This window comes from Stenotrophomonas sp. 22385, from assembly GCF_052045085.1.
Taxonomy (GTDB): domain Bacteria; phylum Pseudomonadota; class Gammaproteobacteria; order Xanthomonadales; family Xanthomonadaceae; genus Stenotrophomonas.
On record NZ_JBQEOG010000007.1, the window covers coordinates 121,613 to 232,872 of the forward strand.

At 66.0% G+C, this 111,260-nt stretch carries 110 protein-coding genes, 1 tRNA gene, 1 pseudogene and 1 riboswitch (1 of these 113 cut by a window edge); of the genes and pseudogenes, 58 read left to right on the forward strand and 54 right to left on the reverse strand.

Annotated elements, in window-relative coordinates; genetic code table 11:
* The 3 genes from ACTJI4_RS13755 to ACTJI4_RS13765 form a co-directional block, all read left to right on the forward strand.
* Positions 1–2,294, forward strand: a 2,294-nt coding sequence (locus tag ACTJI4_RS13755; RefSeq protein ID WP_440869650.1) for an autotransporter outer membrane beta-barrel domain-containing protein, incomplete at its 5' end; no start/stop codon positions are given.
* 134 nt (positions 2,295–2,428) lie between these two features.
* The gene (locus ACTJI4_RS13760; RefSeq protein ID WP_440869651.1) at positions 2,429–2,926 is read left to right on the forward strand and encodes a hypothetical protein; all 498 of its coding nucleotides are present in this window, start codon (positions 2,429–2,431) and stop codon (positions 2,924–2,926) included.
* A gap of 47 nt (positions 2,927–2,973) precedes the next feature.
* Positions 2,974–3,432, forward strand: a complete 459-nt coding sequence (locus ACTJI4_RS13765) for a hypothetical protein (RefSeq protein WP_440869652.1) — start codon at positions 2,974–2,976, stop codon at positions 3,430–3,432.
* 44 nt (positions 3,433–3,476) lie between these two features.
* On the opposite strand, the gene ACTJI4_RS13770 is transcribed toward ACTJI4_RS13765, so the two are convergent.
* Positions 3,477–4,373 carry a LysR family transcriptional regulator gene (locus ACTJI4_RS13770; RefSeq protein ID WP_440869653.1) on the reverse strand — a complete coding sequence of 299 codons (897 nt, stop codon included), beginning with the start codon at positions 4,371–4,373 and terminating at the stop codon, positions 3,477–3,479.
* Positions 4,374–4,470: 97 nt separating this feature from the next.
* Here ACTJI4_RS13770 and ACTJI4_RS13775 point away from each other — a divergent pair, with 97 nt between their 5' ends.
* Positions 4,471–5,340, forward strand: a complete 870-nt coding sequence (locus tag ACTJI4_RS13775; protein ID WP_392924595.1) for an SDR family oxidoreductase — start codon at positions 4,471–4,473, stop codon at positions 5,338–5,340.
* Positions 5,341–5,436: 96 nt separating this feature from the next.
* Complete coding sequence (locus ACTJI4_RS13780) at positions 5,437–6,762, forward strand: chloride channel protein (protein WP_392924592.1); 1,326 nt, start codon at positions 5,437–5,439, stop codon at positions 6,760–6,762.
* Between the two features lie 54 nt (positions 6,763–6,816).
* Here the strand turns inward: ACTJI4_RS13780 and chrA are convergent, their stop codons facing one another.
* On the reverse strand, positions 6,817–8,055 hold the full coding sequence (chrA, locus tag ACTJI4_RS13785; RefSeq protein WP_440869654.1) for a chromate efflux transporter: 1,239 nt from the start codon (positions 8,053–8,055) through the stop codon (positions 6,817–6,819).
* A 168-nt stretch (positions 8,056–8,223) separates the two neighbouring features.
* Here chrA and ACTJI4_RS13790 point away from each other — a divergent pair, with 168 nt between their 5' ends.
* Positions 8,224–8,571, forward strand: coding sequence for an RcnB family protein (locus ACTJI4_RS13790; protein WP_392924688.1), 348 nt, complete (start codon positions 8,224–8,226; stop codon positions 8,569–8,571).
* Between the two features lie 60 nt (positions 8,572–8,631).
* Here ACTJI4_RS13790 and pncA read toward each other — a convergent pair whose 3' ends face one another.
* A complete protein-coding gene (gene pncA, locus ACTJI4_RS13795) occupies positions 8,632–9,258 on the reverse strand; it encodes a bifunctional nicotinamidase/pyrazinamidase (protein ID WP_440869655.1) in 627 nt (208 codons plus the stop codon).
* A 56-nt stretch (positions 9,259–9,314) separates the two neighbouring features.
* Positions 9,315–9,566 (reverse strand): annotated as a pseudogene (locus tag ACTJI4_RS13800) (epoxyqueuosine reductase QueH); the annotation flags it as partial.
* Positions 9,567–10,035: 469 nt separating this feature from the next.
* On the opposite strand from ACTJI4_RS13800, the gene ACTJI4_RS13805 reads away from it, so the two are divergent.
* Positions 10,036–10,803, forward strand: a complete 768-nt coding sequence (locus tag ACTJI4_RS13805; protein ID WP_440869656.1) for a hypothetical protein — start codon at positions 10,036–10,038, stop codon at positions 10,801–10,803.
* Between the two features lie 113 nt (positions 10,804–10,916).
* Here the strand turns inward: ACTJI4_RS13805 and ACTJI4_RS13810 are convergent, their stop codons facing one another.
* Together ACTJI4_RS13810 and metE are read right to left on the reverse strand one after the other, a co-directional pair.
* Entirely contained in the window at positions 10,917–11,588 is a 672-nt protein-coding gene (locus ACTJI4_RS13810; RefSeq protein WP_440869657.1) for an epoxyqueuosine reductase QueH, read from the reverse strand.
* Positions 11,589–11,654: 66 nt separating this feature from the next.
* Positions 11,655–13,952 carry a 5-methyltetrahydropteroyltriglutamate--homocysteine S-methyltransferase gene (gene metE / locus ACTJI4_RS13815; protein WP_440869658.1) on the reverse strand — a complete coding sequence of 766 codons (2,298 nt, stop codon included), beginning with the start codon at positions 13,950–13,952 and terminating at the stop codon, positions 11,655–11,657.
* Between the two features lie 214 nt (positions 13,953–14,166).
* Positions 14,167–14,398: riboswitch (cobalamin riboswitch) on the reverse strand.
* 110 nt (positions 14,399–14,508) lie between these two features.
* On the opposite strand from metE, the gene ACTJI4_RS13820 reads away from it, so the two are divergent.
* The 12 genes from ACTJI4_RS13820 to ACTJI4_RS13875 all read left to right on the forward strand — a co-directional run bounded on the left by ACTJI4_RS13820 (position 14,509) and on the right by ACTJI4_RS13875 (position 25,989).
* Positions 14,509–15,288, forward strand: coding sequence for a hypothetical protein (locus tag ACTJI4_RS13820; RefSeq protein WP_440869659.1), 780 nt, complete (start codon positions 14,509–14,511; stop codon positions 15,286–15,288).
* 70 nt (positions 15,289–15,358) lie between these two features.
* Positions 15,359–15,928: a sigma-70 family RNA polymerase sigma factor gene (locus ACTJI4_RS13825; RefSeq protein ID WP_392924576.1), complete on the forward strand. Its 570-nt coding sequence runs from the start codon at positions 15,359–15,361 to the stop codon at positions 15,926–15,928.
* Positions 15,925–16,695 carry an anti-sigma factor gene (locus ACTJI4_RS13830; protein ID WP_392924573.1) on the forward strand — a complete coding sequence of 257 codons (771 nt, stop codon included), beginning with the start codon at positions 15,925–15,927 and terminating at the stop codon, positions 16,693–16,695. The genes ACTJI4_RS13825 and ACTJI4_RS13830 overlap by 4 nt, the downstream gene beginning before the upstream one ends.
* Before the next feature lie 92 nt (positions 16,696–16,787).
* The gene (locus ACTJI4_RS13835; RefSeq protein WP_440869660.1) at positions 16,788–17,747 is read left to right on the forward strand and encodes an acyl-CoA desaturase; all 960 of its coding nucleotides are present in this window, start codon (positions 16,788–16,790) and stop codon (positions 17,745–17,747) included.
* A gap of 1 nt (position 17,748) precedes the next feature.
* Positions 17,749–19,029: an NAD(P)/FAD-dependent oxidoreductase gene (locus ACTJI4_RS13840; protein WP_440869661.1), complete on the forward strand. Its 1,281-nt coding sequence runs from the start codon at positions 17,749–17,751 to the stop codon at positions 19,027–19,029.
* Positions 19,026–19,793, forward strand: a complete 768-nt coding sequence (locus ACTJI4_RS13845; protein WP_392924564.1) for a DUF1365 domain-containing protein — start codon at positions 19,026–19,028, stop codon at positions 19,791–19,793. Before ACTJI4_RS13840 ends, ACTJI4_RS13845 begins: the two co-directional genes overlap by 4 nt.
* Positions 19,790–21,046, forward strand: a complete 1,257-nt coding sequence (locus ACTJI4_RS13850) for a class I SAM-dependent methyltransferase (protein WP_440869662.1) — start codon at positions 19,790–19,792, stop codon at positions 21,044–21,046. Before ACTJI4_RS13845 ends, ACTJI4_RS13850 begins: the two co-directional genes overlap by 4 nt.
* A gap of 1 nt (position 21,047) precedes the next feature.
* Positions 21,048–21,602: a DUF2878 domain-containing protein gene (locus ACTJI4_RS13855; protein ID WP_440869663.1), complete on the forward strand. Its 555-nt coding sequence runs from the start codon at positions 21,048–21,050 to the stop codon at positions 21,600–21,602.
* Entirely contained in the window at positions 21,599–22,393 is a 795-nt protein-coding gene (locus ACTJI4_RS13860) for a DUF1295 domain-containing protein (protein WP_392924555.1), read from the forward strand. The genes ACTJI4_RS13855 and ACTJI4_RS13860 overlap by 4 nt, the downstream gene beginning before the upstream one ends.
* Positions 22,390–23,463 (forward strand): SAM-dependent methyltransferase, encoded by a 1,074-nt coding sequence (locus ACTJI4_RS13865; RefSeq protein ID WP_392924552.1) that lies wholly within the window; start codon positions 22,390–22,392, stop codon positions 23,461–23,463. Before ACTJI4_RS13860 ends, ACTJI4_RS13865 begins: the two co-directional genes overlap by 4 nt.
* 59 nt (positions 23,464–23,522) lie before the next feature.
* The gene (locus tag ACTJI4_RS13870) at positions 23,523–24,032 is read left to right on the forward strand and encodes a lipocalin family protein (RefSeq protein WP_392924686.1); all 510 of its coding nucleotides are present in this window, start codon (positions 23,523–23,525) and stop codon (positions 24,030–24,032) included.
* Positions 24,033–24,105: 73 nt separating this feature from the next.
* Positions 24,106–25,989, forward strand: coding sequence for an RpoH suppressor (locus ACTJI4_RS13875; protein WP_440869664.1), 1,884 nt, complete (start codon positions 24,106–24,108; stop codon positions 25,987–25,989).
* A 189-nt stretch (positions 25,990–26,178) separates the two neighbouring features.
* On the opposite strand, the gene ACTJI4_RS13880 is transcribed toward ACTJI4_RS13875, so the two are convergent.
* Positions 26,179–27,549 carry a helix-turn-helix domain-containing protein gene (locus tag ACTJI4_RS13880; RefSeq protein ID WP_440869665.1) on the reverse strand — a complete coding sequence of 457 codons (1,371 nt, stop codon included), beginning with the start codon at positions 27,547–27,549 and terminating at the stop codon, positions 26,179–26,181.
* A 113-nt stretch (positions 27,550–27,662) separates the two neighbouring features.
* Here ACTJI4_RS13880 and ACTJI4_RS13885 point away from each other — a divergent pair, with 113 nt between their 5' ends.
* The 5 genes from ACTJI4_RS13885 to mmsB are packed head-to-tail and all read left to right on the forward strand — an operon-like array spanning position 27,663 to position 33,212.
* A complete protein-coding gene (locus tag ACTJI4_RS13885; protein WP_440869666.1) occupies positions 27,663–29,168 on the forward strand; it encodes a CoA-acylating methylmalonate-semialdehyde dehydrogenase in 1,506 nt (501 codons plus the stop codon).
* 36 nt (positions 29,169–29,204) lie between these two features.
* Positions 29,205–30,359 carry an acyl-CoA dehydrogenase family protein gene (locus ACTJI4_RS13890; protein ID WP_440869667.1) on the forward strand — a complete coding sequence of 385 codons (1,155 nt, stop codon included), beginning with the start codon at positions 29,205–29,207 and terminating at the stop codon, positions 30,357–30,359.
* Entirely contained in the window at positions 30,356–31,153 is a 798-nt protein-coding gene (locus tag ACTJI4_RS13895; RefSeq protein ID WP_392924536.1) for an enoyl-CoA hydratase, read from the forward strand. Before ACTJI4_RS13890 ends, ACTJI4_RS13895 begins: the two co-directional genes overlap by 4 nt.
* Positions 31,150–32,325, forward strand: a complete 1,176-nt coding sequence (locus tag ACTJI4_RS13900; RefSeq protein ID WP_440869668.1) for an enoyl-CoA hydratase/isomerase family protein — start codon at positions 31,150–31,152, stop codon at positions 32,323–32,325. Before ACTJI4_RS13895 ends, ACTJI4_RS13900 begins: the two co-directional genes overlap by 4 nt.
* On the forward strand, positions 32,322–33,212 hold the full coding sequence (mmsB, locus tag ACTJI4_RS13905) for a 3-hydroxyisobutyrate dehydrogenase (protein WP_217537595.1): 891 nt from the start codon (positions 32,322–32,324) through the stop codon (positions 33,210–33,212). Before ACTJI4_RS13900 ends, mmsB begins: the two co-directional genes overlap by 4 nt.
* Positions 33,213–33,364: 152 nt before the next feature.
* On the opposite strand, the gene ACTJI4_RS13910 is transcribed toward mmsB, so the two are convergent.
* Positions 33,365–33,790, reverse strand: coding sequence for an organic hydroperoxide resistance protein (locus tag ACTJI4_RS13910; RefSeq protein ID WP_440869669.1), 426 nt, complete (start codon positions 33,788–33,790; stop codon positions 33,365–33,367).
* 111 nt (positions 33,791–33,901) lie between these two features.
* Here ACTJI4_RS13910 and ACTJI4_RS13915 point away from each other — a divergent pair, with 111 nt between their 5' ends.
* Positions 33,902–34,732, forward strand: coding sequence for a cupin domain-containing protein (locus ACTJI4_RS13915; protein ID WP_440869670.1), 831 nt, complete (start codon positions 33,902–33,904; stop codon positions 34,730–34,732).
* Positions 34,733–34,744: 12 nt separating this feature from the next.
* Here ACTJI4_RS13915 and ACTJI4_RS13920 read toward each other — a convergent pair whose 3' ends face one another.
* A complete protein-coding gene (locus tag ACTJI4_RS13920) occupies positions 34,745–35,701 on the reverse strand; it encodes a cation diffusion facilitator family transporter (protein ID WP_440869671.1) in 957 nt (318 codons plus the stop codon).
* 109 nt (positions 35,702–35,810) lie between these two features.
* Between ACTJI4_RS13920 and ACTJI4_RS13925 the strand changes: the two genes are divergently transcribed.
* Positions 35,811–36,287, forward strand: a complete 477-nt coding sequence (locus ACTJI4_RS13925; RefSeq protein WP_440869672.1) for a hypothetical protein — start codon at positions 35,811–35,813, stop codon at positions 36,285–36,287.
* 32 nt (positions 36,288–36,319) lie between these two features.
* Here ACTJI4_RS13925 and ACTJI4_RS13930 read toward each other — a convergent pair whose 3' ends face one another.
* From ACTJI4_RS13930 to ACTJI4_RS13955, 6 genes are all read right to left on the reverse strand, one after another.
* A complete protein-coding gene (locus tag ACTJI4_RS13930; protein WP_068848524.1) occupies positions 36,320–36,616 on the reverse strand; it encodes a helix-turn-helix domain-containing protein in 297 nt (98 codons plus the stop codon).
* A 3-nt stretch (positions 36,617–36,619) separates the two neighbouring features.
* Positions 36,620–36,934: a type II toxin-antitoxin system RelE/ParE family toxin gene (locus tag ACTJI4_RS13935; RefSeq protein ID WP_440869673.1), complete on the reverse strand. Its 315-nt coding sequence runs from the start codon at positions 36,932–36,934 to the stop codon at positions 36,620–36,622.
* A gap of 305 nt (positions 36,935–37,239) precedes the next feature.
* Positions 37,240–37,461, reverse strand: coding sequence for a hypothetical protein (locus tag ACTJI4_RS13940; RefSeq protein WP_440869674.1), 222 nt, complete (start codon positions 37,459–37,461; stop codon positions 37,240–37,242).
* Between the two features lie 279 nt (positions 37,462–37,740).
* Positions 37,741–38,796 (reverse strand): glycosyltransferase family 9 protein, encoded by a 1,056-nt coding sequence (locus ACTJI4_RS13945; protein WP_440869675.1) that lies wholly within the window; start codon positions 38,794–38,796, stop codon positions 37,741–37,743.
* Entirely contained in the window at positions 38,793–39,299 is a 507-nt protein-coding gene (locus ACTJI4_RS13950) for a hypothetical protein (protein ID WP_440869676.1), read from the reverse strand. Before ACTJI4_RS13950 ends, ACTJI4_RS13945 begins: the two co-directional genes overlap by 4 nt.
* Positions 39,300–40,167: 868 nt before the next feature.
* On the reverse strand, positions 40,168–40,833 hold the full coding sequence (locus ACTJI4_RS13955; protein ID WP_440869677.1) for an SOS response-associated peptidase: 666 nt from the start codon (positions 40,831–40,833) through the stop codon (positions 40,168–40,170).
* A gap of 138 nt (positions 40,834–40,971) precedes the next feature.
* On the opposite strand from ACTJI4_RS13955, the gene ACTJI4_RS13960 reads away from it, so the two are divergent.
* On the forward strand, positions 40,972–41,604 hold the full coding sequence (locus ACTJI4_RS13960; protein ID WP_440869678.1) for a hypothetical protein: 633 nt from the start codon (positions 40,972–40,974) through the stop codon (positions 41,602–41,604).
* On the opposite strand, the gene ACTJI4_RS13965 is transcribed toward ACTJI4_RS13960, so the two are convergent.
* The 3 genes from ACTJI4_RS13965 to ACTJI4_RS13975 form a co-directional block, all read right to left on the reverse strand.
* On the reverse strand, positions 41,601–42,299 hold the full coding sequence (locus ACTJI4_RS13965) for an adenylate/guanylate cyclase domain-containing protein (protein WP_440869679.1): 699 nt from the start codon (positions 42,297–42,299) through the stop codon (positions 41,601–41,603). The two genes, ACTJI4_RS13960 and ACTJI4_RS13965, sit on opposite strands and share 4 nt — an antisense overlap.
* Complete coding sequence (locus ACTJI4_RS13970; RefSeq protein WP_440869680.1) at positions 42,296–42,781, reverse strand: Pycsar system effector family protein; 486 nt, start codon at positions 42,779–42,781, stop codon at positions 42,296–42,298. Before ACTJI4_RS13970 ends, ACTJI4_RS13965 begins: the two co-directional genes overlap by 4 nt.
* 71 nt (positions 42,782–42,852) lie before the next feature.
* On the reverse strand, positions 42,853–43,482 hold the full coding sequence (locus ACTJI4_RS13975; protein WP_440869681.1) for a site-specific integrase: 630 nt from the start codon (positions 43,480–43,482) through the stop codon (positions 42,853–42,855).
* A gap of 582 nt (positions 43,483–44,064) precedes the next feature.
* Between ACTJI4_RS13975 and dusA the strand changes: the two genes are divergently transcribed.
* The 4 genes from dusA (at position 44,065) to ACTJI4_RS13995 (ending at position 47,849) form a co-directional block, all read left to right on the forward strand.
* Positions 44,065–45,060 carry a tRNA dihydrouridine(20/20a) synthase DusA gene (gene dusA, locus ACTJI4_RS13980; protein ID WP_440869682.1) on the forward strand — a complete coding sequence of 332 codons (996 nt, stop codon included), beginning with the start codon at positions 44,065–44,067 and terminating at the stop codon, positions 45,058–45,060.
* 213 nt (positions 45,061–45,273) lie between these two features.
* Positions 45,274–45,645: a hypothetical protein gene (locus tag ACTJI4_RS13985; protein ID WP_392924517.1), complete on the forward strand. Its 372-nt coding sequence runs from the start codon at positions 45,274–45,276 to the stop codon at positions 45,643–45,645.
* Between the two features lie 72 nt (positions 45,646–45,717).
* The gene (locus tag ACTJI4_RS13990; protein WP_004136763.1) at positions 45,718–46,401 is read left to right on the forward strand and encodes a response regulator transcription factor; all 684 of its coding nucleotides are present in this window, start codon (positions 45,718–45,720) and stop codon (positions 46,399–46,401) included.
* Positions 46,402–46,424: 23 nt separating this feature from the next.
* On the forward strand, positions 46,425–47,849 hold the full coding sequence (locus tag ACTJI4_RS13995) for an ATP-binding protein (protein ID WP_392924503.1): 1,425 nt from the start codon (positions 46,425–46,427) through the stop codon (positions 47,847–47,849).
* Between the two features lie 30 nt (positions 47,850–47,879).
* Here ACTJI4_RS13995 and ACTJI4_RS14000 read toward each other — a convergent pair whose 3' ends face one another.
* Together ACTJI4_RS14000 and ACTJI4_RS14005 are read right to left on the reverse strand one after the other, a co-directional pair.
* Complete coding sequence (locus ACTJI4_RS14000) at positions 47,880–48,668, reverse strand: zinc-dependent peptidase (RefSeq protein ID WP_440869683.1); 789 nt, start codon at positions 48,666–48,668, stop codon at positions 47,880–47,882.
* Positions 48,635–48,907, reverse strand: coding sequence for a hypothetical protein (locus tag ACTJI4_RS14005; RefSeq protein WP_392924496.1), 273 nt, complete (start codon positions 48,905–48,907; stop codon positions 48,635–48,637). Before ACTJI4_RS14005 ends, ACTJI4_RS14000 begins: the two co-directional genes overlap by 34 nt.
* Before the next feature lie 132 nt (positions 48,908–49,039).
* Here ACTJI4_RS14005 and birA point away from each other — a divergent pair, with 132 nt between their 5' ends.
* The 4 genes from birA to ACTJI4_RS14025 all read left to right on the forward strand — a co-directional run bounded on the left by birA (position 49,040) and on the right by ACTJI4_RS14025 (position 51,664).
* On the forward strand, positions 49,040–50,005 hold the full coding sequence (birA, locus tag ACTJI4_RS14010) for a bifunctional biotin--[acetyl-CoA-carboxylase] ligase/biotin operon repressor BirA (RefSeq protein ID WP_440869684.1): 966 nt from the start codon (positions 49,040–49,042) through the stop codon (positions 50,003–50,005).
* A complete protein-coding gene (locus ACTJI4_RS14015) occupies positions 50,002–50,739 on the forward strand; it encodes a type III pantothenate kinase (RefSeq protein WP_440869685.1) in 738 nt (245 codons plus the stop codon). Before birA ends, ACTJI4_RS14015 begins: the two co-directional genes overlap by 4 nt.
* A gap of 9 nt (positions 50,740–50,748) precedes the next feature.
* Positions 50,749–51,549 carry an SPOR domain-containing protein gene (locus ACTJI4_RS14020; protein WP_440869686.1) on the forward strand — a complete coding sequence of 267 codons (801 nt, stop codon included), beginning with the start codon at positions 50,749–50,751 and terminating at the stop codon, positions 51,547–51,549.
* A 39-nt stretch (positions 51,550–51,588) separates the two neighbouring features.
* Positions 51,589–51,664 (forward strand) — tRNA-Thr (locus tag ACTJI4_RS14025).
* A gap of 3 nt (positions 51,665–51,667) precedes the next feature.
* Here ACTJI4_RS14025 and ACTJI4_RS14030 read toward each other — a convergent pair.
* The 4 genes from ACTJI4_RS14030 to ACTJI4_RS14045 form a co-directional block, all read right to left on the reverse strand.
* On the reverse strand, positions 51,668–52,207 hold the full coding sequence (locus tag ACTJI4_RS14030; RefSeq protein WP_068848575.1) for a GTP-binding protein: 540 nt from the start codon (positions 52,205–52,207) through the stop codon (positions 51,668–51,670).
* Positions 52,204–53,154 (reverse strand): hypothetical protein, encoded by a 951-nt coding sequence (locus ACTJI4_RS14035; protein ID WP_440869687.1) that lies wholly within the window; start codon positions 53,152–53,154, stop codon positions 52,204–52,206. Before ACTJI4_RS14035 ends, ACTJI4_RS14030 begins: the two co-directional genes overlap by 4 nt.
* 76 nt (positions 53,155–53,230) lie before the next feature.
* Entirely contained in the window at positions 53,231–53,590 is a 360-nt protein-coding gene (locus tag ACTJI4_RS14040; RefSeq protein WP_392924482.1) for a roadblock/LC7 domain-containing protein, read from the reverse strand.
* Between the two features lie 77 nt (positions 53,591–53,667).
* The gene (locus ACTJI4_RS14045) at positions 53,668–54,120 is read right to left on the reverse strand and encodes a roadblock/LC7 domain-containing protein (protein WP_392924479.1); all 453 of its coding nucleotides are present in this window, start codon (positions 54,118–54,120) and stop codon (positions 53,668–53,670) included.
* A gap of 310 nt (positions 54,121–54,430) precedes the next feature.
* On the opposite strand from ACTJI4_RS14045, the gene rocF reads away from it, so the two are divergent.
* From rocF to ACTJI4_RS14060, 3 genes are all read left to right on the forward strand, one after another.
* Entirely contained in the window at positions 54,431–55,354 is a 924-nt protein-coding gene (rocF, locus tag ACTJI4_RS14050; protein WP_440869688.1) for an arginase, read from the forward strand.
* A 188-nt stretch (positions 55,355–55,542) separates the two neighbouring features.
* The gene (locus ACTJI4_RS14055) at positions 55,543–55,680 is read left to right on the forward strand and encodes an entericidin A/B family lipoprotein (protein ID WP_392924473.1); all 138 of its coding nucleotides are present in this window, start codon (positions 55,543–55,545) and stop codon (positions 55,678–55,680) included.
* 267 nt (positions 55,681–55,947) lie between these two features.
* Entirely contained in the window at positions 55,948–56,169 is a 222-nt protein-coding gene (locus ACTJI4_RS14060) for a CsbD family protein (RefSeq protein ID WP_440869689.1), read from the forward strand.
* A gap of 81 nt (positions 56,170–56,250) precedes the next feature.
* Here ACTJI4_RS14060 and ACTJI4_RS14065 read toward each other — a convergent pair whose 3' ends face one another.
* Positions 56,251–57,066: a hypothetical protein gene (locus ACTJI4_RS14065; protein WP_392924468.1), complete on the reverse strand. Its 816-nt coding sequence runs from the start codon at positions 57,064–57,066 to the stop codon at positions 56,251–56,253.
* Between the two features lie 108 nt (positions 57,067–57,174).
* On the opposite strand from ACTJI4_RS14065, the gene ACTJI4_RS14070 reads away from it, so the two are divergent.
* From ACTJI4_RS14070 to ACTJI4_RS14085, 4 genes are all read left to right on the forward strand, one after another.
* Positions 57,175–58,464, forward strand: coding sequence for a tryptophan--tRNA ligase (locus tag ACTJI4_RS14070; RefSeq protein WP_440869690.1), 1,290 nt, complete (start codon positions 57,175–57,177; stop codon positions 58,462–58,464).
* A 42-nt stretch (positions 58,465–58,506) separates the two neighbouring features.
* The gene (locus ACTJI4_RS14075) at positions 58,507–58,836 is read left to right on the forward strand and encodes a hypothetical protein (protein WP_440869691.1); all 330 of its coding nucleotides are present in this window, start codon (positions 58,507–58,509) and stop codon (positions 58,834–58,836) included.
* Between the two features lie 66 nt (positions 58,837–58,902).
* Entirely contained in the window at positions 58,903–59,835 is a 933-nt protein-coding gene (locus ACTJI4_RS14080) for an MBL fold metallo-hydrolase (RefSeq protein WP_440869692.1), read from the forward strand.
* A gap of 84 nt (positions 59,836–59,919) precedes the next feature.
* Complete coding sequence (locus ACTJI4_RS14085; protein WP_392924683.1) at positions 59,920–61,572, forward strand: M28 family metallopeptidase; 1,653 nt, start codon at positions 59,920–59,922, stop codon at positions 61,570–61,572.
* 156 nt (positions 61,573–61,728) lie between these two features.
* On the opposite strand, the gene ACTJI4_RS14090 is transcribed toward ACTJI4_RS14085, so the two are convergent.
* Entirely contained in the window at positions 61,729–63,063 is a 1,335-nt protein-coding gene (locus tag ACTJI4_RS14090) for an MFS transporter (protein ID WP_392924456.1), read from the reverse strand.
* Positions 63,064–63,241: 178 nt separating this feature from the next.
* Between ACTJI4_RS14090 and yedA the strand changes: the two genes are divergently transcribed.
* Both yedA and rarD read left to right on the forward strand, forming a co-directional pair.
* A complete protein-coding gene (gene yedA, locus ACTJI4_RS14095; RefSeq protein WP_440869693.1) occupies positions 63,242–64,144 on the forward strand; it encodes a drug/metabolite exporter YedA in 903 nt (300 codons plus the stop codon).
* Positions 64,141–65,055: an EamA family transporter RarD gene (gene rarD / locus ACTJI4_RS14100; protein WP_440869694.1), complete on the forward strand. Its 915-nt coding sequence runs from the start codon at positions 64,141–64,143 to the stop codon at positions 65,053–65,055. Before yedA ends, rarD begins: the two co-directional genes overlap by 4 nt.
* Positions 65,056–65,136: 81 nt before the next feature.
* Here rarD and ACTJI4_RS14105 read toward each other — a convergent pair whose 3' ends face one another.
* Positions 65,137–66,738, reverse strand: a complete 1,602-nt coding sequence (locus tag ACTJI4_RS14105) for an MASE1 domain-containing protein (protein WP_440869695.1) — start codon at positions 66,736–66,738, stop codon at positions 65,137–65,139.
* A 464-nt stretch (positions 66,739–67,202) separates the two neighbouring features.
* On the opposite strand from ACTJI4_RS14105, the gene ACTJI4_RS14110 reads away from it, so the two are divergent.
* Positions 67,203–68,057, forward strand: coding sequence for a hypothetical protein (locus tag ACTJI4_RS14110; protein WP_440869696.1), 855 nt, complete (start codon positions 67,203–67,205; stop codon positions 68,055–68,057).
* A 43-nt stretch (positions 68,058–68,100) separates the two neighbouring features.
* Here ACTJI4_RS14110 and ACTJI4_RS14115 read toward each other — a convergent pair whose 3' ends face one another.
* From ACTJI4_RS14115 to ACTJI4_RS14130, 4 genes are all read right to left on the reverse strand, one after another.
* Positions 68,101–69,411 carry an ABC transporter permease gene (locus ACTJI4_RS14115; RefSeq protein ID WP_440869697.1) on the reverse strand — a complete coding sequence of 437 codons (1,311 nt, stop codon included), beginning with the start codon at positions 69,409–69,411 and terminating at the stop codon, positions 68,101–68,103.
* Between the two features lie 11 nt (positions 69,412–69,422).
* On the reverse strand, positions 69,423–70,580 hold the full coding sequence (locus tag ACTJI4_RS14120) for an ABC transporter permease (protein WP_392924439.1): 1,158 nt from the start codon (positions 70,578–70,580) through the stop codon (positions 69,423–69,425).
* Positions 70,581–70,594: 14 nt separating this feature from the next.
* Positions 70,595–71,284, reverse strand: a complete 690-nt coding sequence (locus ACTJI4_RS14125) for an ABC transporter ATP-binding protein (protein WP_440869698.1) — start codon at positions 71,282–71,284, stop codon at positions 70,595–70,597.
* 120 nt (positions 71,285–71,404) lie between these two features.
* Positions 71,405–72,649, reverse strand: a complete 1,245-nt coding sequence (locus ACTJI4_RS14130) for an efflux RND transporter periplasmic adaptor subunit (protein WP_440869699.1) — start codon at positions 72,647–72,649, stop codon at positions 71,405–71,407.
* A 208-nt stretch (positions 72,650–72,857) separates the two neighbouring features.
* Here ACTJI4_RS14130 and ACTJI4_RS14135 point away from each other — a divergent pair, with 208 nt between their 5' ends.
* Entirely contained in the window at positions 72,858–74,084 is a 1,227-nt protein-coding gene (locus ACTJI4_RS14135) for a sensor histidine kinase (protein ID WP_440869700.1), read from the forward strand.
* Positions 74,081–74,683 carry a response regulator gene (locus tag ACTJI4_RS14140; protein WP_392924428.1) on the forward strand — a complete coding sequence of 201 codons (603 nt, stop codon included), beginning with the start codon at positions 74,081–74,083 and terminating at the stop codon, positions 74,681–74,683. The genes ACTJI4_RS14135 and ACTJI4_RS14140 overlap by 4 nt, the downstream gene beginning before the upstream one ends.
* Before the next feature lie 55 nt (positions 74,684–74,738).
* On the opposite strand, the gene ACTJI4_RS14145 is transcribed toward ACTJI4_RS14140, so the two are convergent.
* The 9 genes from ACTJI4_RS14145 to ACTJI4_RS14185 form a co-directional block, all read right to left on the reverse strand.
* The gene (locus ACTJI4_RS14145) at positions 74,739–75,278 is read right to left on the reverse strand and encodes a cytochrome b (protein ID WP_440869701.1); all 540 of its coding nucleotides are present in this window, start codon (positions 75,276–75,278) and stop codon (positions 74,739–74,741) included.
* Complete coding sequence (locus ACTJI4_RS14150; protein WP_440869702.1) at positions 75,275–76,369, reverse strand: catalase family peroxidase; 1,095 nt, start codon at positions 76,367–76,369, stop codon at positions 75,275–75,277. The genes ACTJI4_RS14145 and ACTJI4_RS14150 overlap by 4 nt, the downstream gene beginning before the upstream one ends.
* Before the next feature lie 136 nt (positions 76,370–76,505).
* Positions 76,506–77,873: a leucyl aminopeptidase family protein gene (locus ACTJI4_RS14155; RefSeq protein WP_392924420.1), complete on the reverse strand. Its 1,368-nt coding sequence runs from the start codon at positions 77,871–77,873 to the stop codon at positions 76,506–76,508.
* A gap of 23 nt (positions 77,874–77,896) precedes the next feature.
* The gene (locus ACTJI4_RS14160) at positions 77,897–78,607 is read right to left on the reverse strand and encodes an HAD family hydrolase (RefSeq protein ID WP_440869703.1); all 711 of its coding nucleotides are present in this window, start codon (positions 78,605–78,607) and stop codon (positions 77,897–77,899) included.
* Positions 78,608–78,616: 9 nt separating this feature from the next.
* Positions 78,617–79,717, reverse strand: coding sequence for an AI-2E family transporter (locus ACTJI4_RS14165; RefSeq protein WP_392924409.1), 1,101 nt, complete (start codon positions 79,715–79,717; stop codon positions 78,617–78,619).
* A 122-nt stretch (positions 79,718–79,839) separates the two neighbouring features.
* Entirely contained in the window at positions 79,840–80,310 is a 471-nt protein-coding gene (locus tag ACTJI4_RS14170) for a protein sip-5 (RefSeq protein ID WP_392924406.1), read from the reverse strand.
* Positions 80,307–80,813 carry a phage holin family protein gene (locus tag ACTJI4_RS14175; protein WP_440869704.1) on the reverse strand — a complete coding sequence of 169 codons (507 nt, stop codon included), beginning with the start codon at positions 80,811–80,813 and terminating at the stop codon, positions 80,307–80,309. Before ACTJI4_RS14175 ends, ACTJI4_RS14170 begins: the two co-directional genes overlap by 4 nt.
* Before the next feature lie 6 nt (positions 80,814–80,819).
* The gene (locus tag ACTJI4_RS14180; RefSeq protein ID WP_068848632.1) at positions 80,820–81,182 is read right to left on the reverse strand and encodes a hypothetical protein; all 363 of its coding nucleotides are present in this window, start codon (positions 81,180–81,182) and stop codon (positions 80,820–80,822) included.
* A 111-nt stretch (positions 81,183–81,293) separates the two neighbouring features.
* Complete coding sequence (locus ACTJI4_RS14185) at positions 81,294–82,721, reverse strand: Do family serine endopeptidase (protein WP_440869705.1); 1,428 nt, start codon at positions 82,719–82,721, stop codon at positions 81,294–81,296.
* A 257-nt stretch (positions 82,722–82,978) separates the two neighbouring features.
* Between ACTJI4_RS14185 and ACTJI4_RS14190 the strand changes: the two genes are divergently transcribed.
* The 4 genes from ACTJI4_RS14190 to ACTJI4_RS14205 all read left to right on the forward strand — a co-directional run bounded on the left by ACTJI4_RS14190 (position 82,979) and on the right by ACTJI4_RS14205 (position 88,796).
* Positions 82,979–86,260, forward strand: coding sequence for an LAGLIDADG family homing endonuclease (locus ACTJI4_RS14190; RefSeq protein WP_440869706.1), 3,282 nt, complete (start codon positions 82,979–82,981; stop codon positions 86,258–86,260).
* 181 nt (positions 86,261–86,441) lie between these two features.
* Entirely contained in the window at positions 86,442–87,341 is a 900-nt protein-coding gene (locus ACTJI4_RS14195; RefSeq protein ID WP_440869707.1) for a histone, read from the forward strand.
* 59 nt (positions 87,342–87,400) lie between these two features.
* Positions 87,401–88,108, forward strand: coding sequence for a TSCPD domain-containing protein (locus ACTJI4_RS14200; protein WP_392924392.1), 708 nt, complete (start codon positions 87,401–87,403; stop codon positions 88,106–88,108).
* 10 nt (positions 88,109–88,118) lie between these two features.
* On the forward strand, positions 88,119–88,796 hold the full coding sequence (locus ACTJI4_RS14205; protein WP_440869708.1) for a hypothetical protein: 678 nt from the start codon (positions 88,119–88,121) through the stop codon (positions 88,794–88,796).
* 48 nt (positions 88,797–88,844) lie between these two features.
* On the opposite strand, the gene ACTJI4_RS14210 is transcribed toward ACTJI4_RS14205, so the two are convergent.
* A complete protein-coding gene (locus ACTJI4_RS14210; protein WP_282248375.1) occupies positions 88,845–89,204 on the reverse strand; it encodes a DUF1428 domain-containing protein in 360 nt (119 codons plus the stop codon).
* Positions 89,205–90,057: 853 nt separating this feature from the next.
* On the opposite strand from ACTJI4_RS14210, the gene ACTJI4_RS14215 reads away from it, so the two are divergent.
* Together ACTJI4_RS14215 and ACTJI4_RS14220 are read left to right on the forward strand one after the other, a co-directional pair.
* Entirely contained in the window at positions 90,058–90,630 is a 573-nt protein-coding gene (locus ACTJI4_RS14215; RefSeq protein WP_392924384.1) for an OmpO family porin, read from the forward strand.
* A 194-nt stretch (positions 90,631–90,824) separates the two neighbouring features.
* Entirely contained in the window at positions 90,825–91,238 is a 414-nt protein-coding gene (locus tag ACTJI4_RS14220; RefSeq protein ID WP_392924381.1) for an NUDIX domain-containing protein, read from the forward strand.
* Here the strand turns inward: ACTJI4_RS14220 and ACTJI4_RS14225 are convergent.
* Genes ACTJI4_RS14225 through ACTJI4_RS14250 form a run of 6 tightly spaced genes read right to left on the reverse strand, consistent with a single transcriptional unit; the run spans position 91,235 to position 100,026 of the window.
* Positions 91,235–92,338 (reverse strand): sugar kinase, encoded by a 1,104-nt coding sequence (locus ACTJI4_RS14225; protein ID WP_440869709.1) that lies wholly within the window; start codon positions 92,336–92,338, stop codon positions 91,235–91,237. The genes ACTJI4_RS14220 and ACTJI4_RS14225 overlap by 4 nt on opposite strands.
* Positions 92,335–93,516 (reverse strand): GDSL-type esterase/lipase family protein, encoded by a 1,182-nt coding sequence (locus ACTJI4_RS14230; protein ID WP_440869710.1) that lies wholly within the window; start codon positions 93,514–93,516, stop codon positions 92,335–92,337. Before ACTJI4_RS14230 ends, ACTJI4_RS14225 begins: the two co-directional genes overlap by 4 nt.
* 29 nt (positions 93,517–93,545) lie before the next feature.
* The gene (locus ACTJI4_RS14235) at positions 93,546–94,301 is read right to left on the reverse strand and encodes an SDR family NAD(P)-dependent oxidoreductase (protein ID WP_440869711.1); all 756 of its coding nucleotides are present in this window, start codon (positions 94,299–94,301) and stop codon (positions 93,546–93,548) included.
* A gap of 39 nt (positions 94,302–94,340) precedes the next feature.
* Positions 94,341–95,630, reverse strand: a complete 1,290-nt coding sequence (locus tag ACTJI4_RS14240) for an MFS transporter (protein ID WP_392924370.1) — start codon at positions 95,628–95,630, stop codon at positions 94,341–94,343.
* Positions 95,627–97,864 carry an oligoalginate lyase gene (locus tag ACTJI4_RS14245; RefSeq protein ID WP_440869712.1) on the reverse strand — a complete coding sequence of 746 codons (2,238 nt, stop codon included), beginning with the start codon at positions 97,862–97,864 and terminating at the stop codon, positions 95,627–95,629. Before ACTJI4_RS14245 ends, ACTJI4_RS14240 begins: the two co-directional genes overlap by 4 nt.
* A complete protein-coding gene (locus ACTJI4_RS14250; RefSeq protein ID WP_440869713.1) occupies positions 97,861–100,026 on the reverse strand; it encodes a chondroitinase-B domain-containing protein in 2,166 nt (721 codons plus the stop codon). The genes ACTJI4_RS14245 and ACTJI4_RS14250 overlap by 4 nt, the downstream gene beginning before the upstream one ends.
* Positions 100,027–100,459: 433 nt before the next feature.
* On the opposite strand from ACTJI4_RS14250, the gene ACTJI4_RS14255 reads away from it, so the two are divergent.
* Positions 100,460–103,348, forward strand: coding sequence for a TonB-dependent receptor (locus ACTJI4_RS14255; protein ID WP_440869714.1), 2,889 nt, complete (start codon positions 100,460–100,462; stop codon positions 103,346–103,348).
* 43 nt (positions 103,349–103,391) lie between these two features.
* The gene (locus tag ACTJI4_RS14260; protein ID WP_068854509.1) at positions 103,392–104,135 is read left to right on the forward strand and encodes a FadR/GntR family transcriptional regulator; all 744 of its coding nucleotides are present in this window, start codon (positions 103,392–103,394) and stop codon (positions 104,133–104,135) included.
* A gap of 33 nt (positions 104,136–104,168) precedes the next feature.
* On the opposite strand, the gene ACTJI4_RS14265 is transcribed toward ACTJI4_RS14260, so the two are convergent.
* A complete protein-coding gene (locus ACTJI4_RS14265; RefSeq protein ID WP_392924359.1) occupies positions 104,169–104,558 on the reverse strand; it encodes a DUF6165 family protein in 390 nt (129 codons plus the stop codon).
* A gap of 177 nt (positions 104,559–104,735) precedes the next feature.
* Between ACTJI4_RS14265 and ACTJI4_RS14270 the strand changes: the two genes are divergently transcribed.
* Positions 104,736–105,440, forward strand: coding sequence for a TorF family putative porin (locus tag ACTJI4_RS14270; protein WP_440869715.1), 705 nt, complete (start codon positions 104,736–104,738; stop codon positions 105,438–105,440).
* A gap of 252 nt (positions 105,441–105,692) precedes the next feature.
* Here the strand turns inward: ACTJI4_RS14270 and ACTJI4_RS14275 are convergent, their stop codons facing one another.
* On the reverse strand, positions 105,693–106,163 hold the full coding sequence (locus tag ACTJI4_RS14275; protein ID WP_440869716.1) for a DUF1456 family protein: 471 nt from the start codon (positions 106,161–106,163) through the stop codon (positions 105,693–105,695).
* A 157-nt stretch (positions 106,164–106,320) separates the two neighbouring features.
* Here ACTJI4_RS14275 and ACTJI4_RS14280 point away from each other — a divergent pair, with 157 nt between their 5' ends.
* Both ACTJI4_RS14280 and ACTJI4_RS14285 read left to right on the forward strand, forming a co-directional pair.
* Positions 106,321–106,815 (forward strand): hypothetical protein, encoded by a 495-nt coding sequence (locus ACTJI4_RS14280; RefSeq protein ID WP_392924354.1) that lies wholly within the window; start codon positions 106,321–106,323, stop codon positions 106,813–106,815.
* 71 nt (positions 106,816–106,886) lie between these two features.
* Positions 106,887–107,636, forward strand: a complete 750-nt coding sequence (locus ACTJI4_RS14285) for an SDR family NAD(P)-dependent oxidoreductase (RefSeq protein WP_440869717.1) — start codon at positions 106,887–106,889, stop codon at positions 107,634–107,636.
* Here the strand turns inward: ACTJI4_RS14285 and ACTJI4_RS14290 are convergent, their stop codons facing one another.
* The 5 genes from ACTJI4_RS14290 to argS all read right to left on the reverse strand — a co-directional run.
* The gene (locus ACTJI4_RS14290; protein ID WP_392924348.1) at positions 107,637–107,993 is read right to left on the reverse strand and encodes a VOC family protein; all 357 of its coding nucleotides are present in this window, start codon (positions 107,991–107,993) and stop codon (positions 107,637–107,639) included.
* A gap of 35 nt (positions 107,994–108,028) precedes the next feature.
* Positions 108,029–108,574, reverse strand: coding sequence for a hypothetical protein (locus tag ACTJI4_RS14295; protein ID WP_440869718.1), 546 nt, complete (start codon positions 108,572–108,574; stop codon positions 108,029–108,031).
* Positions 108,575–108,723: 149 nt separating this feature from the next.
* Positions 108,724–109,620: a hypothetical protein gene (locus ACTJI4_RS14300; protein ID WP_392924342.1), complete on the reverse strand. Its 897-nt coding sequence runs from the start codon at positions 109,618–109,620 to the stop codon at positions 108,724–108,726.
* A gap of 159 nt (positions 109,621–109,779) precedes the next feature.
* Positions 109,780–110,643, reverse strand: a complete 864-nt coding sequence (locus tag ACTJI4_RS14305) for an SPOR domain-containing protein (RefSeq protein ID WP_440869719.1) — start codon at positions 110,641–110,643, stop codon at positions 109,780–109,782.
* 18 nt (positions 110,644–110,661) lie between these two features.
* Positions 110,662–111,260, reverse strand: partial view of an arginine--tRNA ligase gene (gene argS, locus ACTJI4_RS14310; protein ID WP_392924337.1) — the 3' end only. The gene runs 1,090 nt beyond the window's last position; only the last 599 of its 1,689 coding nucleotides appear in the window; the start codon falls outside the window, past its right edge — the gene reads right to left on this strand; its stop codon occupies positions 110,662–110,664.

The window sequence follows — 111,260 nt, forward strand, 5'->3', positions numbered from 1 at the left end:
ACGTGTCGGGCAATGGTGGGCTGATCAAGAACGGCGAAGGTGGCCTGGAGCTGACAGGTACGGTGAGCCACAGCGGTGGCACGACCGTCAACGAAGGCGAGCTGACCCTGTCGGGCCAGAACACCTACACCGGCGGCACCACGCTCAACGGCGGCGTGCTCAATGTCAGTAGCGACGGCAACCTCGGCGATGCCGCAGGCGGCCTGACCTTCAACGGCGGCACGCTGCAGGCGTCCTCGTCGATGACCACCGGCCGATCGATGGTGCTGGACAGCGTGGGCGCGCTGCGCAGCGGTGAAGGCAGCACCCTGACGGTCACCGGACCGATCAGCGGCGGCGGCACCTTGGTGGCGGACGGCCAAGGCACGCTGGTGCTTGGCGCGGCGAACACCCACGCAGGCGGCACGCTGATCAGTGGCGGCACGGTCGTGCTGGCAAATGCGGGCGGCCTCGGCTCCGGCGCCGTGGCGATCAATGATGGGACCCTGCGCACCACGGTCGACACCCAAATGTCGCAGCCGATGTTTGTTACGGGCGAGGCCACTCTGGATGTGGCCTCGGGCACCACGACGCAGCTGACCGGCATGCTGGACGGCTCGCGCAGCACCGGCTGCTTCATCAAGAGCGGTGCCGGTCGCCTCAACATGGCAGGCACCGCGGTCCTGGCCAATGGCACGTGCGTCAACGAAGGCACCCTCAGTGCCAATGGCGTCCTGCTGAGCAATGTGCAGGTGGAACGTGGCGGCACGGTCCGTGGCACGGGCGCCATCGCCGGCAACATGCGCGTCGATGGCACGCTGGCCCCGGGTAACTCGCCGGGCACGCTGGCAGTGACGGGTACGGTCACGCTGACCGACGACGCCACGCTGCAGATCGATATCGACGGGTACGGCACCGGCGCCGGGGCCGGCAACTACTCGCGCCTGCTGGTCTCCGGCGCGGCCGGTCGCTTCGTCGCCAACGGAACCCTGCAGCCCCTGCTGCGTGGCATCAGTGGCAATGCGGGCAACACCTTCACCCCGAAGGTGGGCGACATGTTCCGCATCGTCAGCGGCGAAGGCGGCGTGACCGGTACCTTCGACAGGCTCCTGCAGCCGACCGAGGGCTTGGCCGCCAGCACGCGCTTCCAGGTGTACTACACCACCGGTTTCGACATCGATCTGTACGTGACACCGACGGCCTACAGCGCTGACCTGGTGGGCAAGGTCAACGGCAACGGCCTGGCCACTGCGGCTGCACTGGATGCCCTGGTGGAAGCCAGCGACGCCGGCACCACCACTGCGGAGCAGACCGATCTGCTGCGCGCGGTGTGGCAGCAGGATGCGGTGGCACTGCCGGTGATGGTGACCGCCCTGACCGGTGAGAACCACGCCAAGCTGGCCGCGCTGGCGCAGTCCAATGCGACCGCACTGGCCGACGATGTGACCGGTCGACTCGGCCAGGGTGTGCTGGTGGATGCATCCAGCACGCGTATCGAACAGCTGCTGTGGGCCAACATCGGCTACGGGGATGTGTCGGTTGACGCGGATGCCAGCGCCGATCGCTTCGATGCGCGCCAGCGCAATGCCACGGCCGGTATCGACGTGTACCGCTCCTCCAACGTGGCGTGGGGCGCGGGCTTGGGTCGCACGACGTCGGAACTGGAACGCAGCGCGCTGGACAACACACTCGACAGCAACGCGTTCTTTGCCTATGGCGCCGCCAGGGCAGGTGCGGTGGTGCTGGACGGCATGCTGTCCTACTCGGCCGATCGCTGGGAAAGCCAGCGTCCGGACGTCCTGGGTGCCGACGGTGCACTGTCCGGCAAGGCCTCGGGTACTACCCGGATGGCCAGTGCCGGTGTCAGCCTGCCCTTCACGGCGGCAGGCCTGAGCTGGCAGCCCTCGCTGCGCGGCAATTGGCAGAAGGTTGAGCGCAATGCCTACCGCGAAGGGGGTGATTCGCTGGCGGCGCTGGACGTTGCACGCCTCCAGGCCGAAGGCGGCCGCGCCACGCTCGGCCTGTCGGTCGGCTCGCTGGTGAACGATCCGCTGGCGGCGCGTGCGACCTGGCAGTTCGGTCTGCAGGCGGGCATCAACCACGGCCAGGCCCGCCAGGCCACGGTGACAACCGCATTGGCCGGCCAGCGGGTGGACCTGTCCGCCGCCGAGGCGGGCAAGGCCTTCGGTCGGGCCCAGCTGCAGGGCACCGTGCGCCTGGGAGCATCGAGCTACCTGTACGGTGGTGTCAGCACCGAGCAGGGGTCGGGCGTGGAGAACAACAGCGTCAACGCGGGTATCCGCATCGCGCTGTGATGCCAAGCAGCGGGAGGGCCTTGCCTTCCCGCTGCGGCATGCAACCGAGGCCGCGCCGAATACCGATCTCTGCGGCCGCTGCTAACATCCGCAGCAGACCCATAACGGTCACCGCACCGCACGGGATGTCAGGCATGCGAGATCGCAGCGAATCCAAGGCAGCCGCTGGCAAATCCGAGCGGTCACGCTTTAGGAGGATGAGCGCCATGAAGGGACATCTATCCTTCGTGGCACTATCCCTGCTCGCAGGCTGTACTACATTGCCGCCGCTCTCCGAGGGCGTCACCCTTTCGGTTCGCTCCTACGACCGCGCTACCGGGGACTACGCGCTGGAGCTGCGCAACGATACGGCGCGGCCGGTCCTGTATCTCAACCCGTATCTGAATTTCGACACCATTCGCTCGCCAGATCCGGAGCCGTTCCCGGAGTCCTCGGATGGAATGGTGCTGATGGTCCACAGCACAAAGCTTGACCCAGGCGGGTCTGCGGTCCTTTCGGGCAAGTGCACGGCGGGTGGCCTTTGTTCCAGGCCGGAAACCTACGTGGCCGTCCTTGCCTGTTGGTTCGCGAAAGCTTGGAATTGCGAGCAGTACTTCCCGATCTGGTTGAAGACGCCGTTGACGGGTGTCTGAGTGTCCGGCTGGGCATAATGCAAGCACTCCAGCAAGGACCTCGGGCCATGAGTCAAGCCGACGCAATGAAGCGAACCACTTTCATCTTTCTCGCGTTGGGCCCGGTGATCGGCGGCATTTCCATCTTTGTGCAATTCCTGGTCTTTGATCATCCACTAGCGTTGGCCGAGCTCTTCAGTTTCGGAATGATCTGGATGGTCATCTTCTTCACTATCGGCGGCTATGTTGTGGGTGCGGTCCCGGCGGCCGTCACCGGCCTGCTGTTCTCCTTCGTGGCCTCACGGCGTGCGCTGAATCTCGTGGAGAGCATTCTGTTGGGCGCCGGTGCGGGTTTCCTCACCAGTGCGGTGGCCGTGGTGGTTATCGCTGCGATCAACCCCGGCGCACCCAAGTGGAACTGGATCATTCCCTTGGCCGGTGCGCTGGCTGGCACACTTTGCAGTGGCCTCTGCCGGATTTTGGAAGGCAAACGAAGCCGTTTACCCGCAAAGAACTTCCACGACTAAGCGTCTGCTTGTAGCCGGTTGCACCGTATATCCGCTTCTGGCCGTCAGCGGCCCCCACCTGCGAAGGCGGCCAGCTCCTCCGCCTGACCCTCGGGGAAGCATTCCTTGAGCAGCTCGAGCAGCGCCGACACCCTTGAGCTGAGCAGTCGTCGCGACGGGTACAGCGCCCATATCTCGATGGGCGGGGCCTTCGCATCTCCCCACGACACCAATGCGCCATCCCTGAGATCGTCGGCAACCAGCGAGAAGGGCAGCATCGCCGCGCCGGTGCCTGCACGAACGGCATCGCGCACCATGGTCAGTGCGCCCAGGCGCAGCACTGGATCCACCCCGATACGTATCTCGCCACGCGGCGTCACCAGATCCCAGCCGGCGGCATCGCTGGACGGCCGGAACACCGCTGGCGCCGTCTCGCCCATCGCGGGCAGGGGCAGGTCCGGGTGTGCCACCGCCACGAGTCGGTCCCGGATCAGCACCCGCCCCACCAACCGCGCATCCGGATCCGGATTGACCCGTATAACCAGGTCATAGCCTTCTTCCACCATGTCCACGGCGCGGTCTTCGGTGGTGATATCCAACCGCACCTGTGGGTAGCGCTTCACGAACTCGGCTGCAATCTTGCCCAGCGCCATCTGCGAGAACAGCATCGGGGCGCTCACGCGCAGCCGGCCACGGGGCGTGTCGCCGCCCGAGGCAATGGACGTGGCCGCTTCATCCAGTTCGGTTAGCAGCGTCTCGGTGCGCTCGAACAGCGCTCGACCTTCCTCGGTGAGCTTCAACGTGTGCGAGCCACGCTCGAACAGCCGTACTCCCAGGCTGGCCTCCAGCTCACCCACGCGCCGCGAGAGTGTTGCCTTCGGGCGGTCCGCCGCGCGCGCGGCACGGCCAAACCCGCCGTGTCGCGCCACCAGGTTGAAGTCGGCCAGGGCGAGGAGGTCCATGTGTTCCACCAGCGAGACAGGTGGTCCAAGTATATGGGCTATCGGCTCGTGCGCGGATCAACAACCATGAGCCCTCACCAACCACCCGGAGTATCCCATGACCATTCTTGTTACCGGCGCCACTGGCACCATCGGCCGTCAGGTCGTCCAGCACCTCACCCAGCGCGGCGCAAACGTCCGCGCACTGGTCCGCACCCCCGCCACCGCCAACCTGCCTGCCACCGTGGAGCTGGTGCAGGGTGACATGCTGGATGTGGATGCCCTCCGCCAAGCGCTGAAGGACGTCTCCACGCTGTTCCTGCTCAACGCCGTGGTCGCCGACGAATTCACCCAGGCGCTCATCACCCTCAACGTCGCCCGCGAGGCCGGGGTGAAGCGGGTGGTGTACCTGTCGGTGATCCACAGCGACCGCTACGTCAACGTGCCGCACTTCGCCGGCAAGTTCGGCGTGGAGCGCATGATCGAGCAGATGGGCTTCAGCGCCACGATCCTGCGCCCGGCCTATTTCATCGATAACGACCTCACCATCAAGGATGTGGTGCAGGGCTACGGTGTGTACCCCATGCCGATCGGCAGCAAGGGGCTGGCGATGATCGACACCCGCGACATCGCCGAGATTGCCGCCATCGAACTGCTCAACCGCGAACAGGTGCCGGACAACAGCGCGCTGACCCGACTCAACCTGGTGGGCCCGGAAGCACTCACCGGCGCACAGGTGGCTGCCATCTGGAGCGAGGTGCTGAACCGCCCGATCGCCTACGGCGGCGATGACACGGCCGCCTTCGAGCAGAACCTGCGCCAGTTCATGCCGGGGTGGATGGCCTACGACATGCGACAGATGGCCGAGCGCTTCATCAGCGACGGCATGCTGCCGGGCGCGGGTGACGTGGAGCGGTTGATGCAGTTGCTGGGTCGGCCGTTGCGTACGTACGGCGCGTTCGCGGCGGAGCATGCGTCACTGGGCTGAGTGACGAGCCATGGCAGCGGTTGAAACCACATCAGGCAAGGTCACCCGCCAAGCAGCCGCCTTTCCGTCCCTGGCCACGGTGGCCATACTAAGGTCATGACCTATATCCGCCGAATCCAGACGCACCTGGCCGGCCAGTTGCGGAGCGAGGCATGGCGGCGCCGTGCTGCCCTCTGGACGGGCGCGGTGGTGGTGGCGCTCGTCGCGATCCTTTTTGCCAAGGCCAGCGATGCGGCATTTGCCCTGTTTCGACGCGCCATCGAGCACTCGCCGTGGTGGGCGCTGCTGCTCACGCCGGGAATCTTCGCGCTGCTGGCGTGGCTGACCAGCGGGGTGCTTCGTCCGACCCGGGGCAGCGGCATTCCGCAGGTGATCGCGGCGCTGGACAGGCCTGATGAAGCATTCCGGAAAACCAACCTGTCACCGGCGGTCTCGGCAGGCAAGCTGATCCTGACCTCGCTGTCACTGCTGGGTGGTGCGTCGGTGGGTCGGGAGGGGCCGACGGTGCACGTCGGCGCCAGCCTGATGTACCTGTTTGGCCGCTGGTTCGGTTTCAGAGATCCCCGGGAGTTGTCGCACTTTCTACTGGCTGGCGGTGCGGCCGGCATCGCGGCGGCCTTCAACACGCCGCTGGCCGGGATCGTATTCGCCATTGAAGAGCTCAGCGGGCGCTTCGAGCATCGCTTCTCGGGCACGCTGTTGACGGCGGTTATCGTCGGTGGCGTGGTGTCGCTGGGCCTTCTCGGAAACTACACCTACTTCGGCCATGTGACAGCCGGCCTGCCGCTGGGGCAGGCGTGGTTGGCCATCCTGCTGTGCGGGGGCGTGGCGGGTCTGCTGGGCGGGGTATTCGCCCGCATGGTGCTGGCCAGCGCAGCCGGGCGCCCGCGTTGGCTGGGCAGCGTGCGGCAGCGGCACCCGGTGCTGCTGGCAGCCGGCTGCGGCCTGGTGGTGGTTGGGCTGGCGGCGTTGTGCGGCGATGGTGCTTTTGGCACCGGCTATGAGCAGGCGCGCAGTCTGGTGCAGGGTCAACCGACGGTTGGGCACGAGTTTGGGCTGATGAAGCTGCTGGCGAACCTGGCCTCTTATGTGGCCGGCATTCCCGGCGGACTGTTCTCGCCGGCGCTGGCCGTCGGCGCCGGCCTGGGCCACAACCTGGCCGTGCTGATGCCCGGCGTGGACCCGCGCGCGTTCGTGCTGCTTGGCATGTGCGCTTACCTCACCGGTGTCACCCAGGCGCCATTGACCTCGGCGGTCATTTCGCTGGAACTGACCGACAGTGGCGACCTGCTGCTGCCTATCCTGGCAACGGTACTCATCGCCCGTGGGATGTCCGGGCTGGTGTGCCGGACACCGATATACAAGGGACTGGCGGAACTGTTGCTGTCGCCGCGGTCGCAACCATCGAGCCGCGACACGTAGCCCTTGGTCGCTGCCGCGAGCGCTCATTCTCGAGCATGACAGCTACGCACCGGTTCAAAGCAGCTGTCGTACCGCGATAGCCGCGCCGACAGCCCACAACACGACCCACAACGCAGACACGCGAAGGATGGCCAGGAGCGTAAAGCCGACCACGGCGATGGCGACGTCGCCCGGGGTGTGCACGCCCTGCCTCCAGACCGGATCATGGAACGCGGCAGCGAGAAGACCAACCACGGCTGCATTGATCCCGGCCATCGCGCTGGCGGCCCAGCGGCGCCGCGCCAGCCCGCTCCAGACTGGCAACACCGCCAGCAGTAACAGGAACCCGGGCAGGAAGAGGGCCAGCAGCGCCACCGCCGCCCCGGCGGCCGCTGGCAAACCCAATGGCACTTCGGCACCCAGGAATGCGGCCACTGAAAACATCGGCCCGGGCATGGCCTGGGCCGAGCCGTAGCCGGCCAGGAAGGTATCGGGGTCGACCCAGCCGGTGTCGACTACGGCCTGCTGCAGCAGCGGCAATACGACGTGCCCGCCGCCGAAAACCAGCGCACCGGTCTGGTAGAACGCGCTGGCAAGGCTCCCCATCGTGGCTGTACTGGACGAAGGCTGGACCAGCGACGCTCCCAGCCCGATCAGAAAGGCCAGCAGGAACGCCGCTGCCCGCCGGCTGCCATAGCGCACCGGAAACACCGCTGCAGCCGGGGCGCTCACGTCTCTGCAGAGCCAAAGACCCAGTGCGCCACCGAACGCGACCACCGCCAGCTGTGCCCAGCCACCGCCTGCCAGCACGATCAGCGCACACGCTGCGGCAGCGATCAGCGCACGCGGTGCATCCGGCGCCAACTGCCTTGCCATGTTCACCAGACCATGGGCGACCACAGCCACGGCCACGAGCTTCAACCCATGCACCACCGCCGCACCCATGCCATGATCCAGGCGCGATGCCAAGGCGGCGGCGCCGAACATCAGCAGCGCCGACGGCAGCGTAAAAGCGACGAAAGCGGCCACCGCGCCACGCCATCCGGCGCGGAACAGGCCGATGGCAAAGCCCATCTGGCTGCTGGCCGGCCCTGGCACGCACTGGCAGACGGCCAGCAACTGCGCGAACTGGGCCTCGTCCAGCCAGCGGCGGCGTTGCACGCATTCCTGGCGTAAATAGCCCACGTGGGCGATGGGGCCACCAAAAGCGGTCAGCCCCAGCTTGAGAAATACGCCGAATATCTCGGTGGCGGTGCCGTCCGGACGCGTCGCATCGATGGGGCCGGGCGTGGGCGTGGGCGGCGATGTGGTCACAGGAGGAACATTGCCCAGGCCAGGGGTACCGTCGGCCCAGTATTGCCGACCGGAGCGGTCGCGTTCAATTGCGCTGCCCCTTGCTGTGGTCGCTTGGCTTCTTTCACATTCTCTGCTCTATATTCGGTGCCAGCACGCCGCACGCCGCGGCCGGGTTGGGAGATGGATATGAAAACCGTAAGGTTGCTGGGTGTTGCCTTGACCACGGCGGCGATGTTGGCCGTTGCCCCGGCCTGGGCGGATCCACCGCACCATGCCAAGGGCAATGGACCTCCAGCCCACGCCGGTGGGCCGCACAGTCGCAAGGCGCCGCCGCCGGGGTGGCAGAAGAAGGCGTGGCGCCGTGGTGAGCGCCTGGATTGGGCCGAAGTGGACCGACGCTACTGGGTTGATGATTACGCGCATTACAGGCTGCGCGATCCCGGCCGTGGTCAACGCTGGGTCAGACAGTCCGACAGCGAGTATCTGCTGGTGGAAATCGCCTCCGGCTTGATCATTGACGCCCTTCGCCGGTGATTGCCCGCACCTGACGCACCGGCTTCCTTGATGCCGGTGCTGGCTGCGGCGGCGTGCAGGTCAGATCACCGCAATCTTCGCCTTGGCCAGCGCCTCGCGCACCATCCCGTCATTGGCCTCGGTCACCGGCCGTGTCAGCTCCCAAAGGAACTTCACCCGGAACCCTGCCTTCACGGCGTCCTGCGCACTCCACAGCACGCAGTAGTCGCGCGCCAGGCCGCACACATGCACCTCGCGGATTCCGCGCTCGTGCAGCCAGCCGGCCAGGCCCGTAGCCGGGCGGCCGCCATCGGGCCCGTGGTTTTCGCGGAATGCGCTGTACGAGTCGACCTCGCGCCGGCTGCCCTTGCGCAGGATCAGGTCGGCGGCCGTCCACTCCACGCCCGGGTGCAGCGTCGCCCCATCGGTGCCCTGCACGCAATGATCCGGCCACAGCGTCTGCGGCTGCGCATGCAGCAGGACCGCCTCGAACGGCAGCTTGCCCGCGTGCTGGCTGGCGAACGAAGCATGGTCAGCCGGGTGCCAATCCTGGGTCGCCACCACTGTGCGGTAGCGACGCTCCGCCAGCAGGGCGGCAATTGGCGCCACCAGCGCATCGCCGTCTTCGCAGGCCAGTGCGCCCCCGGGCATGAAGTCCGGCTGCAGGTCGATTACCAGCAGGGCAACATCGGCGGGCAGGGCGGTCATGGCAGGTCCAGCGCAACGGAGGGGGGCAACCAGCGTGGCCGCCCCCTTCGCGTACGTCAATCGCCCTTGGGCGTGTCGTTGTCCTGGCCGTAATACAGCAGGCCGATCTTGATCCGCTCGCGGTTGTTCTCCCGGCGGTGACGGTTGGCGTCGCGCAGCGAGTACACGCAGCCGCAGTACTCCTGCTGGTAGAAACGCTCGCGCTTGCTGATCTCCACCATGCGCGCGGCGTCGCCGCCCCTACGCCAGTGATAGTCCCAGTGCTGGAGGCTGGCTTGCTGAAAGGTTCCTGTTCTTCGTATTACGGACGCATTGGGGTAAGGATTTTCATACGTTGGCCGAGGAAATCCGCAACGTTCTGGAGCGAGTGGCTCACTTTTGAAGCTGGGTTATGGCGTCGAGCGAGCTGAACTGGTAGGTATTTGGTTGGCGAGAAGCATCGCCAACAAGGAGATCTCATGAAAATGGAAAGAGCCAACGTTTTTCGTGTTGCCTCGCTTTAATGGCCTGTGCTTCAACCCCGGCAATGGCCGATATCGGCACAGTTAGCAGGGCAAACTGCATACTCGGTATCGTCAATGAATCGGTTACCTACGACCGGCCGCAATTTTGACCGTTCTTCGGTACGGCCGTCAGTGAGCCTCCCACAAGGGAACTTGAATCCTTCTCATGTTCTTTTTGGCCCAAGCCAATTGCACCACTGGCGGCACTACGCTGGCGATACAAATGTCGTCAGACGTCCACAGTTGACTGCAGTGCAGAGGAGTGGTGATCGATATGAAATCCAAGATATTAGTGCTGGCGGCGGTATCGTTTGCCACCTCGCTCTTTGCCCAGGAAGCGGTGCAGCCGCGGCAGACTCCACAGGTGCCGCAGGAGATGGGTGATTGGACGAGATCGCTCGCGCTTAAGCAGGTCGAGGAAGGAAGGTCAGCGGTCAGTCGAGGGACGCCTGCGGCGCAAGGCTCCTTGGACATCATTTCCTTGGCAGACATGGAAGCTCCTCCTGCTGTCAAAGCGAACATGGCGAAAGGTATCGAAGAGAGGAGCCAGGGAACCCTCAAGGTGGCTCCCGGAACCATCCCCTCTACGGCCGAGGTCATTGCAGGGCTGAGCAATTCGCGCCGCAGTGACGCCGAGCTTCAGCAGCGGCTGGGCTATGCACCGGCCAACATTTCCCGAACTCCTATCGGCGCAGCCGAGCTCCTTAGCACCGAGCCGAACGGGACCATCCATGGGGCGACGTCTACTGGCCTCTCGAGAACGTATCGGGTGCCCAAGGTTGGCGTCATCATCCTGTCTGAAGACGACTACATTGCCTCCGGCACGAAACTAACGCTGATCCGAGAGACGTTGAATACCGAGGTCAACGGAATTCCTGCGCGTTCGTACGCAGCCCGGTCAGAGGACGGGAGGGGGCGGGCGGAGCTGAGATGGGTGACGCCCAAGCGATCGTACTTCCTGACACTGATTACCGACGATGGTGCGCGTATTGAACAAGGGGAGCAGTTGCTCAAGCAGATCGCGAGCGGCATCACCTCTTAGCGGCTTCGATCACGCATCTTCCTTCACAAGGGGCCGGCGCATGTCGCTGGCCCCGTTCTGCGCCAGAGATGCTCGGCTGGGGCAACCGGCGTGCCGGGCCTCCTTGGCGTACCTCAATCGCCCTTGGCCGTGTCGTTGTCCTGGCCGTAATACAGCAGGCCGATCTTGATGCGCTCGCGCTGGTTCTCACGGCGGTGACGGTTGGCGTCGCGCAGCGAGTACACGCAGCCGCAGTATTCCTGCTGGTAGAACCGCTCGCGCTTGCTGATCTCCACCATGCGCGCCGCGCCGCCGCCCTTGCGCCAGTTGTAATCCCAGTACTGGATGCCGGGGTAGTGGGCCGCCGCGCGGTGGCCGCAGTCGTTGATCTGGTTCATGTCCTTCCAGCGCGAAATGCCCAGCGAACTGCTGATCACCGGAAAGCCATGCTCATGCGCATACAGCGCAGTGCGCACGAAGCGCATGTCGAAGCACATCGTGCAGCGGATGCCACGTTCGGGCTCGTTCTCCATGCCGCGCGCCCGCGCGAACCAGTTGTCGGTGTCGTAGTCGGCGTCGATGAAGGGCACGCCATGCTGTTCGGCGAAGCGGATGTTCTCCTGCTTGCGCAGCTCGTATTCGCGCGCCGGGTGGATGTTGGGGTTGTAGAAGAAGATCGTGTAGTCGATTCCGGAGGCGGTAATGGCCTCCATCACCTCACCCGAGCAGGGTGCGCAGCACGAGTGCAGCAGCAGCTTGTCGTGGCCGCCAGGCAGGGACAGGGTGGGACGAGTGAATTCGGTCATGCGGACATCCATCGGCCCCGCCGCCGGCAACGGCGGCGGCGCGGCCCTTGAGCAACGGAAAGGGAATCAGGCGGCGTTGGCGTCTGCGCTCTCGTCGCGCAGCTGCCGTGCGGCCGCCACCAGCGCTTCCAGCGCGGCGCGGGTCTCGGGCCAGCCACGGGTCTTGAGCCCGCAGTCCGGGTTCACCCAGATCTGATCGGGGCGCAGCACTTCGGCGGCCTTGCGCAGCAGGGAGAGCATCTCCTCCTTGTCCGGCACGCGTGGCGAATGGATGTCGTACACGCCCGGCCCGATCTCGTTGGGGTACTGGAAGCGCACGAAGGCATCCAGCAGCTCCATGCGCGAGCGCGAGGTCTCGATCGAGATCACATCGGCATCCATCGCAGCCACCGAGTGGATGATGTCGTTGAACTCGGAGTAGCACATATGGGTGTGGATCTGGGTAGCATCGCGCACGCCGCTGGCGCTGATCCGGAACGCTTCCACCGCCCAGTCCAGATACTCGCGCCACTGCGCGCGGCGCAGCGGCAGGCCCTCGCGGATCGCAGGCTCGTCGATCTGGATCACGCCGATGCCGGCGGCCTCCAGGTCGAGCACCTCATCGCGCAGTGCCAGCGCGATCTGCCGGCAGGTGTCGGCGCGGGCCTGGTCGTCGCGCACAAACGACCACTGCAGCACCGTGACCGGGCCGGTCAGCATGCCCTTCATGGGGCGGTCGGTGAGCGACTGTGCGTACTGCGACCAGCGCACGGTCATGGGCTGCGGGCGCGACACATCGCCGTAGATCACCGGCGGCTTCACGCAGCGCGAGCCGTAGCTCTGCACCCAGCCGTTCCTGGTGAACGCAAAGCCCTCCAGCTGCTCGCCGAAGTACTCCACCATGTCGTTGCGCTCGAACTCGCCGTGCACCAGCACGTCAAGCCCGATCTGCTCCTGCATGCGCACGCAGTGCTCAGTCTGGCTGGCCAGGAAGGCATCGTAGTCGGCGTCGGGCAGGGTGCCGGATTTGTTGCGGGCGCGGGCTTCGCGCACCTCAAGTGTCTGCGGGAAGGAACCAATGGTGGTGGTCGGGAAGCGCGGCAGCTTCAGTGCGGCGGCCTGGGCCAGGTGGCGCTGCGGGTAGTGGCTGTGGCGCTGCGCGTCGGCCGGGGTCAGTGCGGCCAGGCGCGCAGCCACTGCCGGGTTGTGCACGCGGGCCGAGCGTCGGCGCGATTCAATGCGCTCGCGCGACAGGGCCAGCGCGGCTTCGGCGCGCGAGGGGTGATCGATGGCATCGGCCAACACGCGCAGCTCTTCCAGCTTCTGCTTGGAGAATGCCAGCCAGCCCCGCAGTTCATCGTCCAGTTTGCGCTCGTGGGTGAGGTCCACCGGGCTGTGCAGCAGTGAACACGACGGTGACAGCCAGAGAAAGTCGCTGCCCAGCTGACCGTGGGCGTAGCGGGCCAGCACCAGCGCGTTGTCCAGGTGGGTACGCCAGATGTTGCGGCCGTTGACCAGGCCGGCGGAGAGCACGCGGCCGGCGGGCAGGGCCTTGATCACTGCATCGAGCTGTTCCGGCGCGCGCACCAGGTCCACGTGCAGGCCATCCACCGGCAACGACGCCGCCAGTTCCAGGTTGTCGTCCAACGCACCGAAGTAGGTGGCCACCAGCACCTTGGGGCGGGCAGCCCTGGCCAGCACCGCATAGGCGTGTTCAAAGGCGGCGCGCGCTTCCGGGCTGAGATCCTGCACCAGTGAGGGCTCATCCAGCTGCACCCACTGCGCGCCTGCTGCCTTCAGCTCGCCCAACAGCTGCACATACACCGGTAGCAGCGCGTCCAGCAGGTCCAGCGCCGGACTGCCGTCGGTGGTCTTGGACAGCAGCAGGAAGGTCACCGGCCCGATCAGCACCGGGCGGGTTTCAATGCCCAGCGCCTTGGCCTGGCGGTACTCGGCCAGAGGCTTGTCGCCGCGCAGCGCGAAACCCTGGCCGGCCTGCAGTTCGGGCACCAGGTAGTGATAGTTGGTGTCGAACCACTTGGTCATTTCCAGCGCGTGAAGATCGAAGCCGTCGCGCTGCAGCCCACGGGCCATGGCGAAGTATCCGGCCAGTGGATCGGCATCGGCCAGCGCGCGGTAGCGGGCGGGAATGGCATCGAACAGGAAGGCGGCGTCCAGCACCTGGTCGTACAGGCTGAAGTCGTTGCTGGGAGGTACCTCCACCCCGGCATCGCGCTGCAGCTGCCAGTGGGTGGTGCGCAGGCTGGCGGCGGTGTCCTGCAGCGCTTCGGCGCTGCTCTGGCCGGACCAGTACGCTTCCAGCGCGCGCTTGAGCTCGCGCTTGGCGCCGATACGGGGGAAACCCAGGTTGGTAACAGTGGTCATGGAACGTGTCCTCATTGCAGTAGCGGCATTGAGGAACGAAGGAACTGCGCGGCACCCACGCCATTGCTGCCGTGTCCGCCCCGCCAGCGACCTTCGCCCCCGCGGGCGAACCGGATGCCGTGAAGCGGACGCACGGGGGCAGCGCCACGCAGAACGCGTGGCGGCAGGCCCCGGCAACCTCCCCGCGGACGTTCCAGGTCGAATCAGAGGACGGTCGTGTCCTCTGGCCGGGGCCGGTATTCGGGCTGATGGACACGGGCACGGGGCCCACCTACTTCCTGCCGCTTCCCAGGCGCATGGCCCAGTGCTGTTGGCAGGTTTCGTTTCCACTCACCGCTGCGGGGCAGCTCCGGAATGGGCGCGCAAGGCACCGTCACCGGATTCCCGTTTAAACCCATCCCTTCATCGGCATGAAGAGATGGATACCTTCGGCGAGGACAAGGTAGGCCGAGTTGCGGCGGCGGTCAAGCGGAGTAGTGGACCGCCTTGCGCGGCCGACTGCATCCGAGCGCCCACTTGCCGCGTATCTCTCCAGCAACCTCCCATGGATACCGGCATGCGCCGCCTCCCCATCAGCTCGGCTGGACTGCTTCTGCTGCTGTGCCCGTTGCTGGCGCCTGCCCAGGCCGTGCAGCGGCAGGAAGGGCGCGCCTTCACTGCGGATGGCGGTGCCTTGCTCTACCGCGAAACGCATTGGCTGCAGGGGCCGCCGGAGGCGCTGTCGCGGCTGGTGCTGTACCGCTGCGCCGATGGCCGGGCCTTCGCGCGCAAGTGGATGACGCCGCAGGGCAGCCCGCAGACGCCGGATTTCGCGCTGGAAGACGGCCGCGACGGCTACCAGGAAGGCGTGCGCGCCAATGGCGTGGCGCGCACGGTCTACGTACGTGCCGCTTCGGATGCCGCCCCGGTCACCCGCACGTTGCAGGTGCCACCCGGCGCCGTGGTCGATGCCGGCTTCGATGCGGCCGTGCGGCGCCATTGGCCAGCCCTGCTTGAGGGAAAGCCGCTGGCTTTCCAGTTCCTGCTGCCCAGCCGCCAGCGGCTGGTGCCGTTGAAGCTGCAGCGCACCGGCGCGATTACCTGGAAAGGCCAACCGGCGCAGCAGCTGCAGATGAAACTCGATGCATGGTTCGGCTTCGCCGTGCCGGCGGTGAGCCTGGTTTACGCCACGGCCGACCAGCGCCTGCTCCAGTTCAGCGGCACCGGCAACGTGCGCGATTCCACTGGGCGCTATCCCCAGGTACGCGTCGAATTCCCTTCCCCGCCCGTGGCCACTTCCGCCGCAGAGCTTGCTGCGGCCCGGGTGCAACCCTTGGTTAAGACATGCGACAGCTGAAGACCCTCTTGCAGCCGGCGCGCGGAGCAACGACCATGCACGTTCGCTCCCTGCCGACCCTGAGCCTGCGATGCCCGAGCTGGATGCTTCCGATACCGCCGCGTCTGCACGCCTGGACGGCCTTCTGGTCCAGGTGGCCGGGGGCGACCGCCAGGCGTTCGAGTCCGTCTATCAGCTGGCCTCGGGCAGGCTGTTCGCGATCTGCCTGCACACCCTGCGCGATCGCGGTGACGCCGAGGAGGTCCTGCAGGATGTCTTCACCACGGTCTGGCGCAAGGCCGCCCAGTTCGATGCCACGCGGGCCTCGGCCATGACCTGGCTGTCGATGATGGCGCGCAACCGCGCGATCGACCGCCTGCGCGCTGCTCCGCCGCGCGCGCTGGACGATCTGTCGGTGGCCGAGGAAATTCCCGATTTCGCGCCGCAGCCGGCGCAGGCAGCTGAGCATGCCTCCGACCGCGAACGTCTGGATGACTGCCTGGATACCCTGGAACCGCGCCGCCGCTCGCTGATCCGCAATGCGTTCCTGCACGGTGCCAGTTATGAAGAGCTGGCCCGCCGCATCGGTTCGCCGCTGGGTTCGGTGAAGAGCTGGATCCGGCGCGGGCTGGGCCAACTGCGGGTGTGCCTGGAACGATGAACATCCGCGACCTTCACGATATCCATGACGATGGCCAGCCGCCGAGCGCCGATATCCTGGCCGGCGAATACGTGCTGGGCGTGCACGATGCCGCCGAGCGCCGCCAGATCGAGCAGCGCATCGCCACCGACCCGGGCTTCGCCCGGCTGGTCGAGCAATGGCAGGTGCGGCTGGCGCCGCTGCTGCAGGAACTGGGCAGCGAAGCGGTGCCGGCACACCTGTGGCCCCGCATCCGCAGCGAACTGGGCTGGCCGGCGGTTACCGCCGCGCCCAGGCTGTGGCAACGCACCGGTTTCTGGCAGGGCATGACCGCCTTGGCCGCAGCGCTGGCGCTGGTCGCGGTGTTCAACCGCCAGCCGCTGCCCACCGCACCGTCCACCCCTGTGGCCGTCACCCCGGCGCCAACCCCATCCGAGCCGGAGCAGGCGACCAAGCCGGTCACCCCGCTGCTGCACGACGATGGCACGCCGGGCTGGCTGGCTTCGGTCGACAAGGCACAGGGCAAGGTGCTGATGGTGCCCGTACCGGCACCGGCCGATGCCGCTGGGCGCGCCCCGGAGCTGTGGCTGATTCCGGCCGGCGGTACGCCACGCTCGTTGGGCCTGGTGTCCATCAACCGCGCCCACACCGTGGCAGTGCCCGACGCGCTGCGTGATGTTCTTGTGAACGGCTCGGTGCTGGCGATCACGCTGGAACCGTCCGGCGGCGCGCCACAGGGCATCCCGACCGGTCCGGTCATCGCCAAGGGCGATATCGCCACTCTGTAACCCGCACCCCTCGCGGAATATTTTCGCAAGGGGTGCATCCAAACAGCGCCGGCCTGCGTATCTCCTGATTAACCGCCCAGGAGACGCGCGACATGCTGTCCCGTTCCACCCCCGACCACCCCGTCCGCACCCTGCGGAGCCGATGGGCCAGCCTGCTGCGCTGGTTCGACACCGGTGCCGCCGCGTCGGCGGCTGATGGCAGTGGCAATCGCGTGGACTGGCTGCGGGCGATTCCCTTTGTCGGCATGCACGTTGCCTGCCTGGCGGTGATCTGGGTGGGAGTGTCGTGGGTGGCGGTAGGCGTGGCGCTGGCGCTTTACGCAGTGCGTATGTTCGCCATCACGGCCTTCTACCACCGCTACTTCGCCCACCGCACCTTCCGCACCTCGCGCGTGGTGCAGTTTGTGTTCGCCCTGATTGGCGCGGCCAGCGTGCAGCGCGGTCCGCTGTGGTGGGCCGCACACCACCGCAACCACCACCGTCACACTGAAACCGCCGCCGACCCGCACTCGCCGGTGGTGCACGGGTTCTGGTGGAGCCACATGGGCTGGTTCCTCACCACCGATGGCTTCCGTACCGAATGGGCACGCATTCCGGACCTGGCGAAGTTTCCCGAGCTGCGTTGGCTGGACCGCTTCGACACGCTGGTGCCGGTGGCACTGGCCGCTGCGCTTTATGGTGTTGGTGTCCTTCTGGAACACTTCGCGCCGGGCCTGGGCACCAGCGGCGGGCAGATGCTGGTATGGGGGTTCTTCATTTCCACGGTGGTGCTGTTCCACGCCACGGTGACCATCAACTCGCTGGCGCACCGTTTCGGCCGCCGCCGCTTCGATACCAGCGATGACAGCCGCAACAACGTATGGCTGGCCCTGCTCACCTTCGGCGAAGGCTGGCACAACAACCACCACTTCTTCCCTGGCACGGTGCGCCAGGGCTTCTACTGGTGGGAAGTGGACATTACCTGGTATGGCCTGCGCGCCATGGCCGCGCTGCGTCTGGTAAGTGACCTCAAACCGGTGCCGGCCTGGGTGCTGGCCAAGGCGGAGCACTGACATGCGCATCGCCGTGATCGGATCGGGCATTGCCGGGCTGGCCAGCGCATGGTGGCTGAGCCAGCGGCATGAGGTAACGCTGTTCGAAGCCAATGACTACCTCGGTGGCCACACCCACACGCACACCGTGACGGTGGACGGCCGCACGCAGGCGGTGGACACCGGCTTCATCGTGTTCAATCCGCACCACTACCCGCTGCTGACCGCGCTGTTCAACGAACTGGACGTGGCCTCGCAGCCCACCACCATGAGCTTCTCGGTGCATAGCGAGCGCAGCGGGCTGGAGTACAACGCCACCTCCCTGGACACGCTGTTCTGCCAGCGCCGCAACCTGCTCTCGCCACGCTTCTGGGGCATGCTGGCTGACCTGCGGCGCTTCTATCGCGAGGCACCCGCGCTGCTGCACAGCGGCGAGGAAGGGCCATCGCTGGGCGAGTACCTCAAGCAGGGTCGCTACGGCGACACCTTCATCCAGGAACATCTGCTGCCGATGGCGTCTGCCTTGTGGTCGTCGCCGGTTGCCGCACTGGCAGACTTCCCGGCGCGCTACCTGGTGCAGTTCATGGCCAATCACCAGATGCTGCAGGTTACCGGCCGACCCGAGTGGCGGGTGGTGCAGGGCGGCTCAGCGCGCTACGTGGAGGCGATGCGGCGGCGCTGGCGGGTACGTGAGCGGCTGGAATGCCGCGTGCTCGGGGTGGAGCGGCAGGAGCAGGGGGTGCGCGTGCTTACTGCTGATGGGCTGGAAGGCTTCGACCAGATGGTGCTGGCCTGCCACAGCGACCAGGCGCTGGCACTGCTGTCCGATGCCGATGCCACCGAACGCAGCGTGCTGGGTGCGATGCGCTATCAGCCCAATGAGGTGGTGCTGCATACCGATGCAAGCCTGCTGCCGCGCAATCGCAAGGCCTGGGCGGCCTGGAACGCACACGTGCCGCGCGATCCAATGGCGCCGTGCACCGTCAGCTACTTCATGAACCTGCTGCAGGGCATCGATACGCCCACGCCGCTGGTGGTGACCCTCAACCGCAGCGAGGCCATCGCGCCGGACAAGGTGCTGCGCAGGATGCAGTACGCCCACCCCGTGCACGACCACGCGATGGTCCGCGCACAGGGGCGCTGGGCAGAACTGCAGGGGCGCCGTCGTACCTGGTTTGCCGGCGCCTACTGGGGCTGGGGCTTCCATGAAGATGGCATCCGCAGCGCGCGCCGGGTGGTGGAGGCGCTGCAGTCGCTGGATGCAGAAGCCTACTGGCCCCTGTCGCAGGGCATGCCGGCATGAGCGCGAGCGCGATCTATCGCGGCAGGATGCGGCATCGGCGCCATGCGCCGCAGGCGCACGCGTTCGAGTATCCCATCGCGCAGCTGCTGATCGATCTGGACGAGCTGGACCATGTGTTCAAGGGGCGCTGGTTCTGGTCGGTGGAACGGCGCAACCTGGCCGAGTTCCGCCGCAGCGATTATCTGGGTGATCCGGACCAGCCGCTGGCCGACGCGGTTCGCGATCGCATCTCCCAGGCACTGGGCCACGCGCCACCGGGGCCGGTGCGCATGCTCGCACACCTGCGCCACGCCGGACACATCTTCAATCCGGTCACCTTTTACTACTGTTACGCGGCCGATGGCGCCACGCTGGACTGCATCGTGGCCGAGATCACCAACACGCCGTGGCAGGAGCGCCACGCCTACGTGCTGCCGGTCGCGCAGGCCGATGCGCACGGTCGCGCGCTGGCGTGGACCTTCGACAAGCAGTTCCACGTTTCCCCCTTCATGCCCATGGACTGCGAATACCGCTGGCGCTTCACCGCGCCGGGCGATGACCTGCACGTGCACATGCAGGTGTGGCGTAACGGTGAGCGCCAGTTCGATGCCGACCTGGCGCTGCGGCGCCATCCCGTTACCGGCCCTGGCCTGGCCCGTGTGCTGCTGCGCCACCCGCTGATGACAGTGCAGGTTGTGGCCGCCATCCACTGGCAGGCGCTGCGGCTGTGGCTCAAGCGCACGCCCGTCTACGACCATCCTTCCATTGCTGGAAAGCACCCATGAACGACATGACCCGACCGCTTGCCCTGCCCGAGCCCAGCACGCTGGAAGCGTTCCTGCGCCGCCGTCTGCTGGCCCAGCTTGCTCCCCTGCAGGGCGGGCGGCTGCAGCTGCGTGATGCGCTGGGCGATGTCACGCTGGGTGATGCCGACGCACCCCTACAGGTCACGGTATGGGTGGACAACCCGGCGTTCTACCGGGCGGTCGGCGCGCAGGGCAGCGTCGGCGCCGGCGAAGCCTACATCCGCGGCGACTGGCGCTGCGACAACCTGGTGGCGCTGGTACAGTTGCTGGTGCGCAACCGCGCGCTGCTGGACGGCATGGAGCGCGGCCCGGCACGGCTGGGGGGATGGCTGCTGCAGGGCTGGAACTGGCTGCGTCGCAACACCCGTGAGGGCAGCCGCCGCAACATCGCCGCGCACTATGACCTGGGAAACGCCTTTTTCTCGCTGTTCCTGTCCCGCGACCTGATGTATTCGTCGGCGCTGTATGCCGAGCCGGGCGACACCCTTGAGGTGGCATCGCAGCGCAAGCTGGCGCGGATCTGCACGCAGCTGCAACTCAAGGCCGGCGACCGGGTGGTGGAGATCGGCTCCGGCTGGGGAGGCTTTGCGGTATATGCCGCGCTCCACCATGGTTGCCATGTCACCACCACCACCATCTCCAGGGAGCAGTACGCGCTGGCTACCGAGCGGGTGGCCAGCGCGGGGCTGCAGGACAAGGTAACGGTGCTGCTGAAGGACTACCGTGACATGGAGGGCCAGTACGACAAGCTGGTTTCCATCGAGATGATCGAGGCCATCGGCGCGCAATACCTGGACACGTACTTCGCCACGCTCACACGACTGCTCAAGCCCGATGGGCTGGCGCTGCTGCAGGCCATCACCATCGAAGACGAACGCTACGAGCAGGCACGGCGCAGTGTGGATTACATCAAGCGCTTCGTGTTTCCCGGCAGCTTCATTCCCTCGCTGCACGCGATCATGGCGGCCAAGACCCGCAGCAGCGACCTGCAGCTGATCGGTCAGTACGATTTCGGCCAGTCCTATGCGCTGACCCTGCGTGCCTGGCGCAGACGCTTTCTTTCGCAGCTGCCGGCGGTGCGCACGCAGGGTTTCGATGAGCGTTTCATCCGCTTGTGGGAGTTCTACCTGGCCTACTGCGAGGGGGGCTTCCTGGAACGCTCCATCGGCGTATCGCACCTGCTGCTGGCGCGGCCCGGGTATCGTCCCGCCCCCATCAAGGGCACCCACTGAGATGCGTCACTTCTGGACCAATGTCATCGGCAACCAGCTTGTCTGGTTGTGCGCGGTGGTCGGCGCAGGGCAGGGGCTGCGCTGGCCGGCGCTGCTGGCCGCCGCGGTTTACGTAGCCAGCCAGTTCGCGATGTCCGCTCAGCCCGGTGTGGAGGTGAGGCTGCTTGGCGTGGGCGTGCTGTGCGGGCTGGCCGTGGATGGCATCGCCGGGGCCACCGGCCAGGTCGTTTATGCCGCAGCGTGGCCCAGCGCGTGGCTGGCGCCGGCGTGGATCCTCGCGCTGTGGGCGGCCTTCGCGATGACGCTGACCGTCTCGCTGAAGGTATTGCAGCGGCGCCTCTGGCTGGCAGCGGCGCTCGGGCTTGTCGCGCCGCTGGCCTATCTCTCCGCCGCGCGTGGCTGGTCGGCGGTGGCCTTCCCCGCGCCGTCCTGGCAGGGCGTGGCTGTGCTTGCCCTGGGATGGGCTGTCGCGCTGCCCCTGCTCGCCACCTGCGCGCGGCACTGGCAGCGCGGCGCGGGGCCAGCCGGTACGAACACCAAAGGAGTTCCCGCATGATGAACCTGGGCTGGGTCTGGCTGTATGCCGCACTGATGATGTGCTGGGGCTGGTGGTGGCAACGCCGCCACCAGAACATCGGCGTGGTGGATGTGCTCTGGGCAAAGGGCGTGGGCGCCTCGGCGCTGCTGCTGGCGTGGCTGGGTGATGGCGCCATCGCGCCGCGCATCGCGCTGGCGGTGCTGGGCGGGCTGTGGGGATCACGGCTGGCACTGCATCTGTGGAAACGCGTGCGCAGCGAAGACGAAGATGGCCGATACCAGCACCTGCGCAGGCACTGGAACGGCCACCAGGGCAAGATCTTCGGGTTCTTCCAGTTCCAGGCGTTGCTGATCGTGCTGTTCGCACTGCCGTTCGTGGCGGTGTCGCAGAGCGCGGCACTGCCGGTTGGCTGGATCATCGCTGCCACTGCGATGTGGCTGCTCAGCGTGGGCGGTGAATCGCTGGCCGACCGCCAGCTGGCGCGCTTCCGCGCCGACCCGGCCAACAAGGGCAAGACCTGCCGCAGCGGTCTGTGGCGCTACTCGCGCCATCCCAACTACTTCTTCGAATGGCTGCACTGGTTCACCTATGTGCTGCTGGCCGTGCACTCGCCGTTGTGGTGGCTGGCCTGGTCCGGGCCATTGGTGATGTACGTGTTCCTGCGCTGGGTGAGTGGCATCCCGTTCACCGAGGCCCAGGCCCTGCGCACCCGTGGTGACGACTACCGCGAGTACCAGCGCAGCACGCCGATGCTGTTTCCGTGGTTTCCCTCCCGCACTGCCCCGCCCCGCAAGGAGTCTTCACCGTGAATGTCGCCCGAGAATCGCTGCCGCTGCCCGACTACGCGTCCGGGCTGACCGGCCTGGCCGAGCGCGGCCTGCTGCCCGATGCGCTGTTGCGGCTGGGCATCCGCCGCCAGTGCGAGGCGCGTCTGCGTGAGGAGAGCGCAGGTACCGTGGAAGAGCAGGCGCAGAGGTTTGCCGCGCGCATCGTGACGCTGTCACGCAGCCCGCTGGCCCTGCACGTGGACGCGGCCAACCGCCAGCACTACGAAGTGCCGGCCGCCTTCTTCCAGGATTGCCTGGGTGCGCGGCTCAAATACAGCAGCTGCTACTACCCCACCGGTAATGAAACCCTCGATCAGGCCGAAGAGGCGATGCTGGCCCTTTACGGAGAACGCGCCGAACTGGCCGATGGCCAGGAGATCCTTGAACTGGGCTGCGGCTGGGGCTCGCTGACGCTGTGGATGGCTGAGCGCTATCCGGCCGCGCGCATCACCGCCGTGTCCAACTCCAACAGCCAGCGCGAGTACATCCTGGGCCAGTGCCGCGCACGTGGCCTGACCAACGTGACAGTGCTGACCCGCGATGTGAACACGCTGATCCTGGACCCGGGCAGTTTCGACCGCTGTGTGTCGGTGGAGATGTTTGAACACGTACGCAACTACGCCCGGCTGCTGCAGCGCATCCACCAGTGGCTGCGCCCGGGCGGCAAGCTGTTCGTACACATCTTCGTGCACCGCACCCTGATGTACCCGTTCGAGACCGAAGGCGATGACAACTGGATGGGGCGGCACTTCTTCACCGGGGGGCTGATGCCCGCCGCCGACACCCTGCTGCACTTCCCCCAGTACATGCAGCTGCAGCAGCGCTGGCTGCTGGATGGCACCCACTACGAACGCACCGCCAATCATTGGCTGGCGCGCCAGGACCAGAACCGCGACGCGGTGATGGCCGTGCTGCGCCAGGGCTACGGCGACGCCGCCGCCGCGTTGTGGTTCCAGCGGTGGCGGATGTTCTGGATGGCCTGCGCCGAGCTGTTCGGTTACCAGAAGGGCCAGCAATGGATGGTGGCCCACTACCTGTTCGACCGCGCCTGACCCCTTTTGAGGAGAACGCCATGAAGCTGCGCCCACTTCTTCCCCTGTTCGCCGCCGGCATGCTGCTGGGTGGCTGTAGCGGCAACACCCGTCCCATTCCCCCCGTCGCGCACGTGGACGTACCGCGCTTCATGGGCGACTGGTATGTAATCGCCCACATTCCCAGCCGCCCCGAACGTGAAGCTTTTGACGCGGTTGAATCCTACGCGCTGCGGCCTGACGGCCGTATCCAGACCACCTTCACCTACCGCAAGGGCAGCTTCGATGCGCCGGTCAAGACCATGCACCCGATCGGCACGGTCAAGGAAGGTACCAACGGTGCAGAGTGGGGCATGCAGTTCGTCTGGCCGATCAAGGCCGAATACGTGATCGTCTACCTGGACGAGGACTACCAGCAGACCATCGTCGGCCGCAGCAAGCGCGACTACATGTGGCTGATGGCACGCACGCCACAGATCTCCGAGCAGGACTACCAGGCGGCCATGACCCGGATTGCCGCCCTGGGCTATGACCTGTCGCAGGTGCGGCGGGTGCCCCAGTCGGCCGCCACGAACCGTCCGAAACCGTAACTGCGGCGCGGTTCTCAGGCTCTGAGAAGGCCTTGGGCGATACTGCAACCCAAGGCGGAAACAGGGCGGGGACATGGCGGACAAGTACTGCGATCTGGTCATGAAGGGCGGCATCACCAGCGGCATCGTGTATCCCAACGCGGTGCTGTCGCTGGCCCGCGAATACCGCTTCAAGAACATCGGCGGAACCTCGGCCGGGGCCATTGCCGCCGCCGTGGCTGCCGCTGCGGCGCTGGGCGACCGCCGTTGCCGGGCCGGTGAAGCGATGGGTCCACAGGCCGGCTTTGCCGGGCTGGCCGACGTTTCGGCCCAGCTCTCGCGGCGCGGCTTCATCTACAGCCTGTTCCAGCCCGCCTACGGCGCGCGCACTGCCTATCGCCTGCTGGTGATGCTCACCGGCAAGGCGGGCCTGCCGCGCAAGATCCTGTGCCTGCTGGCAGCCGTGTTTGCGATCGCGCCGTTGGAACTGCTGGCCGCGCTGATCGGGTTGCTCGGCATCGGCTGGCTGGCGGCGGGGGTGGACGGCATGTGGGCCACGCTGCTGCCGTCGCTGCTGTGCGCATATGGGGCCGGGGTATTGGCCTCGGCACTGCGGGTAGCGCGGGTGGCACGGCGCAATCTGCTCGGACTCTGCTCCGGCGCGACCCAGGCCGGCGCCGACCATCCTGCGCTGACCGACTGGCTGCACACTCATCTGCAGGCGTTGTCGGGCAAGCCGCTCGACCAGCCACTGACTTTCGCCGATCTGCACAACGCGCCGCGCTACAGCGGTGAGCCCGCTGGCGCGCACGCGGTCAGCCTGCAGATGATCACCACCTGCGTCTCCCACACCGAGCCACGCACGCTGCCGTTCAGTGCCTCGCAGTTCTGGTTCCGGCGCGATCAGTTCGAACAGCTGTTCCCGGCCAGCGTGGTGGCGTGGCTGCTGGCCCGCGCGGGCGCGCCGCAGCATGTGGACGGCGTGGACTACTACCGCCTGCCCGAAGGCGAGCAGTTGCCGGTGCTGGTGGCCACACGCATGAGCCTGAGTTTTCCGCTGCTGATCAGCGCGGTGCCGCTGCACGAGCCGGCCCGGCGCGAACGCCGTTGCGAACCGATGGCCGATGCGGTGCCTGCGCAGGGTGATCGCAACGTCGCCGACAGCACCGAGGGCTTGACCAGTGGCGGCCACGGCACCGGTCCGGCGATCGCCGCGTTCCGGGTGTGCTGGTTCTCCGATGGCGGCATCAGCAGCAACTTCCCCATCCATCTGTTCGACGCCGCGCTGCCGCGCTGGCCCACCTTCGGCATCAACCTGGTCTATCCGCAGCAGGCCGAGCCAGTGCCGGCGTCGCCGGATTCACCCGATGCGATCAACGCGGCCGTGTTCCTGCCTACGGAAAACCGACATGGCTGGCAACGCAGCTATCAGTCCATCGCGCGACCGCTGGCGGCGGCGGAGATGTCCGGCTTCCTTTTCTCCATCGTCTCCACCATGCAGAACTGGCGCGATGTGCTGCAGGCACGCGCGCCGGGCTACCGCGACCGCATCGTGCACGTGACGCTGCAGGGCGACGAAGGCGGCATGAACCTGGACATGCCGCAGGCGGTGCTCAGCCGGGTTGCGGCCAAGGGCAGCGTGGCGGGCGAGCGCTTCTGCGATTTCTCGTTCGCCAATCACTATTGGATCCGCTGGCGGAATCTGGCGTCGGCGTATCAGCGCTACTCGCTCGAGGTGGCGCGCACCGATGATCCGGCGCAGCGCGTGAGCGCCTGGCAGGACGCCTACGAATCGGTGGCGCTGGGGGCACCACCGCCGCCCTCCTACCGGTTCAGTTCGGAGGAAAAGCGCCGCGAATCGCAACAGCTGTGGCGCTTGATGGTCGAGCAGGGCCAGACCTGGGAGGACCTCGGCCCAGATCTCACCGACGGCGCTCCGCGCCCGCTGCCGCAGATGAAGGTGACGCCCAGTTATTGACCGCGCCGCCACACGACCAACGGTCGTACGCTGCCCCGCCTTGGCACGACCAACGGTCGTGCCCTACCGGCGTACGTGCAACCGGGAACGACCGTAGCGGTCGCCGGTGTGCATGCAACCCCGGAACGTTAACCCCGGTAGGTACCGACCGTTGGTCGGTACGCTCTCACCACGCACGTACGCCAACCCCTACGCGCGCCCCGGCAACTGCGCGAACGCGCGCTGCATGCAGTCCTCGCGCGGGCAGACCCGGCAGCCCGGGCCGATGGATACCGAGTTGCCCGGGCTCTGGATATCCAGCCCGCGCGAGTAGATCAGCCGCTCGGCATGCTGCAGATCGCAGCCCAGCGCGACCGCGAAGGTCTTGCGCGGCTGCCCGTGCCCGATTGGACCGCTGCTGACCTGGCGCGCCAGCCAGAAGTGGCGGCGCCCGTCGGGCATGCGCGCGGTCTGGGTCAGTACCCGTCCGGGCTGGTTGAAGGCCTCGTACACGATCCAAAGCGGGCACGAGCCCCCCACCTGCGAAAAGTGGAAATCGGTGGCCGAGTGCCGCTTGGAGACGTTGCCGGCGCGGTCTACCCGGATGAAGAAGAACGGCAGCCCCGGCGCACTGCGCCGCGCCAGCGTGCTCAGCCGGTGGCAGACCGCTTCAAACCCCACCCCGAAGCGATGCGCCAGGGCGTCGATGTCGTAAGCGCTCTGTTCGGCCGCACGCAGGAACTGCGCATACGGCATCACCAGCGCGCCGGCGAAGTAGTTGGACATGCCGATCCGCGCCTGCGCGATCTGCTCTGGTTCGCCGAAGCCCGCGCGTGCGATCACCGCATCGATCTGCGCCGCATATCCGAGCAGGGCCAGCTCGGCCGCCATCTGGAAGGCCTGCTGGCCCGGTTCCAGGTAATCGGGCAGCCACAGCGTGCGGCTGCCGCCGTCGTACACGCGCTTCTCGCGCCCGGCCTGCAGCGGCGCCACTTCCACCAGCACCCCGTGGCGGTCGGCCAGCAACTGGCGCAGGCGCGGCGCCACGTGCCCGGCGACCAGCCCCCATTCGCTGAACAGCTGCTCGGCCAGGTCGTCCAGCTCGGGAATGTGGTTGTGCATGCGGTTGAAGAAATCCCGCACCTGGTCGCCGGCCGGCAGCGAATGCCCGGCCTGCGGGTCGCCCAGCTGGAACTCCAGCGCGGCGGCATGTTCGCGCAGCAGCAGGTGGCGGCGGTGCAGGTCGAGCAGGGCCCGGCTGATCTGCGGCAGGTTGCCGGCCATCGCACGCAGCTCGGCGCTGCTCACCTCGTCCAGGCCCAGGTCACGCAGGGTTTCGCCCAGCGCCTCCTGCAGGGCGCCGGGCTCATCCACGTCGAACAGGCCGCTGACGTCACCCAACACCTCGCGCAGCTTGGCCTGCACGGCGGGAGTCAGGGGACGCTTATTGCGCTCGATCTGGTTCAGGTAGCTGGCCGACAGGCCCAGCGCCCGCGCAAGGTCGGCCTGGCTGTAGCCGCGCTGCTCGCGCAGCCTGAGCAGGCGGAGGCCGATCTGACGGTGCGCGGGTGGAGTATTCACAGAATTAACAGAAATCGTAGCGGTCATTGGCCAGATTAAGCGTAGACAGCCCGGAAATCGAGTGCTCCGCTGTGAATAATGCCAATCACCTTTCGCATCCCGCCGGTATTGCCATGACTGTTGCAGCACCCCGTATCCGCATGTTGATTGATGGCCAGTTCGTTGAATCGGCCAGCTCGCACTGGCAGAACGTGGTCAACCCGGCCACCCAGGACGTCCTGGCCCAGGTGCCGTTCGCTACCTTGAGTGAAGTGGATGCTGCGGTGGCCTCGGCCAAGGAAGCCTTCAAGACCTGGCGCAAGACCCCGATCGGCACCCGCGCGCGCATCTTCCTGAAGTACCAGCAGCTGATCCGCGAGCACATGAGCGAGCTGGCCCATATCCTCAGCGCGGAGCAGGGCAAGACCCTGCCAGACGCCGAAGGCGATGTGTTCCGCGGCCTGGAAGTGGTCGAACATGCTGCAGCCATCGGCAACCTGCAGCTGGGTGAGCTGGCCAACAACGTGGCCAACGGCGTGGACACCTACACGCTGCTGCAGCCGCTGGGCGTGTGCGCCGGTATCACCCCGTTCAACTTCCCGGCGATGATTCCGCTGTGGATGTTCCCGATGGCGATTGCAACGGGCAACACCTTCATCCTCAAGCCGTCCGAACAGGACCCGATGGTCACCATGCGCCTGGTGGAACTGGCGCTGGAAGCGGGCATCCCCAAGGGCGTGCTCAACGTCGTGCATGGCGGCGAAGAGGTGGTGAACGCGATCTGCGACCACCCGGACATCAAGGCCGTCTCGTTCGTGGGCTCCACCCGCGTCGGTACCCACGTGTACAACCGCGCCTCGCTGGCCGGCAAGCGCGTGCAGTGCATGATGGGCGCCAAGAACCACGCCGTGGTGCTGCCGGACGCCAACAAGGAACAGAGCCTCAACGCCATGGTCGGCGCCGCCTTCGGCGCGGCCGGGCAGCGCTGCATGGCCGCCTCCACGCTGGTGCTGGTCGGTGAAGCGCGCGAGTGGGTGCCGGACCTGGTCGCCAAGGCCAGGACGCTCAAAGTGAGCGCCGGCAGCGTGGCCGGTACCGACGTGGGCCCGGTGATTTCCTGCGCCGCCCGCGAGCGCGTGGAAAGCCTGATCGCCTCGGGCGTGGAGCAGGGCGCCAAGCTGGTGCTCGATGGCCGCAACCCGCAGGTGGACGGCTTCGAGAAGGGCAACTTCGTGGGCCCGACCATCTTCGATGGCGTCACCCCGGGCATGCGCATCTACGACGAAGAAATCTTCGGGCCGGTGCTGGTCATCCTGGGAGCGGAAACGCTGGATGACGCCATTGAGCTGATCAACCGCAACCCCAACGGCAACGGCACCGCGCTGTTCACCCAGTCCGGTGCGGCGGCACGCCGTTTCCAGGAAGAAATCGACGTCGGCCAGGTTGGCATCAACGTGCCGATCCCGGTGCCGGTGCCGCTGTTCTCGTTCACCGGTTCGCGCGCGTCCAAGCTCGGCGACCTGGGCCCGTATGGCAAGCAGGTGGTGATGTTCTACACCCAGACCAAGACCATCACCGCGCGCTGGTTCGACGACGAGACCCTGGGTCACGGCGTCAACACCACGATCAGCCTGAAGTAACCGCCTTCACGGCACGGAGTGTTCATGAGCAACTCGATGACGACGGAACTCGAAGAAGCGCAGCAGGCCTACAGAGAAGCCGCGCGTGATTTCGCCCAGGCCGAACTGGCGCCGCACGCCGCGCGATGGGATGCGGAGGGCATCTTTCCGCGCGAGGCGATCGCCAAGGCAGGGGAACTCGGGTTCTGTGGCCTGTACATGGATCCTGAAGTCGGTGGCAGCGGGCTGAGCCGCCTGGACGCCGCCGTCGTCATCGAGGAGCTCGCCAATGTGGACCCGTCCACGGCGGCCTATATCAGCATCCACAACATGGCCTCGTGGATGGTCAGCAGCTGGGGCCAGGAAGCGCTGCGCGCCGAGTGGGGCCAGGCGCTGTCGTCGGGCACCAAGCTGGCCTCGTACTGCCTGACCGAGCCGGGGGCCGGTTCGGATGCGGCGTCGCTGAAGACCACTGCCGTGCGTGAGGGCGACCATTACGTGCTCAACGGCTCCAAGGCCTTCATCTCCGGCGCCGGGGCCACCGAGCTGCTGGTGGTGATGGCGCGTACCGGCGGCCCCGGTGCCAGCGGCATCAGCGCGCTGGCCGTGCCGGCCGACCTGGCCGGCATCAGCTACGGCCGCAAGGAAGAGAAGATGGGCTGGAACAGCCAGCCCACCCGTGGCATCACCTTCGAGAACGTGCGCGTGCCGGTGGCCAACCTGCTGGGCGACGAGGGCAGTGGCTTCAAGCTGGCCATGAAGGGCCTGGACGGCGGCCGCATCAACATTGCCGCCTGCTCGCTGGGCGCCGCCCAGGGCGCACTGGACGCCGCACGCCGCTACATGGGCGAGCGCCGCCAGTTCGGCAAGCCGCTGGCCGATTTCCAGGCGCTGCAGTTCAAGCTGGCCGACATGGTCACCCAGCTGGTCGCCGCACGGCAGATGGTGCACACCGCCGCGCGCAAGCTCGACGCCGGTGCCAGCGATGCCAACGTGTGGTGCGCGATGGCCAAGCGCTTCGCCACCGACGCCGGTTTCCAGGTCTGCAACGAAGCGCTGCAGATCCACGGCGGTTATGGCTACATCCGCGAATACCCGATTGAACGCCTGCTGCGCGACAGCCGCGTGCACCAGATCCTGGAGGGCACCAACGAGATCATGCGTGTGATCGTCGCCCGCCACCTGCTCAACACCGATGAGGAACTGCGATGATGGATTGGCGCACGCATGAACACGCTGGCCTGAAGGTCGACGCCGATGGCCATGTCGCCGTAGTCACGCTGGACAACCCGCCGGCGCATACCTGGACCGTGCACAGCCTGTCGGCGCTGCGCGATCTGGTCGGCGCGCTCAACGCGGACAAGGGCATCTACGCACTGGTGATCACCGGTGGCGGCGAGAAGTTCTTCTCCGCCGGTGCCGACCTGAAGCAGTTCGCCTCCGGCGACAAGGCCGCTGCCCGCGAAGCCGCGCGTCGTTTCGGTGAAGCCTTTGAAGCGCTGTCCGGCTTCCGTGGCGTGTCGATTGCCGCCATCAACGGTTACGCCATGGGCGGCGGGCTGGAATGCGCGCTGGCCTGCGACCTGCGCATCATCGAAGAACACGCCCAGGTTGCGCTGCCGGAGGCCACCGTGGGCCTGCTGCCGTGCGCCGGCGGGACCCAGAACCTGCCGCGCCTGGTCGGCGAAGGCTGGGCCAAGCGGATGATCCTGCTCGGTGAACGCATCGATGCCGACACCGCCGTGCGCATCGGCCTGGCCGAAGAAAAGGTCGGCAAGGGCGAAGCCAAGGCGCTGGCCATCGAGTGGGCGCAGAAGGCCGGCAAGCAGAGCCCGTCCAGCATCGCCGCCTGCAAGACCCTGGTGCAGGCCACCCGCACCGGCACCCACGGCGCTGCCCTGGTGGCCGAGCGCGAGGCCTTCGTCGACCTGTTCGACCGCGCCGACCAGGCCGAGGGCGTGAACGCCTTCCTCGAAAAGCGTGCGCCGCAGTGGAAGAACGCATGAGCACGGCGGACGCGACCCAGGAGACACCGGTTCTGTTTGAGGAGCGGGAAGCCGCCAACGGCACCCGCATCGGCATTGCCACGCTCAATGCACCGCGCACCCTCAACGGCTTCTCGCTGCCGATGGCGCACCTGCTGCACGAGCGCCTGAGCGCATGGGCCGCCGACGACGGCATCGCGCTGGTGGTGCTGCAGGGCGCGGGCGAGAAGGCGTTCTGCGCCGGTGGCGACCTGCACAGCCTGTACCAGAGCATGCGCGCCTACCGCGAGGCCGGCGCTGACGACGTGCGCGATAATCACTACGCCTCCGAGTTCTTCGACGTCGAATACCGCGTCGACTACGCCATCCATACCTACGCCAAGCCGATCCTGTGCTGGGGCCATGGCATCGTCATGGGCGGTGGCATCGGGCTGATGTCCGGTGCCAGCCACCGCGTGGTGAGCGAGCGCTCCAGGCTGGCGTTCCCGGAAATCACCGTGGGCCTGTTCCCCGACGTGGGTGGCAGCTGGCTGCTGCCGCGGGTGCCGGGCAAGGCGGGCCTGTTCCTGGCCCTGACCGGTGCGCCGCTCAATGCCGGCGATGCCATTTATGCCGGCATGGCCGATATCCATATCGCCGAGGCCCAGCGCGCCGATGTACTCAACGCGCTGGCCGACGTGCACTGGAGTGCGGACGCCAAGCGCAACCACGAACAGCTCAGCTCGCTGTTACAGCAGCACGCCAGCGATGCCGCCACCGGTCCGCTGCTGCGCAACGCCGCGCTGATCGACACGCTGTGCGAGGGTGGCGATGTGCCGGCCGTGGTGGACGCCATTGCCGCGTTGCAGACCGAAGACCCGTGGCTGCAGACCGCGCAGGCCACGCTGGCCGCCGGTGCCCCCGGTTCGGCACGGCTGGCGTGGGAGCTGCAGAAGCGCACCGCGGGTGCCTCGCTGGCCGACGTCTATCGCCTGGAATACATCGCTGCGCTGCATTGCGCCGCCCACGGCGATTTCGCCGAAGGTATCCGCGCGCTGCTGATCGACAAGGACCGCACCCCACGCTGGCAGCCACCGACGCTGGCTGAGGCCACGGTGGGCTGGGCCGACACCTTCTTCGCCTCGCCCTGGGACCCGGCCACGCATCCGCTGGCCGACCTCGGCGCCACTGTTCCTGAAAGGAGCCACGCATGAGCCGTATTGCATTCATCGGGTTGGGCAACATGGGCGGCCCGATGGCCGCCAACCTGGCCAAGGCCGGCCACGCCGTGCGCGTGTTCGACCTGGTGCCGGCCGCCGTGCAGGCCGCCGTCGACGCCGGTGCCACCGCTGCCAGCTCCGCGCTGGATACGCTGACCGATGCCGAAGTGGTCATCTCGATGCTGCCGGCCAGCCGCCACGTCGAAGGCGTGTACCTGGGCGACGACGGCCTGCTGGCCGACATCCCCGGCGGCGCGTTGGTGATCGACTGCAGCACGATCGCCCCGGCCACCGCACGCAAGGTTTCGGAAGCAGCCGCCGCACGCGGCCTGCAGATGCTCGATGCCCCGGTCTCCGGCGGCACCGCCGGTGCGCAGGCCGGCACCCTCACCTTCATCGTCGGCGGCGAAAGCGATGCGCTTGAACGTGCCCGCCCGCTGCTGCAGGCCATGGGCAAGAACATCTTCCACGTGGGTGCCAGTGGCGCCGGCCAGGTTGCCAAGCTGTGCAACAACATGGCGCTGGGCGTGATCATGGCCGTCACCGGCGAATCCATTGCCCTGGGCGTGGCCCACGGCCTGGACCCGAAGGTGTTGTCGCAGATGATGGCGGTCAGCACCGGCCGCAGCTGGGCCACCGAAGTATGCAACCCGTGGCCCGGCGTGCTGGAAAATGCGCCGGCTTCGCGCGGCTACAGCGGCGGTTTCGGCAGCGACCTGATGCTCAAGGACATGGGCCTGGCCGTGGAAGCGGCGATGAGCGTGGGCGCCTCGATCCCGCTGGGCGAACTGGCCCGCAACCTGTATTCGATGAACCACCAGGCAGGCCGCGGCAAGCTGGATTTCTCCAGCGTAGTTCAGCTGGTCACCCCGGAAAAATAACGTCTGCCTCAACTGGTGCCGGGCCGTGCCCCAACCGGTAGGTCACGACCGTTGGTCGTGACCGGAACAACGAACGCATCCCGTGAACGGGATCCACCGCGGTGGGATGGGCGGATGCATGGTCAACGCGACCGGCATCCGCCCATTTTTTTTTAGATCACCGTCAACGTCACATCGATGTTGCCGCGCGTGGCGTTCGAATACGGGCACACGATGTGCGCCTTCTGCACCAGCTCTTCCACCTGCTCACGCGGCAGGCCCGGCACGCTGATCTGCAGTTCCACTTCGATACCGAAGCCGGTCGGGATCTGGCCGATGCCCACGTTGCCGGTGATGCTGGTCTCGGCCGGCAGCGCGACCTTGGCCTGCCCAGCCACGTACTTCAGCGCGCCCAGGAAGCAGGCCGAATAGCCGGCAGCAAACAGCTGCTCCGGGTTGGTGCCCGGGCCGCCAGCGCCGCCCAGTTCGCGCGGGGTGGACAGCTGCACGTCCAGCACTTTGTCCGACGAGGTGGCGTGGCCTTCGCGGCCGCCGGTGGCGGTGGCGTGGGCGGTGTAGAGAACCTTTTCAATCGACATGGGAGAGCTCCTGGCTGTAAATGGGATGGACCGGTTGGTGAGGTGTACTGTGCGCCTTCCGGTTAGACGTGTGGCAACATAAGATCCAGAAAACTTGATCTGGAGTCCGAAATGGTCGACCGCCTGCAATCCCTGCTCGGCCGCTTTGCGGTCAATGCCGAAGTCTTCCACGCCGGCGCCCTGTGCGGCATCAATGACCTGACCGCCGACGGCGAGCGCGGGCAGCTGCACCTGATCCGCGAGGGCAACGTGCGGGTGGAGCACCCCGACGGCAGCGTGCTCGAAATCACCCAGCCGAGCGTGCTGGTCTACCCGCGCCCGCTGGCGCACCGCTTCGTGACGGACCCGGAGAAAGGTGCCGACTTCGCCTGCGCCCACCTGCAGTTCGAAGGCGGCGGCAGCAGCCCGGTCGCCGCTGCGCTGCCGCCGGTGATCTGCCTGCCGCTGCAGGAGCTCTACGGCGGCCAACCGATCCTCTCGGTGCTGTTCGAAGAAGCCTTCGCCCAGCGCTGCGGCCGCCAGGCGCTGCTGGATCGGCTGTTCGAAGTGGTGATGATCCAGATCCTGCGCGCGCTGATGGAAAGCGGCCAGCTGCGCGTGGGCCTGCTCGCCGGCATGGCCCACCCGCGCCTGCGCCACGCACTGGTGGCCATGCACGAAGAGCCCGCGCAGGAATGGACCCTCGAATCGCTTGCCCAGCGCGCCGGCATGTCACGCAGCGCCTTCGCCGACAGCTTCCGCGACACCATCGGCAGCACCCCCGGCCACTACCTGCAGGGATGGCGCACGCGCCTGGTGCAGCAGGCGCTGCGCAAGGGCCAACCGCTCAAGCGCATCGCGGTGGATGTCGGCTACGGCAGTGAAGCGGCGCTGTCGCGGGCCTTCAAATCACAGACCGGGCAATCGCCGCGGCAGTGGAAGCAGGGGCTGCAGGCCGCGTGACACCCTGATTCGTCAGATCGTCCATTCCCGATCGGTGGTGAACATGATCGTCAGCCAGCGGTCGGTCGATTCCTCGCCCAGCGCCTCACCGATTTCGTCGCGCAGCTGGTCCCATTCCACCAGCGGGCGCGGCGGATCGTTGGCAGGCACCACGAAGAACAGTTCGATCTGATCGCCACGCCCCACCTTGGCCACGTAGCTGCGGTGTTCAATGAAGCCGTGCTTGGCCACTATGCCGCGTGCTACCTCGTCAACATGCGCCTGCAGGTCCACTGGGGTGATCAGCAGGATGTCCGACAGCGCCTGCCGCACGGTCCCAAGTGGCGCGACCACGACGAACATGCACACCACCAGCAGAATCGCCGGATCAATGTAGGGCACCAGCCACGCCCATTGCGTTCCCCTCAGCAGCCAGCCGCCGACGAAGGCAACCAGATAGGCGGCCGACATGCTCGCGGCCACAACCCAGTTCTTCGCATCCAGCGCAATGAACTCCGAGCCGATCGAACGGTTGGCGCGGCGCACGAACAACGCCAGGCCGCTCTCGACGATGATGGAAATCGCCGCAAACACGATGGCAGGCCCCAATGCGATCTCGCGTCCACCCGACATCAATGCGTCCACCGCATTGACCGCCGCATACAACGCAGCGCCGATCATCAGCGTGCCGCTGACGCCCAGTACGATGGGTTCCAGGTGCCAGAAGCCCATCGTGAAGCGCTGGTTCAAGCGCGACTGCAGCGCATCCACATTGGTGGACATGCTGATCAACCGCACCACCAGCAGCGACAGCCAGGTCATCACCACATCGATCAGGCCATAGATGCCGTCGAAGATGATCAGTGAGGAGTTGGCGAACAGGCCGAACGCGACGGCAATTGCCGCGACGCCGAACGAGGCTGCGATTGACAGGCGCAGGACCCCTTGTTCGGTGGTGCTGTCGAAGCTGGAAGGGTGAAAAAGGCTCATGGTGAATTCGGTAAAATCCTAGCGGGATCCGTGACGGCCATTGGAGAGCCAAGGGCGACTTGGGCAGTAGATTGCCCTTCTTTGGTCACGCAATCCAAGGTGAACTTCAATGCTTCCATTCTTCAGGGGAATCTTCGTAGCTGCTTCGTGGGTGGCCGTCACCGCGATCCCGGTTTCGGTTCAAGCGGCATCGGAGATGCCTGAAAAAGTCCAGGCCGTGTCGTTCAAGGTATCGATAAACGGAAGGGAAGTGATGGCCCCCATCCTGGGGATGCCAACCGCTGGCCGTGCCGAAGTATCGATCGGCGCAAGTGAGAGGGATGGCTATACGCTCGGGGTAAACGTGATGAAAGCCGACCAGTCCACCGAGCTGCTTCCGTTGAAGCTACGGCTGGAGCTATGGAGAGGTACTTCGCACAACGGCAAGCTGATGCTTGACCGGGTAATGGAGGTGACAGCCCATGACCCGACCAGCGCAGCGCGTAGCGTTGAGGCCGTCTACGGGTGGGGAGGAGTCCGCGAGCACATCCAGATTGAGCTTGTCGCATTGGGCACCCGGCGTGCGGGCGATTGGCAAAACCCCTGATTCAAGAGAATGACCGGCCACCGGGCGAGGAATCAACCCGCCTCCGCCAGCACCCGAAGCGTCTCCTTGGGATTCTTCATGATGACGTGGAGCAGGGCACGTGCCGGACCCGTGGGGTCCCGCCGCCCCTGTTCCCAGTTTCGCAGCGTGCCAACGTCCACGTGGATGATGCGCGCGAACTTCTGCTGCGACAGCCCCGTAGCCCGGCGAATCTCGCGCACTTGCACGGGGCTGACATGGAGCTCGCGCGACGGTACCTGATTACCCTTCAGGATCTCATCGGCCTCAGCCACGCTTCCCATCAGTTCGGCAAAAAGGGTGTTGTCCATGGCTCACTTCCAGTTCTCAATGATGGATCGGAGTGCGATCTTCTGTTCTGCGGTCAGCGCGTCCTGAACATTCTTTGGGTACACCAGAAGCAGGATGATCCGGGACGAAGGGGCGATGTAGTAGTAGATGACCCTCGCACCGCCACGCTTCCCACGTCCTGGGATTGCCAAGCGAACCTTGCGCAGCCCACCGGTTCCCTCAATTACATCTCCCACCAGCGGCGACGCGGCCAACTCAAGCTGGAACCTGGCGTAGTCGTCGTCAGGCATCAGTCCTTTGATCGCGCGGGTAAAGGTGGGCGTTTCAATGAAGAGCATAACGCACAGTACGCCAATGGCGCACATACGTCATTGACGTATGTTCAGCTTTTGGATGTCGGGCGTGGCGTTCAGTCGATCGGTGTAAACTATTGATCGCGCTGGCAAACCCAGCACTTCCCAGCCTGATCCGACACCCATGACCCTGCGTGCCACCCCTGCAGACCGGTACGCCGCTTCCCTGCGCCTGTCCGTCGCCCCCATGATGGACTGGATTGACATCCTACTAGCACAAGGGTTTCGGGGTTAATGGCACACCAGTGGTACAGCCTGCGGCCGTGCCGCCCCCGTAGGGGCGGATCGGCTTAGCCACCCATCAGCTGGGCGGCATAAGGGGCGAGCGCGGTGAGCGCCTTGGCTAGCGTTCCCAAGGCGACGAGCGCTTTGACCAGTCCGAACGCCCAATTGGTTGATTCAGGTGGTCGCTGCGGCGCTGGGGGCGTGGACTGGAAGGTCAGGGCGGCGTGGTGGCTGTTGTCGACGTAAACGTTGTTCGTGATGTGGGTGCCGCCGAATTGGATGCGCATGTCTTTTTTCCTCTTGTTATGGACTGCACATCTATTTAGGGAATCGGAAACCTGACGAGCCGTAGCCGGCCACCGAAACCATAAGGGCCACCCATGGGGCGGCCCTCGTCGTTTCCTAGGCCGCGCGAGCCTTTCGCTGCGCATCCCACCAATTGGCAACGTCGCGCGTGTCATACACGTCGCCGACACGTGGTGGAAGCAATCCGGCCGTGTGCTTGTTGGCCATCGTCTTGAGCTTCGCGGTTGGGAAATAGGTCACTCGCGTCGGCTAGGTATCCCTTAGTTCTCAAAGTTCCAGAGCGAAAGCTCATGAACTTCCCTTTTGCGCCTCGTCCAGTCCGTCCGCTCTGCCATTTCAGTTAGCGCTTGAATGACGCTCTCGCGTGAAACCTGGGTGGTTGGTTTTCCCCTTAGGCTGACAGACGGAGAGTAGGCCGCCCCCCATCGCCTCGGATCTGTTGGCCCGAATATTCCGACGTTCGGAATCCCGCTAAAGTCCGCTACGTGCAGAAAATAAGAGTCAATTCCGAGGAACAGATCGCTTCGTGCTACGAGATCCGTTGCTGTGTCCAGGTCAACGCCGTCGCAGGAGAATACGGTCTCAGCGGGCATCTCCACGTCTAGGTGCGTGTCTACTGGGTCGACGACGATCACAGTGAACTCAGGATGCAAAGCAAGGAAGGCTTTGATGACGGCTCTGAAGCTCTCGATCGGCCACCTCTTGGCGTCATGAGTCCATGTGTGAACGCACAATATTTTTCTTTTCTTTGGAATCTTGCTGAGAATGTAGTTAGCGCAAGAACGACCGCCGGGAGATGCAGGTTGGACAGAGATGAAGGTATCCACGCAAATATCTTCATCGAAGGCGCTAGCCATAGAGAATATTTCTGAAGCCATATCTCGCCTGAGGGGTGGCCGGCTCGCCAAAATCCCGAATTCGCTACCCAGCGTGATGAAAGGCTTGGGTGCGATTGCGCGTTTCATAGTGTCTAACAGGGGCGAGTGCCACGGATTCAGTGAAATAACAGAATCAAATTCGCGCTGATACGCCAGCACGGCAGATATCTCGAAATCGTGCGCCCCGTTAGCACCATCGAAAAACGCAACGGGACATACGCACCGGAACTCTGCGTCCGGATAGAAGCGCTCTGCGGAGTACGGAGGACCCATGAATCCAAGTCGACCTTTGAATGACTTGGCGAGTGCCAAAATCGTGGGCCGCGTGAGAAGGTGATCGCCCAAGGCATTCGCGAAAAAGACGACCGGCCTTTCAAAGGCGCTGCAGTCCAGGCGGCCACCAAGAAGGCCGCCTGGTACTGCCGGAGTCCGATTCAAGCAAGCTCACCAGGGCAGGTGGTAACCATAGTCGAGGTACTCTTGGTTTGTATCCACCCATACGCTTGGCTGCCTGGGTGAGTCTCCATGTACTTTTCGGTCACCTGATACACATAGGTGTAGCCACCATTCTGTCCGCACCATTGACTTACTCTTATCGATCCAGGCTGCGGAGGCGCGTCATAAGCCCGTGCCCCCACTTTTGAGCCGCCTTCCACAACGGGATACGACAGCTGCTCGATAAGTCCATAAATCCCGGGGCGCTCAATTGCCTCCAAGTACTGAATGCCAGCTGCACTTGTTTCGGGTGAATCCGACGCAGCCATTCTTCTGAAGCTTGCACTTAGTCGTGAGACGAATGCGGTTTTATCCACATCTTTTGAGACCTGCATCACAGTAACTGATGTCTGTCCATTTGGTGAAACAGCAACTGCCACCTGCGGAGCCGATGCAAGAGCCGTTGCTGCAATCAGTATTGAGTTCCCAATCATCTTAATTTTCATTTGGACGTCCTGTTGTCTGTAATCGGAACTGCACGGCGGACGCTAGGCCGGCTTCCATTGCTTGTCAAGCGTTCTTCTGCTCAAGAGGATCGGCCTAGCTAAAGTAGAGACTCCGATCACATTGCCGCGGTCGAAAGCGACACTTAGGGTGTTAGGTAGTCTCGTTTCCCATTCCGCTCATCTACCCCCGTCAGGCCGGTCGCACTCCTTTAGTTGGGGCGACTGGGCATAGGTCCTATTCGTTCGCGGTCATGCCTTGAACTGCGCCTCCATATGCCGGCGCGCGCACTCGTCTCCCCGCCACGCCTGCGGTCTTCGGACCCCTCTTTTTCTGCAGGCCTGCGATAGCCCGTCCGGGGCCGCCGCAGCTGCTGCTCACGGCGTTTTCCGTATAGGCCTCGGCCCTGCGGATCCCTGCGACGAGCAGCTCCACCGTGGCGGTTCTAGCGCGCTTCCAGCGAGGGGCGGCAGCGCTCGAATTTCTTGGAGTCCCACCGGAACCAGGTAACGGGGTAATTCGAGTCCAGAAAACACCCCTCATCCCTAGTGGCACAAAGGATTCAGTAGGTTACCTCCGAGGTGATCTGAGGTAATTTCCTACGGCAATGGAAGTAATATCATTGATTTTAAAGAAATTCTTTCAGATCGATGTTACTTGCCGGAAAGGTAATCGGGTTACCTAGACGTTACCCTAAAATTACCTTTTATGAATCTATACAAGATATTGATTCTATTGAACAATATGGAGGCTTCGGCAGGGTGATTACCTAAGTTACCTGTTTCCGATGGCCGTCCAAAAAATCCGCCATCAGGGGCCAAAAGTGCTCAAGGCCTCACTGCTTCCCGCTGTGCACGTACGAGCTGATGGTCAGGCGGCCGGCTGCAGCAGCTGGTCGGTGTTGTTCCGGGGCGTGTTGACGGCCCGGCTTACCCGGTAGGCTTCCATCGACGGCCGCTCGCTGGCCAGGAGCATGGCCATCGCGTCATCGGCATCGGCCTTCAGCCAAGCCTCGGCCTGGCCAGGTGACAGCCACACTGGCATTCGGTCGTGGATATCGGCCGACACGCCGCTGCTGTCGCCGGTGATCACGGTAAAGGTGCCAAGGTTTCCTTCGGGCAGAAGCTTGCTGGCGTCCTCCCAGAGGCCGGCCGCCCATAGCGGCGTTGCGGCGTGGCTGAACCAAGGATCCTTCTTTCCGCCCTGGGCGCTGACCGACCACTCGTAGTAGCCGGCCATGGTGATCAAGCACCGGCGCGCCTTGAGCGCGCTTCGGAACGCCGGCTTGGTGGCCACCGTCTCGATTCGGGCATTGATGGTCGACCCCTGCAGCCCCTTGGCGTTGGCCCAGAACGGCAGCAGTCCCGAAGACAGTCGCTGGAGCTGCAGCCCGTCACCTCGATCAAGGATGACCGCCGCGCGTTGCGTTGGCGCCAGGTTGTAGCTGGCAGGAAGGGACAGCAGCTCGCCGACCAGCTGGGGGAAACCCAAGCCGGCGGCGTCGCGGATCGGGGTCTGGACGAATCTACCGCACATAGTCCGGCTTCCTGACATGCGAGCTAGCTGAGCTGTGGTGACCCTCCGCCCATCGGCGTGAGGAAGGAGTGGGCTGCCACTTTGCGGCCAGCCACACGCGGGGCCACAATCGGTATCCCTCAATTGACCGGCGCCGTCATGCTGATCCCGATCTACTCCTTTGCCGAGCCAGACATCGACCTTTTGATGGAGGCCTTGACGGAACACGGAATCGTGATCGCAGACGTGATGAGGACTCAGGCCGGCCCGATTGGGGAAACCCTCAGTCGTGCAATTTTGGGCGCTTCCCCCCCGGAGGACAGCCCGCACGTACTGCACCTTAGCTGTCCGGTGGAGCCGCAAATCGAACACGGATGGGTCGACTTTTACATGTACTCGCTCGTCTATGACGGCACTCCAGGGGAAGCCACTAAGCTGGTCGAAGCGGCTGTGCGCCAGTGGGGCGAGGAGGGTAAACCGGAAACTTTTTTAGCCAGCGTCGGCACACTGCAAATGCCCGAAGCAGGAGGTTGGCATTTCAGGTTCGGCCGTTGGGAGCTTCTGTGGCGCGAACGGGCAATCGCCATCGTCGTAGAGCAACCCAACCACACGGCCTTTATGACGCTGAATGCATTGAAGATGTTGCAGGTAAAGCACGTGACTGCAGCCAACGTCGACCAAGCTAAGCGGTTTGCGGAGCGATGGTGTGCTGCCCGGTTGATCCGAAATCAGCCTATCAGGGAAGCTGTCGCGATGATCCGTGGCGCCTCGCGGGATGAAGCTGGCTGCTAGAGGTGCGCCCAGGCGTTAGATCGGTAGTGATCAACTCCTACCGCGTTGTATGCGCCCGCCCATGCAATTTTTCCATCGCGGCGGTAGAGATGGCTGTCAGGCAGTTGTCTAAATACCCCATCCGTGATCCTAATTGGGTACGCGTGGTCCAGGCCCTTAAAGCTGTTCAACTTTGCAGCGTAGTTTGCGGGGGCGCCGACCCACACAAGGTCTGAGTCACCACGAACGCCGGCTTTACAGACCAGTACCTCGCCCGTATCTATCCCTACCGTAAATTTCAACTGTTCGTGAGTGGCTCCGTAGTATTGACTGAAAGTTTTGTTGACGACGGTTTCCATCGCGCGCACGAGCTGAAACGCGGTCTGAACTGCGTTCTGCTCCTTTCCAATACCGAGAAAGACACCCATAACGCGGTCGCCGTCATAGGCTTCGATAATTCCGCCATTGTGGATGATCAGCCGCGACGCACAGTGGAGAAATGCTTTGTAGTACTCCGCAGCCCGAGACGGAATGTTTCGTCCCACAATGCCAGTTGAGTCGCTCAGATCAGCGTACAAGATGCAGGCTCTCAGTGACTTGCCTGCATTGGCCAGCGGAAGCGCCGTCAGATCAGGAACGACTCGCCCGGGAGTAATGTCCCAGGCCGAGGATGCAATTTTTTCCACCCTGCTCAGCAGGTCATCGCTCAGGCTCATGACGCCCTCGCAAAAGTTGCAACGCCGCCCAGCCATACCGCCAATGCAACTAAGCCCCAGACTATGGAAATCTTCGCATACTTATGTTTGCATCGCGCGATGACTGCATTGATGTAAATCTGATTCATCAGATCATCCTTTACCTGATCGATCGTTGTCGCCTTGCAGCGCTCTTTAAACTTGTCGAGGTCCACCCCAGAAATTTCACCGAAGAAGAGCAACGACGACCGTTTTGCTTCGTCGCGTGGGAAAAACACCGCGACGGCGAAGCAGAGAGCAGGAAGCATGGCGGCTGCTGCGATGCCAAACAGCCATTTCGCCTGGACTGGCGGATTCGCTGAATCAAGCAGTGTCGCGGCAATCGCGGCAAGAGCCATGTACGCGCCAATCATCCCGCCTGCTTTGACGTCAGCGGCACTGATCCAATGCAGCTGGCGTTCCATCACCCAGCGCAGGTGGGTGAGCGCACTTTCGTCTTCCATGATTTTCCCCTATCCAGAAAGCGTAGCCCGGTTCGGGTGGATAATTGCCTCCGCGCCAGCGCTGGTCAAGCCTACGGGTCCGCTGGCTTCGGAGCGTCCGATGGGTTCCGATGCAGGGATTCAGGGCGGAGCTGGGTGTAACGTTTCAACTCGTTCCATGATTCGTAAAGGGTCACCGCAGCCACCTCCGGTATGTCACATCCCTGTTCAAACAGCCGCGACGTGGCTTCGTGGCGCAGGTCGTGGAAACACAGATCCTCGATCCTCAGCTTCGCGCAAGCACGGGTGAAGGCCGTTCCTACGGAATTCGAGTTGTAAGGGAAGATCGGTCCGTCTGCAGAGCCCTTGGGTTGCCGCTGTACTATGTCCCACGCATCGCCCAAAAGCGGGAAGCGCTTGTGGTTGCCAGCCTTCTTCCGGGGGTGCTTGGCGTCCCTAAGTAGGGCAGTCCGGTTGACCTGGTCGACGTCGGACCACATCAATCGGGTGATTTCGCTCTCGCGCTTGGCCGTCAGGATGGCGAAATCGATGATGTCCACCATGGGAATGGTCGACCGCCATGCAGCGGCTTGGAAACGCTCCCGGAGGAGCTGCAGCTCGCCGGCGGTGGGCCGTCTGTCCCGGCGCTTCGACTTTCCAACCAGCCGCAGCAGCCGCAGGACAGGCCGGGCTTCCGTTACCGGGTCGCTGGCCAGCTTCACGCCCTTCATCGGGCCAGCGAGTTTCAGCAGCTCGGAGAGGTACCCCCAACTCGACGTTCATGGTTGCGGGGGCGCAGGCTGGGATAATGACCCCGTTGGCCATCATGTGGTCGCCGCGGATCCGCCGCCGGGCGTGCTCGATCACGTCGTTGGCGGTGAGGCGTCTAGCCACGATGTCGCCTAGTCCCTCGCGGATCCGCGTCATGTTCCTGGAGTGGGTCTTTGAGATGGCCCTGACGGAGGCCAAGTCATTGGTCCGCCAGTCGATCAGCTCCCCGATGGTGATGTCCTCACCTGGGATGCCACCTCGGGCTTCATAGTCCGCCTGTTCCCGCTCAATGCGTTCGGCCCAGGCTTTTGCGGCGGTCTCGGTGGGGAAAGTGCGGTATTGGTCTTTATGGCCCTTACGGCGCACCATTGCGCGCCATCGGCCGTTGCGGTTCTGCAGCGTTGCTATGGTTGTGCCATTCCCTGTTGTGCCAATCCCTCGCTGGCACACTAATGGTACAACCGGTTGGGAAATAGCGGGAAAAACGGGGCAATTGCGGGAAAGAGCGAGTACCTTATATGGTTGATAAGCTAATGAAATCTATGGAAATGAAGGGTATCCGCCTCTGTGTTGCCCCGATGATGGATTGGACGGATCGCCATTGCCGCGTGTTCCACCGGCTGCTGGCCCCGGGTGCGCGGCTGTACACGGAAATGGTGCACGCCAACGCCGTCATCCACGGCGACCGCGAGCGTCTGCTGGGCTTCGATGGCAGCGAGCAGCCGTTGGCCCTGCAGCTGGGCGGCAGCGATCCGGCTCTGCTCGCGCAGGCCGCGCAGATCGCACAGGAGTGGGGCTACGACGAGGTCAACCTAAACTGCGGCTGCCCCTCCGATCGGGTCCAGGCCGGCCGCTTCGGCGCCTGCCTGATGCGCGAGCCGGCTCTGGTGGCTGAGTGCGTGGCGGCCATGGTCGACGCGGTGAACATCCCGGTCACGGTGAAATGCCGGCTGGGCGTGGATGAAGACAACGACTACGAAAAATTCGTCAACTTCGTCGATCAATCCGCCAACGCCGGGAGTGCGATGTTCGTCGTGCACGCCCGCAACGCGTGGCTGAAGGGGCTGTCGCCGAAGGAAAACCGCGAAGTGCCGCCGCTGCGCTACGACTGGGCGCACCGGCTCAAGGCCGACCGCCCGCAGTTGCAGATCGTGCTCAACGGCGGCCTGGCCACGGTGGACGCCGCCCAGGCCCAGCTGCCGGCGCTGGACGGCGTGATGCTGGGCCGCGCGGCCTACCATGACCCCTACGTGCTGCATCAGCTGGAGGCGGCGCAGACCGGCGCCGCACTGCAGCCGCGCGAGGCGCTGCTGCGCGCCATGCGCCCCTACATCGAGGCCCAGCTGGCCCGTGGGCTGGCCCTGAAGCACATCACCCGCCACCTGCTTGGCCTGTTCCACGGCCAGCCCGGTGGCCGCGCCTTCCGCCAGGTGCTCAGCGAGGGCGCGCACCGCCCAGGTGCCGATTGGAGCCTGATCGAGCAGGCCTTGAGCATCACCCGCGACCAGGCCGAACGCGTCGCAGCGTGAACGGCGTCGCAGGGCGCGCTTGACATCGGGCCTGAAGTAGCTGTCAATGTTCACCTAGATGAACAAAGCGATGCGGCGGTCAGAAAAGTTCAGACCGGATTCACTGCGTAAAACCAAGAATTTGCAAAAGATTCGTAAAGTGCCGGCCCAGGCTGGCGGCTGCCGATTCACAACTTTTGAACGTTTTGACGCGCTCCGCTAGGATCAGACCTGATGTCTTCCGTAACCTGCCACCGCCGTCTTGCCGTGTTCGCCCTGCTGGCGAGCGGTGCCGTTGCTGCCATCGGCAGCGCCGGCGCACAGGCTCCCCAGCCGGATCCGGCCCGGGCCGAAGCGATGGTGCGGGCCGCCCGTGGTGCTCCCCAGGAGCGCTCCCTGTCCGACGCCGTGCGTCGGGTCCAGCGGACCACCGGTGGCCATATCCTGGGCGCGGAACGGGTGCCCTTCGATGGCCGGGACATCAACCGGGTGAAATACATGGATGACCGGGGTCGCGTCCGCTACATGGATGATCCGGCCCAGCCGCGTTCACAGCCCCGCACGCCGCGTTCGGATATGTCATCACTACGCGGCGATAACCCCTGAACGGGGATAGTTGTCCGCAGTCATCTGTTAGCCACTGGCCCCAGGCCACACCCAGGACACTAGGGAGAGTTCATGCGTATCCTTCTGGTCGAAGACGAAGCCCCGCTGCGGGAAACCCTTGCAGCCCGGCTCAAGCGCGAAGGCTTTGCCGTCGATGCCGCACAGGACGGTGAGGAAGGTCTGTACATGGGCCGCGAAGTGCCGTTCGACGTTGGCATCATCGATCTGGGCCTGCCCAAGATGTCGGGCATGGAACTGATCAAGGCACTGCGCGACGAGGGCAAGAAGTTCCCCGTGCTGATCCTTACCGCCCGCTCGAGCTGGCAGGACAAGGTCGAAGGGCTGAAGCAGGGCGCCGACGATTACCTCGTCAAGCCGTTCCATGTCGAAGAGCTGCTGGCACGCGTCAACGCGCTGCTGCGTCGCGCGGCCGGCTGGAGCAAGCCGACGCTCGAATGCGGTCCGGTTGCGCTGGATCTTGCTGCCCAGACCGTCAGCGTTGCTGGCAGCAACGTGGACCTCACCAGCTACGAGTACAAGGTGCTGGAATACCTGATGATGCATGCCGGTGAACTGGTCTCCAAGGCCGACCTCACCGAACACATCTATCAGCAGGATTTCGACCGCGACTCGAACGTGCTGGAAGTTTTCATCGGCCGCCTGCGCAAGAAGCTGGACCCGGACGGCGAGCTGAAGCCGATCGAAACCGTGCGGGGTCGCGGCTACCGCTTCGCGATTCCGCGCAACGAGGGCTGAGCCGTTAGTCCGGCGATGGGATGATGTCAGGCCGTCTGTGGTTCTTTAAACGCTGGCGGCCGCGCTCCCTGCAGGCACGGCAGCTGCTGGCCGCCAGTGTGAGCCTGCTCGCCTTCCTGGCGATTGCAGGCTACGCACTGGATGCGGCGTTCGCCGACACGGCGCGCGCCAACCTGCGCGAGCGCCTGAAGAACTATGCGACCGCCTACGCGGCCGGTATCGACTTCACCCGCGACCGCTCGCTGTACATCCGCGAGCAACCGCCGGACCCGCGCTTCGATGTCCCGGGTAGCGGTCTGTACCTGCAGGTCGTAATGCCGGACGGAAAAGGCAACTCCATGTCCGCTGAAGGCCCGATGCTACCCACCGTGGGCGGCAAGCTGCTGGCGCCGCGCCAGGAAGTCTTCGAAGGCCCGCTGCCGATGATCCAGATCGACGGCAGCGAAGGCTCGGTGTACCGCTATGGCCTGGGCCTGGTGTGGGACGCCGACGCCGACCCCGCCACCGAATTCCCATACACCATCTACGTGATGGAAGACTCGCGCGCACTCGGTGCGCAGCTGCGGGTGTTTCGTGGCCGGGTGTGGTTCTGGATGGGCGGCGCGGGGCTGATCCTGCTGCTGCTGCAGACCGTCATCCTGCAGTGGAGCCTGCGCCCGATGCGGCGGGTGATCACCGAGCTGACCAAAGTGCAGCGCGGCGAAACCGAGCGCATGAGTGAACGCCACCCGCGCGAGCTGGAACCGCTCACCGACAGCATCAACGCTTTCATCGAAAGCGAGCGCGAAAACCTCGAGCGCCAGCGCAACACCCTGGCAGACCTGGCCCACAGCCTGAAAACGCCCCTCGCAGTGCTGCGCACGCAGCTCGACAGTGGTGCGGCCGACCAGGACCTGCGCCAGGAATTCGATGTGCAGCTGCGCCGCATGAACAACCTGGTGTCCTACCAGCTGGCGCGTGCGGCATCGTCGGGCCACAAGCTGTTCTCGGCGCCGTTGCCGATCGAGTCCAACGCCGAGGAAATCGTGCGCGGGCTGGAGAAGGTGTACGCCTCCAAGGGCGTGCTGTGCGAGTTCGACATCGATGACGGCGCCCGCTTCCACGGCGAACCGGGCGACCTGCAGGAGCTGCTGGGCAACCTGCTGGAGAATGCGTTCAAATGGGCCAACCGCCGCGTGCTGCTCACCGCCAAGCCGTTCAGCGCGCCGGGCATGCGGCGTGCCGGGCTGGTGCTGTCGGTGGACGATGACGGCCCCGGCATTGCCCCGGACGACATCGCCAAGGTGCTGCAGCGGGGCGTGCGCGGCGACGAACGCGTGCAGGGTCACGGCATCGGCCTGTCGATCGTGCAGGACCTGATCAAGGACTATCGCGGCGAACTGCAGGTGAAGCGCTCGCCGGAATTGGGTGGTGCGCGGTTTGAAGTGAAGTTGCCGCCCGGGCCGTAAGACCGGAGCGTACCGACCAACGGTCGGTACCTACCGCGTGGGCAGTGGCGGCGCCCCATAAAAACGCCTCAAATGCCCGGCCACCACCGGCATTTCCTGCTCCAGCAGATCCGGCGCCGAGAAGTGATACTCGGTCGCCACCGCAAAAAACTCATCCGGCGCTTCGGCCGCATACGGATCAATCACCGTCTCCATCCCTGCATCCACCTGCGCGCACAGCGCATCGAAGGCCTGCTGGAAATCGGTGGCCCATTGCTGCTGCCATGCGCGCGGCAGCGGCGGGGTGCCGTCGAGCACGCCATCGAGCACATCGATGCGATGCGCCATTTCATGCACCACCACGCACGCCCCTTCGTGCGGATGCTGCAGTTCGGCCTGCACGTCATGCCAGGACAGCAGCAGCGGCCCGTTGTGCGACACCTGACCGATGGCTTCCTCTTCCCACTCGTGCAGCACCCCATCTTCGTCCATCTCGCTCTGCGGCACGATGAAACCTTCGGGGTACACCAGTACCTGCGACCAGCCGCGCAGTCCCGCCTCGCCCAGTTCCAGCAGCGGCAAGCAGCACAGCGCGGCAATCAGCACCGCGTCATCTTCGCCCAGCTGCAGACCGCCAATGGGGGTAATGGTCTTGTCGTGCAGGAACGCGGCGGACAGCACACGCAGGCGCTGCACACGCTCGGGCGGCAACCCGCGCAGCCACGCGGTGCGCTGGCAGGTGCGTACCCAGGCGGAGTCAGGAATCGGGCGTGGAGACGAGCCCAGCCAGCGCAACAACGACTGGATCAGCGGAACATGCCCGGCAGGAAGCTGTGCCATTTCGGTGCACGCAGGCGCGGCAACACATCGTCATCGCCGCCACCGCCGGTGCTGCCGGGCGCCGTCGCGCTCGGCTTGACCGTTGTCGGGGCCGTACTGGTCGGCGTTGCCGCCGGCGCCGCGCGTTCCTCTGCGGCCGAATAGACGCAGCCACCCCGGCCCGAGCCGGTCAGCGCATCGGAAGCGTGCGCGGCCATCGGGGCCAACAGCAGGAGCAGGCAATGGGCGAACGGGCGCATCGTCAACATCCGGAAGGGCGAGGGGGTCAATCTTCGATTCTAGCCCGATTCACTGTCGCAATTGGAAGCCCGACGCGGGCGCTGTCCGACGCTTTCCCGCATAATTTTGCCGATCAACCGATGGAAGCTGCCGTGGACGACCGCCAACTGCTGGCCAAACTGGGCGCCGGGCGTCTGTCCGGCGACGCGCTGGCCCGTGAGTTGGGCCAGACCCGCGCGGCCATTTGGAAGAGAATTCAAGGACTTAGAGCGGCAGGCATTGAAATCGACGGCCGCGCGGGTGATGGCTACCAGCTGCAGCAGCAGCTGGATCTGCTCGACGCCGGGGCCATCAGGACCCGGTTGCCGTCTGCGCTGGCACCGCTGCTGGACATTCTGGAGGTGGCCTGGACGGTCGGGTCGACCAATACAGAATTGCTGCGGTGCAGCGCGCCAGAGCGCGGCGCGCGGGTGCTGCTCGCCGAGCGCCAGACCGGCGGCCGCGGCCGTCGTGGGCGCGCCTGGGCCTCGCCGTTGGCCGCACACGTCTATCTGTCGGTGCTGCGCGGCTTTGCTGGCGGGCTGTCGCGCTTGGGTGGGCTGAGCCTGGTCGCCGGCGTGGCGGTGGCCGAGGCGCTGCGTGCCCACGGCGTTGCCAACGTTGGACTGAAGTGGCCCAACGACATCGTGGTGGGCGGTCAGAAGCTCGGTGGGCTGCTGGTCGAAGGCGGCGGCGAATTCGCCGGCCCGGCGCGCGCGGTGATCGGGCTGGGTATCAATGTCCGCATGCCGGCCGCCTTCGCTGCCGGCATCACCCAGCCGTGGACCGATCTGGCCACCCTGCTCGGCACCGGCATCGAACGCAACGCCGTGGTGGCCTGGCTGCTGCAGGCCCTGCTGCCGGCCCTGGAGGAGTTTGAAGGCGACGGCCTGGCCCCGTTCCTGCCACGCTACGCCGCGCTCGACAGCCTGGCTGGGCGTGCAGTGCGGGTGGACGATGGCGGCGTGATGCATGAAGGGCAGGCGCTGGGGCTGGCCGACGATGGTGCGCTGCGCGTGCGCATCGACGGCAGCGAACGGGTGTTCCATGCCGGGGAAGTCAGCGTGAGGGCGCAATGAGCGATTGGTTGTTCGACCTGGGGAATTCGCGGTTCAAGTTCGCCCCGCTGCAGGGCATGCGCGCGGGTGACGTGCAGGCATGGCCGCATGGTGCCGAAGTGATGCCGGCCGACGCACTGGAACAGCTGCCCAGCGGTGATACTGCTTACGTGGCCAGCGTGGCCGCCGCTGCGCTCACCGCCAGCATGCTCGAGGTGTTGCGCGCGCGCTTCAGCCACGTTCACGTGGCGAAAACCGAAGCCAGCTGCGCCGGCGTGCGCATTGCCTATGCCGACCCGTCGAAGTTCGGGGTGGACCGCTATCTCGCGCTGATCGCCGCCGCCGAACACCGCGAAGCCGCGGTCGTGGCCGGTGTCGGCACCGCGCTCACCATCGACCTGCTTGATGCCGAGGGCCAGCATCACGGCGGCCGTATTGCGGCCTCGCCGACCACCATGCGCGAAGCCCTGCATGCACGCGCGGTGCAGCTGCCTGCGCAGGGAGGCGATTACAGCGAGTTCGCCAACGACACCGCCGACGCACTCGCGTCCGGCTGCGATGGCGCAGCCGTCGCGTTGATCGAGCGCAGCCGCGTGCAGGCCGCCGCCGTGCTGGGCAGGGTGCCTGCATTGCTGGTGCATGGCGGTGGCGCACCGGCGCTGATGCCGTTGCTGGCCGATGCGCAGTTCCAACCGGCGCTGGTGCTCGATGGTCTCGCGCGCTGGGCGGTGCACCAGCCACCGGCGTCGCGGTAGGATCGGCGCATGCTTACCCGTGCCCTGATCGTCGTACTGGCCATCCTCAACGTGGGCGTTGCGCTGTGGTGGATGCTGCGCGGCGACCCCGCGCCGGCCCTGCCCGCCACGCCCAGCGGCGTAGCCCAGCTGCAGCTGCTCGACAGCCCCGGCGCACCGGCAGCGGCCGCAACCGCGGCGGCCGCAGCAAGCGCGCAGCCCCCGGCCGCGACCACGGCCCTGGCAGACGCCACCCCGGCACCGCCCAAGCCCGCCGCACCACCCCCGACCCCGGCCGCAACCGTCGCCGTAGAGCCGGGCCCTGCCCAGCTGCCCGAAACCCCACCGGCGCCCACACCCGCTGCTCCCCTCCAATGCATCAGCCTCGGCCCATTTGCCGATCGCGACACCGCCATGGCCGCCCAGGGCAAGGCCAGCGAACTCGTTCAGCGTTCGCGCCTGCGTGAAGTCCCCAAACCCGGCGCCAGCAGCACCTACCGCGTGATGATGCCGGCCGCCGCCAGCCGCGAAGAGGCCCAGGCCACGGTCAAACGCATTGCCGCGGCGGGCATCAGCGATTACTACATCATGGCCCAGGGCGAAGACGCGAACGCCATTGCCTTGGGCCAGTACCGCAACCGCGAAGGCGCCGAGCGCCGCCTGGCGGCCCTGAGCGCGGCTGGCTTCAGCGCCCGCCTGGTCGGCGGCAGCGAAGGCAGCGCGCAGTGGTGGGTGGATGCGGCCCTGGCCGACAAGGCCAGCCCCAGCACAGCCCGCCAGCGCAGTGGCGCGGCCCAGCAACGCTCGCTGGAATGCGCGGGCTTGCGCTAGAATCGCCCTCCGCGCCGGCAATGCCGTCGCCGTGCCTTTGCCGGCATAGCTCAGTTGGTAGAGCAACCGCCTTGTAAGCGGTAGGTCCCCAGTTCGAATCCGGGTGTCGGCACCATTTTCAGTTCGTCTCTGCGTACCGGTACGACAACAGCGACTTCACCAGGAACGTCACCTGCGTGGCCGAGCGCGCGTCCACGCGCATCACCGGCAGGCGGTGGCCCGCGTCGAACAGCGCATTGCGGAATTCCGGAATCAACAGCGCGGGGTACTCATCGGTCCGGGTCACGCCCACTGCCAGGCTCGCTTCCGGCGCGATGCGCGAGAACTCCTGCAGCAGTTCCACCGTGGATGCGACCGGTTCCGGATGCCCGGCGCTGACCAGCACGATCACCCCCAGCGCGCCTTCGCACACCATCGGCCACATGAAATCGAGGTAGCGCTGGCCCGGTACGCCGTACACGTGCAGCAGTTCGCCGTCGTCCAGTTCGATCGAGCTGTAATCGAGCGCGACGGTGGTTTCCACCTTGTCGCCCATCGCGTCTTCGCTCATCGGCATTTCGGTGCTCACCGGCTCTACGTCCGAAATCGCACGTACCGCCGTGGTCTTGCCGGCGCCCATGCTGCCCACGAATACCAGTTTGTTGGCGGGCAGGCTCATGACGTGCTCCCTTGGAACAGGTTCAGGCCGAAGCGGCGCGCCACCCACGAGAAGAAGCGCGAATCACCGGCATCGCGGCGGCGGGAGGTTGGGGGCATGGCAGGCTCCTGGGTCAGGGCGAGGCCACTGGCTACAGCAGCACAGAAGAGGGATTGCACCGTGTTGCGCGGCATCTGGCAAGCCGCCGCCAACGCATGGGGCTGCCACGGGCGGGCGTGCAGGCAGGCAATGGCCAGCAGCCAGGTGCTGGGCACATCCTCCGGATCAAGGTCCGGCCAATGGCGCAGCTTCAGCGGCGCATGCTCGGCAGGGGCCGGCAGCAGCAATGGGCGATGCCGCGCGATGCAGAAATACAGCGCTTCGAACGAGTGGCGCTGCGGCAACCGGTACGCGTACTGGTGCTGGAACGTGGGCGCATCGATGACGCTCCCCGACCAGGCCACATCATCCAGTTGCGCCACCAGCTCCGACAGCGTCGTGGTGGGCGGCAGCGCGATGCTGCGCGTGGTGGTATCCACCAGCACGGTGATCGCGCCGCGCTGCAGCAGGTGAAGGTCCGAACCGGTGGACGAAGCCAGCTGCAGCAGCAGCGGCACACCGTCTGCAGGCCGGTCCACCCTGGGCGCGGCCTGCAGCAGGCTGGACAGTTGTTCGTTGATGTCGCGCACAGTGGCGCCGTGCGGCAGCCGTCCGCGCCCGGGATCGGCGTAGCGGCGTGCGATCGACAGTGTTGGCACATTGGCCGCATGCGCTTCGCTGAGCGCGCGCGCGGCATCGGCGTGATCCAGGCCGATGACCAGCAGGTCGCAGGCATCGCCGGGCCACGGCTGCAGCACTACCTCCATGCGCTCGGCGAGCAGCATCGAACTGGCCAGTTTCAGGCGCGTGTGATGCAGCACGTCCAGCCCGATGGCGGCAATGCGGAAAGAACGGGTGGGGGTATTCATGGCGGTGTGCCGCGCAACCGAAGCGACCGCCGCGGCGCGCCCGATCAGGGGCGCGGCGCGGCGGCATGGCCTTCGATCAGCTGAAGTCCAGGGTCTTTTCGAAGGCCTTCAGTTCATGGCGCGACATGGCCAGGTTGGCCTTGGCACGGTCCATCACCACGTACAGGAACAGCAGCGGGTTGCTTTCCAGCGGGCGGATCAGGTGGTACTGCGTGGTCAGGGTGATCAGCAGGTCTTCAAGGGTGTCCGACAGGCCCAGCTGCTCGGCCACGCGGCGCTTGGCGCGCACCACTTCGGTGTTACCCGCGGCGGCCAGTTCCAGGTTGATGTTGCCGCCGCCGACCATGGCCAGGGCCATGCCGCTGTCACCGTCGACCAGCGCGGCGCCGACGAAACCGGCGAGCGAATTGAGCTTTTCCAGATTGAGATTGGGCACGTAAATCCTTTTTACTTCAGGCAGTGGGAGAGGCAGGCCAAGGCCTGCCGGAAGGGCACAACAAAACCGACGGGTGCTCAGGCCGCGCGCGGGCGCAGCACGGTATCGAGGCGGGTGGCGCATTCGCGCGCATGGAACAGCAGCACGGCCATGTTGACCTCGTGGCCGGCCACGGCGGTGAGGGTCAGCGGCTTGTCGGCCTGGATGCGGATCAGCACCACGTTGCCGAGCTTGGTGCAGATGGTGGCGTAATCGGCTTCGCTCAGCGCCAGCTCGCGCGAGACAGTCTCGCCCAAGGTGAGGAACGAATTGGCCATGGCGGCCAGGCGGCGGCCATCCACGCCCAGCGTGGAATCTTCGGCCACGGCGCGGCCGTCGGCGGTGGACAGCATGAGCAGGCTCAGCCCGCGTTCGCGCTCGCGCGCATGCTGGAAGGCCTGTTCAATGGCGGCGGTGTCATACAACTGCCGGGCCGGCGGGCTCTCGCCACTGGCATTGCGGACAATCTGGTGGATGCTGCTGCGCTGCACGTACTGCCCCCTGAAACACGACAAAACACGGACCAACCCTGCGCGGGTTAGTCAATCAGTACTGCGAAGAAGTGTGAAATGTAGCACGTAATTTTTGCCTTCACGGCCAACGCAAGATGAACCGCAGTGTTCCTTGCGCGTGTGTCAAAGCATTGACACATAAGGCTTTGGCGCTGGGTCAGGATGGGACGTGACGGGTCAATCAGCGCCACAGGCGGTCGGCCGTCCGGCGCCCGCTGTTGCGACGCCGCGAGTGGTTTGGCAGCCGGATCACTAGACTGGTGGAATTTTCCGTGTGTGTGGAGTGAGCATGAGCAATCGTCAACCTGCGGTGTCCCTGATCGGCGTGCCCACGGATATCGGGGCCGGTGCCCGGGGGGCCGGACTGGGTCCCGAGGCGCTGCGCATCGCCGGCCTGTGCGAGGCCCTGGCCGCGCGCGGCGTGGACGTACGCGACTGCGGCAACCTGGATGGCCCGCGCAACCCATGGACGCCACCGGAGCAGGGCTACCGCCACCTCGATCAAGTGGTGGAATGGAACCGCGTGCTGATGGACGCCACCTATGCCGAACTGCAGGACGGCCGCCTGCCGATCATGCTGGGTGGCGACCACTGCCTGGGCATCGGCTCGATCACCGCCGTGGCGCGCTGGTGCCGCGAACAGGGCCGTGACCTGCGCGTGCTGTGGCTGGATGCGCATTCGGACTTCAACACCAGCGAGGTCACCCCGTCGGGCAACGTGCACGGCATGCCGGTGGCCTGCCTGTGCGGGCTGGGCCCGGACGCGCTGACCAGACTGGGCGGCGATTCCCCGGCGATCCGCCCGCAGCAGGTACGCCAGATCGGCATCCGTTCGGTGGACCAGGAGGAAAAGCGCCTGATCAAGCAGCACAAGGTCGATGTGTACGACATGCGCTATATCGACGAGGCCGGCATGAAGCGCGCGGTGGAAGCGGCGCTGGAGGGTATCGATGAGAACACCCACCTGCACGTCAGCTTCGACGTGGACTTCCTCGACCCGAGCATCGCCCCGGGGGTGGGCACCACCGTGCCGGGCGGCGTGAACTACCGCGAGGCGCAGCTGGTGATGGAAATGATCGCCGACACCGGCCGTATGGGCTCGCTGGACATCGTCGAACTCAACCCGCTGCTGGACAACCGCAACGCTACCGCGGTGCTGGCCGTGGACCTGGTGGAGAGCCTGTTCGGCAAGTCCACCCTGATGCGCGACTGAGCGGGGCCGGGTTCCCCGGCGCGTGGCTGAACGGCCAGGTGCCGCGTTCACATCGATTGCACGCCCCAGACCCCAGATTGCATCTCACGCGGTGGCCGTTCCGGAAACGACGACGACGCCACCGCGATCTGCAAAAGGCAGGTGGGGCCGTATTTCGGTAGTGACGTTGAATTAATCAGGAGAACCCTATGAAGCGTGTAATTGCACTGATGCTGTTGTCGATGGTTTCGCTGGCCATGCTGTCCGGCTGCAACACCGTTGCCGGTGCCGGCAAGGATGTGCAGAAGGCCGGCGAGACGGTCGAAGACGCCGCCAAGGGCAACTGATCCGCAGCTGCCGGTGGCCTGCCGACCAACGGTCGGCAGCTACCGCGCACTGCCGGTGGCCTGCCGACCAACGGTCGGCAGCTACCGCGCACTGAATGAAGAAGCGCCGGGAAATCCCGGCGCTTTTTTTTCGTCTGCGTCATGCAGGGCAAGCGGCCATTCAATGACGTGAGCACGCGCTTCATCCGCGCTTGACCGTCGGCGAACACGCACTGTTGCAAGCTGTTTCCACGGCGACGATGCCGTTGCAACCGAGGACGCGAACCCATGAACAAAGACATCATTTCCGGCAAGTGGACGCAGCTCAAGGGCAAGGCGCAGGCGAAGTGGGGCGACCTTACCGACGACGATTTCAAGGTGGCCGAAGGCAATGCCGAATACCTGGCAGGCCGGCTGCAGGAACGCTATGGCTGGGCGCGCGATCGCGCTGAAACCGAGGTCAAGGACTTCGAAGCCGCCATGCGCAAGGAATATCCGGACTATCACTGACACCCCCCCGGTGGCAGGGCGACCATAAGGGTCGCAACGAGGGTATGAAACCGGAACGGGCCGCACTGCGGCCCGTTTTTTTTACTTGGGCGGGTCTGGCACGAAGCCTTGCGGGAACGCCTGCGGTGCGCGCTCGTCGCGCGGGTACCGCGCAGGAATGATGCCGCGCGCCACCAGGTTGCGCTCACTGTCATAACGCAGGTCCAGGCGCTGGGCCGGCCATCGGCTGGCGCGCTCGAAGGTGGTGCTGCCCGCGTACGAGGCCTCACGCTCGCCATGGCCGGTGCCCAGCGCGGGTGCCGGGGAGGGCGCGCGGATGCGCGAACCGGTGCTCTCCACCGATGACAGGGCGCGGTCTGCCGCTTCGGCGGCTGCCTGCGGCTGTGCCTTGCCCTGGCCGCGCGCCACCGGCGGTGCGGGCCGCGGAACGGTCACGTAGCGCCGCGCTTCGTTGAACACGGCGATGCCGATCACCCCGAGGTTGTCCGGCCGTCCGGTACGGCTGGCGTAGCTGTTGCCCGGATCGGTGAACACGAACTGGGCCACTTGCTGGCGTGATTTGCGCCAGCCGGTGATGTCCGCGCTCTGCCACGGATCCAGTACGTAGCCGGTCTGGTCCGGCGCGGCCACCTCGCCGCTGATGACGTTGAGGCCGTCCACCGACAGCACCACCAGAACCCGCTCGGGGCTGTTGTTGCGCAGGCGCACCGCGTACGGCTCGCCCTGGCGGCCGGCCACCCAGTACTGGCCCCGGTGCAGGTAGGCAGGCAGTTCCAGGTGCTGGTCGCGCTCGACCAGGCTCAGCGTGACCGGGCCGGTGTCGGCACGGGGCGGGACAGCCGGCTTGAAGCCACACAGGGCCAGCACGGCAAGCAGGGGCAGGGTCAGGCGTTTCATGGCGGGGCCTTCGCGGTTGGGTACTCCGTTGAACGCGCCAGGCCAGGCAACGGGGTTGCGCGCGGGCAGGTAAACTGGAGGCGTTCAACTGTCCGTAATGATTCCCCTATGACCACCCGCGTTCTTACCGGCATCACCCCCTCCGGCACGCCCCATCTGGGCAACTATGTCGGCGCCATCCGCCCGGCCATCACTGCCAGCGCAGCGCCCGGCATCGAGAGCTTCTTCTTCCTGGCCGACCTGCACAGCCTGATCAAGGCGCAGCAGCCGGAACGCACCCAGCGCTCGACCCTGGAGATCGCCGCCAGCTGGCTGGCCTGTGGGCTGGACCCGGACAAGGTCTGGTTCTATCGGCAGAGCGACATTCCCGAAACCACCGAACTGATGTGGTTCCTGACCGTCATTGCCAGCAAGGGCATCCTCAACCGCGCCCACGCCTACAAGGCGGCGGTGGACAAGAACCGCGAAGAACAGCTGGATGAAGACGCCGGCATCAGCGCCGGCTTGTTCATGTACCCGGTGCTGATGGCCGCTGACATCCTCATCTTCAAGGCCAACCGCGTGCCGGTCGGCCGCGACCAGATCCAGCACATTGAAATGGCGCGCGATTTCGCCCAGCGCTTCAACCACGTGTACGGCAGGGACTACTTCCCGCTGCCGGACGTGGTGATCGACGAACAGGTGGCCACCCTGGCCGGCCTGGACGGCCGCAAGATGAGCAAGAGCTACCACAACACCATTCCACTGTTCGCCCCGCGCGCGGAGCTGAAGAAGCTGGTGTTTTCCATCCTTACCGATTCGCGTGCCCCGGGCGAGCCCAAGAGCACCGAAGGCTCGGCACTGTTCCAGATGTACCAGGCCTTCGCCAGTGCCGAGCAGACCGCCGCGTTCGCGCAGGCCTTCGCTGACGGCATCAGCTGGGGCGATGCCAAGCAGCAGCTGTTCGAGCGCATCGATGCCGAACTCACCCCGCTGCGCGAGCGCTATGACGCGCTGATGGCCGAGCCGGAGAAGATCGAAGCACTGCTGCGCCGTCGCGGCCAGCAGCTGCGCGAGCAGTACGCCATTCCGCTGCTGAAGGAGCTGCGCCATGCGGTGGGCCTGCGCGACCTGTCCACGGCCGGTGACATCGCCGCCGAAGACGGTGGCGTGGCGCGCGCTGCCCCGCCGCTGTTCAAGCAGTACCGCGAAAAGGATGGCCGCTTCTACTTCAAGCTGCAGGCCGGCGACGGCACGCTGCTGATCCAGAGTGAAGGCTTCGATTCGCCGCGCGATGCCGGCCAGCTGATCGGCGTGCTCAAGCAGACCGAGCATGGCGATGGCCTGCAGAGCGAGCTGTTCAAGCTGGAAGCGGAAGTGGAGGTGGTGTTGGCGGCATTGCAGGAGCTGCGCGGGTAGCCATCGACCGTTGGTCGATGGACACATAACGGAGGAAACACGATGGCCTGGTTGTCGTTGTTGTTGTTCCTGCCCTGGTTCGTGCTGCTGGGCACCCTGTACTGGTTGTTCCCACGCCAACCCCGCGACACCGCGCGGCGCCTGTTCGACGGCGCCGCGCTGCTGCTCGCCTTCATCCTGAGCATCCTCGCCATGCTGTGGGGCCACCACATCGGCGTGGTGCAGAGCGATGCCGGGCCGATCTGGCGCCAGGTATTGGCCGTGCTGTACGCCTACGGCGCCTTCCTGGCCGTGATGCTGGGGGCGCTGCTGCTGCGCGGCGCCTGGCTGGCGCAGCGTGCGACCAAAGCCGCATCGAAGTCGGCGGGGTAACGGGCCTAGAATCGAGGCGGATCGGCCGAGGGTCGACTGCCACCGATGACCGCCAGGGATGCGCCGATGTCCTCCGACCCCAGCATTTTCACCATCGATACCGCGTTCCAGCGCAGTGACTTCGACGCCGCCTACCTGATCGTCGAAAACGGGCGGGCCGCGTTCATCGACTGCGGCACCGGCCTGGCCGTACCAGCGATGCTGGCCGCGCTCACCCGGGCCGGCTGCGCGCCCGAGCAGGTGGACTGGCTGGTGCTCACCCACGTGCACCTGGACCACGCCGGCGGCGCCGGCCTGCTCATGCAGCAGCTGCCCAACGCCATGCTGGTGGTGCACCCGCGCGGCGCACCGCACATGATCGATCCGACCCGGCTCATCGCCGGCGCGACCGACGTCTATGGCGCGGCCGAAATCGCGCGCAGCTATGGTCCGGTCCTGCCGGTGCCGGCGGCGCGCGTGGTGATCGCCGAAGACGGTCACCGCGTGGACCTGGCCGGGCGCAGCCTGCTGTGCCTGGACACGCCCGGGCACGCGCGCCACCACCTGTGCGTGTGGGACGAACGCAGCCGCAGCGTGTTCACCGGCGATACCTTCGGGCTGTCCTACCGCGAGCTGGACAGCGCGCGCGGCGCCTTCATCATTCCCACCTCCTCGCCCGTGCAGTTCGATCCCGAGCCGCTCAGACACTCCATCGCGCGGCTGGTCGCGCTGCAGCCGCAGGCGGCGTACCTCACCCACTACGGACGGGTGGAGAACATCCCCGCCCTGGCGGCAGACCTGGTCGAGCAGATCGACGCGATGGTGGACATCGCGCGCCAGTGCGATGGGCGCCCCGACCGCCACCGCTGCCTGGTGGCCGCGCTGACGGCGTTGTACCAGGAGCGCGCACAGGCACACGGCTGTCCGCTCGATGACGCGGCAGTGGCGCAGATGCTGGCAATGGATATCGAGCTCAACGCGCAGGGCCTGGCCTGCTGGCTGGACCGCGACCGCCGCTGAGCGTGCACGCCGGGCTGCACGGTAACCGGAGTGTCACGTTACACTCTGGCATTCCGTTTTTTTCTGGTACCTGCCGTGAATCCGATGCGCATGCTGCTGTTGTCGTCCTGTCTGTTCGTGGGCGGCCTGGCCCACGCGGCCAATGACCTGCCCGGCGGCGGCATCGATCCCGAAGCGCTGTCGCGGCATGTGCGCATCCTGGCCTCGGACGAGTTTGAGGGCCGCGCGCCGGCGTCGCCGGGTGAAGAGCGGACCGTGCAGTATTTGATCGCGGAATTCCGCAAAGCCGGCCTGCAGCCCGGTGGCGTGGATGGCAGCTGGGTGCAGCCGGTGCCGATGGTGCGTGCCCAGGTCGATGGCCCGGTGACCGCGAAGCTGCGCCAGAACGGCAAGGCCCGCACGCTGGTCAACGGCGAGGACGTGACCCTGCAGAGCCTGCGCCCGCAGGCCGCGGTGGAGATCAAGGACGCGCCGCTGGTATTCATCGGCTACGGCATCGACGCGCCCGAGCGCCAGTGGAACGATTACAAGGACGTGGACCTGCACGGCAAGATCGCTGTGGTGCTGATCAACGATGCCGATTTCGAAGCCGACCGCCCCGGTGCTTTCGACGGCAAGGCCGTCACCTACTACGGCCGCTGGACTTACAAGTTCGAGGAAGCCGCGCGCCGCGGTGCCAAGGGCGTGCTGATCGTGCACGAAACCGCGCCGGCCGCGTACGGCTGGGCCACGGTGAAGAGTTCGGGCACCTCGCCGCTGTTCGATATCGAGCGCACGCCGGAACAGGCGCTGGCCCAGCACGTGCCGGTGCGCGGCTGGATGCAGCGCGCCCTGGCCGAGCAGCTGTTCCGCGACGCGGGCCTGGATTTCGAAGCCGAAAAGCGCAGGGCCATGACCCCGGCCTTCCAGCCGGTGGCGCTGGGCGATGCCACGCTGTCGGCGCAGTTCAAGCTCAAGCGCGAGCAGGTGGTCACCCGTAACGTGGTGGCCAAGCTGCCCGGTGGCGAGCATGGCGATGAAGCGGTGATCTTCTCCGCGCACTGGGATGCCTTCGGGATCGGCCAGCCCGATGCCAAGGGTGACCGCATCCGCCGTGGCGCCATCGACAACGCCACCGGCGTGGCCACCGTGCTGGAGCTGGGGCGCGTGTTCGCCGCCGGCCCACAGCCGCAGCGCACGTTGTACTTCGTGGCGCTCACTGCCGAAGAAAAGGGCCTGCTGGGGGCCAGCTACTACGCCGCGCACCCGCTGGCGCCGCTGGACAAAACCGCTGCGGTGATCAACATCGAGATGTTCAGCCCGGATGGCGCCACCCGCGACATCGCCTCGTGGGGCAAGGGGCGCGTTTCGCTGGAAGGCGACCTGGAACGCGTGGCCAAGGCCCGTGGGCGCAGCTACAGCCCGGACCCGAACCTGGAAGCGGGCTTCTTCTACCGCGCCGATCACTTTGCCTTCGCCCGCCTGGGCGTGCCAGCCATCACCATCGGCCCGGGGCTGGACAAGCTGGAAGGTGGCGTTGCCGCTGGCAAGGCGTTGCGCGAGAAGTACTTCGCCGACTGCTACCACCAGGCCTGCGATGCCTGGACGCCGACCTGGGATCCGGCCGGCCATGCCGCCGACACCCTGTTGGTCTACGACCTGGGCGCCGAGCTGGCCAACAGCCGCACCTGGCCGCATTGGGAAGAGGGCTCGGAATTCCGCAAGACCCGCGAACAGACAGAAGCGGCTCGCCGGTAACGTGCAGGAGGGTCACGACCAACGGTCGTGACCTACCGCAAGCGTGGATTGTCCAACGGATCACGACCAAGGTTCGTGACCCATCCCATGCGTGGATTGTCCGATGGATGGTAGATCACGACCGTTGGTCGTGATCCCCGAGATCCATTGCCGCCGTTACTTCCGGGTGCCATCCAGGTAGTTGGCGCCCTTGTTCTTCAGGAAGAACACATACACCACCAGCGATACCGCGATGATCGCGGTGACATAGATGGCGAAGTCGCCCACCCGATCGGTCTTCAGCGCGCCCTGGTACAGCAGCGGGGCGGTACCGCCGAACAGCGAGTTGGCCAGCGCGTAGCCGAAGCCCACGCCCAGTGCACGCACGTGGGTCGGGAACAGCTCGGCCTTCACCACTGCGTTGATCGAGGTGTAGCCGGTGAGGATCACAAAGCCCAGCGCCAGGGTCAGGAACGCAATCAGCGGGTCATGCTGGTTCGGCAGTTCGGTCACCAGGTACCAGCTGTACAGCACGCCGCCGACGCCGAAGAACACCAGCAGGCTCTTGCGGCCCACGATATCCGACAGCCAGCCGCCAATCGGCTGCAGCACCATCAGGAAGGTCAGCACGCCCAGGTTGATCAGCGTTCCGGTCATCACGTCGGTGCCGGCAAACGCGCTCTGGATCATCTTCGGGCCGTTCACCGAGTAGGTGTAGAAGGCCACGGTGCCACCGGCGGTGATCAGGAAGCACAGCAGCAACGGACGCCACTGGTGCACGAACAGCTCGTACATCGAGCCCGATGCCTTGGCACGGCCCTCGCGGGCGGCTTCGATGGAGTCTTCACCCAGCGATTCATCCATCGAGCGACGCAGCCAGAACACGACGATGGCCGCAAGGCCGCCGATGCCGAACGCGATCCGCCAGCCCCACGCAGAGATTTCCGGCTTGTCCCAGAACATCAGCATGGTGAACAGGGTCAGCTGCGCCAGCACGTGGCCACCCACCAGGGTGACGTAGTGGAACGAGGACAGGAAACCGCGACGGCCGGGAATGGCCGCTTCGGACATGTAGGTGGCGCTGGTGCCGTACTCCCCACCGGTGGCGAAGCCCTGCAGCAGGCGCGCGAACAGCAGGATCAGCGCCGCCCAGCCACCAATGGTGGAGGCGGTGGGGGTCAACGCGATCAGGAACGAACAGGCGGCCATCATCGTCACCGACACGGTCAGCGCCAGGCGGCGGCCGTACCGGTCGGCGAAGCGGCCAAAGTACCAGGCGCCGATCGGGCGCATCAGGAAGGTGGCGGCGAAGATCGCCCACACATAGATGGTGGAGTTCTTGTCCGCAGCCGAGAAGAACTGGGATTCGAAATAGACCGCGAACACCGAGTAGACGTAGACGTCATACCACTCGACGAGATTGCCCGCCGAGCCTTTCAGGGTGTTGGAGATCGAGCGTTTCAGCGCGGCCTTGTCATTGGCGGGCGCGGCTGGAAGGGTGGAAGTGCTCATGCTGGGAAACGGTCCTCACGGTGGAGCAATGGCAATGCTGGTTTTTACCTTACTCCACGTGATGATCGGTGGGCATTGCACCATGTGACTAGGTCCAGCACGACAGCGTGCCACCACAGGGCATGCCGGGCCGCTGGCAAAGGCCTAGAATCCCCTCTCCCCCGCCTGCTGGTCGCGTATGGCCGTCTCCCCCGCAACCCCGCAGGCCGCTCCCCGCAGCGGCCTGGTCGTCCTGGCCCTGCTGCTGGTGTACGTGGTGTGGGGGTCCACCTATCTGGGCATCCGGCTGGCGCTGGAAGGCGGCGCGCTGCCCCTGACCACCGTAACCGGGGCCCGCTTCATCGTGGCCGGCACCCTGATGTACGCGGTGCTGCGCTGGCGCGGCATGCCCGCACCCACCGGCCGGCAATGGCGCAACCTGGGCATCATGGGCCTGACCATGCTGGTGCTGGGCAACGGCATGGTAGTGCTGGCCGAGCGCACCGTTTCTTCCGGCCTGGCGGCTACCGCCGTGGCTTCGGTGCCGCTGTGGATGGCGCTGTTCGGGGCCGTGCGTGGCCAGCACGCCACCCGCGGCGAGTGGCTGGGCATCGCCATCGGCTTCCTGGGCGTGGTCTGGCTCAATGCCGGCAGCAGCCTCACCGCCTCGCCGCAGGGTCTGGTCCTGCTGCTGATCGCCCCGATCGGCTGGGCCTTCGGCTCGGTCTGGGCGCGCAGCCTGGACCTGCCGAGCCCGTTCATGACCGCGGCCGGGCAGATGCTGTGCGGCGGCGTGATGCTGGTCGCCCTCGGTCTGGCCACGGGCGAACGCCCCACCACCTGGCCCAGCATGAATGGACTGCTGGCGGTGGCATACCTGTGCATGTTCGGCTCCATCGTGGCCTTTACTGCGTACGTCTGGCTGCTGCAGAACGTGCGCCCGGCGCTGGCCGCCAGCTATGCCTACGTCAACCCGGTGATCGCCGTACTGCTGGGCGCACTGATCGGCCACGAGCATTTTGGCCCGCACGACCTGCTGGCCATGGGCGTGATCCTGGCCGGCGTGCTGGTGCTGACCCTGGCACGGACCCGCCGCAAATGAGCGCTGTGGAACGGACGCCCCTGCAGGAACAGCGCCGTGGCCTGGCCATCACCGCCTTCACCTTCACCCTGTGGGGGCTGGTGCCGGTCTACTGGCACCTGCTCAAGGCGGTGCCGTCGCAGCAGATCATCGCCCACCGCATCATCTGGAGCACGGTGCTGGTGGTGGCTTGGCTGCTGCTGAGCAGCGGCACCGGCTGGTGGAAGCAGATTGCCGCCCAGCCGCGCGCGCTGCCGACCCTGGCGCTGAGCAGCATGGCCATCGCCTTCAACTGGGGCCTGTACATCTGGGCGATCAACGCCGGGCATGTGATCGAAACCAGCCTCGGCTACTTCATCAACCCGCTGGTGAGCGTGGTGCTGGGCGTGGTGGTGCTCAAAGAGCGCCTGCGCGGCCTGCAGTGGCTGGCTGTGGGGTGCGCTGCGCTCGGCGTGGCGTGGCTGACCGTGGACGCTGGCACCCCACCGTGGATCGCGCTGGGGCTGGCCTGCTCGTTCGGGCTGTATGGCCTGCTGCGCAAGATGATCTCGGTGGACCCGGTGGCGGGGTTGGGCATCGAAAGCCTGTACCTGTTCCTGCCGGCCATCGGCTTCGCGCTGTGGAGCGAAAACGGCCACGGTGGCGCGTTCTTGAGCGGCTGGGGCTGGCGCAACGACCTGCTGCTGATTCTGGGCGGCGCGGTGACCGCACTGCCGCTGATTGGCTTTGCCTATGGCGTGAAGCGCATTCCGCTCTCGCTGGTAGGCATCCTGCAGTACATCGCGCCCAGCCTGGGCCTGCTGCTGGGCGTGTTCTTCTTCCGCGAACCGTTCGACACCGCCAAGGCGATTGGCTTCGCCGCGATCTGGACCGGGCTGCTGCTGTTCATTGGCGACAGTCTGTGGCGGTCGCGGGCTGCTGCGCGGGCCTGATGTCTCGCAGCCACGCAGGGCGCGGCACTACGCGGGATGCGGCAACCGTAGAGCCACGCCCTGCGTGGCTGCGCGACCCGTCTACGAGCGACTGGCTCGACGCTGCGACGTACGGCGTGGCGAATCGATAGCCCGAGATTCCGCTGCCACTCCCTTCGGCACCTCAGTCATCAGCACGCGCACCCGATTACCGCAACATTGCAGTTTGCCGCCGTAAGTCAGCGTTCTCGACGCCAAGCGCTCGGTCGCCATCTGCACGGTCTTTGCCGCCAGCATATGGCCAGCATCCAGAACGCCTACAGTGATCACGATTCCATGGAGCCCCTGCGCCCCGCCGCACCTGGCACGCACCTGCACTTGTCCCTTCTCTCGCTCCAGCAACAGGGATACGGCATCGGCAATGGTCCGATATGCCGCCAGTTGCAGGCCCGTACTGAGTTCGCAAGGATCGCCGGAGAGATGGGGCCGGGCCACCCGTTCTGTCGCGTCCCACTCCTGGCTGATACCACCTATCTGAATCGCCAGGTAAAGCCCAACGTGTTCGAGGGAGGTGGGATACACCATGCTGGTTTGCTCACGGAACTGCCTTGAGCTCACCGTCGACGCCCGGAGCACTGCGCCGGCGAACTGGCGATGCCCTTGTCCGTTCAGCCAGTCGACCATCTGACTAGACGAGAGGTCAATGTTCTCGCCAATCTGCCGCATCCTAAGCGCCCGCGCCCGTAGTTCCTGCTCGCTTGCCAGGTGCGAGGCCTTGGCCAAGCTCAGCGCCTCAATCTGATTCTGCTGGGACACATCGAGCCGATGTCGATAGTTGCCTGCGATGGCGCCCAGCGCGAACAGTGCGGTGAACACAACAGAAAGACTCTGCTGTGTCTTGAACGTGGCTGCATCAAACGAGCCGGGAAGTCCGGTAACGGGCGTGGCGAGGTGAACAATCAGGTTCAGCAAAGGCACGCCAATGGCCGCGCCGTGCCAGCCATGGATGCACGTCAACACGATTACCGGTGCTGCCATCAGCAGTTGAACACCCCCCTTGAAGCCAGAGTCGGCATCCGGGATCCGTGTGCTCAGGTATCCAAGAATCAGCAGGAATGCGAGCGCTCCACCCGACGGTAGACGCCTCCATGATGACCAGGCAGCTGGGCCTGCACGCCCGGACAGCACCAGCGCCAGCGGCGCCACGGTAAGTATGGCGACATAATGGCCAAGCGACATCTTCAGTAACGCTGCAGCCGTATTCTCAACGAGATGCGGAGGCCACAAGAGCTCCGTCAGAAGAATGTTGGCCATGCCAAGCACGACCGACGATAACGCTGCCAACGAGAGCAACCATGCCTCATTCCCCGCAACGATGAGGCGACGGTGCAGGTGCACGATCAAGGCGACTACCGGCATCTGGTAGGTAGAGGCCAGCGCGAACCATGTAAGCCCGTAATCATCAATCAAGGGAAATCGAAGTATCGCGTAGTACGCGTACTCGCCGAGGATGAGGTAAGCCCAGAGTCGCGGCGGGAACAGAAGGAGAGCGGCTACTCGAACACCTGCAGGAAGGAAAAGCTGATCAATTGAAACGTGGCGAACGGCATAGCACGTGATCGCGTATGCAGCGGCGAGGAGTAATCCATCCAAACGGATACGGAGGTCCACACGAAGTCCCTTTCCCCACTCGTCGACCCGCACGGCCCTTCTCCTGATCTGTGCCTGTCGCATCAGGCGGCGATGCTTGGCTTGCTGTGAGGCGGCGAAAGTAGCGGTAGGGCGTGTCGATCGCAATGAGATTGCGGAATTTTCGGACAAGAATGAGGTGGGTTGTCCGATTCCATTGAGCCACGTCACATCGCTGGACTGATGGTCGTTCCAGAATGCGGGAGCAACCGCGTTGGGGCGATGACGCAAAGTGCACAACGAAGATTCGCTTCATCATCTTGTCGTAAGCAGCCACGCAAGCCGTGGCTCTACGATTGCCACCCCCGTAGTGCCACGCCCTGCGTGGCAACGCGCATACGCAGAACTCGTCGATTCCGACTACATCATTCCGAATGGCGAGTTCAACATCCCCACATTCCAACCGTTCCGATATTCACGCGTAGCGCCGACTGCTGAACTGCCATGACCCGCGTGTGCGGGTTATCAGGGAGCAGATGATGAAGAAGTTGTCGTGGTTGCTGTTGGCCGCGTTGCCCTACCAGGCCATGGCGTCGGTGGAGGATCCCGTCGCACAGCCGTGCTACATGTGTACCGATGCTGAGATGTACGCGAAGGCGCGCTCGCTGGGAGTCGGTTCGCACTACGTCTACCAGGCCGCAAGCCAGACCAACATCCAGGGATTCCACGTCACCAACGAGGGCGGGGAGCTGGTAGCCACGCATTTCGTGCCGGAGCCGTGGATACGCACGCAGTACAACGCGCTGATGAAGCTCTACAACGTGACCCGGGGCGATTTCGTGGACCAGTGGGGAACCGTGTCGCTGCAGCCGCCCGGATCGCCGCATGTGATGATGGAGCAGCCGCAGAGCGACACCCTCCTCTGGGGGCATCACGTCTCCGACCTCAATCCCCGCCGCGAGGAGGCGCGTGAAACGGTACGACGCATGCTCAACCGCGCAAGCCGCTATGCCTTTTTGAACGCAGATGCCGAGCACGGCCGCATCCTGCGATTTGAATCGCAGTCCTATGGGGCGACGCCGTTGATCGCGCAGCTGAAGATCCTGACGTCCTCGCTCGGCTATATCGAGTTCTACTTCGATTACGAAACCCGCCAGTGGGAGTATCTGAACTCGAGGGACTGGAACTGGGTGATCCAGGAAAAAGCGGATGACTTCCTGTATCCCGACGGCACCGCGCGCAGGCTGCCGTACGAACGAGCGCTCGCGCCGTACTTCGTGCAGCGGGCCGGCTGGGCGGGCGTAAAAGTCATCGGGACGCCTGCGTACGGTACCTCTACCGTCGCATACCTGTGTGCCCGGATCGCTGGAACGATTGAGTGCCGGGCGGAATGATCCATCTCCCGTGCCCCCTCGGGGGGCACGGGAGTTCGATGCTTCAGGTTTCCCGCAATGCGGTAGTGATCGGCAGCCGCGCCGCACGCAGCGCGGGGAACAGCCCACCCACCAGCCCGATTCCCAGCGCCCACTTCAGCCCACTCCACAGCAGCTCGGGCGAGACCTTGAACTGGAACACCACCTGGCTGAAGTTGCTGCCGATGGTGGACACGCTGTAGCCGTTGAAGATGGCCCACGCCACCAGTCCGCCCAGCAAGCCGCCGATCAGTGCCAGCAGCATGGTCTCCAGCATGATCGCGGTGACCACCGGCAACCCACGGAACCCGATGGCGCGCATCGTCGCGATCTCACGCGCGCGGGTGGCCACCGCCGCATACATGGTGTTGAGTGCGCCAAACACCGCACCAACCGCCATGATCGCGCCGATCACCGTGCCGAGCACCTTGATCAGGGTATTCAGCCCGCCGCCCTGCTTGGCGTAGTACGCACGCGTGGTTTCCACATCCAGCTTCAGGCGCGGGTCGGCAGCGACGCCTGCCTTGAACAGGTCGAACCCGGCTTTGCCATCGGTGCGCAAGCTGATCGACTGCCATGCACTGCGCTGGTAGGTGTTGGCCAGCGTCTCAGCATCGGTCCACAGCTCCGAGTCGTGCGCATCGCCGGAATTGAAGACACCCACCACGGTCCACTGCTGGTTGCCCAGCGTGAGCGACTTGCCCACTTCCAGCCCACGGAACTGGCCCTGGGCGCCCTTGCCGACCACGATCTCGCGCAGGCCGGGTTTGAACGGGCGGCCCTCGGTGACCTTCACCTTGTCGTGCACCGCCCACGCCATTTCGCCCACGCCACGGAACTGCGCGTTGACGTCGGTACCATCGCCCCTGGAGACCAGGTTGACCACCTGCGACAGCTCCGGGGAGATCATCGGCTTGCCCTGCGCATCCTTGGCCACGCCGGGCAGGGTGGACAACAGCGGTACCTGGTCGCGGGTAATGACCGAATTGGTTTCGGCCTGTGAACCGCCGCGCAGCACGATCGCCGTGGAGTCATCGCCAGTGCTGTTGAGCGTGGCCTGGAAGCCCTGGCCCATGGCCAGCATCGCCACCAGCACGCCGACCACGCCCGCAATGCCCACCACCACCACCGAGGACGCGCCCCAGCGCTGCGGCAGGCTGGCCACGCCAATGCGCGTGGCCGCCAGTGCGAGCCGCCCGCTGCGGGTGAACAGCAGCCACAGCCCGACGGCCACGACCACTGCCAGCACGCCCGGCCAGGGCAGCATGATCCACACCGCCAGCATCACCGCCAGCAGCAGCACCGACAACAGATTGCTCAACCATTGCTTTTTCATGTCGGTTCTCCTCAGCGGCCCGCCAGGGCATCGACGATCTTCAGCCGCTTGGCGCGCAGCGCCGGCAGCAGGCCCACCACCACACCAATCAGCAGGATCAGCCCCACCCCCATCAACCAGGTCTGGGTGGGTACGTGCGGTGGCAACAGACCCTGTGTCTTCGGCGCCAGCACCGGCAGGATGGAAGCGGCCAGGCCCATGCCGATGGCGCCGCCCAGCCCGATCAGCAGTACCGATTCGATCATCACCAACGTCAGCACCGTGCTGTCCTTGAAGCCGAGTGTCTTCAGCGTGGCCAGTTCGGGCACGCGCTCGCGCACGGCCTGGGCCATGGTGTTGCCGGTGAGCAGCAGCAGGGTGAAGAACACCGCGCCCATGATCGAGGTGACGATCAGCCCGATGTCGGCGAACTGTTTGACGAAGGCCTGCTGGAACGCCGATTCGGTCTGGGTCTTGGTTTCATGGTCCGAATTGGCCGAGATCGCGTCGATGGCCTGGGCCACGCGCGAGGAGTGGTCCGGGTTGTCCAGGGTGACCGTGAACCAGCTCACCTGGTTCTTGATGTAGTCGTTGCTCTCGTCGAAGTACTTCCAATTCATCATCAGCTGGCGTTCTTCGTTGGCCGCCAGGGTACGGTCCTTCGAGCGGAAGATGCCGACCAGCTGCAGCGGCCAGTCGTTGCTGCCGCCGCGCGGGAAGATGGTGGCCTGCAGCGGAATGGTGTCGCCGATCTTCCAGCCAAATTCCTTGGCCAGCGTTTCGCCCACCACCGCACCGGTCCGGGTGTCCTGGAAGGCTTTGAGCTGTTCGGGTGGCAGCTGCAGTTCGCGGTACACCTCGAAGTAGTTCGGCGCCACCGAGAAGTTGGCGAAGAAGTTCTTCGGGTCCTGGTAGATGCCGCCGAACCACATGCCGTAAGTGACGTCCTTTACCCCGGGGACCTGCCGCACCTGCGGCTCCAGCCGGGTCGGCAGCGATTGGGTGATGGACAGGCGCGAGGCCACGATCAGGCGGTTGGCCCCTTCCACGCTGCCGCCCGAGCTGAATGCCACGCGCACCGAATCGAGCATGCCAAACAGCAGGAACGCGGCCACCACCGAAAGCAGGGTCAGCAGGGTCCGCGTCTTGCTGCGGAACAGCTGCGCCCATATGAGCGAGAAGTATTTCACCGCAGTGACCTCCGTCAGTGGGCCGCAGGTGCCTGTGCAAGCTCACCCTTGTCCAGATGCACGGTATGGGTGGCGTACTCGGCGGCCTTGGGGTCGTGGGTGACCATGATGATGGTCTTGCCGTGCTCGCGGTTGAGCTGCTGCAGCAGCACCAGGATTTCCTCGGCCGAGGCGCGGTCGAGGTCGCCGGTCGGCTCATCGCAGATCAGGAATGTCGGGTCGGACACGATCGCCCGGGCAATCGCCACGCGCTGCTGCTGGCCGCCGGACAGCTCATTGGGGCGGTGGCTGCGGCGGTCGGCCAGGCCGACCAGGGTGAGCGCGATTTCGGCATTGCGCTTGCGCTGCGCCGCCCCAAGGTGGGTAAGCAGCAATGGCAGTTCCACGTTCTTCTGCGCGGTGAGCGTCGGCATCAGGTTGTAGAACTGGAACACGAAGCCGACATGGTGGCTGCGCCAGGTGGAGAGCTGTCCGCCGGACATGCGGTCGATGCGCTCGCCTTCGATCTCGATCTCACCGCCGCTCGGCGTATCGAGCCCGCCGATCAGGTTGAGCAGGGTGGTCTTGCCCGAGCCGGACGGGCCCATCAGGGCGACGAAGTCGCCGCGCTGGATGTCCAGATCGATCCCGTGCAGCACCTGCACCTTTTCGGGGCCGCGCTGGTAGGTCTTGGTGATGTTGCGGAGCGAAACCAGGGTGGACATGAGCGGTTCTCCGTGAATCAGGGGAAGAAGAAACCATGCGGGCAGCCGCGCGCATGCGCGCCGGGCCGGCACGGGAATCGCACTTCGTCGGCTCGCGACCCGGTCGCGGCGCCGCCTTGCTTACTGCGTCTGCTTTTCCACTACCGCGCTGCCATCGCGCAGTTCCGGCGGCGGGTTGCTCACCACCTGCTGGCCGGCGCTGAGACCGGCGGTGACCTGGCGGTCGTTGTTGAGCGCCACGCCCACCGTCACCGGCACCTGCTGCACGCGCTTGTCATCGCCCACCACGAACGCCACGGTCTTCTGGTCGCGCTCGACCAGTGCCGCTGCGGGCACGCGCACGCCGTTGGGCGCCTGCGCCTGGGCTGGCGCGGCCGCTTCCAGGAAGCTCACCCGCACGCCCATCTCGGGCACGATGCGCGGATCCCTGCTCTTCAGTGCCACGCGCACCTTGACCGTTGCCTTGCCGCGGTCGGCGGTGGGGATGATGGCGATCACCTCGGCGGGGATCTTCCACTCCGGGTAGGCATTGAGCGTGGCCTCGACCGGCATCTTCGGCTGCACGCGGCCGATGAAGGCCTCACCCACGTCCACTTCGATTTCCAGCGAGTCCATGTCCACGATGGTGCCGATACCGGTACGGGTGAAGCCGCCACCGGCCGACAGCGGCGATACGATCTCGCCCGGCTGCGCCGCCTTGGCGGTGACCACGCCGGAGAACGGCGCGCGCACGATGTTGTTGTCCACGCCCAGGTCGGCAATGGCCAGCGCGTCGCCGGCCACCTGTGTGTTGCGCTGGGCGGTGCGCAGCTGCGCGCGCAGGCTGTCGCGCTGGGCGATGGCCTGGTCGAACTGGGAACGCGAGACCAGCTGCTGGCCGACCAGCGTCTGCAGGCGCGCGGCTTCGGCTTCGGCCTGGGCCACCTGCGCCTGCAAGCCGGCCAACTGGCTGCGTGCTGCTTCCAGCTGGGCGGCCGACAGACTGCGCTGGGCGTTGGCATCGATCGGGTCGAGGGTGGCCATGACCTGGCCTTCTTCGACCCGCATGCCTTCTTCGATCATCACTTCACGGACCTTGCCGGTGATCTTGGCCGACACCGTGGCCATGCGCCGGGCCACCACGTAGCCGCTGGCGTCGAGCACCGAGCTGCTGGCGGTGCCCTGCTGGATGGCCACCACCGGTGCGGTGGTCACCTCGATCGGGCGTTCACGGCCGAACATGAGCCAGGCGACGCCAGCCAGGATCAGCAGGGCGACGATGGCGAGCACGATCCACAGGCCACGGCGTGGCGACGAAGGCGGCGGGGCGGCGGCCTTCCTGCGGTCGATGCGGAGTTCCTTGAGCAGTTCAGCGGATGCGTTCATCGTGAGTCTGGACGTGGAATCGGGCCGAGTGTGACCGCAACGGGAGTGGCGGGCAAACCGGGACGGGACTGGCTGGGGCACAGGATGCCTGCAGGACCGGGTTCCGGGCAGTGACAGCTGTCACCTGCCTGGGGTGATGCGGCGTACTGGAAGTGTCATTGCCGACACGGGATCGTATGGCCATGCCGCACCCCGCCAGGAAGATGCCATGATCGCGCCTCGCCCCAACCACCGGGAACCCACCATGACGCACCGCCGGCTCTCCACCCTTCTGCAGCCCGCCCCGGATTCGGCCGTTGCCGACAACCTGCGCGCCGGCAAGCCGGCCTGGTCCGATGCGGTGCATCTGTTGTGGACCGGCTGGGTGTTCCTCACCCCGATGTTCGGTGGTGGCTACACCCTGACGTGGCTGTGGCTGACCCTGCTGACCTACCCGGTGTTCCTGGCGCTGTATGCCCGCCAGCTGCTGTCGCCGCGCCGGGACGCACCGCGTTACGCGCTGGCCATGGTGGCCATGGGCTTGGCGCTGCTGCCGTGGTACCCGTCAGGCATCAGCTATTTCATCTTCGGCTGCGTCACGCTGCGGGTGTGCCGCACCGGCAGCGCGTGGCGCTACCTCGCCCAGCTGGTGGTGCTCAACGCTGCCTTCGTGGCCATCGCACTCTGGGTGGGCTACCACTGGCAGCTGGTGGTGTGGATTCCGTCGATGGCGTTCATCATCGGCGTCATCATCAATGTGGAAAGCACCAACAAGGATCGCGACGCGGCGCTGCAGCTGTCCCAGGACGAAGTGCGGCGGCTGGCCGCCACGGCAGAGCGCGAACGCATCGGCCGCGACCTGCACGACCTGCTCGGCCACACGCTTTCGCTGATCACCCTGAAGCTGGAGCTGTCGCGCAAGCTGTTCGACCGCGATCCCGAGCGTGCGCGGCTGGAGGTCACCGAAGCCGAGGCCATCGCGCGGCAGGCACTGTCTGAAGTGCGCAGCGCCGTGACCGGCATCCGCGCCAGCGATCTCGCTGCGGAACTGGCGGCTGCGCGGCTACTGCTGGAATGCCAGCACGTACACCTCCACTACAGCCCGCCGCCGCCGATGCCGGTGGAGATCGAGCGTGGGCTGGCGCTGGTGCTGCGCGAAGCAGCCACCAACATCGTGCGGCATGCTGACGCGCACCAGGCCTGGGTCGAGTTCGCCCAGGACGGACGCAGCCTGAGCCTGCAGATCCGCGATGACGGGCGTGGCGATGTGCAGGCCGATGGCAATGGCCTCACCGGCATGCGCGAACGCGTGGCCGCGCTGCGCGGCACGCTGCAGGTGCACTCCCCGCGCGGGCAGGGCACCACGCTGGCGGTGCGGGTGCCGCTACCGGCCAAGACGGCCGCAGTAGCCACGGCCATGAGTGCGACTCCGCTGACCCATGAGGTACTGCCATGATCCGCATCGTATTGGCCGAAGACCAGGCGATGGTGCGCGGCGCGCTGTCGGCGCTGCTTGGGCTGGAGCCGGATATCGAGGTGCTGGGTGCCGCCGCTGACGGTGAGGCGGCCTGGCGGATGCTGCAGCAGCTGCAGCCGGACATCCTGGTCACCGATATCGAAATGCCAGGGTTGTCCGGCCTGGAGCTGGCGCAGCGCATCGCGCGCCATGGGTTGCCCATCAAGGTGGTGATTGTGACGACCTTCGCGCGCTCGGGCTTCCTGCGCCGCGCGCTGGATGCCGGCGTGTGCGGCTACCTGCTCAAGGACGCACCGGCGGAGAAGCTGGCCGATGCATTGCGCCAGGTACAGCACGGCGGCCGTGCCATCGACCCGCAGCTGGCGGTCGATGCGTGGTCGCAGGCCGACCCGCTCAACGACCGCGAACGCCAGGTGTTGCGCCTGTCCGGCGATGGCCGCTCGGCCAGCGAGATCGCCACGCAGCTGGGGTTGTCGCACGGCACGGTGCGCAACTACCTCTCCGAATGCATAGGCAAGCTGGGCGTAGCCAACCGAATCGAAGCCTACCGCCTGGCCCGGCAGAAAGGGTGGTTGTAGGCACCCACGGTGCCTTCAATCACCCGGGTAGCACACGACCGTTGGTCGTGTGACGTTACCCGTCCCGCCCCTTCGCCATCGCCTGGAACACCCCATCGCGCCGCACCCACAGGTGGAACAACGCTGCGCCAAGGTGCAGCACCACCGTGGCGAACAACACATAGGCCAGCAGGCTGTGCGCGCTGCGCAGCGCGGCGTACAACGCCACGTCGTGCGGCAGGATCGGCGGCAGCAATACCCCCTTCCACATCTGGATCGGGTAACCGCCGGCCGACAGCATCGCCCAGCCGACCAGCGGCATGGCCAGCATCAACCCGTACAACACCCAGTGCGAAGCGTGCGCCGCAGCGGCCTGCCAGGCCGGCAGATCGGCCGGCAGCGGTGGCGGCCGGTGCCGCAACCGGTTGATCAGCCGCACCACTGCCAACAGCAGGATTGCAATGCCCAGCGGCCGGTGCAGGTCCACCAGCATCGGCCGCCAGTGCAGCGAGGCCACCATGGTCACACCCACGAACAACATGGTCAGGATCAGCACCGCCATCAGCCAGTGCAGCACCCGTGCGGTGAGGTTGAAATGCCCGGCATCACGGCTCATCGTGCCTTCTCCTTGCCACTGGCCACTTCGCGCTCGCGGCGGTTGAACGATTCGGAATACACCGCCGAACGCGCGGCCAGGATCGGGTCATCGGTGCCGGCAATACCGCTGGGCAGGATCAGCGGATCGAAGTTGAGGTTGTTGCAGGCGCCGCCGGCCTGCGGCTGCAGGGCGTTCAGGGTCAGCGTGCCCAGCTTCACCTGGCGGCGGTCTTCGGGCCACGGAATCGAGGGATCGTTCACCGCGTCGCCCGCCGCGGCAAGCGTGGCCCACATCTCCCACTGCACCGGCCCCTTGGCCAAGCGCTGCTGGAACTCATCGCTGAGGTAATCCAGGCTGGCCGCCTTGCGCTGCGCCGCGTCCATGGCTTCGAACGGTGCCAACGGGCGCATGCTCCAGCGCACCACTTCGGTGTGGCCGTCGGCATTCGTGAAGCGGAAGCTGTTGACCCCGTTGTAGGTGGTGTTGGCCCAGCTGGTGGACCACGGCGCGGTTTTGGCCCATTCGCCGAAGGCGCGCGCGGACGGATACTTTGCCGCGATGGCCGCCATCTTGGCCGGGTCCGGTTTGCCGGTGGCCGGGTCTGGAATGCCGGCACGGGTCTGTTCCAGGAACGCCTCTGTGGTGGGCACGGCGAAGAACGGGAAGCTGTTCATCGCCGTGCGCCATTCCTGGCCGTCGTCGCTGACCAGCTGCAGCGCCATGCTGCGAACGCGCGCATTGGCATCGGCCCCGTGCGGATCGCCGCCGCCGATCGAGAGGCGGCCCAGCACCGGCACCTGCTGCTGCCGGAACACCCGCGCCGAACTCAGTGCCGCGCCGCCCGGCGTGCCCTGGAAGGTGCCGCTCACGCACGCACCCTTGCTGTGTGCGCGGCGGAAGCCGGGATGGTTGGCGCCGGTGGCTTCGATGGTATCGGTGAAGGTCTGCACCGTGGCGCGGTCGCGGCCCAGCCAGCCGGCCAGCCAGGCGAAGGCCAGGATCAGCACGCCGGCAATCAGCGCAATCAGTGCGATCCACAGCAGCGGTGAATGCGGCGGGCGCGGGGCATCCGGCTCACGGCCGGCGCGGGTATAGCGGAAGAGCGACATGGGCCGTTACCTGCCTTCTCGAACGTGAGGGGGTGGGTGCGGCCATGGTGTCAGAACCCCGGTCGCCCGGATATTCACATTTTCGACAAGATTCAATGAAAGATCCCCGCCGGGGCGGGGATCTGTGGGGGCCTGCTTACGCGTATCGCGTTTTCAGCATCGACCACGCCGAGCGCAACGCGAGGGCCTCGCCACCGGCCGGGCGGCCCGGCCGTTCGCCGTCATTCCAGGCGTATACGTCCAGGTGCGCCCAGGCCTGGCCTTCGGCGATGAACCGTTCCAGGTACAGCGCGGCGGTCACCGAACCGGCCATGCGCGACCCGGCGTTGGCCAGGTCGGCAATGCCGCTGTGCAGGTAACGCAGGTACGGGCGCCACAGCGGCATGCGCCAGACCGGGTCGCGGGTGGTTTCGCCGGCCTGCAGCCACTGCTGCGCCAAAGTGTCGTTGTTGCTGAACAGCGCCGGCAGGTCCGGGCCGAGCGCGATGCGCGCCGCACCGGTGAGCGTGGCGAAGTCCAGCACGATCTCCGGCTGCTGTTCGCTGGCGTAGGTCAGCGCATCGCACAGCACCAGCCGGCCTTCGGCATCGGTGTTGTCGATTTCGATGCTCAGGCCCTTGCGGGTGGCGATCACTTCGCCCGGGCGGAACGCATCCGGGCCGATCGCATTTTCCACCGCCGCAATCAGCAGGGTCAGCTGCACCGGCAGCTCCTGGGCCATGATCAGCCCGGCCAGCGCCAGCGCGTGCGCGGCGCCGCCCATGTCCTTCTTCATGTTGCGCATGCCGTCGGCCGGCTTGATGTCCAGCCCGCCGGTATCGAAGCACACACCCTTGCCCACCAGCGCCACGTGCGGGCGACCGGCCTGGCCCCAGCGCAGCGCGATCAGGCGCGGCGCCCGGTGCGAGGCGCGGCCCACCGCGTGGATGGCCGGGAAATTCTGCTCCAGCAGCGCATCACCAGTGATCACCTCGCACTGGCCACCATGGGCGGCGGCCAGTTCGCGGGCGGCGTCTTCCAGCTGCTGCGGGCCCATGTCCTCGGTGGGCGTGTTCACCCAGTCGCGCACGCGCAGGCTGGCGGTGATCACATCGCGCACTTCGGCAGACGGGGTGGCCACCAGCTGCGCCGGGGCGCGGTTGGGCTTGCGGTAGCGCGCGAAGCGGTAGCTGCCCAGGCCCCAGCCAAGATGCAGAAGGGTTACCACATCGGCCGGCAGCGCGTCGGCCAGCTGCCACACGCTGCCTTCAGGCAGCGCGAACGGGGCATGCGCGTAGGCATAGGCGTCCCCCGGGTCACCTACGCCGACGATGGCGCCGGCCAGGCCATGTTCGCCCGGCAGCAGCACCACGCTGCCACCGCTGCCATTGAAGTGCTGCGCATCCAGCCAGGCAACCAGGGCCGGGCTCTGCTGCCCGCGCCATGCCGCGAACTGTTCGCGCTCCATCACGTGCAGCGGCAGGGCCTTGGCCGAATCGGTGGTGAAGCCGTTGATCTGGGTCATGCGGGGTCGTGCTCCGTTCGGGGTCAGGCGGTCTGTGCCGATGCATTCGCATCAAGCCAGTCGGCCAGGCCGGTCAGGGTGTCGAACTGCAGGTCGGGCTGCAGTGAGGGGTGATGCCAGGTGTGTTCAACGCGGTTGATCCAGCAGCCGCGCAGGCCAGCCTGCATTGCGCCAACCACATCCATTTCGACATGGTCGCCGACGTGCAGCACCTGCGCCGGCGCTACGCCCAGGCGTTCGCAGGCGGCGTGGAAAATGCTGGCGGCCGGCTTGGCCGCGCCGTGTTCGCGCGAACCCAGCTGGAAGGCGAAGTGGTGGTCCAGCCCGATCCGGGCCAGGTCGGCGTTGCCGTTACTGAGCGCGGCCACCGGCACCCGGGCGGCAATGCGGGCCAGCGCGTCCAGCGCATCGGGGTAGAACTCCACCTGATTGCGCGCGGCGTAAAACGCCTCGTAGGCCGGTTCCAGCAGGGCCAGGTCGGCCCCGCTGTTTTCCAGCGCCTCGCGCAGGGTGAGCCGGCGCAGGGCGCTCAGGTCATGGTGCAGCTGCGGGTTGTCGCGGAAGGAGCGCTCGCGCAGTTCGCGCATCGCCGCCACCGGGTACATCGCGGCGGTGGCCGGGCTGTGCTGGAGCATCCACTCGTACAGCACCTGGTCGATGCGGGCGCCGATGGGGGCGAACGGCCACAGGGTGTCGTCGAGGTCGAGGGTGATGGCTAGGACGGGAAAATTCACCCGCCCATTCTACTCCAACAGTTTCGCCCAGCCCTGGGTGCCGTCCAGGCGCGCCAGTACCAGCTTGATGCAGACCAGCAGGGGGACCGAGAGCAGCAACCCCACCATGCCCCACAGCCAGCCGAATACCATGAGCGCCAGGATCAGGATCAGCGGCGAAATCGCCATCTGCCGGCCCAGCACGATCGGGGTCACCACCTGGCCCTCAATGGTGTGCAGGGCGAGGTAGCAGGCCGCTGGCAGCAGCGCCTTGAACGGATCGCTGAACTCCACAAAGCCCATCAGCAGCATCAGCGTCACCCCGATCAGCGGCCCCACGTACGGCGCGAAATTCAGCAGCGCCGCCACCGTGCCCCACAGCAGCGCTTCCTGCAGGCTGATGCCCAGCAGCAACAGCACGCCCGAGAAGATCAGCCCCACCAGCGCGTTGATCACGGTGATGGTCAACACGTAACGCGACACCTCGCGTTCGATCGAGCGCAGGATGTCGGTGGTGAACCGCTGCTGCTGCCGGCTGGGGAACAGCGCAATGGCGTGCTTCTGCAGGTTCTGCCCGTAGATCATGAAGAACAGGGTCAGCAGCACCACCGCCAGCACGGAAGCGGCCAGGCGTGGCGCCCGGGTCAGCACTTTGTACGGGTCATCCAGCTGGGTGCGCACCACCTGCACCCTGCGGCTGCCTTCGCCGCCGGCCACGCGCGCGAAGTTTTCCGCTGCCTGGTTGGCCTGCTGCACCGGCTTGGTCAGGTTCTGCACCTGTCGGGCCACCTTGCGCAGCTGTTGCGGGGCTTCCTGTGCCCATTCCATTGCCGGGCCGACCAGTTGAACGCCCAGCGCGGCCGTCCCGCTCAGGCCGACCCCGATCACCAGCACCGCCGCCAGGAAGCGCGGAATCCACAGGCGGCCAAGCAGGCGCAGGATGGGATTGCCGACCAGCGCGAAGAACATCGCCAGCAGTACCGGCAGGATGATTTCCTGCGCGGCCCACAGGGTGAACGCGACTGCAAGCGTGGCCAGCACCACCAGCGACATCGGCGCACGCGGGCGCGGCGGCGGGGGAACCGCTACCGGCAGGGGAGCGTCGGCGGAAGAGGGTGCAGGAACGCTCATGCAGGTCGCACGCTGGAGAGGAAACGCATTATTGGGCAACCCGGGTGCGTGCTGCGTGTTGGAAACCGGTCACCGCCGGTTACGTGGATTCGGTAGCGCCCCACGCTTGGTGGGGCGACGCGTCATCGTTCGGAAACGTCGGTCGCTGCTTCGGCCGGCTGCGGCTGCGGCTGGGCCGATTCCTGGGTGGCGGTCACCCGCGCACGCGGCGCAGCCGCCGGGGCCGAAGCCCGAACCGCTGCTGCAGCCGGCGCAGGAGCGACAGCTTCATCCACCTTGTCCGCCGCCTGCTCTGCCGTATCGGCCGCTTCACTGGCCTGCATCGAGGCAAACGCCGCCTGGGCGCTGGCCAGCAGGTTGGACACCGAACCGATCATCTGCAGCCAGCGGGCACCATGAAAACGGGTCTTGCCCGGCTCCAGCTTGCCGGCCAGGAAACCGCCAGCCAAGCCGACGCTGATGATGCGCAGCGGCGTCCAGCCCGCGCGCCATGCCTGGCTGAGGGTGAACCAGCTGCACTGGGTTTCATCGACCCGGATGGACACTACCTGTTCGGCACGCTTGACCCGGTGGCGCAGGGCTTCGAATTTCATGGCACACGCTCCCTGACGTCCATCTGGCCCTCAGGATCGTCGTCGCTGGGCTCATCGAACAGGCCCAGCCTCGACAACTGGCGGCGCGTGGCATGCATGCCGGTGTGGCGGAAGAAGAACGACACCCGCCAGATCGCATAGCCGGTCATCGCCAGGCTCACCACCGAAGTGATCAGCAGCGAATGGAACCAGGACAGACCCCATCGCTGCATCAGCGCGATCAGCGTACCGGCAAGCAGCAGCCAGGCCGACGCGCCGAATACGATTGCAACCCCGCTCCACGCCAATGCGCGGCCGAATGCACTGCGTGCCAGCGCGAATTCGAACGATGCCAGGCGACGCAGCGAACGCAGCGTGTGCTTGGCCGAATCCACCGTCGCGCGGCCGGCCTGGCCCACCTCGCGGATGCTTTCATCCAGGCGCGGCGCGCGCTGGCCGGCATCGCCATCGGGTGGAGGCGTTGCCGCTCCACCGTCGGGCGTCGACTGTGCTTGATCGCTCACGCCGACTTACTTGTCGCCGCTGCGGGCAAGCTTGGCGATGATCCAGCCGGCGGCAAATGCCACGCCGAACGAGGCCAGCGGGCGCTCGCGGATCAGCTCGGCGGCGCTGTCGACCAGGTCCTTGCCCTTGTCCATCAGCGCATCAACCTGCTCTTTCGCAGCGGCGCCGCCGAATTCAGCAGCGGCCAGGCCGGACAGCGCGGTATCGGAAAGTTCGGCCTTGACATTGGCCTTGCCGATACGCAGTTCGTCGGTGGCTGCGCCGGTGGCGCCCTTGATCGCACCGCCGGCAGCGGTAGCGGCCGACTTCAGGTGCGAACCGGCTTCACCCAGGTGTTCCTTGAGGTTCTCGGTGTTGGTGGGGCTCATCGTGTATCTCCGTTGTAGGCGATGGGGGTGACCGCAGGCCATGCCGGTCGAAGCGAACTGAAGGTAATAGCACCGGGGGGGTGTAAGGCACGTTACGACCCCCTGAAGGATTCATCGCATTTCCAGCTCGCCACGCGCATTGCCGCGTACCACGCGCAGCACCAGTTGCTGCGGGCGCTGCTGGAAGTTGGCGCGCCAGCTGGCCAGGTCGGCGAATTCACCCACGCTGGCCTGGATGATCAGGTCGCCGGCGGCCAGGCCTGAATTGGCTGCGCGGCTGCCGCGCTTGACCTCGCTGACCATGACTCCGCTGCTGCCGGCCTGGCGCAACGTCTCGGGCAGATCAACGAAGGTGGCGCCGCTCAGACGCGGGTCCAGCGATTCGCCGGCCACGGCACGTGGCTGTTCCTTCAACGTGGCCTTGAGCTGCAGCGGCTTGCCATCGCGGCGCACGTCCAGCGTCAGCGCGCTGCCTACCGGCTGCAGGCCCTCCACGTTGTGCAGCGCCACCGCGCCGTCGACCCGTTGGCCGTTGGCCGCCACCACCACGTCGCCCGGCTTCAGGCCGGCGGCCGCGGCCCCCGAACCTGCCAGCACGCGGGTGACAAGCGCGCCGCGTGCTTCGCTCAGCCCCAGGTTCTGCGCCAGGGCCTGGGTGAGGTTCTGCGCTTCGATGCCCAGCGTGCCGCGCACCACCACGCCGTGCTTGATCAGCTGGTCCACCACATCGCGTGCAAGGTTGGTCGGTATGGCCAGGCCCAGCCCGATGTTGCCGGCCATGCTGCCCTGCGGGTTGAAGCTCGCGGTGTTGATGCCCACCAGCTGGCCTTGCAGGTTGACCAGCGCACCGCCGGAGTTGCCCGGGTTGATCGAGGCATCGGTCTGGATGAAGTTCTGGTAGCCCAGCCCGCGGATGCCGGTACGGCCAACCGCCGAGACGATGCCCGAGGTGACCGTCTGGCTGAAGCCGAACGGGTTGCCGATGGCCACTACGAAGTCGCCCACGCGCAGCTGCGCGCTGTCGCCCAGCGGCAGCGCGGTGAGCTTGTCGGCCGGAATGCGGATCAGCGCCACGTCGGTGTCGCGGTCCGAACCGAGGAACTCGGCCTTGACCGTGCGCCCGTCCGACAGCGTCACCTGCACATCGTCGGCGTTCTCGATCACATGGTGGTTGGTCAGCACCAGGCCTTCAGCCGCATCAATGATGACGCCCGAGCCGAGCGACTCGTTGATCCGCTCCTGCGGCACTTCCGGGAACAGGCGGCGGAAGAACGGGTCGTTGAAGTAGGGGTTGCGTACCCGTACCACCTGTTTGGTATTGACGCTCACCACCGCTGGCATCACCCGGTCCAGCATCGGCGCCAGCGATGGCACCGGCTGCCCGGCTACTGAAGCAGGCAGCGCGGCCGTGGCTGGAATTGCCAGCGTGGCCGGTGCCGCTTCGGCACGATTGTCCAGATGGGCGTTGATGGCGGAAGCGACAAAGCCTCCGAAGGCGGCGGCAAGCGCTAGCGTTAGCAGGGTCGGGAGCGGTCGCATGGGAGTCCGGTGGGCTGGAAAACACGTATACGGTAAATCAAGCTGAACGAGTCTGTCCGCTGGCGGCTAAACCGGCGATGAAATCGACCCCGGCCGCCACCGCGCCTGCGACCTTCGGTGCCGTTGACACGCCCCCGTGCCGGCGTAAGCTGGAACCAGGTCGGCCACTAGATGTTGCGCCCCCGACCCAGAGTGCCCCAAGGCGTTGGGTTCGCCAGTGGGCACACCCGGTGACCACGCGATGGAGCCTGCCTCGAATGCGCACGGTGCAAACGGACGTTGTTCCCCCGGAGCTGGCCACCGGCGAAGTACCGCTGCAGCCGGCCTCGCAGGATATCTGGGACAAGAAGTACCGGCTCAAGACCAAGCAGGGCCAAGCGCTGGATGCCGACATCGACGCCACCTACCTGCGCGTGGCGCACGCGCTGGCCGATGCCGAACTCACCGAGGACAAGCGCCGGCACTGGCGTGAGCGTTTCACCTGGGCGCTGCGCCGTGGCGCCATCCCTGCCGGCCGCATCATTTCCAATGCCGGCGCGCAGGCGCACAAGCCGGCCACCAGCACCATCAACTGCACGGTCTCCGGCACGCTCGAAGATTCGATGGACGGCATCTTGGGCAAGGTCCACGAAGCCGGGCTCACCCTCAAGGCCGGCTGCGGCATCGGCTATGAGTTCAGTACGCTGCGCCCGCGTGGCGCGTTCGTGGCCGGGGCGGGCGCGCACACCTCCGGCCCGATGTCCTTCATGGATATCTTCGACAAGATGTGTTTCACCATCTCCTCGGCCGGTGGCCGACGTGGCGCGCAGATGGGCACCTTCGACGTCTCGCATCCGGATGTGCGCGATTTCATCCGGGCCAAGCGCGAAGACGGCCGGCTGCGCCAGTTCAACCTGTCGCTGCTGATCACCGATGGCTTCATGCAGGCCGTGGACAATGACGCCGAGTGGCCGCTGGTGTTCCCGCTGAGCCGGCACGAAGCCGGCGAGTTCGACCTGGCCGATGCGGCCGCCGTGCAGTGGCGCGAATGGCCCACCCACCGCGACTACGTGGTCCGCGAGGACGGCCTGGTCGCCTGCCGCATCTACGGCCAGATCCGCGCCCGGCACCTGTGGGACATGATCATGGTGTCCACCTACGATTACGCCGAACCCGGCTTCATCCTGATCGACCGGGTCAACGAAATGAACAACACCTGGTGGTGCGAGGACATCCGCGCCACCAATCCCTGCGTCACCGCCGATACCTGGGTGCACACCGTCGCCGGGCCGCGCCAGGTAGCGGAGCTGGTTGGGCAGGGGTTCCACGTGCGCGTGGAGGGGCAGGACCATGCTACTACCGATGCCGGATTCTTCCGCACGGCGCGCAAGCCGGTGCTCGCCCTGCAGACCCGCGAAGGCCATCGGCTGCGGATGACTGCGGACCATCGGGTTCGCCGGGTAACCTCCCGCACCCGCTGGCAGGTGCAGAGCGAATGGTGCGAGGCGGGCCAGCTGCAGGCGGGGGATGAGGTGCTGCTGCAGGACCATCGTGCTGCGCCGCACTGGCCGGGCGCGCTGGCGCATGAGCAGGGTTACCTGCTGGGGCTTCTGGTTGGCGACGGCGCGCTCAATGAAGAAGGGGCCGTGCTCTCGGTGTGGAGCCAGGTAGCGGTGGCCAATGGTGTGCAGGCCTCACCGGCGGCGGGGGTGCGCGCGCTGATGGACGAAGCGCTGCGCTGCGCGAAGACGCTGCCGCACCGTGCCGATTTCAGCGGGTGGTCCGAGGTGGGCGGTCGAAGCGAATGGCGCCTGAAGTCAGCCGCATTGCGCGATCTTGCCAAGCAGCTGGGCATGTCCCCGGGCGACCAACCGATCACCCCGGCGCTGGAAAAGCTCTCCAGCGATGCCTGCCGTGGCTTCCTGCGCGGCCTGTTCGACGCCGACGGCAGTGTGCAGGGCAACCAGAGCAAGGGCGTATCGGTCCGATTGGCGCAGTCTGATCGACCGCGGCTGGAGGCAGTGCAGCGCATGCTGCTGCGGCTGGGCATCCCAAGCACCCTCCATGCGCGCCGCGAAGCAGGGCGTTCGGTGCTGCCCGATGGTCGCGGTGGCCAGCGTGCCTACCCCACGCTGGCGCAGTACGAACTGGTGATCAGCGGCGAAGGCGTAGCCCGCTACGACGCGCTGATCGGGTTCGCCGACACCGACAAGGCCGCGCGCCTTACCCGGACACTGGCCGCCTACCGCCGCACGCTCAACCGCAGCCGCTTCTTTGCCACCGTTGAAGGCGTGGTCCCGGACGGGGTGGAAGACGTCTACGACGTCCAGGTACCCGGCATCCACTGCTTCGACGGCAACGGCCTGCATGCCCATAACTGCGGCGAACAGCCCTTGCCCCCGTATGGCGCGTGCCTGCTCGGCTCGGTCAACCTCACCCGCTTCGTGCGCCAGCCGTTCACCGCCCAGGCCCGGTTTGACTGGGACGAATACAAAGAGGTGGTGCGGGTGTTCACCCGCATGCTCGACAACGTGGTGGAGGTCAACGGCCTGCCGCTGGAGCAGCAGCGCCAGGAGATCCTGCGCAAGCGTCGGCACGGCATGGGTTTCCTGGGCCTGGGCTCGACCCTGACCATGCTGCGCATGGCCTATGGCGCGCCCGACGCCTGCGAGTTCACCGAGTCCATCGCGCGCGAGATGGCCGTGGCGGGCTGGGAAACCGGGCTCGGCCTGGCCCGCGAGAAAGGGCCGGCGCCGATCATGCAGGAGACCTTCGAGGTTACCGCCGCCATGCTGCGGCAGCGCCCGGAAATGGCCGCCGATGGCTGGCGCGCCGGCCAGCAGATCGAGGGCAAGGTGCTGCATGCCCGCTACAGCCGCTACATGCAGCGCATCGCCAGCGTGGCCCCGGAGCTGGTGGAGGAACTGGCCGAGATCGGCGCCCGCTTCACCCACCACAGCTCGATCGCCCCCACGGGCACCATCAGCCTGTCGCTGGCCAACAACGCCTCCAACGGCATCGAACCCTCGTTTGCCCACCATTACAGCCGCAACGTGATCCGCGAGGGGCGCAAGAGCAAGGAAAAGGTGGACGTGTTTTCCTACGAGCTGCTGGCCTACCGGCACCTCGTCAACCCGCAGGCCATGCCCTTCGCCGACGGGGATGACGCCCGCCTGCCGGACTACTTCGTTGCCGCCGACGACATCTCCCCCAAGGCCCACGTGGACGTCCAGGCCGCCGCGCAGAAGTGGGTGGACAGCTCCATTTCCAAGACCGCCAACGTTCCCACCGACTACCCCTTTGATCAGTTCAAGGACATCTACCGCTACGCCCACGCGCAGGGATTGAAGGGCTGCACCACCTTCCGCTTCAACCCCGCCGCGTTCCAGGGCGTACTGGTCAAGGAAGCCGATCTGGAGAACACCACCTACCGTTTCGAACTCCAGGACGGCGCAGTTGTGGAGGTAAAGGGCAACGAACAGATCGAGTATGACGGCGAAGTGCACAGCGCCGCGAACCTGTTCGACGCGCTCAAGGAGGGCTACTACGGCAAGTTCTGATTGCGCAGCGGAAGCTGTTTTCAAGCGGTTTCGAGCAGGATGGCGAGCCGCGTCAGATTCATGGCGCCGCCCGGGCAAGCACAAGGGCGGCTCACGGGCTGCGACAAGACCGTTCCACGATCGTCCGCGCCGGTATAGCATCGCCAGCGAAATCACTGACTGGCCCCTCAGGAGGCAAAACATGAGCAACGGAAATGGCGTCACCGCGACCCTGTCGCAGGGTGTGGAAACCGTAAAAGAAACCGCCGGCAACGTGGGCGAGACCATCGCCCACACCGCTGAAGAAGTGGTCGCCTCGGTGCAGAAGACCGCCAAGCGCGCGCGCAAGGCTGCCACCACCCAGGTCGCCAAGGTCAAAAAGGCCGTCAAGAACGCCGAGAAGACCGTCGCCAAGAAGGCTGACAAGGCCGCCAAGTCGGTCGGCAAGACCCTGGCCACCGCCAAGAAGAAGCTGGAAGCCGCCAAGAGCAACGCCAAGGCCGAGGCCGCCGCGCTGACCAGGAAGGTTGCCAAGAAGAAGGTCGCTGCTGAAAAGGCCGTGACCAAGACCACCAAGGCCGCCAAGAAGGCTGTCGCCAAGAAGTCCGTTGCTGCCAAGAAGGCCGTGACCAAGAAGACCGCCGCCGCCAAGAAGGTCGTGGGCAAGAAGACCGCCGCCGCCAAGAAGGTCGTGGGCAAGAAGACCGCCGCCGCCAATAAGGTTGTCGCCAAGAAGACCGCCACCGCCAAGAAGGCTGTCGCCAGGAAGTCGGCCACTGCCCGTAAGGTCGCTGGCAAGAAGACTGTGGCCGCCAAGAAGGTCGTGGGCAAGAAGGTTGCCACCGCCAAGAAGGCCGTCGCCCGCAAGTCGGCCGCCACCAAGAAGGCCGTGACCAAGAAGACCGCTCCCGCCCGCAAGACGGTTGGCAAGAAGGTCGCTGTTGCCAAGAAGACCGTGGCCCGCAAGTCGGCCGCCACCAAGAAGGCTGTCGCCAAGAAGACCGCCGTTGCCCGCAAGTCAGTCGCCCGCAAGGCTGCACCGGCCAAGCGCGCCGCCAAGACCGTGGCCCGCAAGGCCCCGGCCAAGCGCGCCCGCAAGTAAGCAGGTAATGCACGGCGCCCACCCCTGGGCGGGCGCCGTGAACACCGAGGAAACGCACCATGGCTGTCAGGATCGATCAGAAGATCACCGGGTATGCCGTCGTCACCCCCGAGGAGACGCGCCAGGCAGCGGCCACCGCCGCGCCGCTCCCGGACGCCGCCAACGACATCGTGCAGATGCACGAGCGCATCGAGCGCCCCGACGTCCTGGTCGGCAACACCTACAAGATCAAATCGCCGATGGTGGAGCACGCCTTCTACGTGACCATCAACGACATCGTGCTCAACCCGGGCACCGAGCACGAGCTGCGCCGCCCCTTCGAGGTGTTCATCAACTCCAAGTCGATGGAGCACTTCCAGTGGATCGTGGCGCTCACCCGGATCATGTCCGCCGTGTTCCGCAAGGGGGGTGACGTGACCTTCCTGGTCGAGGAAATGAAGGCCGTGTTCGACCCGCGCGGTGGCTACTACAAGATCGGCGGCGCCTACATGCCCTCGCTGGTGGCCGAACTGGGCAGCATCGTCGAACACCACCTCAAGTCGATCGGGTTGCTGCACGACCCGGAGATGAGCGCCGCGCAACGCGCGATGATCGCCGAAAAGCGCCGCGAGTACGAAGCGCGGGAGAGCGAAGACCTGGCCATCACCGGCGACGGCGCCAGTTTCCCGCCCAGCGCCAGCATGTGCGAGAAGTGCTTCACCAAGGCGCAGGTGTTCATGGACGGCTGCGCCACGTGCCTCAATTGCGGGTACTCCAAGTGCGGGTGAGCTGACGCCGATGCGCAACCTGGACTTCAGCTCCTGGCAGGCCATGCTTTCCACCTTGGTCGGGCTGGCGGTCATCACCCTGGTCGGCGTGGGCATCCGCTTGGTGTTCATGCAGACCCTGCAGCAGCGCCGCGAGCGGGAGAACCGCCAGATCAACGAGCGGCTGCGCACGCTCATTGCCGCCTACAAGACCCTGGGTGGGTCGTTCACGGGCGCGCTGCATGTCGATCCGCGCCACCTGCGTGACCTGCGCCAGGCACCGGGCGAGGGCGACGAGACGTTGAGGCTGCCACACAGCACCGGTAGCGACCGCGCACGCCGGATCCGCGATGCGGTGGAAGCGGCGCTCTCGGACATCGTGCTGCTGGGCACCGACGAACAGGTGCGGCTGGCCGCGCACGCGGCCAACGAACTGGCCGCCGGCCGTGCGGTGCCTACTGCCGAGCTGGTGGTATCGCTGCGCGACTTCATCCGCGAGGCGCTGGACCTGGCGCCCATTCCTGTCAGCGTGGCGATTCCGCGCCAAGGCCCGGCCCGGCCTGCGGCCGGTGGTGCGCGGGGCAAGGCCGAGGCCGGCGACCGCGCGGGGGGCAAGGGCGGCGGCGGTGGCACGGGCGGCATGGGCGGCGGTGGCGCCGGGATGGGCATGGGCCATGGCCAGGATGACGACGGCAGCCACGCGCGCTGAGCTTGGCGGTGGCTGCCTGGGCCGTCGGTTCGACCGCTGCATCGCCTGCTACTTCTTGAGTTCCACGATCGGTACGAAGCCGCCATAGATCATCCGCTTGCCGTCGAACGGCATGGGATTGTTGGCCGGATCCATGCGCGGGTCTTTCATCATCTTCTCCATCCCCGCATCGCGGGTGGCCTTGTCCGGCCATTCGATCCAGGAGAACACAACCGTTTCATCGTCCTTGGCTTCAACGGAGCGGAAGAAGTCGGTCTGCTTGCCGTGGGTGACGTCATCACCCCAGCATTCCACCACGCGCAGTGCGCCGAATTCCATGAAGACCGAATCGCCTTCGTTGGCGTGTTTGATGAACTTGTCTTTGTTGGCGGTGGGTACGGCCAATACGAAACCGTCGATATAGGACATCTGCAGCCTCCGGTAACCGGTGCACCAGGGCGGGCACCTTCAATGGATACGACGCGTGGGAGTGGGGAAAATCGACAACGCCGATAGCTAAGGCTGAGGGGGGTGATGATGCCGTTAATCCGGCATGTCCAGCTGGATAATCAAGGAGTTAAGGCGGGAATGCGCTGCGCTGCAGCGAAGCAGGGTAAGAAAACCCTTAACGACGATGAGGAACATCCTGATACTCGCGCGCCGCTATGCGCCTCACTATTCAAGCGCCGGGCAGGGCACCCCAAGAGCCCTGCGGTTCGACGCCAGAGCTGCGTCAGCCGGTGCAATACGGAAGATGGACGCGTTAGCCGACTACTCCCCAAGAGCGGCTTCCCCAACGCGTGACGCCCTGCAAGGGTATCGTCGTGACCGGATTCCCTTCGCCCTGCCGGACCTTCAGCCGGCATCACGCATGCGGTGCAACGAACCCCACGCGGCGCTGGGAACGGTAGAGTCGGTTCCCAAACGACTGCCGATAGCGATCCCACATCCGGTAACGCATGACCAGCATCGAAGCAGCGTCTTCCGCGGATGCGACGCGTCACCGTGCCGATCGGCGGAACCCACCCTGCCAGCGCCAGCATTTCCTGCACGAGCGTGTCGTAAACACGCCGTTCATCGTGCAGCGCGAACACACACGACACACCTCAAAAATGCAGCGCGCGCGTATATGACACGGCGCGTCTGAATGGTTGCCAAAAATTCGCGTTGCCGAAAGCGGCTCACTTCAGGGCGCGTTGTGTCGAATAACGGAGAATTTACATTCCCGATGCAGCAGCCGCTTTGCCACTGCACGAACGTAGAACAGAAAAGGTGTACCCCCATGAAGACTTCCCTGATTGCTCTGGCACTCGCCGCCGCTCTGCCGTTTGGCGCTTCGGCTGCTGAAGGCCTGTCCTACAACTACGCCGAAGGCGACTACGTCAAGACCGATGCCGATGGTGGCAAGGCCGATGGTTGGGGTGTGAAGGGTTCGTACGGCTTCCTGCCGAACTTCCACGCGTTTGGCGAGTACAACCAGCAGAAGACCGACATCGGCGACTTCAAGATTGACCAGTGGCGCGTCGGCGTCGGCTACAACCACGAGATTGCCACCAGCACCGACTTCGTGGGCCGCGTTGCCTACAACAAGTTCGACCCGAAGGAAGGCCTGGACTTCAACGGCTACAGCGCTGAAGCCGGTATCCGCACCGCGTTCGGCCAGCACGCCGAGGTCTACGCGATGGCCGGTTACGAGGATTACAGCAAGAAGCATGGCATCAATCCGGATGGCCAGTTCTACGGCCGCCTGGGTGGCCAGGTGAAGTTGAACCAGAACTGGGGCATTAACGGCGATATCAAGATGGATCGCCACGGTGACAAGGAATGGTCGGTCGGCCCGCGCTTCAGCTGGTAAGCGGCGTCTGATCGCTTCGCTGCGCGCGGTATCGGCGTAGCGGCAAGGGCCCGGCAGTTTGCCGGGCCTTTTTCATGCGCGCGTAGGGCGTACCGACCAACGGTCGGTACCTACCGCCCGAGGTGCGCGGTAGGCGACCACCTTTGGTGGTCGCGCGATTGCAGGCGATAATGCGTCAGGTTACGGAGAACCCCATGCCCGACTCCAATCCATTGCAACAGCCTCGCGTAGGCTGCGGTGCCGTCATCCAGCGTGCCGATGGTGCGGTGTTGCTGGTCAAGCGCGGCCGCCAGCCGGAGCAGGGCCATTGGGGCCTGCCCGGCGGAAAGGTGGACTGGATGGAGAAACTCGAAGACACCGTGGTGCGCGAAGTGCTGGAAGAAACCGGCCTGCGCGTGGCGGTGGAGCGCCTGCTGTGCGTGGTGGACCACTTCGAGCCGGTACTGCAGCAGCACTGGGTGGCCCCGGTCTACCTGGCGCGCACGCTGGAAGGTGATCAGGCCACGCGGCTGGAACCCGAGGCCATCCTCGCGCTGGACTGGTTCGCGCTGGATGCGTTGCCCGTACCGCTCACCCGCTCGGCCATCGAAGGCCTGGCGCGGCTCTAGCGCCGCGCCGCCGCCCCATCCCCGCGCGCCACTGCTTCCACTTCCTCGCGGCTGGTACACGCAGCATCGCCTGGCGTGGACATCGCCAAGGCGCCGTGCGCCGCGCCCAGCTCCACCGCCGCCTGCTCGCCCAGGCCCTCCAGCAGGGCATGCACCACACCGGCGACGAACGCGTCGCCACCGCCCACGCGATCCAGCAGATCCACTTCACGCGCGGCGGAGACGAACAACGCCTCGCGGTTGCGCAGCGCCCCGGCCCACCCGTTGCGTGCAGCATTGCTGGCATCGCGCAGGGTGAAGGCCACCGCCTGCAGGTTCGGAAACCGCTCCATCGCCCGCAGCGCGGCCGCATCGGCCGGGCCCACATCCATCGGCGTTTCGCGCTTGCCGAGGTCGGCCAGGTCCATGCCCAGGCAGGCCGCGAACGAGTACTCATCGCCAACGAGCAGGTCGCACTCGGCAGCGATCGCGCAATTGGCATGCCGTGCCGCATCGGGATCCGGGTGGCTGTTCCACAGGCTGGCGCGGTAGTTGAGGTCGTAGGACACCGCCACGCCATGCCGGCGCGCGGCGCGCACGGCAGCAATGGCCGTCTGAGCGCTGTGCTCGGACAACGCCGCAAAGATGCCACCGGTATGCAGCCAGCGCACCCCGTGAACGCCGAACAGCGCGTCCCAGTCGTACTCGTCGGCTTGCAGCTGTGAGGCGGCCGAGTAAGCCCGGTCGGACACCCCCAGCGGCGCGCGCACGCCGAAGCCACGCTCGGTGAAGTTCAGTCCCATCCGTGTGTTTCGTCCAATGCCGTCGTACCCGCGCCAGACGATCTGGCTGCTGTCCACGCCGCCGGCCTGGATCAGCTGCTGGGCCAGCAGGCCCAGCTCGTTGCGCGGCAATGCGGTGAGTACCGCCGTGGCATGGCCGAAGGTACTGCTCAACCCGCGTGCCACGTTGTACTCGCCGCCCCCTTCCCATACCTGGAACTGGCGCGCGTTGCGTACCCGGCCTTCGCCCGGGTCGAACCGCAGCATCACTTCACCCAGCGCCATCGCGGCCCAGCGTGGGCTGGCGTGCTGGGCCAGCCGGAACTGCTGCGTGCTCATCGTGCCTTGCACCCCAGCAGGGCCAGGTCCACGCCATCGGCCATGCGTCGGTAGCCTTCATCGTTGGGGTGCAGGAAATCGCGGGTAATGGCTTCCGGCAGGAATTCCGGCTTGGCCGGATCACGCAGGATCTTGTCGAAGTCGATCAGCGCATCGAAGCCACTGCGGCCTCCGCGCATCCAGGTGTTGAGGGTGGTGCGGGTGCCGGCCGATACGGGTTCGTAGCGGTCCGAGCCGCCGAACGGCGTCATCGTTGCGGCAATCGCGCGGATACCATTGCTGTGCAGGCGCTCGGCCACCTGGCGGTAGCCCAGCACCATGTCATCGGCGTTGCGTCCAGCCACCGGCGGAGTGCCGCCGTCATGGCGGATATCGTTGATGCCTTCGAACAGGATCACCCGGTCCACGTGCGGCAGCGCGATCACATCGCGGTCCAGCCGGGCCAGCGCGCTGTGGCTGCGGCCATGGTCCATCACCTTGTTGCCGCTGATGCCGGCGTTGACCAGCACCACCTGGTCCGGGCATGCCCGCTGGAGGCGGGTGGCCAGCAGCGAGGGCCAATCACCATTGCTGCCGCGCGTGGCAGTGGCACCTTCAGTGATCGAATCGCCCAGCGCGACCACCACGATCGGCGTGGTGCTGCGCTCGGCCAGCACTGCCGACACCACGTTCTGCCGGTAGGCCAGCTTCACGGTGTCGGCGACCTCGGCCTGGCGGCCGTCGGCAATGCGCAGCGCGGTGCGCCGCACCGCCGGTTGCGTCGGTTCGGGGAAATACACGGTGAGGGAGACATCGGCCAGGGCCGGCACCGCCATCGGCACCGGGTCGCTGAGCAGCACCGCGCCCACCGGCACGGTGACCTCGCTGCGCCCGTTGAAGGTCACCAACCTGGCCGGTGTGGCCGTGCCGGTGCGCTGTGCGGTGGCGCCGCCGATATGCAGCGGCGCCACGCCCAGCTCATTGGTGATGCGGAAGCGCAGCGCGGTGGCCGAGCTGGCCAGGCGCATGTCCTGGCGCACGGTCTGGTTGGCGAACTGCACCGGTGCTTCCGGCGTGCCGTCCTGGCGGTCGGGCGCCGGCGAGGCGGTCCAGGCCGGTACCCAGACCTGGGCCTGGGTGGGCAGCGCCGCAGCGCTGGTGGCAAGTGCAAATGAAAGTGCAGTGATCCAGCGCAGCATGGCGGCCCTCCCAGGCGGTCAGCGGTCTATCAGGAGAAGTAGGTGCCGCCGTTGACGTCGACGTTGGCACCGGAGATGAAGCCGGCGGCGTCCGAGGCCAGGTACACGGCGGTGTCGGCAGCTTCCTGCGGGCGGCCCTGGCGGCGCAGCGGGGTGTTGCCGGCCACGGCGGTGCGCACTTCCGGCTTGGTGAACTCGTCATGGAAACGGGTGGCGATCATGCCGCAGCACAGCGCGTTGACCCGGATGCCACGCGGGCCCAGTTCCTTGGCCATGGCGCGGGTGAAGGTCATCACCGCGGCCTTGGCGGTGGCGTAGATCGACGCGCCCGGGCCACCGCCATCGCGGCCGGCCTGCGAGGCGAAGTTCACGATCGCGCCGCCTTCGGGCATGTGCGGCACCACCGCGTGGGTGGTCAGGTAGACCGAGCTCATGTTGAGGTCCATCACCTTGTGGAAGAACGCCGGGTCGATCTCGGCCAGCGGGCGGCGCTGCACCATGCCGCCGGCCACGTTCACCAGCACATCGATCTGCGGCCCGAACGCGGCCTGGGTGGCGGCAACCATGCCGGCCACGGCCTGCGCATCGGTCACATCGGCGCGGTGCACGATGGCGGTGCCGCCGGCAGCCTGCACCTGCTGCAGGGTGTCCTGCGCGCTGGCTTCGTCGTTGGCGTAGTTGATGCACACCTTGGCGCCGGCCGCGGCCAGCTTCAGCGAAATCTCACGGCCGATATCGCGGCCGCCACCGGTGACGATCGCCACCTTGTCCTTGAACTGATTCATTTGGTACTCCAGTGATGCGAGGGGGAAAAAGGGAAAAGGTCAGCGGGTGGGCGGCGCATCGAGCTTCTCGACGCGTCCGGTCACCAGCCACAGGGCGAGCAGGGAAGCGGGCACCAGCGCCGCCACCAGGATGAAAATGGGTGCATAGGAGTCGCGGGTCATCACCGGCACCAGCCAGGTGGTGATCAGCGTGCCGGCCACGGCGGCCATGCCGCCCAGCCCGGCCAGCGAACCGACGGATTTGCCGTTGAAGATGTCGCCGGGCAGGGTCTGGATGTTGCCGATGGCGATCTGGAAACCGAACAGCACGAAGGCAATGGTCACCACCGCCCACACCGGGTCGGTGGCCAGCACCGCGCCCAGCAGGGCCGGGGCCATGATCGCGCCGCCCAGGGTGATCACCCATTTGCGTGCGCGGTCCACGCTCCAGCCGGCCCCGATCAGCCGCCCCGACAACCAGCCGCCGCCCAGGCTGCCGATCATCGCGCCCACGTACGGCACCCAGGCAAAGATGCCGATCTGCTTGATGTCGAAACCGAAGGTGTCGGCCAGGTAGATCGGCAGCCAGGACACGAACAGCCACCAGATCGGATCGATGAAGAAGCGCGTGGTGAGGATGCCCCAGGTCTGCCGGTGGCCCAGCAGCTGGCGCACGTTCGGCACGTATTCGACCTTGGGCACGGCCGGCTGTTCGGCCGGCGCATCCAGGATCAGCGCACGTTCGGCCGCGCTCACCCAGGGATGCTTGTCCGGGCCGGCGCGGTAGATGATCAGCCACGGCAGCAGCCAGACGAAGCCGATGGCGCCGATCAGGATGAACGTGCCGCGCCAGCCCAGCCACAGGAACAGCACCGCGATCAGCGGCGCGGAAATGATGGCGCCGATGGACGCGCCGGCATTGAACACACCCTGGGCCAGGGCGCGCTCGCGGGCCGGGAACCATTCGGCATTGGCTTTCACCGCACCGGGCCACGCGCCGGCCTCACTGATGCCGAGCATGGCGCGCACGATGCTGAAGGACAGGATCGAGTGGGTCACCGAATGCAGCGCGATCGAGATCGACCACACCGCAATCGACAGCGCAAAGCCCATGCGGGTGCCGATGATGTCGAACAGCCGGCCGAACACGAACTGGCCGGCGGCGTAGAACAGCATGAACACCGTGACCAGCAGCGCGTAGTCTTCCTTGGTGGCGCCCACGTCCTTGGAAATCTGCGGCCACATCACCGCCAGTGCGTTGCGGTCGATGTAGTTGATCACCGTGGCCACCGCGATCAGCGCCACGATCAGCCAACGCACGTAGGAACGGGTTCGGGTGGTCAGGTTCATTTGCCGTCCTTGCCGGTGGCGGTATCGAAGCGCTTCCAGCCACCACTCCAGTTCCAGCGTTGGCCGTCGGCGCTCACCTCATGGCTGGCGCCCTTGGACGGGTCATCGGCGATGCCCAGCGCCACGCGCTGGCCACCGGCCAGGTCCAGCACCAGCACGCTGGCGTCCTTGCCACGGTAGTGGGCCAGGCGGTCGATGCGGCTGTTGGCGCCGCGTACGGTCTCGGCGGTGCCGTCGTACTGGCCATGCGGTTCGAGCACCCCGTAGAAGGTGGTGGACGCCTGCCCATCCACGCGCTGCAGCAGCAGCGGTTCGCGGCGCAGGTTGAAGGAGGGATCGTTTGCACCGCTTTCGCCGATCAGCGCCCGAGCCGGCGCGGTACTGCCGAAGCGGTAGGTATAGAAGCGCCCATCCAGCAGCCAGGTCAGGCTGCGCGCCTCGGTGCCCGGTTCGCTGGAGGCATCCACCCACACGTGCTGGTAGCCGTTGGCCTTGCCCAGCACCGGGCGCGTGGCCACCGCCGACTCCGCCTTGAAGCCCACGTCCATGATGTGGCCGTTGAAATGCAGCGGCAGGTCGTAGCGGGCTGGCTTGCTGCCATCCACGCGCAGCAGGTCCAGCACCACCGGCTGGCCCAGCGACGGGTGCGAAAGCAGTGCCTGGGTGCGGGTGAAGCTCACGCCGTCGTAGGCACCGTCCATGCGCGCCGACACAATCTGGGTGTCGTCGGTCACCGCGAACAGCAGCGGGGCAGGGGCCAGCGGCTGGCCCTGCTTCCAATCGCCGCCGAAGTGGCTCTGTTCGTTCACCACCAGCGTGTTGTGCGCCAGCGTCTGCCGCGCCCAGCTGGTGTTCTCGGGCAGGTAGATGCCGCCCGCCTTCGCTTCGATGTTGAGGAAGCGGGCCGCGCCGTAATCGGTGACCACGCGCTGGCCGTTGTCATAGAACAGCCAGTTGAGCTTGTCGAAGTGGCCGTGGCCCATGCCCTGCTTGGTGTTCTTCATCACCAGTGCCTGTCCGTCTTCGCCGCCCATGCGCAGGATGGCCAGCGCGCCTTCGGTGCCGTCCGGGCCGTCGCGCAGCAGCGTGGGTACGAAGGCGTAGGGCCTGGCCTTGTTTTCAGCCAGCGCCTTGGCCACCTGCAGGCCTTCGGGCGAGAGCAGCACGCGCTTCTGCGACTGGGCCACCGACAACAGGCGCGCATCGCCGGTGTTGGCGTAGGCGATGTCGATGCCCGCCACCAGCTCTTCGGTGTCCAGGCCCTTGTCCAGGATCGCGTCGTTGATCGGGATGAAGTAGCCGCCGTAGCTGCTCTGTACCAGTGCATCCACTGCCTTGAGCAGCACCCCGTCGCGGCGCTTGAAGATGCCGCGTTCGGGTTCGTTGCGCTGTACCGCGTTGGCGAACAGGATGAAGGGCGCCAGCGCATAGCGCTGGTAGTAGGGGCCTTCTTCGTAATAGCCATCCGGCGAGAACAGCTGGTCCACCTGCTTGAGGAAGCCGGCGTTGCCATCGCGCCTGCTGCCCTTCAGCGCCTGGTCCACCAGCACCGGGTCGCGCAGCACGTAGCCGGTCATGCCGGTGGCGGCCACTGCCCAGGTCGCGTGGTTGTGGATCTTGTCGAAGTTCTCCGGGTTGCCGCTCAGGAACTGCGCCATCGGCCGGAACACGTTGTCGTCGATGGTGCGGCGTTCGTCGGCGCGGAGGCTGTCGCGGATCGCGTCGTAGCCCTGCACCGCGTTGACCAGCCACACCGAATCATTGAGGGTCTGCCAGAACAGACGCCCGGGAATCTGCCCGCGTCCTTCCGGGTGGGCGCCCAGACCGGGGTACAGCTTGGCGTAGCCAAGCAGCACATCGCGCGCGAAGTCCGCATACGCCTTGTCGCCGGTCAGCCGGTACAGCGCGCCCGCGGCCTGGATGGCCTGGTAATTGCGCTTGTGCTGTTCGTGGGTGTAGCCGCCGCCCTTGTCCCTGGGCACCGGCACGTCGATGCCGGCTTTCATCATCGCGCGCACCAGCTTCTCGGCACGCGCCTGTTCCTTGGCGAACACCGGGTAGCCGGCGCCATCGCGGCGCATCTGCTCCCACTGGGCGGCGGTGACCAGCACCGGTGCGCTGCCCGCTTCGGCACCGCGCGTGGTCGCGTTGGGCGCCTGGGCCTGCGCGGCGGGCAGCGCGGCGGCGCTGAAAGTGGCCGCCAGCAGCAGCATCAGGGACGTGGAACGCGTCATGGCAAAGTCTCGGCTGGGATATCGGACTGCAGCGCCGCCGTAGCGGTGAACGTGGTGTTGCGCAGGCGCAGGCGTGGCTCGCCTGTCTGATGGGTGAAACGCACCCGGCCGCTGCGCAGCCAGGTGGTATCGCTCAGGTGGGCCTGCTGCACGCCATGCAGGCGCAGGCTGGTGTCGCCCGCGCTGCCCACCTGTTCCAGGTGGCTGCCGCGGAGCACGAAGGCCGGCCCGAAGGTGCTTTCATCGGTGCCGCCACGGTAGAGGTTCACCAGCGGGCCACCGATGCGCTGGAAGATCGAATCGACGACCTCCACCGTTTCGGCGTTGTAGGTGCCCAGGTCGTCGGTTTCGGAGGCGGCGGCGATCACGCTGCCGCTGATGTCGCTCACCGTCACGCCCTGCAGCCGGATCGCCGCGGCGAACGTGCCCTTGCCGGTGTTGATCACATCGAAGGCCTTGTTGCTGGTCAGGTCGTGGATGCGGCTGTTGGCGATCTCCAGCGCGTAATCGAAGGCCTGGCTGCCCGGGGGTACGCGGATCACCGCATTGCCGGCAGCATCCGGCGCCAGGCTGCCGTCGATCTCCAGCCCGGACAGGCGCAGCGAGCCGCCGGGGCGGATCTCGAACAGCGAGGGCCGCGAAAAGCGCAGCGTGGCCTTGCCCTTGGCCGGGCCGATCACGCTCAGCGGGTGGTTCACCGCCAGCACTTGGCTGATGCGGTAGTCGCCGGGTTGCAGTTGCAGGCGGTCGCCCGCTGCGCTCGCCGCCACCGCCGTCACCAGGGTGTCTTCGCCCGGCGTGACGCGGTGCGCGCGACCGCTGTCCAGCGCGGTCCGGGTGACCTGCTTGGGATACCAGCTCACGCCGACCTGATCGCGCGCTACCGGCGCCAGGTCGCGTGGCGCGCCCACCTCGATGCCGGCCGGCGGATACAGCAGGCCATTGGCCGCGCGCTGCAGGGTGAGGCTGCGTCCCTCCACCCCGTTCGGGAAACCGGGCGAGGCCGTTGGGCTCTGCACGTTGCCGCTGAAGGCAATGCCGGAAAGCTCGCCCTGCGTGCGCAGCAGCTCGCCGCTGCCATCGCCGACGAACAGGTTGTCGGCGATCTTGCTGCGCACGGGCATCGCGTTGCGCTCGTCGTCCAGGCCCGCGCCCAGGAACAGGTAACGCGCCTGCACGAAGCTGTTGTGGCTGATCAACGCGTTGTCGACCTGCTCATAGCGGTTCAGTGGGGCATCGCGGGTGCCGGCCATTACTGCCAGCGCCGAGGCAAAGCCATCGCCGGCCACGCCTTCGAAATAGTTGTCGCGCACGATCTGGTCGCGGTTGATTACCCGCACCCCACCGGTATGTGGCTTGCCGTTGCCCAGGAAGATGTTGCGCTCCACCACGTTGCCGTGGCCGTGGCGCAGCACCATCGAGCCGCGCGATTCCCTGAACACGTTGCCGCGGTACAGGTTGCCGCCGGACTTGTTGGAGACAATCTCCACCTCCCCATCGCAGTGCTCGAACCAGTTGTTCTCCACCACCGTGTTGGAGGCCGATTGCGAATCGTGGCTGGTGCCTACGCGGATGGTTTCGCCCCCGTTGCTGCCCAGGTTGGGGCGCGGCCCGAACCAGTTGTGGTCGATGCGGTGGCGGTTGTCCAACCCGCTGGTGGCATTGCGCACCACCACCAGGGTGGTGCCGGCGTTGGTCTTGCCCACCAGCTGGTTGTGGTCGAAGCGATTGAATCTGCCGTACATCGCCACCCAGTTGTCGGACTGGGCGCGGTCGGGCTTGTTGTAGCCATCAATCACGATGCCGGTGACCCGGCTGTGCTCGGCCCATGCCTTGGAGGAACTGCGGAAGCTCACCACCTCGCCGCCCGGCGCCCAGCCATCGCGGAACACCAGGTGGGAGACTTCCAGATAGGCCCCGGCCAGCCGCAGCTGCGACTGCCCGCTCAGGATCACCTTCCCCGGTGTCTGCGCGGTCAGTCGAATTGGTTGACCAATTGTGCCGGTCCCCGTCAGCAGCAGATCCACGTCCCGCCACACACCATCCGCCAGGATCACGGTGTCACCGGCCTTCAAGCCCTTGGCAACAGCAGCGTACCCAGCAGCGTCATGCACCAGATGGTCAGCCGACCAGACAGCGCCAGGCAGCAGCGCCAGTGCCAACCCCGTTGAAAACCATTTCCCGTGTCGGGCGGCGGGTCCCGGGCGCGTGGCTACGCGCTCAATGCAATGACGCCCGCCTTTCATGGGGCGCGGACCCCACCCAAGCCAACGCCGTACCGCCTCACTCACACCCACATCTTGTTGCTGTGCCACAGGCTAACCCTCCCAGATCACCTTAGACCCCAACGCGAGTCCGGATGGTAACAGCCTCAGGCGCGACAACGTCAACCAAAATCACATACCACTTTAGCCGTAGCTGGTAAGCCATTTGCGCAAATATCTGCTGCATACGCACATAAAAGTGACGGAAACTGGTCTAGGAGGATGTGCGGGGTAGATTTTAGTACCAATTGATTGACATTGGTCCTTCAACCGTGAATCTTCCGGATCGAATCCGTGTATTCGGACGATCCATCCTGGGAGGGAGATCACGATGTTGCATGACCGCCGTACGGCCTCGCCACGAGGCTTCCGCCACACCGCGCTGCACAGCGCGCTGTTCTATGCCCTGTGCGCGACCGCGGCCGTGCCGCTGGCCCACGCCCAGGACGCTGCCCCAGCTACCGCCCCGGCGCAGGCCACCACCCTGGACCAGGTCCAGGTGACCGGCACCCGCGGCACCATCCAGACCTCGATCGACAAGAAGCGCGATGAGACCGTGGTATCCGACGTGCTCTCGGCCGAAGACATCGGCGACCTGCCGGCGCTGTCCATCGGCGAAGCCATCGAAACCATCACCGGCGCGTCCACCCATCGCGAGAAGGGCGGCGCCTCGGAAATCTCGATCCGCGGGCTGGGCCCGTTCCTGGGCTCATCCACCTTCAACGGCCGCGAGGCGACCAACGGCAGCGGCGACCGCTCGGTGAACTTCAACCAGTTCCCCTCGGAGCTGATCAACACCGTGGCCATCTACAAGACCCAGCGCGCCGACTTCGTCGAAGGCGGCACCGCCGGCACCGTCAACATGGAAACCGTCAAGCCGCTCGAGTACGGCAAGCGGACCTTCCAGCTGGATGGGCGCGGCACCTGGCAGGAATACGACGACCGCCTCAAGGACGGCGACGGCGTGGGTTGGCGCGGTACCGCCAGCTACATCGATCAGTTCGACTTCAGCGGCGGCGGCAAGCTCGGCGTCTCGCTTGGCCTGCAGGCGCTTGAAGGCAGCAACCCGGAGGAAATGTTTTCCAGCAGCACCACCTGGGCGGCCTGCGATGGCCGCGAAGTGGTCGGCGCCACCCGCAACTGCACCCAGGTCAACGGCAACGACGTGGCCAATGGCGTGCCGTACTACCTGGTGCCCGGCAGCCGCCTGTACCGCCAGTTCATCGAACACGACAAGCGCGATTCGCAGTTCGGCGCGCTGCAGTGGCGGCCCAATGACGCGGTGGAAGTGAACCTGGACTACCAGCACTCCAAGCGCGACTACACCGAAGACCGCTCAGACCTGACGTTGTCATCGATGATGCGCAACCTCAACAACCGCGTGGTCAGCGACGACGGCGCGCTGCTCAGCCACACCGGCAGCACCACCATCGATTCCACCGGCAATTTCCTTGAACGCAAGGAGGAATACACCGGCGGCGGGTTCAATGTGATCGTGCGGCCCAGCGCGGCGTGGATGTTCTCCACGGATCTGTCGTACTCCAACACCCAGCGTTCGCAGATCGAACGCTCCACCCGCCTGCGCGCCGGCCGCACAGACGTCAACGGCAAGCCGGTGGCCGGCATCAAGAACACCCGCTATGTCGATTACACCTACGACTACAGCGGCGACGTGCCCAGCATCTACCTGGATCCGGCGTTCGACGTGAACAACCCGGACAACTTCACCGATTCGGCGCTGATCCGCCGCCGCCAGCAGGACCGCGAGCACACCATCCGCGCCGGCCGCTTCGATGCCGCGTTCACCCCCGAAAGCGGCTTCTTCACCGCGCTCAAGGGTGGCCTGCGCCGTTCCGAAGCGACCTACACCGACTTCACCGACACCGTGGATGTGACCACCACCAATGTCGCCGCGATCCGCGCCGCCAACCAGGCCTGCCGCCAGGCCTTCCCGCAGGATGATTTCCTGGCCAACGCCAGCGGCAACACCATCGACCAGTGGGCCACCTTCGACAGCCGCTGCCTGTTCAAGGCTTTCACCGGGGTGGACGACACCGGCCTGAGCGCGGACGTGCGCGACCCGGCCAACAATGATGTGACCGAGAAGACCAGCGCCATCTACCTGATGGGCGACTACAGCAGCGAGTGGTTCGGCGTGCCGGTCACCGGCAACATCGGCGTGCGCTGGGTGCACACCGACGTGCGTTCGATGGGCCTGCGCAGCGGGCTGGACGTGGTCAACAATCCCGACGGCACCGTAACGCTGCGGCCCACCGGCGATTTCACCCGGCAGGTGCTCAAGGCCAGCAACAACGAATGGCTGCCCAGCTTCAACGCCGCCTTCGAACTGCGCCCGGACCTGCTGCTGCGCGTGGGTGCCTACCGCGCGATGTCGCGGCCGGACCTGGCCGCGCTCGGCTACGGCCGCAGCTTCAACCTGGATGAAGTAGATGCCGAGTTCGGCAGCGTGGCCGATGCGCTGGGCAACATCACCGCCACCGGCAACCCGCGCGCCACCCCGCTGATGTCGTGGAATGCCGATGTCTCGCTGGAGTGGTACGCCAACGCCGATTCCATGCTGTCCACCGCCGTGTACTACAAGCAGTTCAACGGCGGCTCGGTGCCGGTGGTGGTGGGCGAGAACTTCGATATCGACGGGGTGAGCGTCACCGTGCCCGTTGAGCAGCTGGCCACCAGCGACCAGAAGAGCGACCTGATCGGCTTCGAGCTTACCGGGTCGCACAGCTTCTCTTACCTGCCGGGCATCTTCGCCGGGCTGGGCGTGAAGGCCAGCTACAACTACGCCCATTCCAACTTCAAGACCGAAGACCTGCGCCTGGGCGAGTCCACCGACCCGGGTACCGGCATCGTCACCCCGGGCATCGTGGAGCCGGCCAACATCTTCGGCCTGTCCAAGCACGTGGCCTCGGCGCAGGTGTACTGGGGCCTGGGCAAGCTGGACCTGCAGGCCATCTACAAGTACCGCTCCGACTACTACCAGCAGTTCGTCGGCGACCCGGCGCAGAACCGCTACGTGCGCGACAATGGCGCGCTGGACTTCCGCGCCACCTACAAGGTGAACAAGCACCTGTCGGTATCGCTGTCGGCCAGCAACCTCACGGACGAGCCGCGGGTGTCGGATATGCCCATCCTGGGCAGCTTCCGCGAGTACACCACCTACGGCCGGCGGTATTATCTGGGGGTACGCTACCGTTTCTAAGCGCAACTCCGGTTCCCAGCCACCGTACAGCCAGGCCTTGAAGATGTCCGAACCCCGCCTTTACCAGTCCATTGCCGCTGAAATCGTCGCGCTGATCGAGAAGGGCGAATTCCCGCCCGGCTCGCGCCTGCCCGGCGAACGCGACCTGGCCGAACGGCTGGGGGTGAGCCGGGTAACGGTTCGTGAAGCGGAAATTGCCCTGGAGGCGCAGGGCCTGATCACCATCAAGACCGGCTCGGGCGTCTACGTGAAGGCACGTCCGGCGGCCGCCCCTGGCGCGCTGCCGGATGTATCGGCCTTCGACCTCACCGCCGCCCGCGCGGTGATCGAAGCCGAGGCGGCGGCCATGGCCGCCAGCCGCATCACCGATGCGGAAGTTGAGATGCTGGAAGGGCTGATTGCGGCAATGACCGACCCGGCCTCGAGCGAGGCGGCGGCCAGCGAGGCTGACCGCCAGTTCCACCTGGCCATTGCACGCATTGCCGGCAACCCGGTGGTAGAGCACTGCGTGCAGCTGATCTGGCGCATGCGCAACGAATTGCCGCGGGTGCGCCAGGTGTATGCCAACGTGTGCCACAACGACGGCGACACCCGCAACGACGAACACACCGCCATCCTCGATGGCCTGCGCCTGCGTGACCCGGGCGCGGCGCGCACGGCGATGCGCAATCACTTCCAGCGGCTGTTCGAATCGATGCTGGAAGCTACGGAAAATGAGGCGCTGGCAGAGATCCGCCGGCGCACCCAGCAGGACCGGGAACGGTTCCTGGCGGCTACCGCCCGTTGAGGGATCCAGCCACGCCCTGCGTGGCTGGCGCAATCACTCCCCCTGGTACTGCTTCTCTTCCACCAACTGCGACCCGGCAATGCGGTTGATCTCGTTCTTTACCTTCACCCGCTCGCCATTGGTGCCATAAACACCGCGCGCCAGCTGGATGAACTCATCGTCGAACACCTGCGCCGCTTCCTTGTCGCGCAGCTGGTCCTGGATGTCCCACATCCGCACGTTGATTTCCTTGAGCTGGGTTTTCAACGCATCCAGGCCTGGCTGCGCGGCCAGCTGTTCCTGCCACAGCGGCAGCAGTCCCTCCAGCTCGGTACGCACGTTGGCGACCTTGCCCGCATCGGTGATGCGCTCGGCCTTGATTTCCAGGATGGTGATCTTGTCGATCAGCTCGCCAATCGATACCGGGGTCAGGATCGCGTCCACGCCATTCTCGCTGCAGGTCAGTCAGGGGCGCCATGATAGCGCGGGCCGCCTGAAGGTCTGGTGGGCAGCTTTTACGCCGAATTTGCGCGCCACGCCGCTACGCCGCATGGCGCCTTTACGGGCGCGCTCACCACACTGTGCGCTTCAACGGCTCGGCCGTATTCTGGAGTGGTGCACGTGGTGGCAAAGCAGGAAACAGGGCGCGCAGTGCGCCGGGTGAGCGGCGTGGTACTTGGCCTGGCGCTCAGTGGTTCGGCGCTGGCAGGCGTGGATGGCAACGCCACGTTGACCTCCGACTATGTCTGGCGCGGCAGCTCGCAGACGACGGAAGATCCCACCGTGCAGGCCGGGGTCAAGCTCAGCAGCGAATCGGGCTGGTATGCCTCGGTCTGGGGCTCGGGCGTGTCGTTCGAACCGGATGCCGGTGCACGCAGCGAGTTCGACATCGTCGCCGGCTGGAGCGGTGCGCTGGCACCGGATTGGGCGCTGGACGTCAATCTCACCGATTACCGGTACCCGTCCACCGACGTGGACCTGGACTGGACCGAGCTCAACAGCACGCTGACCTGGAAGGAGCGCTACTGGGTGAGCGTCGGTGCTTCCGATGATGCCCTGGCCAGCGGCCGCACCGGCACCTACGCCCAGCTGGGCGCACGCGTACCGCTGGGCGAGCAGTGGCGCATCGAGGGCGCGCTCGGCCAGTACTGGCTCGACAGCGCGTACGCCGAAGATTACCTGCACGGCCAGCTCAGCGCCATCTGGAAGGTGCACGGCCCCTGGGAGCTGCGCCTGACCGCGCACGACACCGATCGCGCCGCCAAGCGCCTGTTCGGCAGCAACGCCGGCTCCCGGGTGGAATTCGCGGTGCAGACCACGTTCTGAGGTGCGGGCGGTGATTGAAACCGCGCCTCTTCGCCAACGGTCATGCCTTACCGGGGTACCCACCCGCGCGTGCGGTCGATAGGGATGCGACCCTACCGGCGTCGCCCATGCCGCATCGCCAATGCGCACCGACCAGAGCCGGTGCGCAAAAACCTGCACGTCGGCGCGCCGGAAGGGTAGGGTCGGGTCCCAAACGACCGCCGATACGGTCAATCGGCCCTTTAACGCATGGACCGAAAACGAAGCACCGCCTTACGCCCCGCGAACGCGCAGCGTCAAACCCTTCAGGAAATTACGCAGCAGCTGATCGCCGCACGCGCGGAAATTCTTGTGATCCGGCTGCCGGAACAACGCCGACAGCTCCGGCTTAGACACCGGGAACCCCGCGCTCTCGAAGATCGAATGCATGTCCACATCCTTCAGTTCGAACGCCACGCGCAGCTTCTTCAGCACCAGGTTGTTGGTGATGCGCTTTTCCACCGGGCGCAGCGGCTGGGTTTCATCGCGGCCGCGGAACTGCACGATCAGCCCATCCAGGAAGTGCGCCAGCGTGCGGTCGTCGCAGGCCACGAACCCTTCCTCGTCTTCCTTGCGCAGCCAACCGGGCACATCGGCCTTGTCCACCACGAATGCCGGGTCGGCCAGGGCACAGATTTCCGCAATCTTTCCGTCGCTCAGGTCGAGCATGTAACGGATGCTGCGCAGTACATCGTTGTTGATCATGAGACGTCCAATACCGCCTACGCGGCTGCGTGGCTGGCTGCCATTTTACCCCCACCAGCCGCCGGACCCCGAAAAGGCCCGTTCGGGCTGTCATCTGGCTGCCATGAAAGTGAAGCACAGTGCGCTCCTCGGGCATCAACAGGCAGTGGAGCAGGCAATGCGCAGGTGGCAGGTTCTGGCGGGTGTGGGCATGATCTGGCTGGCCGCAACGGCCTCGGCCCAGGCACCGTATGTGGCGATTGAACAGCGCGTGGACCCGCAGCAGTTGGCCGAAGTGGGGCTCACCCCCGCCCAGCTGCAGTCCCTGAACCGCCTGCTGCGCGAGGCCGAGGCCCGCGCCCCGGCGCCGGCCCCGGTGGCCGCCGCAGTCGCCCCGGCCGCGCTGCCCGGCGCGCCCACCCCGGCCCCGATGTTCCCCGGCCTGGACGATGGCCCCATCCATGCCAGCGTCACCGGCCAGGTCGATGGCTGGCAGCCGGGCACCGTGTTCACCCTCGACAACGGCCAGCAGTGGCAGGTGCTCAAGGGCGAGATGAAGCTCAAGCCCGGCCGCAGCAATCCGCCCATCGTGGTGGTGCCGGGCATTGCCGGGCGCTGGTTCCTGCAGGTGGATGAAGACCTGCCCAAGGCCCGGGTGTTCCGCATCCGCTGATTCCGCCAGCCCCCGCCAACACAGCGCGGCGCAGGGTGCGAAAATGGTCGGGAATTCCACGGAGACCCCCGATGACCCGTACCGCTCTGATCACTGGCGCCACGTCCGGCTTTGGCGCCGCCGCCGTCCATCGTTTCGTCCAGGCCGGCTGGCGGGTCATCGCCACCGGGCGCCGCGCCGAACGGCTGCAGCCCCTGGTTGAAGCATACGGCCCCGAGCGCGTGCATGCTGCCGTATTCGACGTGCGCGACAGCGCCGCCATGGAAGCGGCCCTGGCCGCGTTGCCGGGCGCGTTCGCCGACATCGACCTGCTGGTCAACAACGCTGGCCTGGCCCAAGGTACCGCTCCGGCCCAGAGCGCCTCGCTGGAAGACTGGCGCACCATGATCGACACCAACGTCACCGCGCTGGTCACGCTCACCCATCGCCTGCTGCCGCAGCTGGTGGCGCGCAAGGGCGCCATCATCAACATAAGCTCGGTGGCGGGCGTGTACCCGTACCCGGGCGGCAACGCGTATGGCGGCACCAAGGCCTTCGTCAGCCAGTTCTCGCTGGGCCTGCGTTCGGACCTGCACGGCACCGGCGTGCGCGTGACCACCATCGAACCGGGCATGGCCGAAACCGAATTCACCCTGGTGCGCACCCACGGCAACCAGGCCGCCTCGGACACGCTTTACACCGGCGCCAACCCGATGACCGCCGAGGACATCGCCGAGCAGATCTTCTGGGTGGCCAGCCTGCCGGCACACCTGAACATCAACCGCCTTGAACTGATGCCGGTCAGCCAGTCGTTTGCCGGCTTCCAGGTCGCGCGCGACTGATCAGGCTGCCGTCCATACCGCGAGCTCGTACCCATCGGGGTCGCGGAAATGGAAACGGCGCCCGCCCGGGAAGTCGAAGGCCGGCGTGGAAATGGCTGCACCGGCCTTTTCCACCCGCGCTTGGCTAGCCTCCAGGTCATCGGCGTACAGGATCACCAGCGGGCCGCCAGCGCGTACCGGCCCATCGGTGGTGAAGCCACCGCGCAGGCGGCCGTCGTTGAATTCGGTGTAGCCCGGGCCGTAATCGGTGAAGGTCCAACCGAACACCTCGCCATAGAACGCCTTGCTGCGGGCGATGTCGGACACGTTGAACTCGATGTTGTCGATGCGGTGGTTGTTGCCGTCTGAACTGCCCATGCCTGCTCCGTGCTGAGGGTTAGGCGCCTAACGTATCAAACTGCGCTGTCATTGATGGCACGGGGCGAAAGTGTATTGAGCGGTGTCCACTCGAACTTGTGCCTGCCCAAGGCGGCCTGGATGAGCGCCATTCCCGCCGGTGTATCCAATGGCTGGGATGCGCCAACCTTTTCCCAGCCAGACGGAGCGCCGTGCCGGTGGTAGGACAGATACACCGTCGAATCTTCGAACTGTCGGGACTTCCAGCTCAGCATCGGCATGTCCTTGATCGGCGGCGTCAGGTTCATCAGGCAGGCATGCAGTTCAGCCGCCTCCACATGCGTGCAACTGTGATCAGGTGTGGTGGTCAGGACCTTGACCGCCTGCACAGCCGGGCTGTCTCCGTCAGGAAACAGGTGCTGCAAGCCGGGGCGGCTGAGCGGCAGCAGCTTGGAGTGGACCGCCGTGAGGCGAACCCGCGATACAACCTGACCCTTGAGCTTGGCGGTAGGGAACTCGCATTGCCCTCTGCGTCCGATCGCCGTGTAACGCAGCAGTGCTTCCCATAGTGCGCCTTCAAGCGAATCAGCCGCGTAGAACATGGCATGGGTCCCGGGCAGCGCGAAGCGAGCCCTGCTTGCAGGATTAGGCGTGGCTCCATCAAACACACCCGGGTGAACCCGATACAGCTCCCCGGTAGGGGGCTCGAACCAAACCGGTTCGTCGGTCAACCAAGGTGTGCCACCCGGCATCAGGGCTCCTCGCTGAACTCGGCTTTGGCTGCGGCCAGCACGCGATGGGGTTGGGTGGCCAGCACCTCGGCGGGCGTGTGTCCATCAAGCAACACGTGGCCGGACTGAAACCACTCTACTTCGCCCCAGCCGGTACTGCGGCGATCGATATCGAGGAAGGGACCTTGCTCGTGCAGCACCTTCAGGATCGCTTCCAGGTGCATGACGGGCTGCCCATCACGTTGGAACTGCCATTGCGGAAAGCGCCAGCTGCCACCCGGCACAGGAAGATAGACACCGAGCAGTTTGCCAGCACGACGGTGCTTGGTTGCCAGATGGCTAGCGTTCCCGGCGGACGAGCCCAAGTTGCGGCTCACCTCCGCTGCAGTTGGCCATTGACTGGCGAGCTTGATCCGGCGCGCGGCCGCGCGCTGTTCGAGCGGCTGCGGTTCCGCGGGTCCGGAAGGCTGGCCGTACACTCGCCGATAGAGCTCTTCAATCGCGAACAGCCTGGCCTCTGCAACGCCCGAGAAGTCGATCAGCAAGTGATCATCCGCGGCGCTGCCCCCTAGTGCTTTCAGCGAATCCTTGATCGACGTCCCGTGCATATGTCTGGCCGTACTGTCCGTGCCCAGCAGAACGTAGTGATACGTCGGCTCGCCCTCGTGAGGAAGAGGGCGATTGGTATGTTTGGTGTAGTGCAAAGACGTGAAGGCCGTCAGAAGGGCACTTTGGAGATGGTCGTGCGCTGTCTCGCCCCGGAGGTCGATGACGCGAATGACTTCCTCATGCGCGCGTTGCGTGGCGCGCTCGAGTTTGAGGGTGAGCTCCTTCATCGGCTTGATGCCGATCCTCGAGGTCAACTCGCCATTGGATTCGCTCAGTTCCAGATAGGAAACGTCATGGGCGATACGCATGAGGCTCTCCGATAACCACTGCAGTGCCGGTCCCCGGAAGGGGATGCAGGAAGCTTAGGTTAAACCGGTTAAACCATCAATGAGCGAGGCCCTGCGACATAAAAAAAGCCCCGCGATGCGGGGCTTTCGGGGTAACTCGCTGTCGACTGACAGTCGGCCCTACTGCGCCTTGATCGCCATCGCCTGCAAACCGGTGCCGTCCAGCTTCTGCTTGGCTTCGGCCAGCTCACCGGCGGTGCCGTACGGGCCCATGCGCACGCGGTATACGGTCTTGCCGTTGATCTGCGCCGATTCCACCCGTGCCGCCAGGCCGATCATGGCCAGCTTGGCCTTGGTGGCTTCGGCATCGCCCGACGCCCCGAAGGCGCCGGCCTGCAGGATGTAACGCACGTTGTTCGCCGGCTCTGCGCCCGCAGTGGCCGGAGCTGCCGCAGCCGTGGCTTCCGGCTTGGGCGCGGCCGCCGCCGCAACCGGCTTCGGCTGTGCCGCAACTGTCGCTGCCGGGCGCTCAGCCACCGGCGCCGGCAACGGGGCCGGTGCGGCGGTGGTGGTAGCTGCAGTCGCCGCTGCCGTGGTCGGCGCCGGCACCGCTGCCGGTACCGGGCGGCCTTCCAGCGCGGCCTGCGCGCGCTGCGCTTCAGCCTTGGCCCGGCGCTGGTCTTCGGCGCGCGCGCTGGCGGCCAGCTCCGCATCGGACATTTCCACTTCCTTGCCCGGAAGCAGGGTGTAGAAGTCGTACTGCGTGGCGGCCGGCTTGGCCGGTTCGGCAGGCTTGGTGGCCGCACCCGGCGTGGGCAGTTCAGCGCCCACGTCGGTGTCCGCGTCGCTGACCGGGGCCGGCTGCGCGTTCGGGTCCGGCTGCGGGCCTACCCGCAGGAAGCCGTCCCCATCGTTCTTGAACAGGTTCGGTGCCGCCAGGAACACCACGGCCGCAATCGCCACACCGGCCACCAGCCACACCCATCCCGGCGTGCCTTGGCTGGTGTTGCGTCGCGCCTGGGTCTTGCCGCGTCGTGCTGCCATTTACTGCTTCTCCACTGCTTACATTTTTTCCGGGGCGGAAACGCCCAGGACGTTCAGACCATTGGCCAGCACCTGGCGTGCCGCGCAGGCCAGCGTCAGCTTGGCATTGCGCTCGGCATCGTCAGCCACCAGCACCTGCGTGCCGTGATACCACGTGTGGAAGGCGTGCGCCAATTCACGCAGGTACTGCGCGATCAGGTGCGGTTCCAGGGCAATGCCGGCCGCTTCCACCACTTCCGGGAAGCGCGACATTTCCACCATCAGCCACAGCGAGGGTTCGTCGTTCAGCGACGCCAGCCCGGTCAGGCCTTCGGCCGGGGTGTACGACAGACCCTTCTCCTGTGCCTGGCGCAGCAGGCTGCACACGCGGGCGTGCGCATACTGCACGTAGAACACCGGGTTGTCATTGCTTTGCTGGCGGGCCAGGTCGATATCGAAGGTCAGCTGCGAATCGGGCTTGCGCGCAATCAGGAACCAGCGGGTCGCATCGCGGCCGGCTTCCTCGATCAGGTCGCGCAGGGTCAGGTAGCTGCCGGCACGCTTGGACAGCTTCACTTCCTCGCCGCCGCGCATCACCGTCACCATCTGGTGCAGCACGTATTCCGGCCAGCCCTTGG

Bases quoted from the DNA above. Each gene is read 5' to 3' on its own strand.
- ACTJI4_RS13760 (WP_440869651.1), top strand. From the start codon at position 2,429: ATGCGAGATCGCAGCGAATCCAAGGCAGCCGCTGGCAAATCCGAGCGG.
- ACTJI4_RS13765 (WP_440869652.1), top strand. From the start codon at position 2,974: ATGAGTCAAGCCGACGCAATGAAGCGAACCACTTTCATCTTTCTCGCG.
- ACTJI4_RS13770 (WP_440869653.1), bottom strand. From the start codon at position 4,373: ATGGACCTCCTCGCCCTGGCCGACTTCAACCTGGTGGCGCGACACGGC.
- ACTJI4_RS13775 (WP_392924595.1), top strand. From the start codon at position 4,471: ATGACCATTCTTGTTACCGGCGCCACTGGCACCATCGGCCGTCAGGTC.
- ACTJI4_RS13780 (WP_392924592.1), top strand. From the start codon at position 5,437: ATGACCTATATCCGCCGAATCCAGACGCACCTGGCCGGCCAGTTGCGG.
- ACTJI4_RS13790 (WP_392924688.1), top strand. From the start codon at position 8,224: ATGAAAACCGTAAGGTTGCTGGGTGTTGCCTTGACCACGGCGGCGATG.
- pncA (WP_440869655.1), bottom strand. From the start codon at position 9,258: ATGACCGCCCTGCCCGCCGATGTTGCCCTGCTGGTAATCGACCTGCAG.
- ACTJI4_RS13805 (WP_440869656.1), top strand. From the start codon at position 10,036: ATGAAATCCAAGATATTAGTGCTGGCGGCGGTATCGTTTGCCACCTCG.
- ACTJI4_RS13810 (WP_440869657.1), bottom strand. From the start codon at position 11,588: ATGACCGAATTCACTCGTCCCACCCTGTCCCTGCCTGGCGGCCACGAC.
- metE (WP_440869658.1), bottom strand. From the start codon at position 13,952: ATGACCACTGTTACCAACCTGGGTTTCCCCCGTATCGGCGCCAAGCGC.
- ACTJI4_RS13820 (WP_440869659.1), top strand. From the start codon at position 14,509: ATGCGCCGCCTCCCCATCAGCTCGGCTGGACTGCTTCTGCTGCTGTGC.
- ACTJI4_RS13825 (WP_392924576.1), top strand. From the start codon at position 15,359: ATGCCCGAGCTGGATGCTTCCGATACCGCCGCGTCTGCACGCCTGGAC.
- ACTJI4_RS13830 (WP_392924573.1), top strand. From the start codon at position 15,925: ATGAACATCCGCGACCTTCACGATATCCATGACGATGGCCAGCCGCCG.
- ACTJI4_RS13835 (WP_440869660.1), top strand. From the start codon at position 16,788: ATGCTGTCCCGTTCCACCCCCGACCACCCCGTCCGCACCCTGCGGAGC.
- ACTJI4_RS13840 (WP_440869661.1), top strand. From the start codon at position 17,749: ATGCGCATCGCCGTGATCGGATCGGGCATTGCCGGGCTGGCCAGCGCA.
- ACTJI4_RS13845 (WP_392924564.1), top strand. From the start codon at position 19,026: ATGAGCGCGAGCGCGATCTATCGCGGCAGGATGCGGCATCGGCGCCAT.
- ACTJI4_RS13850 (WP_440869662.1), top strand. From the start codon at position 19,790: ATGAACGACATGACCCGACCGCTTGCCCTGCCCGAGCCCAGCACGCTG.
- ACTJI4_RS13855 (WP_440869663.1), top strand. From the start codon at position 21,048: ATGCGTCACTTCTGGACCAATGTCATCGGCAACCAGCTTGTCTGGTTG.
- ACTJI4_RS13860 (WP_392924555.1), top strand. From the start codon at position 21,599: ATGATGAACCTGGGCTGGGTCTGGCTGTATGCCGCACTGATGATGTGC.
- ACTJI4_RS13870 (WP_392924686.1), top strand. From the start codon at position 23,523: ATGCTGCTGGGTGGCTGTAGCGGCAACACCCGTCCCATTCCCCCCGTC.
- ACTJI4_RS13875 (WP_440869664.1), top strand. From the start codon at position 24,106: ATGGCGGACAAGTACTGCGATCTGGTCATGAAGGGCGGCATCACCAGC.
- ACTJI4_RS13885 (WP_440869666.1), top strand. From the start codon at position 27,663: ATGACTGTTGCAGCACCCCGTATCCGCATGTTGATTGATGGCCAGTTC.
- ACTJI4_RS13890 (WP_440869667.1), top strand. From the start codon at position 29,205: ATGACGACGGAACTCGAAGAAGCGCAGCAGGCCTACAGAGAAGCCGCG.
- ACTJI4_RS13895 (WP_392924536.1), top strand. From the start codon at position 30,356: ATGATGGATTGGCGCACGCATGAACACGCTGGCCTGAAGGTCGACGCC.
- ACTJI4_RS13900 (WP_440869668.1), top strand. From the start codon at position 31,150: ATGAGCACGGCGGACGCGACCCAGGAGACACCGGTTCTGTTTGAGGAG.
- mmsB (WP_217537595.1), top strand. From the start codon at position 32,322: ATGAGCCGTATTGCATTCATCGGGTTGGGCAACATGGGCGGCCCGATG.
- ACTJI4_RS13910 (WP_440869669.1), bottom strand. From the start codon at position 33,790: ATGTCGATTGAAAAGGTTCTCTACACCGCCCACGCCACCGCCACCGGC.
- ACTJI4_RS13915 (WP_440869670.1), top strand. From the start codon at position 33,902: ATGGTCGACCGCCTGCAATCCCTGCTCGGCCGCTTTGCGGTCAATGCC.
- ACTJI4_RS13920 (WP_440869671.1), bottom strand. From the start codon at position 35,701: ATGAGCCTTTTTCACCCTTCCAGCTTCGACAGCACCACCGAACAAGGG.
- ACTJI4_RS13925 (WP_440869672.1), top strand. From the start codon at position 35,811: ATGCTTCCATTCTTCAGGGGAATCTTCGTAGCTGCTTCGTGGGTGGCC.
- ACTJI4_RS13930 (WP_068848524.1), bottom strand. From the start codon at position 36,616: ATGGACAACACCCTTTTTGCCGAACTGATGGGAAGCGTGGCTGAGGCC.
- ACTJI4_RS13935 (WP_440869673.1), bottom strand. From the start codon at position 36,934: ATGCTCTTCATTGAAACGCCCACCTTTACCCGCGCGATCAAAGGACTG.
- ACTJI4_RS13940 (WP_440869674.1), bottom strand. From the start codon at position 37,461: ATGCGCATCCAATTCGGCGGCACCCACATCACGAACAACGTTTACGTC.
- ACTJI4_RS13950 (WP_440869676.1), bottom strand. From the start codon at position 39,299: ATGAAAATTAAGATGATTGGGAACTCAATACTGATTGCAGCAACGGCT.
- ACTJI4_RS13955 (WP_440869677.1), bottom strand. From the start codon at position 40,833: ATGTGCGGTAGATTCGTCCAGACCCCGATCCGCGACGCCGCCGGCTTG.
- ACTJI4_RS13960 (WP_440869678.1), top strand. From the start codon at position 40,972: ATGCTGATCCCGATCTACTCCTTTGCCGAGCCAGACATCGACCTTTTG.
- ACTJI4_RS13965 (WP_440869679.1), bottom strand. From the start codon at position 42,299: ATGAGCCTGAGCGATGACCTGCTGAGCAGGGTGGAAAAAATTGCATCC.
- ACTJI4_RS13970 (WP_440869680.1), bottom strand. From the start codon at position 42,781: ATGGAAGACGAAAGTGCGCTCACCCACCTGCGCTGGGTGATGGAACGC.
- dusA (WP_440869682.1), top strand. From the start codon at position 44,065: ATGAAATCTATGGAAATGAAGGGTATCCGCCTCTGTGTTGCCCCGATG.
- ACTJI4_RS13985 (WP_392924517.1), top strand. From the start codon at position 45,274: ATGTCTTCCGTAACCTGCCACCGCCGTCTTGCCGTGTTCGCCCTGCTG.
- ACTJI4_RS13990 (WP_004136763.1), top strand. From the start codon at position 45,718: ATGCGTATCCTTCTGGTCGAAGACGAAGCCCCGCTGCGGGAAACCCTT.
- ACTJI4_RS13995 (WP_392924503.1), top strand. From the start codon at position 46,425: ATGTCAGGCCGTCTGTGGTTCTTTAAACGCTGGCGGCCGCGCTCCCTG.
- ACTJI4_RS14000 (WP_440869683.1), bottom strand. From the start codon at position 48,668: ATGGCACAGCTTCCTGCCGGGCATGTTCCGCTGATCCAGTCGTTGTTG.
- ACTJI4_RS14005 (WP_392924496.1), bottom strand. From the start codon at position 48,907: ATGCGCCCGTTCGCCCATTGCCTGCTCCTGCTGTTGGCCCCGATGGCC.
- ACTJI4_RS14015 (WP_440869685.1), top strand. From the start codon at position 50,002: ATGAGCGATTGGTTGTTCGACCTGGGGAATTCGCGGTTCAAGTTCGCC.
- ACTJI4_RS14020 (WP_440869686.1), top strand. From the start codon at position 50,749: ATGCTTACCCGTGCCCTGATCGTCGTACTGGCCATCCTCAACGTGGGC.
- ACTJI4_RS14030 (WP_068848575.1), bottom strand. From the start codon at position 52,207: ATGAGCCTGCCCGCCAACAAACTGGTATTCGTGGGCAGCATGGGCGCC.
- ACTJI4_RS14035 (WP_440869687.1), bottom strand. From the start codon at position 53,154: ATGAATACCCCCACCCGTTCTTTCCGCATTGCCGCCATCGGGCTGGAC.
- rocF (WP_440869688.1), top strand. From the start codon at position 54,431: ATGAGCAATCGTCAACCTGCGGTGTCCCTGATCGGCGTGCCCACGGAT.
- ACTJI4_RS14055 (WP_392924473.1), top strand. From the start codon at position 55,543: ATGAAGCGTGTAATTGCACTGATGCTGTTGTCGATGGTTTCGCTGGCC.
- ACTJI4_RS14060 (WP_440869689.1), top strand. From the start codon at position 55,948: ATGAACAAAGACATCATTTCCGGCAAGTGGACGCAGCTCAAGGGCAAG.
- ACTJI4_RS14065 (WP_392924468.1), bottom strand. From the start codon at position 57,066: ATGAAACGCCTGACCCTGCCCCTGCTTGCCGTGCTGGCCCTGTGTGGC.
- ACTJI4_RS14070 (WP_440869690.1), top strand. From the start codon at position 57,175: ATGACCACCCGCGTTCTTACCGGCATCACCCCCTCCGGCACGCCCCAT.
- ACTJI4_RS14075 (WP_440869691.1), top strand. From the start codon at position 58,507: ATGGCCTGGTTGTCGTTGTTGTTGTTCCTGCCCTGGTTCGTGCTGCTG.
- ACTJI4_RS14080 (WP_440869692.1), top strand. From the start codon at position 58,903: ATGTCCTCCGACCCCAGCATTTTCACCATCGATACCGCGTTCCAGCGC.
- ACTJI4_RS14085 (WP_392924683.1), top strand. From the start codon at position 59,920: ATGCGCATGCTGCTGTTGTCGTCCTGTCTGTTCGTGGGCGGCCTGGCC.
- ACTJI4_RS14090 (WP_392924456.1), bottom strand. From the start codon at position 63,063: ATGAGCACTTCCACCCTTCCAGCCGCGCCCGCCAATGACAAGGCCGCG.
- yedA (WP_440869693.1), top strand. From the start codon at position 63,242: ATGGCCGTCTCCCCCGCAACCCCGCAGGCCGCTCCCCGCAGCGGCCTG.
- rarD (WP_440869694.1), top strand. From the start codon at position 64,141: ATGAGCGCTGTGGAACGGACGCCCCTGCAGGAACAGCGCCGTGGCCTG.
- ACTJI4_RS14110 (WP_440869696.1), top strand. From the start codon at position 67,203: ATGAAGAAGTTGTCGTGGTTGCTGTTGGCCGCGTTGCCCTACCAGGCC.
- ACTJI4_RS14115 (WP_440869697.1), bottom strand. From the start codon at position 69,411: ATGAAAAAGCAATGGTTGAGCAATCTGTTGTCGGTGCTGCTGCTGGCG.
- ACTJI4_RS14125 (WP_440869698.1), bottom strand. From the start codon at position 71,284: ATGTCCACCCTGGTTTCGCTCCGCAACATCACCAAGACCTACCAGCGC.
- ACTJI4_RS14130 (WP_440869699.1), bottom strand. From the start codon at position 72,649: ATGAACGCATCCGCTGAACTGCTCAAGGAACTCCGCATCGACCGCAGG.
- ACTJI4_RS14135 (WP_440869700.1), top strand. From the start codon at position 72,858: ATGATCGCGCCTCGCCCCAACCACCGGGAACCCACCATGACGCACCGC.
- ACTJI4_RS14140 (WP_392924428.1), top strand. From the start codon at position 74,081: ATGATCCGCATCGTATTGGCCGAAGACCAGGCGATGGTGCGCGGCGCG.
- ACTJI4_RS14145 (WP_440869701.1), bottom strand. From the start codon at position 75,278: ATGAGCCGTGATGCCGGGCATTTCAACCTCACCGCACGGGTGCTGCAC.
- ACTJI4_RS14150 (WP_440869702.1), bottom strand. From the start codon at position 76,369: ATGTCGCTCTTCCGCTATACCCGCGCCGGCCGTGAGCCGGATGCCCCG.
- ACTJI4_RS14155 (WP_392924420.1), bottom strand. From the start codon at position 77,873: ATGACCCAGATCAACGGCTTCACCACCGATTCGGCCAAGGCCCTGCCG.
- ACTJI4_RS14165 (WP_392924409.1), bottom strand. From the start codon at position 79,717: ATGAGCGTTCCTGCACCCTCTTCCGCCGACGCTCCCCTGCCGGTAGCG.
- ACTJI4_RS14170 (WP_392924406.1), bottom strand. From the start codon at position 80,310: ATGAAATTCGAAGCCCTGCGCCACCGGGTCAAGCGTGCCGAACAGGTA.
- ACTJI4_RS14180 (WP_068848632.1), bottom strand. From the start codon at position 81,182: ATGAGCCCCACCAACACCGAGAACCTCAAGGAACACCTGGGTGAAGCC.
- ACTJI4_RS14185 (WP_440869705.1), bottom strand. From the start codon at position 82,721: ATGCGACCGCTCCCGACCCTGCTAACGCTAGCGCTTGCCGCCGCCTTC.
- ACTJI4_RS14190 (WP_440869706.1), top strand. From the start codon at position 82,979: ATGCGCACGGTGCAAACGGACGTTGTTCCCCCGGAGCTGGCCACCGGC.
- ACTJI4_RS14195 (WP_440869707.1), top strand. From the start codon at position 86,442: ATGAGCAACGGAAATGGCGTCACCGCGACCCTGTCGCAGGGTGTGGAA.
- ACTJI4_RS14200 (WP_392924392.1), top strand. From the start codon at position 87,401: ATGGCTGTCAGGATCGATCAGAAGATCACCGGGTATGCCGTCGTCACC.
- ACTJI4_RS14205 (WP_440869708.1), top strand. From the start codon at position 88,119: ATGCGCAACCTGGACTTCAGCTCCTGGCAGGCCATGCTTTCCACCTTG.
- ACTJI4_RS14210 (WP_282248375.1), bottom strand. From the start codon at position 89,204: ATGTCCTATATCGACGGTTTCGTATTGGCCGTACCCACCGCCAACAAA.
- ACTJI4_RS14215 (WP_392924384.1), top strand. From the start codon at position 90,058: ATGAAGACTTCCCTGATTGCTCTGGCACTCGCCGCCGCTCTGCCGTTT.
- ACTJI4_RS14220 (WP_392924381.1), top strand. From the start codon at position 90,825: ATGCCCGACTCCAATCCATTGCAACAGCCTCGCGTAGGCTGCGGTGCC.
- ACTJI4_RS14225 (WP_440869709.1), bottom strand. From the start codon at position 92,338: ATGAGCACGCAGCAGTTCCGGCTGGCCCAGCACGCCAGCCCACGCTGG.
- ACTJI4_RS14230 (WP_440869710.1), bottom strand. From the start codon at position 93,516: ATGCTGCGCTGGATCACTGCACTTTCATTTGCACTTGCCACCAGCGCT.
- ACTJI4_RS14235 (WP_440869711.1), bottom strand. From the start codon at position 94,301: ATGAATCAGTTCAAGGACAAGGTGGCGATCGTCACCGGTGGCGGCCGC.
- ACTJI4_RS14240 (WP_392924370.1), bottom strand. From the start codon at position 95,630: ATGAACCTGACCACCCGAACCCGTTCCTACGTGCGTTGGCTGATCGTG.
- ACTJI4_RS14245 (WP_440869712.1), bottom strand. From the start codon at position 97,864: ATGACGCGTTCCACGTCCCTGATGCTGCTGCTGGCGGCCACTTTCAGC.
- ACTJI4_RS14255 (WP_440869714.1), top strand. From the start codon at position 100,460: ATGTTGCATGACCGCCGTACGGCCTCGCCACGAGGCTTCCGCCACACC.
- ACTJI4_RS14260 (WP_068854509.1), top strand. From the start codon at position 103,392: ATGTCCGAACCCCGCCTTTACCAGTCCATTGCCGCTGAAATCGTCGCG.
- ACTJI4_RS14275 (WP_440869716.1), bottom strand. From the start codon at position 106,163: ATGATCAACAACGATGTACTGCGCAGCATCCGTTACATGCTCGACCTG.
- ACTJI4_RS14280 (WP_392924354.1), top strand. From the start codon at position 106,321: ATGCGCAGGTGGCAGGTTCTGGCGGGTGTGGGCATGATCTGGCTGGCC.
- ACTJI4_RS14285 (WP_440869717.1), top strand. From the start codon at position 106,887: ATGACCCGTACCGCTCTGATCACTGGCGCCACGTCCGGCTTTGGCGCC.
- ACTJI4_RS14290 (WP_392924348.1), bottom strand. From the start codon at position 107,993: ATGGGCAGTTCAGACGGCAACAACCACCGCATCGACAACATCGAGTTC.
- ACTJI4_RS14295 (WP_440869718.1), bottom strand. From the start codon at position 108,574: ATGTTCTACGCGGCTGATTCGCTTGAAGGCGCACTATGGGAAGCACTG.
- ACTJI4_RS14300 (WP_392924342.1), bottom strand. From the start codon at position 109,620: ATGCGTATCGCCCATGACGTTTCCTATCTGGAACTGAGCGAATCCAAT.
- ACTJI4_RS14305 (WP_440869719.1), bottom strand. From the start codon at position 110,643: ATGGCAGCACGACGCGGCAAGACCCAGGCGCGACGCAACACCAGCCAA.